Origin of the sequence: Prevotella marseillensis (genome assembly GCF_900625065.1) — a bacterium.
Classification (GTDB): Bacteria; Bacteroidota; Bacteroidia; order Bacteroidales; family Bacteroidaceae; genus Prevotella; species Prevotella rara.
Map to the genome: position 1 here is coordinate 1,415,686 of NZ_UYXY01000001.1, position 115,343 is coordinate 1,531,028.

The 115,343-nt window shown below is 41.1% G+C and carries 82 protein-coding genes, 4 tRNA genes and 5 pseudogenes (2 of these 91 only partly in view); 49 read left to right on the forward strand and 42 right to left on the reverse strand.

Going from position 1 to position 115,343, the window contains the following annotated elements:
- The 3 genes and pseudogenes from EJL04_RS05960 to EJL04_RS05970 form a co-directional block, all read right to left on the reverse strand.
- On the reverse strand, window positions 1-487 hold the 5' end (the start) of the coding sequence (locus tag EJL04_RS05960; protein ID WP_125104378.1) for a hypothetical protein. The gene continues 1,532 nt to the left of window position 1, outside the view; the window shows 487 of its 2,019 coding nt (coding positions 1-487); its start codon is at window positions 485-487; its stop codon lies beyond the left edge, outside the window.
- 13 nt (window positions 488-500) lie between these two features.
- Window positions 501-875: a hypothetical protein gene (locus EJL04_RS05965; RefSeq protein ID WP_125104379.1), complete on the reverse strand. Its 375-nt coding sequence runs from the start codon at window positions 873-875 to the stop codon at window positions 501-503.
- Window positions 876-1,631: 756 nt separating this feature from the next.
- Window positions 1,632-1,865, reverse strand: a pseudogene (locus tag EJL04_RS05970) (IS1380 family transposase); the annotation flags it as partial.
- A 39-nt stretch (window positions 1,866-1,904) separates the two neighbouring features.
- Here EJL04_RS05970 and EJL04_RS05975 point away from each other — a divergent pair.
- Window positions 1,905-2,279, forward strand: a complete 375-nt coding sequence (locus EJL04_RS05975; protein ID WP_125103787.1) for a transposase — start codon at window positions 1,905-1,907, stop codon at window positions 2,277-2,279.
- Window positions 2,280-2,431: 152 nt separating this feature from the next.
- Window positions 2,432-3,289, forward strand: coding sequence for an IS3 family transposase (locus EJL04_RS05980; RefSeq protein WP_241209947.1), 858 nt, complete (start codon window positions 2,432-2,434; stop codon window positions 3,287-3,289).
- 133 nt (window positions 3,290-3,422) lie between these two features.
- Here EJL04_RS05980 and EJL04_RS05985 read toward each other — a convergent pair.
- Together EJL04_RS05985 and EJL04_RS05990 are read right to left on the reverse strand one after the other, a co-directional pair.
- A pseudogene (locus tag EJL04_RS05985) lies at window positions 3,423-4,487 on the reverse strand (IS1380-like element ISBf11 family transposase); the annotation flags it as partial.
- Window positions 4,488-4,745: 258 nt separating this feature from the next.
- Window positions 4,746-4,949 carry a hypothetical protein gene (locus EJL04_RS05990; RefSeq protein WP_125104380.1) on the reverse strand — a complete coding sequence of 68 codons (204 nt, stop codon included), beginning with the start codon at window positions 4,947-4,949 and terminating at the stop codon, window positions 4,746-4,748.
- Between the two features lie 142 nt (window positions 4,950-5,091).
- Here EJL04_RS05990 and EJL04_RS05995 point away from each other — a divergent pair, with 142 nt between their 5' ends.
- A complete protein-coding gene (locus EJL04_RS05995) occupies window positions 5,092-5,808 on the forward strand; it encodes an XRE family transcriptional regulator (protein ID WP_241209948.1) in 717 nt (238 codons plus the stop codon).
- Between the two features lie 386 nt (window positions 5,809-6,194).
- On the opposite strand, the gene EJL04_RS06000 is transcribed toward EJL04_RS05995, so the two are convergent.
- Complete coding sequence (locus EJL04_RS06000) at window positions 6,195-6,434, reverse strand: hypothetical protein (protein WP_125104381.1); 240 nt, start codon at window positions 6,432-6,434, stop codon at window positions 6,195-6,197.
- 583 nt (window positions 6,435-7,017) lie between these two features.
- Here EJL04_RS06000 and EJL04_RS06005 point away from each other — a divergent pair.
- The 8 genes from EJL04_RS06005 (at window position 7,018) to rpiB (ending at window position 17,403) form a co-directional block, all read left to right on the forward strand.
- On the forward strand, window positions 7,018-8,178 hold the full coding sequence (locus EJL04_RS06005) for an aldose epimerase family protein (RefSeq protein ID WP_478354259.1): 1,161 nt from the start codon (window positions 7,018-7,020) through the stop codon (window positions 8,176-8,178).
- A gap of 36 nt (window positions 8,179-8,214) precedes the next feature.
- Entirely contained in the window at window positions 8,215-9,897 is a 1,683-nt protein-coding gene (locus EJL04_RS06010) for a sodium:solute symporter (RefSeq protein ID WP_021854579.1), read from the forward strand.
- 21 nt (window positions 9,898-9,918) lie between these two features.
- Window positions 9,919-10,596 (forward strand): NUDIX hydrolase, encoded by a 678-nt coding sequence (locus tag EJL04_RS06015; protein WP_125104383.1) that lies wholly within the window; start codon window positions 9,919-9,921, stop codon window positions 10,594-10,596.
- 5 nt (window positions 10,597-10,601) lie between these two features.
- Window positions 10,602-11,291: an L-ribulose-5-phosphate 4-epimerase gene (locus tag EJL04_RS06020; protein WP_125104384.1), complete on the forward strand. Its 690-nt coding sequence runs from the start codon at window positions 10,602-10,604 to the stop codon at window positions 11,289-11,291.
- Between the two features lie 31 nt (window positions 11,292-11,322).
- On the forward strand, window positions 11,323-12,864 hold the full coding sequence (araA, locus tag EJL04_RS06025; RefSeq protein ID WP_125104385.1) for an L-arabinose isomerase: 1,542 nt from the start codon (window positions 11,323-11,325) through the stop codon (window positions 12,862-12,864).
- A gap of 4 nt (window positions 12,865-12,868) precedes the next feature.
- Window positions 12,869-14,542 (forward strand): ribulokinase, encoded by a 1,674-nt coding sequence (locus EJL04_RS06030; protein WP_125104386.1) that lies wholly within the window; start codon window positions 12,869-12,871, stop codon window positions 14,540-14,542.
- A 399-nt stretch (window positions 14,543-14,941) separates the two neighbouring features.
- Window positions 14,942-16,960: a transketolase family protein gene (locus tag EJL04_RS06035; RefSeq protein ID WP_053398111.1), complete on the forward strand. Its 2,019-nt coding sequence runs from the start codon at window positions 14,942-14,944 to the stop codon at window positions 16,958-16,960.
- Between the two features lie 2 nt (window positions 16,961-16,962).
- Window positions 16,963-17,403, forward strand: a complete 441-nt coding sequence (rpiB, locus tag EJL04_RS06040; protein WP_021854584.1) for a ribose 5-phosphate isomerase B — start codon at window positions 16,963-16,965, stop codon at window positions 17,401-17,403.
- Window positions 17,404-17,547: 144 nt separating this feature from the next.
- Here rpiB and EJL04_RS06045 read toward each other — a convergent pair whose 3' ends face one another.
- A complete protein-coding gene (locus EJL04_RS06045; protein WP_125104387.1) occupies window positions 17,548-18,354 on the reverse strand; it encodes a gliding motility protein GldB-related protein in 807 nt (268 codons plus the stop codon).
- A 295-nt stretch (window positions 18,355-18,649) separates the two neighbouring features.
- Here EJL04_RS06045 and EJL04_RS06050 point away from each other — a divergent pair, with 295 nt between their 5' ends.
- From EJL04_RS06050 to EJL04_RS06065, 4 genes are all read left to right on the forward strand, one after another.
- Window positions 18,650-19,879, forward strand: a complete 1,230-nt coding sequence (locus EJL04_RS06050; RefSeq protein ID WP_125104388.1) for a DUF4861 domain-containing protein — start codon at window positions 18,650-18,652, stop codon at window positions 19,877-19,879.
- 277 nt (window positions 19,880-20,156) lie between these two features.
- On the forward strand, window positions 20,157-22,571 hold the full coding sequence (feoB, locus tag EJL04_RS06055; protein ID WP_125104389.1) for a ferrous iron transport protein B: 2,415 nt from the start codon (window positions 20,157-20,159) through the stop codon (window positions 22,569-22,571).
- Window positions 22,572-22,975: 404 nt separating this feature from the next.
- Window positions 22,976-23,257 carry an HU family DNA-binding protein gene (locus tag EJL04_RS06060; RefSeq protein ID WP_021854589.1) on the forward strand — a complete coding sequence of 94 codons (282 nt, stop codon included), beginning with the start codon at window positions 22,976-22,978 and terminating at the stop codon, window positions 23,255-23,257.
- Between the two features lie 253 nt (window positions 23,258-23,510).
- Window positions 23,511-25,085, forward strand: a complete 1,575-nt coding sequence (locus tag EJL04_RS06065) for an Rne/Rng family ribonuclease (RefSeq protein WP_053398124.1) — start codon at window positions 23,511-23,513, stop codon at window positions 25,083-25,085.
- Between the two features lie 66 nt (window positions 25,086-25,151).
- Here EJL04_RS06065 and EJL04_RS06075 read toward each other — a convergent pair.
- From EJL04_RS06075 to fucI, 3 genes and pseudogenes are all read right to left on the reverse strand, one after another.
- A pseudogene (locus tag EJL04_RS06075) lies at window positions 25,152-27,351 on the reverse strand (alpha-amylase family glycosyl hydrolase).
- Window positions 27,352-27,360: 9 nt separating this feature from the next.
- Complete coding sequence (gene fabD / locus EJL04_RS06080) at window positions 27,361-28,248, reverse strand: ACP S-malonyltransferase (protein ID WP_125104390.1); 888 nt, start codon at window positions 28,246-28,248, stop codon at window positions 27,361-27,363.
- Window positions 28,249-28,827: 579 nt separating this feature from the next.
- Entirely contained in the window at window positions 28,828-30,603 is a 1,776-nt protein-coding gene (gene fucI / locus EJL04_RS06085) for an L-fucose isomerase (protein ID WP_125104391.1), read from the reverse strand.
- A gap of 438 nt (window positions 30,604-31,041) precedes the next feature.
- Between fucI and EJL04_RS06090 the strand changes: the two genes are divergently transcribed.
- The 3 genes from EJL04_RS06090 to EJL04_RS06100 are packed head-to-tail and all read left to right on the forward strand — an operon-like array spanning window position 31,042 to window position 34,319.
- Window positions 31,042-32,112 carry a mannose-1-phosphate guanylyltransferase gene (locus EJL04_RS06090; protein WP_053398108.1) on the forward strand — a complete coding sequence of 357 codons (1,071 nt, stop codon included), beginning with the start codon at window positions 31,042-31,044 and terminating at the stop codon, window positions 32,110-32,112.
- A gap of 21 nt (window positions 32,113-32,133) precedes the next feature.
- Window positions 32,134-33,219 (forward strand): GDP-mannose 4,6-dehydratase, encoded by a 1,086-nt coding sequence (gene gmd / locus EJL04_RS06095; RefSeq protein ID WP_021854598.1) that lies wholly within the window; start codon window positions 32,134-32,136, stop codon window positions 33,217-33,219.
- Between the two features lie 2 nt (window positions 33,220-33,221).
- Entirely contained in the window at window positions 33,222-34,319 is a 1,098-nt protein-coding gene (locus EJL04_RS06100) for a GDP-L-fucose synthase family protein (protein ID WP_021854599.1), read from the forward strand.
- A 231-nt stretch (window positions 34,320-34,550) separates the two neighbouring features.
- Here EJL04_RS06100 and xylA read toward each other — a convergent pair whose 3' ends face one another.
- The 5 genes from xylA to aspS form a co-directional block, all read right to left on the reverse strand.
- Complete coding sequence (gene xylA / locus EJL04_RS06105; protein WP_021854600.1) at window positions 34,551-35,867, reverse strand: xylose isomerase; 1,317 nt, start codon at window positions 35,865-35,867, stop codon at window positions 34,551-34,553.
- A gap of 54 nt (window positions 35,868-35,921) precedes the next feature.
- Window positions 35,922-37,421: a xylulokinase gene (locus tag EJL04_RS06110; protein ID WP_021854601.1), complete on the reverse strand. Its 1,500-nt coding sequence runs from the start codon at window positions 37,419-37,421 to the stop codon at window positions 35,922-35,924.
- An 81-nt stretch (window positions 37,422-37,502) separates the two neighbouring features.
- Window positions 37,503-37,832 carry a hypothetical protein gene (locus EJL04_RS06115; RefSeq protein WP_021854602.1) on the reverse strand — a complete coding sequence of 110 codons (330 nt, stop codon included), beginning with the start codon at window positions 37,830-37,832 and terminating at the stop codon, window positions 37,503-37,505.
- 70 nt (window positions 37,833-37,902) lie between these two features.
- Window positions 37,903-38,196 (reverse strand): winged helix-turn-helix domain-containing protein, encoded by a 294-nt coding sequence (locus EJL04_RS06120; RefSeq protein WP_053398106.1) that lies wholly within the window; start codon window positions 38,194-38,196, stop codon window positions 37,903-37,905.
- Window positions 38,197-38,343: 147 nt separating this feature from the next.
- Window positions 38,344-40,110 (reverse strand): aspartate--tRNA ligase, encoded by a 1,767-nt coding sequence (gene aspS, locus EJL04_RS06125; RefSeq protein WP_125104392.1) that lies wholly within the window; start codon window positions 40,108-40,110, stop codon window positions 38,344-38,346.
- Window positions 40,111-41,121: 1,011 nt separating this feature from the next.
- Between aspS and EJL04_RS06130 the strand changes: the two genes are divergently transcribed.
- Complete coding sequence (locus tag EJL04_RS06130) at window positions 41,122-41,511, forward strand: DUF1573 domain-containing protein (RefSeq protein ID WP_053398104.1); 390 nt, start codon at window positions 41,122-41,124, stop codon at window positions 41,509-41,511.
- Window positions 41,512-41,586: 75 nt separating this feature from the next.
- Here EJL04_RS06130 and EJL04_RS06135 read toward each other — a convergent pair whose 3' ends face one another.
- Window positions 41,587-42,900, reverse strand: a complete 1,314-nt coding sequence (locus tag EJL04_RS06135) for a DUF3078 domain-containing protein (RefSeq protein ID WP_125104393.1) — start codon at window positions 42,898-42,900, stop codon at window positions 41,587-41,589.
- Window positions 42,901-43,083: 183 nt separating this feature from the next.
- Here EJL04_RS06135 and EJL04_RS06140 point away from each other — a divergent pair, with 183 nt between their 5' ends.
- The 4 genes from EJL04_RS06140 (at window position 43,084) to EJL04_RS06155 (ending at window position 50,277) form a co-directional block, all read left to right on the forward strand.
- The gene (locus EJL04_RS06140; RefSeq protein WP_021854607.1) at window positions 43,084-44,697 is read left to right on the forward strand and encodes a CTP synthase; all 1,614 of its coding nucleotides are present in this window, start codon (window positions 43,084-43,086) and stop codon (window positions 44,695-44,697) included.
- 53 nt (window positions 44,698-44,750) lie between these two features.
- A complete protein-coding gene (gene yidC / locus EJL04_RS06145) occupies window positions 44,751-46,643 on the forward strand; it encodes a membrane protein insertase YidC (protein ID WP_125104394.1) in 1,893 nt (630 codons plus the stop codon).
- Between the two features lie 70 nt (window positions 46,644-46,713).
- On the forward strand, window positions 46,714-48,879 hold the full coding sequence (dpp5, locus tag EJL04_RS06150; RefSeq protein ID WP_125104395.1) for a dipeptidyl-peptidase Dpp5: 2,166 nt from the start codon (window positions 46,714-46,716) through the stop codon (window positions 48,877-48,879).
- A 42-nt stretch (window positions 48,880-48,921) separates the two neighbouring features.
- Window positions 48,922-50,277: an MFS transporter gene (locus EJL04_RS06155; protein WP_021854610.1), complete on the forward strand. Its 1,356-nt coding sequence runs from the start codon at window positions 48,922-48,924 to the stop codon at window positions 50,275-50,277.
- Between the two features lie 867 nt (window positions 50,278-51,144).
- Here EJL04_RS06155 and EJL04_RS06160 read toward each other — a convergent pair.
- Window positions 51,145-51,579: a DUF3127 domain-containing protein gene (locus EJL04_RS06160; protein WP_125104396.1), complete on the reverse strand. Its 435-nt coding sequence runs from the start codon at window positions 51,577-51,579 to the stop codon at window positions 51,145-51,147.
- A gap of 159 nt (window positions 51,580-51,738) precedes the next feature.
- Here EJL04_RS06160 and dnaN point away from each other — a divergent pair, with 159 nt between their 5' ends.
- From dnaN to EJL04_RS06190, 6 genes are read left to right on the forward strand one after another with little or no spacing between them, the layout of a single operon-like run.
- The gene (gene dnaN / locus EJL04_RS06165) at window positions 51,739-52,863 is read left to right on the forward strand and encodes a DNA polymerase III subunit beta (RefSeq protein WP_021854612.1); all 1,125 of its coding nucleotides are present in this window, start codon (window positions 51,739-51,741) and stop codon (window positions 52,861-52,863) included.
- 8 nt (window positions 52,864-52,871) lie between these two features.
- Window positions 52,872-53,726 (forward strand): 3'-5' exonuclease, encoded by an 855-nt coding sequence (locus tag EJL04_RS06170; RefSeq protein ID WP_053398100.1) that lies wholly within the window; start codon window positions 52,872-52,874, stop codon window positions 53,724-53,726.
- A 47-nt stretch (window positions 53,727-53,773) separates the two neighbouring features.
- Entirely contained in the window at window positions 53,774-54,985 is a 1,212-nt protein-coding gene (gene coaBC / locus EJL04_RS06175; RefSeq protein WP_125104397.1) for a bifunctional phosphopantothenoylcysteine decarboxylase/phosphopantothenate--cysteine ligase CoaBC, read from the forward strand.
- Window positions 54,986-54,999: 14 nt separating this feature from the next.
- Complete coding sequence (porD, locus tag EJL04_RS06180) at window positions 55,000-55,902, forward strand: type IX secretion system protein PorD (RefSeq protein WP_021854615.1); 903 nt, start codon at window positions 55,000-55,002, stop codon at window positions 55,900-55,902.
- Between the two features lie 27 nt (window positions 55,903-55,929).
- On the forward strand, window positions 55,930-57,597 hold the full coding sequence (recN, locus tag EJL04_RS06185; RefSeq protein WP_125104398.1) for a DNA repair protein RecN: 1,668 nt from the start codon (window positions 55,930-55,932) through the stop codon (window positions 57,595-57,597).
- Between the two features lie 3 nt (window positions 57,598-57,600).
- Window positions 57,601-59,271 carry a tetratricopeptide repeat protein gene (locus EJL04_RS06190; RefSeq protein WP_125104399.1) on the forward strand — a complete coding sequence of 557 codons (1,671 nt, stop codon included), beginning with the start codon at window positions 57,601-57,603 and terminating at the stop codon, window positions 59,269-59,271.
- Between the two features lie 99 nt (window positions 59,272-59,370).
- Here the strand turns inward: EJL04_RS06190 and EJL04_RS06195 are convergent, their stop codons facing one another.
- Window positions 59,371-60,111 carry a porin family protein gene (locus tag EJL04_RS06195; RefSeq protein ID WP_021854618.1) on the reverse strand — a complete coding sequence of 247 codons (741 nt, stop codon included), beginning with the start codon at window positions 60,109-60,111 and terminating at the stop codon, window positions 59,371-59,373.
- Window positions 60,112-60,119: 8 nt separating this feature from the next.
- Window positions 60,120-61,373 (reverse strand): amino acid ABC transporter substrate-binding protein, encoded by a 1,254-nt coding sequence (locus EJL04_RS06200; protein ID WP_241209949.1) that lies wholly within the window; start codon window positions 61,371-61,373, stop codon window positions 60,120-60,122.
- A 276-nt stretch (window positions 61,374-61,649) separates the two neighbouring features.
- On the opposite strand from EJL04_RS06200, the gene EJL04_RS06205 reads away from it, so the two are divergent.
- Window positions 61,650-62,375 carry a T9SS type B sorting domain-containing protein gene (locus tag EJL04_RS06205; RefSeq protein ID WP_021854620.1) on the forward strand — a complete coding sequence of 242 codons (726 nt, stop codon included), beginning with the start codon at window positions 61,650-61,652 and terminating at the stop codon, window positions 62,373-62,375.
- 37 nt (window positions 62,376-62,412) lie between these two features.
- Window positions 62,413-65,241, forward strand: coding sequence for an excinuclease ABC subunit UvrA (uvrA, locus tag EJL04_RS06210; RefSeq protein ID WP_125104401.1), 2,829 nt, complete (start codon window positions 62,413-62,415; stop codon window positions 65,239-65,241).
- Window positions 65,242-65,743: 502 nt separating this feature from the next.
- Here the strand turns inward: uvrA and EJL04_RS06215 are convergent.
- The 6 genes from EJL04_RS06215 to rpsF all read right to left on the reverse strand — a co-directional run bounded on the left by EJL04_RS06215 (window position 65,744) and on the right by rpsF (window position 71,642).
- On the reverse strand, window positions 65,744-66,781 hold the full coding sequence (locus EJL04_RS06215; RefSeq protein ID WP_021854622.1) for a porin: 1,038 nt from the start codon (window positions 66,779-66,781) through the stop codon (window positions 65,744-65,746).
- Window positions 66,782-66,940: 159 nt separating this feature from the next.
- Window positions 66,941-69,100: a TonB-dependent receptor gene (locus EJL04_RS06220; protein WP_125104402.1), complete on the reverse strand. Its 2,160-nt coding sequence runs from the start codon at window positions 69,098-69,100 to the stop codon at window positions 66,941-66,943.
- Between the two features lie 182 nt (window positions 69,101-69,282).
- A complete protein-coding gene (locus EJL04_RS06225; RefSeq protein WP_125104403.1) occupies window positions 69,283-70,188 on the reverse strand; it encodes a helix-turn-helix domain-containing protein in 906 nt (301 codons plus the stop codon).
- A 278-nt stretch (window positions 70,189-70,466) separates the two neighbouring features.
- Window positions 70,467-71,006 carry a 50S ribosomal protein L9 gene (gene rplI, locus EJL04_RS06230; protein ID WP_125104404.1) on the reverse strand — a complete coding sequence of 180 codons (540 nt, stop codon included), beginning with the start codon at window positions 71,004-71,006 and terminating at the stop codon, window positions 70,467-70,469.
- Window positions 71,007-71,024: 18 nt separating this feature from the next.
- Window positions 71,025-71,294: a 30S ribosomal protein S18 gene (gene rpsR, locus EJL04_RS06235; RefSeq protein ID WP_021854625.1), complete on the reverse strand. Its 270-nt coding sequence runs from the start codon at window positions 71,292-71,294 to the stop codon at window positions 71,025-71,027.
- Between the two features lie 3 nt (window positions 71,295-71,297).
- Window positions 71,298-71,642, reverse strand: a complete 345-nt coding sequence (rpsF, locus tag EJL04_RS06240) for a 30S ribosomal protein S6 (RefSeq protein WP_021854626.1) — start codon at window positions 71,640-71,642, stop codon at window positions 71,298-71,300.
- 224 nt (window positions 71,643-71,866) lie between these two features.
- Here rpsF and EJL04_RS06245 point away from each other — a divergent pair, with 224 nt between their 5' ends.
- A complete protein-coding gene (locus EJL04_RS06245) occupies window positions 71,867-72,046 on the forward strand; it encodes a hypothetical protein (RefSeq protein WP_125104405.1) in 180 nt (59 codons plus the stop codon).
- 154 nt (window positions 72,047-72,200) lie between these two features.
- Here EJL04_RS06245 and EJL04_RS06250 read toward each other — a convergent pair whose 3' ends face one another.
- The 4 genes from EJL04_RS06250 to EJL04_RS06265 all read right to left on the reverse strand — a co-directional run bounded on the left by EJL04_RS06250 (window position 72,201) and on the right by EJL04_RS06265 (window position 77,742).
- Complete coding sequence (locus EJL04_RS06250) at window positions 72,201-72,776, reverse strand: hypothetical protein (RefSeq protein ID WP_125104406.1); 576 nt, start codon at window positions 72,774-72,776, stop codon at window positions 72,201-72,203.
- A gap of 141 nt (window positions 72,777-72,917) precedes the next feature.
- Complete coding sequence (gene rprY / locus EJL04_RS06255; RefSeq protein WP_021854630.1) at window positions 72,918-73,616, reverse strand: response regulator transcription factor RprY; 699 nt, start codon at window positions 73,614-73,616, stop codon at window positions 72,918-72,920.
- Between the two features lie 8 nt (window positions 73,617-73,624).
- Window positions 73,625-75,184: a sensor histidine kinase gene (locus EJL04_RS06260; RefSeq protein WP_125104407.1), complete on the reverse strand. Its 1,560-nt coding sequence runs from the start codon at window positions 75,182-75,184 to the stop codon at window positions 73,625-73,627.
- A gap of 395 nt (window positions 75,185-75,579) precedes the next feature.
- The gene (locus EJL04_RS06265; protein WP_021854632.1) at window positions 75,580-77,742 is read right to left on the reverse strand and encodes an elongation factor G; all 2,163 of its coding nucleotides are present in this window, start codon (window positions 77,740-77,742) and stop codon (window positions 75,580-75,582) included.
- Between the two features lie 158 nt (window positions 77,743-77,900).
- Between EJL04_RS06265 and hemW the strand changes: the two genes are divergently transcribed.
- From hemW to EJL04_RS06320, 11 genes and pseudogenes are all read left to right on the forward strand, one after another.
- Window positions 77,901-79,025 carry a radical SAM family heme chaperone HemW gene (hemW, locus tag EJL04_RS06270; RefSeq protein ID WP_125104408.1) on the forward strand — a complete coding sequence of 375 codons (1,125 nt, stop codon included), beginning with the start codon at window positions 77,901-77,903 and terminating at the stop codon, window positions 79,023-79,025.
- A gap of 910 nt (window positions 79,026-79,935) precedes the next feature.
- Window positions 79,936-81,897, forward strand: coding sequence for an ABC-F family ATP-binding cassette domain-containing protein (locus tag EJL04_RS06275; protein ID WP_125104409.1), 1,962 nt, complete (start codon window positions 79,936-79,938; stop codon window positions 81,895-81,897).
- A 34-nt stretch (window positions 81,898-81,931) separates the two neighbouring features.
- Window positions 81,932-83,963 (forward strand): annotated as a pseudogene (locus EJL04_RS06280) (M13 family metallopeptidase).
- 211 nt (window positions 83,964-84,174) lie between these two features.
- Window positions 84,175-85,092 (forward strand): homoserine O-acetyltransferase MetA, encoded by a 918-nt coding sequence (gene metA, locus EJL04_RS06285; RefSeq protein ID WP_125104410.1) that lies wholly within the window; start codon window positions 84,175-84,177, stop codon window positions 85,090-85,092.
- Window positions 85,085-86,956, forward strand: a complete 1,872-nt coding sequence (locus tag EJL04_RS06290) for a peptidase U32 family protein (RefSeq protein ID WP_125104411.1) — start codon at window positions 85,085-85,087, stop codon at window positions 86,954-86,956. Before metA ends, EJL04_RS06290 begins: the two co-directional genes overlap by 8 nt.
- A 48-nt stretch (window positions 86,957-87,004) precedes the next feature.
- Entirely contained in the window at window positions 87,005-88,024 is a 1,020-nt protein-coding gene (locus tag EJL04_RS06295; protein ID WP_125104412.1) for a zinc ribbon domain-containing protein, read from the forward strand.
- 481 nt (window positions 88,025-88,505) lie between these two features.
- The gene (locus tag EJL04_RS06300) at window positions 88,506-89,582 is read left to right on the forward strand and encodes an efflux RND transporter periplasmic adaptor subunit (RefSeq protein ID WP_125104413.1); all 1,077 of its coding nucleotides are present in this window, start codon (window positions 88,506-88,508) and stop codon (window positions 89,580-89,582) included.
- Window positions 89,579-92,650 carry an efflux RND transporter permease subunit gene (locus tag EJL04_RS06305; protein WP_125104414.1) on the forward strand — a complete coding sequence of 1,024 codons (3,072 nt, stop codon included), beginning with the start codon at window positions 89,579-89,581 and terminating at the stop codon, window positions 92,648-92,650. The genes EJL04_RS06300 and EJL04_RS06305 overlap by 4 nt, the downstream gene beginning before the upstream one ends.
- Window positions 92,651-92,667: 17 nt before the next feature.
- Entirely contained in the window at window positions 92,668-93,963 is a 1,296-nt protein-coding gene (locus tag EJL04_RS06310) for a TolC family protein (RefSeq protein WP_241209950.1), read from the forward strand.
- A gap of 104 nt (window positions 93,964-94,067) precedes the next feature.
- Window positions 94,068-95,129 (forward strand): sensor histidine kinase, encoded by a 1,062-nt coding sequence (locus tag EJL04_RS06315; RefSeq protein ID WP_125104415.1) that lies wholly within the window; start codon window positions 94,068-94,070, stop codon window positions 95,127-95,129.
- Window positions 95,122-95,895 (forward strand): LytR/AlgR family response regulator transcription factor, encoded by a 774-nt coding sequence (locus EJL04_RS06320; RefSeq protein WP_125104416.1) that lies wholly within the window; start codon window positions 95,122-95,124, stop codon window positions 95,893-95,895. The genes EJL04_RS06315 and EJL04_RS06320 overlap by 8 nt, the downstream gene beginning before the upstream one ends.
- 200 nt (window positions 95,896-96,095) lie before the next feature.
- Here EJL04_RS06320 and EJL04_RS06325 read toward each other — a convergent pair whose 3' ends face one another.
- Complete coding sequence (locus tag EJL04_RS06325; RefSeq protein ID WP_125104417.1) at window positions 96,096-99,221, reverse strand: efflux RND transporter permease subunit; 3,126 nt, start codon at window positions 99,219-99,221, stop codon at window positions 96,096-96,098.
- Window positions 99,218-100,351, reverse strand: a complete 1,134-nt coding sequence (locus EJL04_RS06330) for an efflux RND transporter periplasmic adaptor subunit (RefSeq protein ID WP_241209951.1) — start codon at window positions 100,349-100,351, stop codon at window positions 99,218-99,220. Before EJL04_RS06330 ends, EJL04_RS06325 begins: the two co-directional genes overlap by 4 nt.
- A gap of 210 nt (window positions 100,352-100,561) precedes the next feature.
- Between EJL04_RS06330 and EJL04_RS06335 the strand changes: the two genes are divergently transcribed.
- Window positions 100,562-101,530: a sensor histidine kinase gene (locus tag EJL04_RS06335; RefSeq protein WP_241209952.1), complete on the forward strand. Its 969-nt coding sequence runs from the start codon at window positions 100,562-100,564 to the stop codon at window positions 101,528-101,530.
- On the opposite strand, the gene EJL04_RS06340 is transcribed toward EJL04_RS06335, so the two are convergent.
- Window positions 101,490-102,530: an IS630 family transposase gene (locus EJL04_RS06340; protein ID WP_125103825.1), complete on the reverse strand. Its 1,041-nt coding sequence runs from the start codon at window positions 102,528-102,530 to the stop codon at window positions 101,490-101,492. The two genes, EJL04_RS06335 and EJL04_RS06340, sit on opposite strands and share 41 nt — an antisense overlap.
- Before the next feature lie 292 nt (window positions 102,531-102,822).
- Here EJL04_RS06340 and EJL04_RS06345 point away from each other — a divergent pair, with 292 nt between their 5' ends.
- On the forward strand, window positions 102,823-103,530 hold the full coding sequence (locus EJL04_RS06345; protein ID WP_125104419.1) for a LytR/AlgR family response regulator transcription factor: 708 nt from the start codon (window positions 102,823-102,825) through the stop codon (window positions 103,528-103,530).
- Here EJL04_RS06345 and EJL04_RS06350 read toward each other — a convergent pair.
- Together EJL04_RS06350 and EJL04_RS06355 are read right to left on the reverse strand one after the other, a co-directional pair.
- Window positions 103,518-104,216 carry a tRNA1(Val) (adenine(37)-N6)-methyltransferase gene (locus EJL04_RS06350; protein ID WP_125104420.1) on the reverse strand — a complete coding sequence of 233 codons (699 nt, stop codon included), beginning with the start codon at window positions 104,214-104,216 and terminating at the stop codon, window positions 103,518-103,520. The two genes, EJL04_RS06345 and EJL04_RS06350, sit on opposite strands and share 13 nt — an antisense overlap.
- A gap of 110 nt (window positions 104,217-104,326) precedes the next feature.
- A complete protein-coding gene (locus EJL04_RS06355; protein WP_206429386.1) occupies window positions 104,327-106,297 on the reverse strand; it encodes a glycoside hydrolase family 127 protein in 1,971 nt (656 codons plus the stop codon).
- Between the two features lie 498 nt (window positions 106,298-106,795).
- Between EJL04_RS06355 and lon the strand changes: the two genes are divergently transcribed.
- From lon to EJL04_RS06375, 4 genes and pseudogenes are all read left to right on the forward strand, one after another.
- On the forward strand, window positions 106,796-109,240 hold the full coding sequence (gene lon / locus EJL04_RS06360) for an endopeptidase La (protein WP_125104422.1): 2,445 nt from the start codon (window positions 106,796-106,798) through the stop codon (window positions 109,238-109,240).
- A gap of 6 nt (window positions 109,241-109,246) precedes the next feature.
- Window positions 109,247-110,374, forward strand: a complete 1,128-nt coding sequence (gene tgt / locus EJL04_RS06365; protein ID WP_021854395.1) for a tRNA guanosine(34) transglycosylase Tgt — start codon at window positions 109,247-109,249, stop codon at window positions 110,372-110,374.
- Between the two features lie 8 nt (window positions 110,375-110,382).
- Window positions 110,383-111,612: an LptF/LptG family permease gene (locus EJL04_RS06370; protein WP_053398071.1), complete on the forward strand. Its 1,230-nt coding sequence runs from the start codon at window positions 110,383-110,385 to the stop codon at window positions 111,610-111,612.
- A 5-nt stretch (window positions 111,613-111,617) separates the two neighbouring features.
- Window positions 111,618-112,788: pseudogene (locus tag EJL04_RS06375) on the forward strand (DEAD/DEAH box helicase); the annotation flags it as partial.
- 63 nt (window positions 112,789-112,851) lie between these two features.
- On the opposite strand, the gene EJL04_RS16750 reads toward EJL04_RS06375, so the two are convergent.
- The 8 genes from EJL04_RS16750 to nspC all read right to left on the reverse strand — a co-directional run.
- A complete protein-coding gene (locus EJL04_RS16750; RefSeq protein ID WP_053398069.1) occupies window positions 112,852-113,463 on the reverse strand; it encodes a 4'-phosphopantetheinyl transferase family protein in 612 nt (203 codons plus the stop codon).
- Window positions 113,464-113,539: 76 nt separating this feature from the next.
- A complete protein-coding gene (locus EJL04_RS06385; RefSeq protein WP_125104424.1) occupies window positions 113,540-113,941 on the reverse strand; it encodes a single-stranded DNA-binding protein in 402 nt (133 codons plus the stop codon).
- A 4-nt stretch (window positions 113,942-113,945) separates the two neighbouring features.
- Window positions 113,946-114,494, reverse strand: a complete 549-nt coding sequence (locus tag EJL04_RS06390) for a hypothetical protein (RefSeq protein ID WP_021854400.1) — start codon at window positions 114,492-114,494, stop codon at window positions 113,946-113,948.
- A 29-nt stretch (window positions 114,495-114,523) separates the two neighbouring features.
- A tRNA-Gly gene (locus EJL04_RS06395) sits at window positions 114,524-114,596 on the reverse strand.
- Window positions 114,597-114,614: 18 nt separating this feature from the next.
- Window positions 114,615-114,701: transfer RNA gene (locus EJL04_RS06400), tRNA-Leu, on the reverse strand.
- 28 nt (window positions 114,702-114,729) lie between these two features.
- Window positions 114,730-114,811, reverse strand: a tRNA-Leu gene (locus tag EJL04_RS06405).
- A gap of 47 nt (window positions 114,812-114,858) precedes the next feature.
- Window positions 114,859-114,931, reverse strand: a tRNA-Gly gene (locus tag EJL04_RS06410).
- A 110-nt stretch (window positions 114,932-115,041) separates the two neighbouring features.
- Window positions 115,042-115,343, reverse strand: partial view of a carboxynorspermidine decarboxylase gene (gene nspC, locus EJL04_RS06415; RefSeq protein ID WP_125104425.1) — the end only. Its footprint extends 874 nt past the window's final position; the window shows 302 of its 1,176 coding nt (coding positions 875-1,176); its start codon lies beyond the right edge, outside the window — the gene reads right to left on this strand; its stop codon occupies window positions 115,042-115,044.

Consider the following 115,343-nt stretch of genomic DNA (forward strand, 5'->3'; position numbering starts at 1 on the left):
GCAGGTCGTGCCCCAACTCCTCGCGTAACGTCTCGATGGCCTTCGCCATCTTAGCCCAGTCGTATTTCTCGCCGAACAGCCTTGCGCAGTCTTTCGCGCGCTCATACAGACTGATGCAGGTGTTCAACACCGAGGCGTTCACAGCATACTTGTGCGCCAGCTCCGCCGTGGCGTGGTCGCTCTTGTGGCCGGCGGCCCAGTCCATGAAGAAGGCCAGCGCAGCCTGGTCAAGCTCGTAGTTCGACATCACCCAGCCCCTGATGCGCGCCTCGTCGCAGCCAAACTTCTCCTCGACCTTCTCCCTGCAAGGTGCTGGAAGGCTGTCTACGGCAACAAGGGCGCATTGACCCTTCGCTCCGCCACCGCGGCGCACCACGGTGATTTTACGACGGGTCACGTTCTTCTCGTATGCAGCCTTTGTCATATAGCCGCCTTCAACGAGTTCACGCGCCGGAATGCAAAGTTTATTGCCGTAATACCCAATCATGGCCGCCTCCTTCTTACTTTATCGCCTTTGCCCAGTTTTGTATGTCCTTGATGTCGGCTATCGCCACGTTGTCGTAGTGGCGCACCTTCTTGCCTTTGTGGAACACGTCGCAGCCGCCGTCCTCGCGCGAGAACTCAAGCATCGTGTCCAATGTCGGGTAGTGGCGGATATAGCCGTCCGCGTCAAACAGGGTGTTCTCTAAAACGCACTCGTCGGCCATCAGTATGCCCCTATGCTCCAGCGCGGCCTTCCTTATGCGCTTTGCGAGGTCTGACTGCCCACGGCTCGGGTTGAACGACAATGCGTACCACACCATCGTACTTGTCACACCGAACGTCTTTTCCAACAGCTCGCGCGTCTCTTTCGTCACATGAATGTACTTTTTCATATCTTAATCTTAAATTTTATGGGTTTTACTTCAAAATGTCCCGGGTATCCTCCCGGACTTCCGGGCTTTTCGCTAACTTTGTAGCGCACTAAAACATTGTGTTATGTACGAAATAAAATATACTACCGAAGATTTAATACGTCTTGAAGCACGGATTTGTGCCCTTGAGCATTATATCCGAGAACACGACGCAGAGGGTAGTTGGTTCTTAGACCAAGAGTTTTATAAATGGCTGACAGTCGCAGCAGCTCGTCATGGCAACGTCGAGATAGCCTTGAAGTTAGAGCAAGAAAGACGCGCTCATGAGGAGCGGTGCCGGCAAGAGGGTATCGAGATAAAGTTTCCTTAGTCGCCTTGCCTGAAGCCCGAATGAACTTCTGGAAGGCGTCTTCACGCTTTCTCATATAGTCGCTGTATATCTCGTTGCAACGGCGGTCAAGCAGTCGCTGCAATAACTCACGCTGTCCCGAATCCAACGTGGAGCAGGAATGTCCTATACTACGGTGATCATGTCTTATTGTTGCGGTATTAAGACGTACAGCGTACATCTCTTGGCTTTCGTGATTCTTCATACTTTCTTTTATTCCTCAAATCCGCAACCGCCCTCATAAGATGACACAGAGGTCAAAAAGGTAGCGACACTGTGGCAAAAGAGGGTGCAACGCAGCAAAAATCGCCACAAAGACGCATTAAATCCCCTTACCCCACCATGCGACTTGAGGCAATACGCAAAATCACGACCATAAGTTGTCGGTGTCATCCAAAGTCATTCTGGAACACATCAGCATAAGCGTTGTTGCATGAATAGATATTCAGCACATACTGCCTTGATGTCCTGACCCATTTGGCTGGCACAGAGATGAACTTGAAGACAAACGCCTTGATGCGGCTTGTTGCTTTGAGTCCGAACCTCTTCACGTCAAGCCTCGCCATGATGAATTTATAGAAGTTGCGTATGAGTGCCGTAAGCAGAAGAAACACCGTGTTTTGTCTTACCCTGAAAAAAGTTGACTCATAAATAAAATAATTATGAGGAAAAATAAATCACAAAAGGGTCAATATCTTCAAAAAGTGATAGATCTTCGCTCTTCAGGTGTAAGTTTTTTGGGAATATCAAAAATAATTCCCGTATCAGAGGCTACAGTTCGCCGCTGGTGTGCTAAATTTGCACCTGAATTGTATTATGTCGATTTTATGACAAAGAAAAAGACACTAAGAGAGAAGCATGTTCGTGACTCAGTCAGCCTCCCGTCAGACATAGAGGCCCTTCAGGCCGAGATACTCCGTCTTAAGTCCGAACTGACCAAGGCCGAGATAAAGGCCGAGGCTTATGACGAGATGATAAATGTGGCCGAATCCGAGTTAGGCATCAGCATAAGAAAAAAATCTGGCGCCAAACAGTAACATTCCTGCACACGAAGAACCCTGTCCGATACAGGGTGAGACATCTTTGTGCGCTGTTTGGCGTAAGCAAGCAGGCCTATTACAAGTATGATGAGTCAAAGTCAATGATGAGGGCCGCCCGTGATGCCTTTGTGATTTAGTATGTCCGCAAGGTGCGCCTTATAGACCCCGGAAGCGGCGCATTGAAGCTCTGGCACATGTACCGGCGTGATTTCAGCGGCAACAGTCCTGTCGGCCGTGACCGTTTTATAGAAATAATGTCATGTAACGGCATGATTCTCCGTAAAAGGTTGCGCCGTCCACGTACCACTGACTCAAGGCACGGTCTTCCGACATATCCCAATCTTATAAAGGAAATGTTGCCCCTCAGACCTAACCAGCTATGGGTCAGTGACATAACGTACATAATTATTTGGACAGACGACATACACTACCGTTTCTGCTACCTTTCAATTGTACTTGATGCATATACAGAAGAGATTGTAGGATACTGTGTCGGTCCGACGCTTGAGACGTCTTATCCCATTGAAGCACTGTGCATGGCTTTGGGAAGGCTGAAGGGCATGGACGGCATCAGCCTTATACATCATTCAGACCGCGGCGTACAATACGCAAGTTCCGAATATGTCAGGCTGCTTAATAAAAATGGTATAAGTATCAGTATGACGGAGACCGGGGATCCGAAGGACAATGCACAGGCAGAGCGTATTAATGGTACCATAAAGAACGAACTCCTTAAGGGTATGAGGTTCACCGACATCGGCCAGGTCAGGGAAGCCGTGGCAACGGCCGTGGACTTCTACAACAACGAAAGGCCGCACATGAGCATCAACATGATGACACCGGCACAGGCTGCTTCATGTCAGGGTGAGATATCTAAGCGTTGGAGCAGTTTTAGGACAAAGGCCATAAAAAACAGACAGGAATGCTCCGATATTGGAGAAGATGGACTATCTTTGCCTTCTGTTCATGGTGTCCTTTCCGGGCTACGCCCTCCAAGGACACCATGAACAGGGATTCTGTCCCGGTAAAAGTCAACTTTAATCAGTAATTAAAAGTAGAGTCAACCAATAACAGTTATAAGTTTAACCAGAGTCAACTTTAATCAGGGAATGGCTTGTTAGAAGTCAACCAATTTTAGGAAAGGACATTTTCTCCCATGAAGGATTTTGGAAGCCTGTTCCAGCCGAATCCGTTATTCATGTCATCGAAGATGCGTTCCTTCCCTCCACGGAGGTTATAGAATTCGACAATCTCTTTCTCGGAAGACTCGTAGTCATTTGTAAGGATGCAGCGGTAGGTGTATTCTCCTTCCCACAGGTCGAGTTCGCCGTCTATCCGCTTCTGTCTTTGAATCACAAGACGGTATGCCTTCCCTTTCCATTTCTCGATGAGAATGGAGGCCAGCTCAAACTCAATGCCGCCCAATTCCACTTTCTTCCAACCTCTGAGGGCAAAGATGTCATTGTAGAGCGAACTGCATCGGTTGGCACGGATATAGAAGGTCTTGCAGTGTTTAGCAATCTCTTCCACTATCTCTTCAGAACACGAGCCGCAATCAGCTCTGAAACGGTTGATAATAAGCTTGTTCTGTTCAAACCTTTCAAAGAACCTCTTCAGCGTGTCCTTCTGGTGGAAACGGACTTTTGTGTTGCCGTCGCTGTTCTCAATGCCGACAATCAAGTCGCCAATAACCGCCACGCCAGGGTGATAACCAAGGAACTTCTTGTATGTAGGCTTCGCATCATACTTCTCAGCCTCTATGAACTGGTGGTCGAAGTCAACGTCATACCCCTCGCCCTCTTTCAGTTGCCCTGTGGACAATAGGCAATTGAGGAGCAGTGTATTCAGCTTGTCTGCCGTGTTGAAGTCGTAGGTCTTGCCAGTGTCGGATGTGTAGGAAATGTTATCCTGGGTCAGTTCCTTTATGGCTCTGAGAATCGTGTCGGCACTGCATGTGCGAAGTGTCGGATGAAGCGAGAGGTGGTACATCAGATGAGTGGTGACATCCTCTATGCATGAGCCGCCACAGAAATAAACGCTCATAAGCGAACGGATGATTTCGCTGTATTGATAACCATACAGCCTGCATCTCATACCGAGGGTTGAGTCGATTACAGATGAGAGATTGGAGTCAAATTGCTCCATTATTGAAAAAATTCCTCCAAAAGGAGAGAGTTTCTCAGATTTTATTGCTACCTTTGCCATGTCTGTCGGGTTTGATACATATTTTGATTTGCAACACTAAGATAGGTGAAAAATCTGACATAGCAAAATCCTGAGCAACTTTTTGTTGCTCAGGTACTTATAAAATAAGTTAAACTAAAATGCTGCGGAATTTAGGTTATTTTAATCGTTAATACTTTCGTGGGGCGCGGGGAGTCGAACCCCGGCGGCTGTCCTACGCTTTCACATTACGCTATTCCAACTTTCCGGCCGCGCCGTCCGGGCAGCCCCTTTCATTCGTTAATACTCTGTTATCACCGGCGCTTTCTTGCATCCGTAACAAGTTACCAGTACCCTTTTCAGCCTCTCCACGTACTCCGCCGGGGCAGTGAACACTATGCCGTCCTCCTCGTTGTAGCTGAAGCTCACGCAGTCCAGCATCAGCAGGTGGGCAACACGTGACTTGTAGCTCTGCGTCTTCCATTCTTTGATTTCCTCGTTCATATTCTTTAATCTTAAATATTCGTTAATCTCAAGCCTTTTTCGTATCTTTGGCCGCTCGTTAATTACTTAACACGTTGCAAAGATACAATATTCTGTATTACAAACCAAATAATTTAAGCTAAAAAATTCAATATTCTGTATTATGGAAACAAAGAATGATATTTCTGAGCGTTTTATCAAGGTTTATCTCGACCTCGTAGAAACTGACACGGTGGAGGGGAAGAGAGATTTTGCTACTAAATTAGGGATAAGTCCTTCTATGGTAACAGAAATATCAAAAGGACGTAGTAGTGTTGGACTCTCTGCTGTACAGAATATTGTATCCATCTACAATGTAAATCCTGATTGGATATTAACAGGTAAAGGCGATATGTATTCTAATCCATCTTCAGTTATCAGCTCTCCCAGCACTCCCATTGATGAACGGCCAACAGAACCTGCAAGCCATATCCCCGAAGGTAGCCAAGAGGGAATACCACTTCTTCCAATAAGTGCAATGGCCGGGGCTTTTACCGATGACATCTCGGTCATGGAATATGAATGCGAACGCTATGTCATCCCTGCTTTCAAGGGTGCCGACTTCCTGATGCAAGTCAGCGGTGACTCCATGCAGCCCACTTATTATTCCGGCGACCTCGTCGCTTGCCAGCGCATACCACTAAATGACTTGTTCTTTCAGTGGAACAAAACGTATGTCCTCGATACGCTCCAGGGGCCGCTCATCAAGCGCATCCGGCGTGGCTCCGATGAGCAGCATGTTCTCATTGTGTCCGACAATCCCGCTTATGAACCCTTTGAACTTTCCAAAGACCAGTTCCACGGTGTCGCCCTCGTCCGCGGTCTCGTCCGCATCGTGTAAAACAAAATGTTCCCCTTTGTACCCTCGGAATCCATGAGAAAACGTGTTTCCCCCTGCATTTACACACCGCTTATGGTCGGGAAGCCCCTGTTTATGCGGCTTTTCCAAGGCTGGTTCCAAAAAAGAGGTGGCATTTAGGGGGTATCTATCGACTCGTTTTTCGAGGCTATCGTAAAAAAAATGGTATGTTACCCCCTCTCTATCGCACCCCCTAAAAACCTACTTTTGTCCGTCCAGTTCATAATTTTTGTCCGTCCACTTTGTCCGTCCAGCTGTCCTTCCACCCTCAAAAATGCCCTGTTTCGGGCACAAAAAAGGAGGCGTGTGAGCCTCCATCGTAAACATCGCCTGAATGGCGTTTTATTTCACTTCTAAAGCCGTTAAAATCATCCCTTTTCCAATGCGCCACGGCTACATGAAATAAGCGTAGATTGCTTTATTACAGCTCGTTTTGTGATAATTGAGCCGCCTCCTGATAGCCCGGCGTGTAGCAGGTAGTTCTTCGTCGCGCCAACTTGTTCGGCCGTCAGAACCGTATAAACCGCTGAAATACTGCTGAAATACCAGTCCTTACGTTTCCTTCCCTCTATTCCATGTATCAGATGCACGTGTATAACCTTTGCCATATCCTTATATTTTACATCTGCAAATATACCAAATAATAATTATATGGAATAAAATCATAAATAATATTTTATAAATGGATATAAAAAAGCAGTCTGCACCACCTATCCATGTCGTCACTCCACTCACCAATCCACCCATGTAAATCTCATGCAAGCCACTTATAAACATTGTGTAGTCCTGACAAGCCTCAACTTTGCCTAAAATTAAACCAAAATTAAGCCCATGTAAACGTTTCGTTTTGCGTCGTCATCCTGGCGCTATACCCGTAACTCTTTGGCGCTCAAAGCATTCCACCATTTTACGTCTTTTCCGTCATTATACGTTTCGTTCTGTGCCCCATAGAAGCAAGAAAACAATTCAACATATGACAAAAAGAAAATCCCCAATCCACCCATACTACATAAATAGTTTTACATAAGAGAAATTTATCTCTTAAAAATTCACACAAAAAGCAGCGAAATGATAAAATTTGCAAAAAAAACAGCATTAAAATAAAAACACAGACTAATATATTTTGGCATCTAAAGAATATAATGTAATTTTACACCCAATAACAATCTAAAATATAAAATCATGAAGAACATTAAATTTAACATCTTAAATTTAGGCCTTGCATGTTGTTTATTATCCGCATGCGGAGTTAAAAACGGCAGCAACGTAAGCACAATCTCAGGATTGTCTGAAGCTGCTTTTGATACAACTATAAATCAAAAAGCCGTAAAACTCTATACCCTAAACAACAAAAATGGTATGGAAGTATGTATAACGAACTTTGGTGGAAGAATTGTATCACTTGTTGTTCCTGATAAAAACGGCAAACAAACAGATGTTGTTCTTGGATATGACAATATAGCACAATATGCAGATTCAGTAAACAGTCCAAGTGATTTCGGAGCTGCGATTGGAAGATATGCAAACAGAATAAATAAAGGTAAATTACAAATAGCAGGAAAAAACATACAGCTACCGACAAACAATTATGGACATTGCCTGCATGGAGGCCCATCCGGATGGCAATATCAGGTATATGATGCCAAGCAACCTAATGACTCGACACTAGAACTAACAATGTTGTCTAAAGATGGAGATAACAATTTCCCCGGAAATGTAACCGCTACTGTTTCATATGTATTGAGAAGCAATAACAGTCTGGACATAACATATACAGCAACAACAGACAAAGAAACCGTTATTAATATGACCAACCATTCATATTTTAATCTTAACGGAGACCCAACTAAGGATATAGAGAATTGCATTCTGTACATAAATGCAGACAATTATACCCCTTCTGACTCAACATACATGACAACAGGTGAAATTGCTAAAGTAGATAATACCCCCATGGATTTCAGGAAGCCTACTGCAATTGGAAAGGATGTCAATAATTTCAAATTTGATCAGATAAAGAATGCCAATGGCTTTGACCATAACTGGTGTTTAAATACATATAAAAATGGTAAAGGTGATGATACCAAAGTAGCAGCGAGCCTATATTCACCCTTGACAGGCATCATGCTTGAAGTCTACACGAATGAGCCTGGCATTCAGGTATATACAGGTAATTTCTTAAACGGAAAGATTAACGGGAAAAAGGGCATTGCATACAACAAACGTGCAGCATGCTGTCTCGAGACACAAAAATATCCGGACACTCCAAACAAAAAAGGATGGCCGACAGCAAACTTGAAACCTGGTGAAAAATACTATTCACACTGCATATTCAAATTCAGCATTAAATAAATAACTATTAACCTATTAAAATTTTAATCAAAAAAAATGGAACTATTAGACTGGATTGTAATTGGTGTCTTTTGCCTGGCACTGATTGGTATAGTTGTATGGGTCATCAATCAAAAGAACAATGACTCGGCTGACTATTTTCTTGGAGGCCGAGACGCAACATGGATAGCCATAGGTGCATCTATCTTTGCCTCAAACATTGGTTCTGAACATCTGATCGGACTTGCCGGAGCCGGAGCATCTTCAGGAATGGCGATGGCACATTGGGAAATTCAAGGTTGGATGATTCTTATTCTTGGATGGGTGTTTGTACCTTTTTATACAAGAAGTATGGTATACACAATGCCTGAGTTCCTGGAAAAACGTTATAATAAAGAAAGCCGCACTATTTTATCTGTAATATCACTCATAAGCTATGTCTTGACTAAAGTTGCTGTTACGGTATACGCAGGCGGACTTGTTTTCCAACAAGTATTCGGCATTAAAGAGTTATGGGGCATTGACTTTTTCTGGATTGCTGCAATTGGACTGGTATTAATAACAGCTCTATACACTATTTTCGGCGGAATGAAAAGCGTGTTGTACACATCTGTACTGCAAACCCCTATCCTATTATTAGGTTCACTCATAATCTTAGTATTAGGCCTGAAAGCAGTTGGCGGTTGGGACCAAGTACTACAGGTATGTTCTATACAGCCTGTTAACGAATATGGAGATCACATGACAGATTTGATGCGCAATCTGAAAGACCCTGATTATCCTTGGCTTGGAGCATTAGTCGGCTCTGCTGTTATCGGATTTTGGTATTGGTGTACAGACCAGTACATCGTACAGCGTGTTCTTTCCGGAAAAAATGAAAGAGAGGCACGTCGCGGAACAATCTTTGGTGCTTACCTAAAGCTACTTCCTGTATTCATCTTCCTTATTCCAGGAATGATCGCATACGCATTGAACGTAAAATCAGGCGGCACTTTCCTGCCGGTTGATGCAAATGGAGTAACAATCAGTGATGCTGCCTTCCCGACATTGGTAGCAAAAATTCTGCCTGCAGGAGTGAAAGGTTTGGTCGTATGCGGTATTCTAGCCGCCCTCATGAGTTCACTGGCATCATTGTTTAACTCATCTGCCATGCTTTTCACCATCGACTTCTATAAACGTCTACGCCCGAACACTTCAGAAAAATCTCTCGTGAGAATTGGTCAAATGGCAACTGTGGTAATTGTAATTCTTGGAATTCTGTGGATACCAATAATGAGAAGCGTCGGCAATGTATTGTATAACTACCTGCAAGATGTACAAAGCGTACTTGCTCCCGGCATAGCAGCAGCATTCTTGTTAGGTATATGCTGGAAAAGAACAACAGCAAAAGGAGGCATGTGGGGACTTCTGTCTGGAATAATTATAGGTCTTACAAGATTAGGTGCAAAGGTTTACTATAGCAATACAACAGACGCAACAGATAATTGGTTTAAAGCAGTATTCTACGACTTCAACTGGCTCTATTTCTGTGGTGTAATGCTGATTTTCTGCTGTCTGGTTGTCGTAATCGTAAGCTTGTGTACAGAAGCTCCATCTGAAGAAAAAATCAAAGGACTCGTATTTGGCACTGCAACACCAGAACAAAAAGCTGAATCACGTGCAAGCTGGAATCATTGGGATGTAATACATAGCATCATCATATTAGCGATTACAGTGGCATTCTACATTTACTTCTGGTAATAACGAAATAACTTAGAGCATATGACAATTTATTATAACGAACATTCAAAATTTTTTGTATCAGTAGACTGTATCGTTTTCGGTTTCGAAAGCAATAAGCTAAAACTGCTGATAGGAAAACGCCAGATGGACCCAGGAAGGAACGAATGGTCTCTTTATGGCGGATTTGTTGGAGAAAACGAGACGCTGGATGAAGCGGCAAATCGAGTATTGTATGAACTGACAGGTCTTACAGGCTTATATATGAAACAGGTAGGAGCTTTCGGAGCTGTTGACCGTGATCCTGGTGAAAGAGTTATATCAATAGCATATTGCTCCCTGATAAACGTTAAGGATTACGACAAGACTCTTCAAGAAAGCCATCAGACAGAATGGGTTAATCTTGAAGAACTGCCCAAACTCTATTCTGACCACAATGATATGGTAAAAAAAGCCATATCATTGCTTAGAAGAAGAATTTCATCTGAGCCGCTAAGCTTCAACCTATTGCCCGAACTATTCACTTTAACGCAGTTGCAACATGTATACGAGGCTATCTTAGGAGAGGCTATCGACAAGCGTAACTTCAGAAAACGTATAAAGACAATCGATTTCATTGAAAAGACCGATTTAATTGACAAAATTACATCTAAACGAGGAGCAGCCTTGTATCGTTTTAATAATGATGCATACATGGAAGATCCAACATTTAAATTATAAGAATTATGCTTGAAGAATTAAAAGAAAAAGTTTTTAAGGCCAATCTTGACCTTGTAAAACATAACTTGGTAATATTTACATGGGGAAATGTATCTGGAATAGACCGCGAAAAAGGGCTTGTTGTAATAAAGCCCTCAGGCGTAAGCTATGACGATATGAAGGCATCTGACATGGTAGTTGTAGACCTCGCTACAGGAAAAGTTGTTGAAGGAGATCTCAATCCTTCATCAGATACACCGACACACTTGGTCTTGTATCGCGCATTTCCCGAAATCGGAGGCATTGTACACACCCACTCTACATATGCTACAGCATGGGCACAGGCAGGCAAAGACATTCCAAATATCGGCACGACACATGCAGATTATTTCCACGATGCCATACCATGTACAAAAGATATGACAGAAAATCAGATGGGCGAATATGAAAAAGAAACAGGCAATGTCATTGTAGAACGCTTCAAAGGAATCAACTATGTGCACACTCCAGGGGTATTGGTTAAGAACCATGGACCATTCTCATGGGGAACAGACCCAGACAACGCTGTATATAATGCCGTTGTGATGGAAGAAGTTGCCAAGATGGCATTTGTTTCTTTCATGGTTAACCCAGATACAACAATGAATCCTCTCCTCGTTGAAAAACATTTCAGCAGGAAACACGGACCAAACGCATATTACGGACAAAAGAAATAAAATTTAATAACATAAAAAAGTAATTACAACTATGATAAAAGCATTCGAAAATTACGAAATTTGGTTTATAACAGGTGCTCAGCTTCTATATGGAGGTGATGCAGTTAAACAAGTTGACGGACATTCAAAAGAAATGGTTGCCGGACTGAACGATTCAGGAAGACTTCCAATTAAAGTGGTATATAAGGGAACCGCAAATAGCAGCAAAGAAGTTTCAGAACTTTTCGCAGCTGCCAACAATGAGAAAAAATGTATCGGTGTAATAACATGGATGCACACATTCTCTCCTGCCAAGATGTGGATACACGGACTTCAGATACTTCATAAGCCACTACTCCACTTGCATACACAATATAATGCCGAAATTCCATGGGATTCTATTGACATGGACTTCATGAACCTCAACCAGAGTGCTCACGGAGACAGAGAGTTCGGTCACATAATATCACGTATGCGCATAAGGAGAAAACTTGTAGTTGGATACTGGAAAGAAGAAAAGACACAGGACCATATTGCTGTATGGGAACGTGTATGTGCAGCATGGGCAGATGCACAAGACATGTTAATCCTGCGTTTCGGCGACCAGATGAATAATGTAGCTGTTACTGACGGCGACAAGGTTGCAGCAGAACAGGTTTTGGGCTATCATGTAGATTATTGTCCGTTCAGCGAAGTACTTAGCTATTTTAAAGAAATAAAGGACGCTGATGTTGACAATCTGGTTGCTACATATTTCAATGAATACGACCATGACAGTTCACTTGAGGATAAGACAAGCGAAGCATATAAGAAAGTATGGAATGCAGCAAAAGCGGAACTCGCTTTACGTGCCATACTGAAAGCCAAAGGTGCAAAAGGCTTCACAACAAACTTTGACGACCTTGGTGACATAGACGTAGAAAAAAGCGGAATGGGATTCGATCAGATTCCAGGACTTGCCTCACAGAGACTCATGGCTGAAGGATATGGCTTTGGCGCAGAAGGCGACTGGAAGTCAGCAGCCTTATACCGCAGTATTTGGGTCATGACACAAGGCATGCCTAACGGCTGTTCGTTCCTCGAAGACTATACGCTCAACTTTAACGGTGAACAGAGTTCTATCCTGCAGTCACACATGCTGGAAGTGTCACCTCTGATTGCAGCATCTAAGCCACGACTTGAAGTTCATTTCCTTGGCATAGGAGTAAGAAAGAGCCAGACCGCCCGTCTTGTATTTACTTCAAAAGTAGGAACTGGTGTTACTGCAACAGTAGTAGATCTCGGCAATCGCTTCAGAATGATTGTAAACGATGTAAAATGCATCGAACCTAAGGCATTGCCTAAACTCCCCGTTGCATCAGCACTTTGGATTCCTCAACCCAACTTTGAAGTTGGAGCAGGATGTTGGATATACGCAGGAGGTACACATCACAGCTGTTTCTCATACGATCTTACTGAAGAATATTGGCAGGATTATGCAGAAATTGCAGGAATAGAGTGTGTATTCATCAATGAAAATACAAAGGTTGATGAGTTCCGTAAAGAACTGCGCTTCAATGAAGTTTATTACATGTTGAACAAAGCTTTGCTGTAGTTTTATGACAAAATACGTTATAGGCCTTGATTACGGAAGTGATTCAGCCAGGGCTTTAGTTGTAAATGCTACAACGGGTGAAATATTAGCAACCAGCGTACAATATTATCCACGATGGAAACAAGGATTATATTGCAACCCTAAAGCAAACCAATGGCGCCAGCATCCCAAGGATTACCTTGAGGTACTGGAAGGCACGGTAAAAGATGCTTTAAGCCAATGTCCACAAGAAGTTGCCAAGAATGTTGTCGGAATTGCCTTTGACACAACAGGATCAACACCTGCCTTCACAGACGAGACTGGCACTCCATTGGCAATGCTGCCAGAATTTGAGGACAATCCAAATGCAATGTTTGTATTATGGAAAGACCATACTGCAGTAAAAGAAGCTGAAGAGATAAACTTAGCATGTGCAAAGTCAGAAATAAACTATGCTAAATATGAAGGTGGCATATATTCTGCTGAATGGTTCTGGGCTAAAGCGATGCATATCTTACGTGAAGACAGCAAGGTTGCTCAGAAGGCATATTCAATAGTTGAATATTGTGAATGGCTGCCAGCTGTACTGACCGGTGTAAATAAATCAAAAGACATTGTCCGCAGCCGCTGTGCATGTGGCCATAAGGCAATGTGGCATAAAGAATGGGGAGGTCTTCCTTCTGAAGATTTTCTTGTTTCATTAGAGCCTAAACTTGCCGGATTCCGTGCCCGACTGTTCGAGGAGACAGAAACTGCAGATAAACCAGTCGGACATCTATGCAAAGAATGGGCAGAGCGTCTAGGACTTAATGAAGATGTTGTTGTTGCCGGAGGCGCATACGATTGTCATATGGGTGCTGTTGGTGCCGGAGTTACTCCTCATACGCTTGTACGTGTAATAGGAACATCAACATGCGACGTTATGGTTGCATCGTATGATGAAATCGGTACAAAATGTATAAAAGGTATCTGTGGACAAGTTGATGGCAGCGTAATTCCCGGAATGGTTGGTCTTGAAGCCGGTCAGTCAAGTTTTGGCGATGTCTATGCCATGTTCAGAAGAATACTTGAATTCCCCGTAAGAGAAATCCTGCCTCAAACAATCGGCGATAAATTATCTAAAGAAGAAATTGACAATATTGTTGAAAAAACTTGCGATAAAATTATCGTCAAACTAACAGAAGAAGCAGAAAAAATACCTGTCAGCGAAAGCACGATGATTGCAACAGACTGGATAAACGGACGACGCACTCCGGATGCGAACCAGTTACTAAAAGGAACAATTGCCGGATTCACTCTAGGCTCAAATGCCCCACAAGTTTTCCGCGCATTAGTAGAAGCCACAGCATATGGAACAAAAGCTATTGTTGACAGATTTGAAAGCGAAGGAATAGTAATAGACAATGTCATAGGCATTGGAGGCATCGCGCTTAAATCACCATTTGTAATGCAGACAATGTGTGATGTCATCAATAAGCCAATAAAAGTTTGCAATACAGACCAAGCATGCGCATTAGGAGCCGCAATATTTGCAGCAACAGCAGCAGGAATATATGAGAAAGTTGAAGATGCAATAGGAAACATGAATAGCGGATTCTCTAAAGAATATATTCCACAGCCTGAAAATGTAAAAGCATACGAGGATATATACAAAAAATATCTTAAACTCGGACAATTTACAGAAAAAGAGCTATTCTAGGGTCTAAGATGGCGTTAGTGTTTGTCACTCAGACATTAACGCCACTTTCATTGTGGCATTTTAAATAGACTCCTTTTTAGAAGTCAAACGGTCATCTTTTAGATGATGAAACATATCATATCGCAAGCCCAAATGCCACATTTCGTATGGAGTAAATTAATGAAAATAAAACCAACAGACATTTATCATTAAACGCAAATAATAACCATAAACAATAAGGAATCATCTTATAAAAACAATTGCAGAAAAGCGGATAAAATCATTATTAACTTTATTGAAGTTTAAACGTCTATTTCTTTTGTTTTATCATAAGATTTAACTATCTTTGCATGTAATAAGTAAGATAATTTCAAATTATTAGATATAACCCGAAAATCATCAAATTTAATACTAAATATAATGAACGATAAAAAATTAATGAACAAAGCAGCAGACAACATACGTATTCTCGCTGCATCTATGGTAGAAAAAGCAAACTCAGGACACCCCGGAGGTGCCATGGGAGGTTCAGACTTTATCAATGTACTATTCTCAGAGTTTTTAGTATACGATCCTGAAAATCCATCATGGGAAGGCAGAGACCGTTTTTATCTCGATCCAGGACACATGTCTCCGATGCTATACAGCGCATTATGCCTGCAAGGGAAATTCACATTGGAAGAACTAGCCATGTTCCGTCAATGGGATTCACCAACTCCTGGACATCCTGAAAGAGACGTTAAGCGCGGTATAGAAAACACATCTGGTCCTCTTGGTCAGGGACATACTTTTGCCGCCGGTGCCGCTGTTGCAGAAAAATTTCTGGAAGCACGTCTTGGAAAAGAAGTTATGCAGCACAAAATATATGCATATATTTCTGATGGTGGTATAGAAGAAGAGATTTCACAAGGTACAGGCCGTCTTGCAGGTACACTTGGTCTGAACAATCTTATTATGTTCTATGATTCAAATGACATCCAGCTTTCAACAGAATGTGGTGTTGTTATGAACGAAGACACTGAAGCGAAATACAAATCTTGGGGATGGAACGTAATTAAAATAAACGGAAATGACGTTGACGAAATACGTGAGGCCCTAAAACAGGCACAAAAAGAAGAACACCGCCCTACCCTCATCATCGGAAAAACCGTAATGGGTAAAGGTGCACTTAAAGAGGACGGCACAAGCTATGAGCACAGTATCAAGACACATGGTGCACCTCTTGGCGGAAATGCATATGTAAATACAATAAAGAACCTTGGAGGTGATCCTGAAAACCCATTCCAGATATTCCCCGAAGTACAGGAATTATATGCAAGACGCAAAGAAGAATTAAAGCAAATTGTAGCAAAACGTCATGCTGAAGAAGAAGCATGGGCTAAAGCAAATCCTGAAAAAGCTGCACAGATGAAAGAATGGTTCAGCGGCAATGCTCCTAAAGTAGATTGGAGTGCTGTTGTTCAGAAAGAAGGATCGGCCACACGTGCTGCATCTGCCGCATGCCTTGGCGTACTTGCAGAACAAGTTCCTAATATGATCTGTTCATCTGCCGATTTGTCAAATAGCGACAAGACTGACGGTTTCTTGAAAAAGACATCATCAATGGTAAGAGATGATTTCAGCGGAGCTTTCTTCCAGGCTGGTGTAAGCGAACTCACAATGGCATGCATGTGCATCGGTATGTATCTCCATGGCGGCGTAATTCCTGCATGTGGAACATTCTTCGTATTCTCTGATTACATGAAACCTGCTGTACGTATGGCAGCATTAATGGAAGTGCCAATCAAATTTATTTGGACACACGATGCATTCAGAGTAGGTGAAGACGGACCTACACACGAACCTGTTGAGCAGGAAGCACAAATCAGACTGATGGAAAAACTCAAGAACCATCATGGAAAAGACAGCGTAAGAGTCTTCCGTCCTGCTGACGCAGATGAAACAACAGTATGTTGGGCTATGGCCATGGAAAATATGGAAACGCCTACAGCACTTATATTCTCACGCCAGAACATCGCAAAACTTCCGGCTGGAAATGACTACGAACAGGCACGCAAGGGAGCATATGTTGTCGCAGGTTCAGATGAAGACTTCGATGTAATACTCTTAGCTGATGGTTCTGAAGTATCAACATTGGTTGCCGGTGCAGAACTTCTCCGTAAAGACGGAATAAAGATCCGCATCGTAAGCGTTCCTAGTGAAGGTCTCTTCCGCAATCAAAGCAAAGAATACCAAGAAAGCATACTTCCTAAAAACGCCAAAATATTTGGCATGACAGCAGGTCTGCCTGTAACATTGGAAGGTTTGGTAGGTGCCAATGGTAAAGTATTTGGAATGCCAAGCTTCGGATTCTCAGCACCATATAAAGTATTGGATGAAAAACTCGGATATACAGCCGAAAACGTATACAAACAGGTTAAATTATTTATGGAGGAATAATTATGGACATCAAGACTGTAGGACTAGCATGCGATCATGCAGGCTTTCCGTTAAAAAAGTTTGTCATCCAATATTTGGAAGACCATGGCTATCAGTATAAAGATTATGGCACATATAGTGACATGAGCTGTGATTACCCCGATTTCGCACATCCTTTGGCTGAAGGAATTGAAAGCGGAGAAGTATATCCAGGCATTGGTATCTGCGGAAGTGGTGAAGGTATGGCTATTACATTGAACAAGCATCAGGGTGTTCGTGCCGGCTTGGTTTGGTCACCTGAAATAAGTGAACTCATACGCCAACATAATGATGCAAATGTAATCGTATTACCTGGACGTTTTATTGACAATAAAACAGCTGAAAAAATACTTGATGTATTCTTTAAGACAGCCTTTGAAGGTGGACGCCATCAGAGAAGAATTGAGAAAATTCCTGTAAAATAAGAATTAGTAACCCTGATATAATTAAAGAGAGTTGATAAAATTCAACAATATAAAAATACCCAAGATACGAAAACGTACTCTTGGGTATTTTTATATTGTTGAATATATAAAATTTCAGAATATTTCAATATCAAAATTTACATTCTACATCTTTATGATGTACGAATAATCATTGTTCTTAAGAAGATTTTCTATTGAAATTGACTTATTTTTATTCATATATTGGTCTATCATATTGACATAACGGGATTTAAAAAATTTATATCCCAAAGCAATATTACAAACCCACATAATCTTTCCTATATGCAAATCTCTCTCTAGCTGGGTACGTGATTCGAAATCATGCATAGGATAAAGACTGAGAAGATAAAAATTAAGGCAATCAGGTACTATATTATCTCGCGTCATTGTCTTGATCTGTGATGGATAATAATATTTTTTATATAAAGGATAATCTTTACCCAAATACTTATCCAATGAGATGCCTATGGTCTGGTTTCCAACAACAATACTTTGATCTAACGCACCAATTTGAGCATATATCTGAGGTATAGGTAACGTTGGAATATAAACTTTAAGACGGTCAAACGAACTGTTTAACAGTTTGTTTATATCATCCATATTTGCATACTGAGCCTCTGCATCTGATAATATTGTCTGAAGCGTAGAATCTTGATAAAATGCCAAAAACTTGTGATTAATCTGCGGATCATTTACCTCACCAATTCTCAAAACATCCTCAAGTAATGTTCTCGTTTCCATAGGAAAGTCTGTATTCATCTGCTGTAATGCAAAAAAATCTCCCGTCGTAAGATACTGACTTTCCAAGCGGTCATAGCGACATACCTCAATACGTTGCTTGACGCTCTCATCTTCAAAAGGCTTCAATTTAAGCTCACATGCCTCAAGAAGAAAAACTGATAATACTAATAACCATTTGGAAAACTTCACTACACATTAATCTTTTACCCTGCAAAGTTAGTAAAAAACTAATTATCCCCAAACATATTAGCTAAAAAAATTAAATTAAACTCTAAAAAACGGCAATTTAACTTTAATTTTATAAAAATCAGTCAACAATAATGAATTTATATTCCACATTTATTAATAAACAACTAACATTAACAAAAGCATAAATCAACTTTGTTTTTATACATATAATACAACAATATTTGTTATAAGCCAATTTCAATTTTGCATTTAAATTATTTAGACGTATCTTTGCATTGAATAAAAATTAATTGCTATGAACAAAAAAATATTAACAGGCGTAATAACTCTGCTGCTCAGTATTCCTGGATTTTCCCAGAAAGACATCACAATTACAGTTACAAACAATTCCAAAACATCAAAGCTCAATGAGCCAATAGTGCTCAACCTGAAGGACTATAACACAGACATTGTAAGATCAGCAACAGTAAAATGTGAAGGTAAAGAAATACCATGTCAGCTTGACGACATTAACCAGGATGGCATAATGGATGAACTCTGTTTCATTACTGATATTGAAAAAAAATCTTCAAAAAAAATAAATATCACATTGTCCAATGAAGGACTGCCCAAGGAATATCCATCGGAAGTTTATGTAGAAATGCTTTTGAGTAATAAAAAAATAAAAGAAAGCAATAAACAGAACTTATATATTTCTCATCTAACTGTAGATAGAGACGTGAATCCTTATTGGTCCTTACATCACCACGGAGCTGCTTTTGAGAACGACATGGTCGCATACAGAATATATTTCGACCATAGACAAACTGTTGACATCTACGGAAAATACAACAAAGGTCTGGAATTAAAACAAACACAATTCTATCCTGACAAAAATCAGAAAAAAGCAGGTTTCGGAGATGATGTATTATGGGTAGGTTCAACGTTAGGCTTAGGCACACTTAGAGGCTGGGACGGAAGTAAGCCAACAATGCTTACTGATGTTGACAAAAGAAGCCAACGCATCATTTCACGCGGCCCATTACGTACAATTGTTGAAGTTAAGGATGTTGCATGGCGTCCGCAACCTGGTCAGGAACCAATAGATATGACCACTCTTTACATTCTTTATGCTGGAAGAAGAGAATGCTATGTCAAAGCTACATTCAATAAAAACGTAGATAAGTATAAATTCTCTACAGGTATAATAAACGTAAAAAATTCAAAGGAATTTTCAGACAAACAAGGTTTACGTGGATGTTGGGGAACAGATTGGCCTGTATCTGAAAAAGACAGCGCAGGACATAAGCGCGAAACTGTAGGCTTGGGAATTTACATACCACAAGAATACATTATCAGCGAAGAAGCCGCCAATAAAGACAACTATGCTTTCGTAATTAGTTCAAAAACTAATGAGATAAACTATAAAATCACATTCTGCAGTGACAATGAAAAGTTCGGTTTTCACAATGCAGAAAAATGGTTTGACTATTTAAAAGAATGGAAAAAGGAACAAGAAAACCCGATTATCATTTCTAAACAATAAGAAATTAATTATAAACAATTTTGCAGGAAAAGGATGTGCGACAATTATTTCACATTCCTTTTCCTGCAAAACATTTTCACCAAAACGACATCAGACTCTCCTTAGGCTTCAAGAAAAGCAAAATATTACCATTGCATAATGATAATCTATAGCCAAAAATAAAAATATAGGCAACACATTAACTAACTTATCATCATTAATAGGTATTTTACTAAAATATAAATACGAAATCATTATTTTTTGTTACTTTTGCATTACTTATTAAAATGGCAAAAAGATGAGATTATCAGAACTAAAGACAGGAGAAAGAGGTGTTATTGTTAAGGTAATGGGACATGGTGGATTTCGCAAACGCATTGTTGAAATGGGATTCATCAGAGGAAAAATCGTCAAAGTACTGCTTAACGCTCCACTTCAGGACCCCGTGAAATATCAAATAATGGGGTATGAAATCTCATTACGGCATACAGAAGCCGCAATGATTGAGATCATACCGGCCGACAACGCCCCGCAGCTAGAAGAAGAAGAGGCGAAGAAGTTGGGAATGACAAACATATCTCAAACAGCAGATGAAGACTATCTGCTCACAGATGAAATGCTCCACAAAGTTGCATTGGAAAAAAGTCATACAATAAACGTTGCTTTGGTAGGTAATCCCAATTGCGGAAAGACATCATTATTCAATTTTGCATCTGGCGCACACGAAAGAGTCGGCAATTACTCTGGTGTTACAGTAGACGCCAAAGAAGGACACGCTGAATACAATGGATATCGCTTCAATCTGGTAGATTTGCCTGGCACATACTCACTTTCAGCATATAGCCCCGAAGAATTATATGTACGTAAACAAATAATCGACAATACTCCTGATGTCATTATTAATGTTATTGATGCAAGCAACATTGAAAGAAACCTCTACCTTACGACACAACTGGTTGACATGAATCTCAAAATTGTCGGAGCATTAAACATGTTCGACGAATTTGAATCTAGAGGTGACAAACTCGATTATGATAAACTCGGTGAATTATTCGGAATGCCATTTGTCCCTACAGTATTTAAAACCGGACGCGGCATTGACGAACTCTTCAAAACTGTCATAAATGTATATGAAGGTGTTACCGAACCGGGAAAGAACAATCTCAGACACATCCATTTAAATCATGGGAAATACATAGAACAAGCAATTGACGATGTAAAAAAGGAAATACAAAAAAACGAACAAATCCGTTACAAATATTCAACACGTTTCCTGGCAATAAAATTACTTGAGAAAGATTCAAAAATAGAAACTCAGGTAAAAGATCTTCCAAACGGAGAAGATATCATAAAAATTCGGGACAACGCAGCTGAACTAATTCTCAAAGAAACCAGAGAAGACAGCGAAACAGCCATAATGAATGCAAAATATGGCATCATACATGGAGCCATGAAAGAAGCTGGTTGTGAAGAAGGAAACAAAACAGACACATATCAGCTTACTCATGTCCTTGACGCCATAATAACAAACAAATACATTGGTTTCCCACTATTTTTCATATTCTTGTACCTAATGTTTGAAATTACGTTCACGTTAGGCCAATACCCTATGGACTGGATTGAAAGTGGTGTAAATCTCATAAGTGAATTCATGAGATCTATAATGCCGGACGGCCCACTTAAAGCCATGGTCATTGACGGGGCAATAGCAGGTGTTGGAGCCGTAATCGTATTTCTTCCTCAAATATTGATCTTATACTTTATAATTTCATTCATGGAAGACTCTGGCTACATGGCCCGAGCTGCTTTCATCATGGATAAAGTAATGCACAAGATGGGACTACACGGTAAATCGTTCATTCCGCTTATCATGGGATTTGGATGCAACGTACCAGCCGTAATGGCAACACGAACTATCGAAAACAGACGCAGCCGACTAATTACGATATTGGTATTGCCGCTTATGAGCTGCAGCGCACGCCTACCTATCTACATAATGATTATAGGTACATTCTTTGCTGTAAAATATCAGTCGCTCATCATGATATCCCTTTATGTCATCGGCATAGCTATGGCTGTGTTAATGAGCCGCATATTCAGCAAATGGCTTATTAAAGGAGACGACACTCCATTCGTCATGGAACTGCCTCCATACAGATTTCCAACAGCAAAAGCCATACTACGCCATACTTGGGAAAAAGGCAAGCAGTACCTAAAAAAAATGGGAGGAATAATTCTCGTTGCAAGTCTAATAGTATGGGCCTTAGGTTATTTCCCTCATAATGAACAATTAAGCAATCAAGAGCAAAAAGAACAAAGCTATATTGGAGTCATCGGAAAATCAATTGAACCTATATTCAGGGCACAAGGCTTCGACTGGAAACTTGACGTTAGTCTTGTAGCAGGAGTTGGCGCAAAAGAAATCATAGCATCAACAATGGGTGTACTTTATGCCGATGACGATAATGTATCCAATGAATCTGAAAAATATCAAATTCTGAATAAAAAGATGCAGGCGGACGGAATAACTCCGCTCATTGCCTTTTCGTATTTGCTATTTGTATTGATTTATTTCCCTTGTATAGCAACAATTGCAGCAATAAAAAGCGAGACCGGTAGTTGGAAGTGGCCAATATTTACAATGGTTTATACAACATTTCTGGCATGGTGCGTTTCTGCATGCTGTTACCAAATAGGCAGCCTGATTTTATAGAAACCAAATAAGGGGAAAAGTATAAACAGACCAACCGCCTTAACATCTGATTAAATGTTAAGGCGGTTCTGTTTTATGCCAATCAGACATAAAAGCAAATTGAATAATTCAAAAAGTAAAAATAATGAAAAACAGAACAATTAAAAACCAATAAAATATAATAATAACCATATATTATGCGGAAACGTAAAATCACTTTTTAATAACTTACAATAAAAATAATATTCTCATAAATTGCGACACATAATTAATGACAAAATTATGTAAGTTAGTGATTTAGAGCATATTTAAGGCTCCAAAATCGCAAAAAAAGCAAAATAAATTTCCGTTTCACAACAAAAACTATTATATTTGCACGCCCAAATGAAAAGTTAAGAACCGATAAATAGTAAATTCATATAAAAATGACTAAGGCAGATATAATTGAGGAAATTGTAGAATCAACAGGTATTGCGAAAAAAGATGTTTCTGCAACAGTTGAAGCTTTCATGGAAGTTATAAAAACAAGCTTACTTGAAAAGAAAGAAAATGTATACCTGCGCGGTTTCGGCAGTTTCATCGTTAAGCATAGAGCCGAGAAAACGGCACGTAACATATCAAAGAATACCACAATAGTTATTAAAGCTCACGATTTTCCAAGCTTTAAGCCCGCTAAGAGCTTTGTAAGCAAAATGAAAGGCGAATAAGTGCGGATTTTTAATTTAACAATATTATATAAACCATTTAAATTTATAAGCTATGCCAAGCGGTAAGAAGAAAAAGGGCCACAAGATGGCTACACACAAGCGTAAAAAAAGATTAAGAAAGAACAGACATAAGAGCAAGTAAATTGCTTCGATAAGTCTGTAAATTCAGAAATTAAAGGGCATGTCATCACAGCCTATAACGACCGGTGGACATGCCCTCTTTTTTGACAAAACTAAGTTCAGAAAACCAGAAATGACCAGCGAAGTTGTAATTGACGTCCAACAGAAAGAGATTTCGATTGCCCTGCTGGAAGATAAAAATCTAGTAGAGTATCAGACTGAGCAGCGCTCAGCGTCTTTCTCAGTTGGCAACATCTATATGGCAAAAGTCAAAAAACTGATGCCGGGGCTTAATGCCTGTTTTGTAGATGTTGGTTTCGAACGTGATGCTTTTCTCCATTATCTTGACTTAGGAAGCCAATTTGACTCATACGAAAAGTATTTAAAACAAGTAAAAAGCGACAGAAAGAAACTTTTCCCCTTGTCAAAAGCGACTCATCTTCCTGATTTGAAAAAAGACGGAAGCATACAGAATACGTTGCGTGTCGGACAAGAGGTGATGGTACAGATTGTTAAAGAGCCAATATCAACAAAAGGTCCCAGACTGACTGGTGAGTTAAGTTTTGCAGGACGTTATTTGGTTCTGATACCATTTAATGATAAAGTTTCTGTTTCTTCAAAAATTAAAAGTGGTGAGGAACGAGCACGACTCAAACAGCTAATCAACAGTATAAGGCCTAAAAATTTTGGCGTTATTGTACGTACTGTTGCCGAAGGCAAAAGAGTTGCAGAACTTGACACCGAACTGAAGATTCTCTTAAAGCGTTGGGAGGAAACCATTACTAAAGTACAAAAGACAGAAAAAAGACCTCAACTAATATATGAGGAAACTAGTCGTGTCGTTGCATTGTTACGCGACCTGTTTAATCCGTCATACGAAAATATATATATAAACGATGAAGAGGTCTACAAAGAAGTAAAACATTACGTAACCCTAATTGCCCCGGACAAGGCAAATATAGTAAAGATGTACTCTGGTAATGTCCCGATCTTTGACAATTTTAACATCACCAAACAGATAAAATCGAGCTTTGGCAAAATTGTAAACTACAAGCATGGTGCATATCTAATTATAGAACACACAGAAGCCCTGCATGTTGTAGACGTTAATAGCGGAAACAGAACACGCTCCGCAAATGGCCAGGAAGCCAATGCACTTGATGTTAATCTTGGCGCAGCAGACGAACTTGCACGACAATTGCGCTTAAGAGATATGGGAGGTATTATTGTTGTAGACTTCATAGACATGAACCTAGCCGAAGACAGGCAACTGCTCTATGAACGAATGTGCAAGAATATGCAAAAAGATCGTGCACGACACAATATCTTACCACTAAGTAAATTCGGACTTATGCAAATAACACGCCAAAGAGTCCGTCCTGCAATGGATGTTAATGTGGAAGAAACCTGCCCTACTTGTTTTGGCAAAGGAACGATAAAATCCAGCATACTTTTTGTTGACCAGCTTGAGAGAAAAATTGACAGACTAGTCAATAAGATTGGAATTAAGAAATTCTATCTGCATGTACATCCCTATGTAGCAGCATATATCAATCAAGGCATAATAAGCCTTAAACGCAAATGGCAGATGAAATATGGCATGGGCGTACATGTAATTCCTTCTCAGAAAATGGCCTTCTTGCAATACGAATTTTATGACAGCAAGAAGCACTTTATTGACATGCAGGAGGAAATTGAAACAAAATAAAAAAGATGTGTCCATATTTGGGCACATCTTTTTTATATCTAAGACTTACAAAATCCTAAAGATTATTTATTGCACAATTTTAAATCTTATACGGAAAGTATGTTTCTCTTCATCCCAATTAGTTCCTAGAATTTCAAATCGGCCAATTTGAGACGTAGAACGCACATGCTTACCGATACACGGGCATACATCATAATCGCCAATACGGACTAAACGCAATGTTTCAGACGCATCTTCCGGCAGTCTGTCAAGCGACACTCCCTCAGGCACATTATCACGATTGACAAACTCGAAACTTACAGGCAAGTCCTCGTCAATAAGCTCATTCATCTTCCTCTCAATATCACGTTCCTCATGACGGGAAGGCTTATGGTCAAGAACATAACTTATCTTACTTTTTTTGCGCTCAATATGAGCATTAGTTGACCGCTCACAACCAAACATTCGTATCATTGTCTGATTGAGAAGATGTTCTGCAGTATGTGCAGGTGGAAATTCTTCCTTATTGTGCGCATTCAAAATATAATCTTCTGCCATGGCATTAATTTATGAACTGTTAGAAAGATGTATGATATAAAGATTTCTATACTAAAAATTTATATATCCGAGCTCCGTATGCAGGAATATTTAATTCCACTGCAGAATCTGCCTTAAGTGGCAGCATAACAGTGTCGCCTGTGAGCAAATCAGTTGCGTTGACAGATTTCTCTGCCATCTGCATATAATCAAATGCATGCCTGGGTATATTTACGCCACATGTAACATCTGAATCGGAGAAATTAACCACAACAAGCAACACCTCATTATCTGCCTTTCTAAGAAAAGCATACTGACGATGAGAATCAAAGATGTCACTTTTAGGATTCACATACATCAAATCAAAAAACATGCCTTCACTCACAGCCTTTTCCTTCTTGGCTATATTAAGAATGGCTGAATAAGCCTTTTCCAGACGTTTTTCATCTGATGTAAGCTTACGTCTGTTCACATATCCATTGTAAAGAGACGCAACCGTCCAATAATCGAATATCGTAGTGCGTCCATCCAAACCGCTAAATCCCTCCTTGTCCATACCACGTTCGCCAAACTCCTGACCGGCATATAACATAAACGGATTGTTGTAGAGCAAGGCACTTACAACAACAGCCGGCAAAGCCTTGTATGCATTACCAGAAAGGAAATCACTGGCCAAGCGCAGTTCGTCATGATTCTCAAGGAAATAAAGCATATGCTCCTTTATATCGTCAACAGCCTGCCACTGGTAAGTTATGTCTGAAGCAGCACTTTCTCCGCGGATGACTCTGCAAAGGCAATCATACATGCCGACTTTGTCATAAAGATAGTCGAAACCGCTCCCCAAATAGCTCCTGTAAAGTGATGGATTATATACCTCGCCAATAAACACTATATCAGAATAATCTGTCTTTATCTTACCAATACACCAATACCAGAATTCGGAAGGCACCATCTCAGCCATATCACAACGGAAGCCGTCAACACCTTTAGCTGCCCAAAACGAGAGTATATCTCTCATTTTATGCCATGTATCTGGCACAGGAGCGAAATGATAAGAACGGCCACCTGCATCACAATAATCAATACCGTAGTTTAATTTAACGGTTTCATACCAGTCATTAATACCAGGATGATTATCGAAATGGTCATTTCCGGTAGCCTTGGCAGGATATTCACTATATGAATCATCTGCTTCACCTTTTAAATCAAAATATGGAGCGAAGCTCTCATTAGGGCAATAATAGAAATTATTATCAGGATAAAACCCTTTGTTAACATCATCTGTCTCACCAAAGTCCTTCACCCCGTCAGGCTTCTTTACCGATTTATATTGGCGTGCAACATGATTTGGCACAAAATCGATAATAACCTTAAGCCCGGCCTTATGGCTGCGCTGCAGCAAAGCCTCAAATTCTTCCATACGCCTGTCAACATCATCAGCCAAATCCGGGTCGATGTCATAATAGTCGACAATGGCATATGGTGATCCTGCCCTACCCTTAACTACAGCAGGATGCTGGCACGGGATGCCAAATGCAGAATAGTCTGTTTTAGAAGCATGACGTATAACACCTGTATACCAGACATGTGTTACACCGAGTTTTTTTATACGTCTTAATACCGAATCGTCAAAAAAACTCATCTTTCCGCAGCCATTTTCGGCAAGAGTTCCATTTTCAACGCAATTATATGAACGGTTGCCGAAAAGGCGCGTAAAGATTTGATATATAAGTATCTTATGATGTTTCATCATTGCTGTTTATGCAATGCCATGAGCTGAAACATTTTTGTCGATACGGGCAATCATTCCCTGCAAAGCCTTGCCGGGTCCGCACTCAGTAAAGTCGTCTGCACCATCAGCAATCATGTTCTGAACACACTGAGTCCACTTTACAGAACTTGTAAGCTGTGCAATAAGATTGTTCTTTATCTCAGCAGCATCAGTATGAGGCTTAGCGTCAACATTCTGATATACAGGACATTTAGGCTCGCTGAATTCTGTTGCCTCAATAGCTGCCTGAAGTTCGTCTTTAGCCGGCTGCATAAGAGGAGAATGGAAAGCGCCTCCGACCTTCAGCGGAAGAGCACGCTTAGCTCCTGCGGCCTTAAGCTTCTCACAAGCTTCATTTATAGCTTCAATGTTACCACTTATAACGAGCTGTCCAGGACAGTTAAAGTTTGCAGGAACACATACATGTCCCTCCTTGTTTACTTCGGCACAAATTTCCTCTACCTTTTCATCAGGAAGACCTATTATTGCAGCCATTGTAGAAGGAGCAGCATCACAGGCCTTCTGCATTGCCATTGCACGAGCGTAGACAAGCTTAAGTCCATCCTCAAAGCTCAATGCACCGGCAGCAACGAGAGCAGAGAACTCTCCGAGAGAGTGACCGGCAACCATTGACGGAACAAAAGCATCACCCATGCACAATGCACTGATTACACTATGAAGGAATACTGCAGGCTGAGTTACCTTTGTCTGCTTAAGTTCTTCATCTGTTCCGTTGAACATGATGTCTGTTATCTTATAACCGAGAATGTCATTAGCCTTGTCAAAAAGTTCTTTTGCCAATGGATTACTCTCGTACAGGTTTTTGCCCATACCTACAAACTGTGCTCCCTGTCCGGGAAAAACAAATGCTTTCATATTTTTAAATATTTACTATTTGTAATTTGCGGTGCAAAGTTAACACATTTTCTGCACACATGCAAATGATGACATGTCATAAATCTGACAATCAGCGATTTATAATGACTTTAGCTTACATCATAACTGAAATATGAGTTATATTAAAATAGTGACAAACAAAACATTATGATTTTACAACGCTAATTCACTGATTTATGAACGAAAATTCATTGGATTACCGTTATCAAATCAATGGATTTCATCCGGACATATATAACATTGATATTCAAGCAGTTACAAAAGGGCATGTTTCATACGGCAAAAGGTAGCAAATTGAAGGCAGAAAGACGGCATTTTACACCGCGAAAGGCCACATATAAGATAAAACGCATACAACGTACAGATTTGAAAACAGCATGGTAGCTACAATATGTATATACACGGACAAAATCAATTGCACATGCATGACGTTCCGGCAACCAATAAGATATAACGGCCATAAAATTCATAAAATGCAGAAACCAACATGAAAAAGAGCGGAAACGTACAAAGTCCGTTCCCGCTCCCTCTAATGATACTTTCTCAACCTATAAAAAATTATTTATAAAGAGGTCCGAAGTTGGCACATGCCCTGAAATCGGCTCCTTCCTTATCCATGCCGAAAGCATTCCATGTTGCAGGACGGAACACTTTGTCGTCATCAACATTATGCATACAAACTGGTATACGGAGCATAGACGCAAGAGTAATAAGGTCTGCACCTATATGACCATAAATGATGGCTCCATGGTTTGCACCCCAGTTATTCATAACAGAATAAACATCCTTGAAGGCAGGTTTGTCACAAAGACGCGGCACGAACCATGTAGTTGGCCAAGTCGGGTCTGTACGCTTGTCTATTATCTTATGTATTTCCGGATCGATGTCTACCGTCCATCCTTCGGCAAGTTGAAGCACCGGTCCGAGTCCCTTTACAAGGTTAAGACGTGCCATAGTTACAGGCATGCCACCTTTTGACAAGAAGTTAGAAGAGAAACCTCCACCACGGAAATAATCACGGTTTGCCGGATACCAAGTAGTAGCAGAAAGGCATGCTTCAACCTCTTTGTCTGTAAGTTCCCAATGATGTTTCATCACAGGATTTCCGTCTGCATCACAACACTGGCCTGTTCCGTCCAAAGTTGTGGCGCCAGAATTTATAAGATGTATAATTCCTCCAGAAGCTCGTCCGCTAAGTTCTTTACCCGTAACACGCTTAACAGCCTCTGGACTCCAATATGTCCTGACATCAGAGAATATAGCGCTGCGGTTTGTCAGCAAATGCTCTAACAGCATTGTCAGACCATTGCATGTGTCATTTTCTGTTGCAAACACGTAAGGCTCGCGTATACCATTCCAGTCGAACGACGTATTTAGCATTGCCTCAGAGAAATCACCATTAGGCTTATAGTCTGTCCATTGTCTTTGTCCCTGGAAACCTCCGGCTATAGCATTATGGCCCAATGCCTCTTCCTTAAATCCGGCCTCTAGCAGCTTCTCGTTGCCAGTCATCAAGTCTCTGAATATCATTGTCATCTTTGTGACAAACTCCCAGTCGGCATCCTTTTCCTCACGGTTCTTTTTCTTGACATCTCTATTTCCAATGTCTTCACCCTCATTTGGAACACAATATTTCTTAACCCATTCAATGGCCTTCTTGTATTCATCCTTATCATAGATGCCTTCGTCCATACGACGCAGAATTTCAGTCATATCCACTTGTTCTGCACGTATACCAAGATATTCCTGCATGAAATCAGCGTTGGCAATACTTCCAGCAATACCCATAGCAACATTTCCGATAGACAGATAAGACTTGCCGCGCATGGTTGCTACAGCCTGAGCGGCGCGCGCCCAGCGCAATATCTTCTCAGCCACGTCAGCTGGTATTGTATTATCATCCAAGTCCTGCACATCATGTCCATAAATACCAAATGCAGGAAGTCCCTTCTGGGCATGAGCAGCAAGTACTGCAGCAAGATAAACAGCTCCCGGACGCTCCGTACCGTTGAATCCCCATACGGCTTTCGGCCAATAAGGATGCATATCCATTGTTTCTGATCCATAACACCAGCATGATGTAACGGAAATTGTGGCCCCCACACCATTATTTTCAAACTTCTCTGCACATCGTGCTGCCTCAGCTACGCGACCTATCGTACCGTCTGCAATGACGCATTCGACAGGAGTACCGTCTCCGTTTTTTAAGTTATTAGAGATAAGTTCTGCTACAGCTTTTGCCAAATTCATGGTCTTTTCCTCAAGACTTTCTCTTATTCCGCCTTGACGGCCATCAATAATTGGACGAATTCCGATTTTTGGATAGTTTTTCATTATATATCAGGTTTTGTTATTAAAATAAGCAAAAGAACTTCACCTAAAATAAAAATATTATCTTTATTAAGTGCTTGTTTGGCGACAAAGATAAGAAATACGACAATAACCAATCATTGTTTTTTGATAAACCAACTTAGAATTAGTACACATAAAACACAAATAAACCTTAATAGCAATAACATTTATTAACAACAGGCACATCTATCTACTTAAACAAAAGAAATATCAAAATAACATAAAATACAGAAAATAAACAACATACGACGTTTTAAAGTATATCAGTAAAAGACTTGTCTTCAAAATAAGCGCCAGTTTAGAATTATGGCAGCAAAGACATTATTCGTATGTCAAATAGTGTTTTTTTTCAAAAACCTTCTTTTGTATCTAATTTTTTAGTACTTTTGCCTTAGTTATAATTTTTACATTATTTAATTTATGGCTTATAATAATAATCACTTAGTCATAATGGCTGGCGGGGTTGGCAGCCGTTTTTGGCCAATGAGTACAACAGAAAAACCCAAACAGTTTATAGATGTATTAGGAGTAGGACGCTCCCTGCTACAACTAACATTCGACAGATTCAAGGGAATATGTTCTCCTGAAAATGTATGGGTTGTAACAAACCGCAGCTATAAAGACTTAGTTTTAGAACAACTACCGGAAATTCCGGTTACCAACATTTTATGTGAGCCATGCAGACGCAACACTGCTCCATGTATAGCATACGTGAGTTGGAGAATAAAATCCAAAGACCGTAATGCCAATATTGTTGTCACACCAAGCGACCATATAGTTACAAATTGCGAAGAGTTTAAAAGAGTCATATCTCAATGCCTCAAATTCACTAGTGAAACAGATGCGATAATAACTCTTGGAATGAAGCCTACGCGCCCGGAAACAGGTTATGGATATATTCAGGCAGACCTGTCGTCATGCTCTCCACGGAATAAAGAAATATTCAGAGTTGATTCTTTCCGAGAAAAGCCAGACTTAGAAACAGCAAAAAAATATATCCAAAACAAAAGTTATTTCTGGAATGCAGGAATATTCATTTGGAGCGTCAACACTATCGTAAATGCATTCCGCATTTATCAGCCTGCAATAAGCAAAATTTTCGAAAGCCTGCAGCCTGTATATGGCACTCCTAAAGAGCAGGAAGAAATCGACTTAAGATTCCCTGAGTGCGAAAACATATCGGTTGACTATGCAATTATGGAAAAAGCCGAGGAAATATTCGTATGTCCCGCTGATTTTGGCTGGAGCGATCTCGGCACATGGGGTTCATTGCTTGTTCAAACAAAAAAAGATCTTTACGGCAATGGAGTAATTGGAGAAAATGTCTCGCTTTTTGATACCCACAACTGCATCGTACATACTCTAGACAAAAAGAAAGTAGTTATTCAAGGACTAGACGGATACATTGTTGCAGACGACGGAAACAAGCTTTTAATTTGCAAGTTGTCTGAAGAACAGCGTATAAAACAATTTTCAAGCGACAATAAATAATTAAAGACACAAAAGATTAAAATGGAAAAAAAGATTGCATTAATTACCGGTATAACCGGTCAGGACGGTTCTTTCCTTGCCGAATTTCTAATTGAAAAAGGATACGAAGTTCATGGACTGCTCCGCCGTTCGTCTTCATTCAATACCGGACGTATTGAACATCTATACCTTGATGAATGGGTGAGAGACATGAAGAAATCAAGACTTGTAAACCTGCATTGGGCTGATATGACCGACTCGTCATCATTAATACGTATAATTGCAGAAATCAAACCTACCGAAATATATAATCTAGCGGCACAAAGTCATGTTAAAGTTTCTTTCGATGTCCCAGAATATACAGCAGATACAGATGCTGTAGGCGTATTAAGACTGCTTGAGGCAGTACGCATTTGCGGACTAGACAAGACATGCCGAATATATCAGGCTTCTACATCTGAACTTTATGGAAAAGTTCAGGAAGTGCCGCAAACTGAAACAACCCCATTCTACCCCCGATCTCCGTATTCTGTAGCCAAACTCTATGGTTTCTGGATTATGAAAAACTACCGCGAAAGCTATAATATGTATTGTTGCAATGGTATTCTTTTCAACCATGAAAGTGAACGCAGAGGAGAAAACTTCGTTACAAGAAAAATAACTCTTGCAGCCTGCCGTATTGCTCAAGGATTCCAGGACAAATTGTATCTCGGTAATCTTGATGCACAACGAGACTGGGGATATGCACGCGACTACGTTGAATGTATGTGGCTCATTCTACAGCAACCAGAGCCGGACGACTTTGTCATTGCTACAGGAGAAATGCACACTGTAAGAGAATTCTGTACATTAGCATTCAAAGAAGCAGGCATAGAACTCCGTTGGGAAGGTGAAGGTGTCAACGAAAAAGGTATTGACACCAAGACTGGCAAGACAATAGTTGAAGTTGACCCAAAATACTTCCGCCCGTGTGAGGTAGACCAACTATTAGGAAATCCGGCAAAGGCAAAAAAGATTCTCGGATGGAATCCAACAAAAACATCATTCCATGAATTAATAAGAATAATGGTACAACACGATATGAAGTTTGTGAAAAAACTATATATCAAAGCACAAATGGCAGAATAAAGATGTTAGATAAAAATACAAAAATATTCGTTGCAGGCCACCACGGACTAGTGGGGTCTGCAATTTGGAATAATCTTAAGCAAAGGGGGTATAACAATCTGGTTGGACGCACACATAAGGAACTAGACTTACTTGACCCCGTTGCTGTTAAAAGATTTTTTGACGAAGAACGTCCTGAAGCTGTTGTGTTAGCAGCAGCACATGTTGGAGGCATCATGGCCAACCTTAATTACAGGGCAGACTTCATCTATCAAAATCTTCAAATACAACAAAATGTCATTGGCGAAAGTTTCAAGCACAATGTTAAAAAATTGTTGTTCTTAGGAAGTACGTGCATTTACCCAAAAATGGCACAACAGCCCATGAAGGAAAATGCCCTGCTGACATCTGAACTTGAATACACAAACGAGCCATATGCAATAGCAAAGATTGCGGGTTTAAAAATGTGTGAAAGTTTCAGTCTGCAATATGGATGCAATTACATTGCAGTAATGCCGACAAACCTTTATGGTCCAAACGACAACTTCCATCTTGAAAATAGTCATGTTCTGCCTGCTATGTTACGTAAAATTTATTTGGCAAAATGTCTTAACGAAAACAATTGGGAAGCAGTTCGTAAAGACTTAAACTTAAGACCTGTTGAAGGAGTATGTGGACAAAACACGAATGAGGAAATACTAAATATTCTTGATAAATTCGGAATAACGCCACAGGCCGTAACATTATGGGGCACAGGAAGTCCAATGAGAGAATTTCTCTGGAGTGAAGAAATGGCAGACGCAAGCGTTTATGTTTTATTAAACGTAGATTTCAAAGACACATACTCGCCTAATGATAAAGAAATCAGAAACTGTCACATTAATGTCGGCACAGGCAAAGAAATAAGCATACGTGATGTTGCAGAAAAAGTAATGCATGAAATTGGCTTTAAAGGACAACTATTATGGGATGCGACAAAACCAGACGGAACCCCAAGAAAGCTTACAGATGTTACAAAACTGCACAATCTTGGATGGCATCATAAAATAGAGATAGATGAGGGCATCCACAAGCTTTACGAATGGTACAAACTAGGAATTTGCATCAATCATAAAAACTGAATTTATAAATAGCCATATTTCCTTATAAGGAATAAGTTTACCAATATAGATTGGCAAGACAATAGGTAGAAACAAAATAAAAATCCATATCAGCACTGAATGTTGATATGGATTTTTCTTTGCGGCTGTCGTCATTTTAGACAAATGAACTTATCTGCAATGACATTAAATACGCCAAAAGATTTTGTGCAGCCGTTTTATATCGTCTGCACAAATCTATTAATTCAATATTTATTTGCAATACCAGCTAACAATAGTTTCATACAACTCCTGCTTGCCAGAAGTCTGCTTTGGCTCACCCTTCTCTTTTGCATATGCTACAATATCCTCAAGAGAAAGTTTGCCTTCTTCAAATTCCTTACCCTTACCTGAATCGAATGAAGAATAACGCTCCTTAACCATGTCACAAATTGGAGAGTTCTCAATCAGATTTGCTGCATTCTCCAAAGCACGGGCCATAGCATCCATTCCGCTGATATGAGCAATGAAGATATCCTCTGGATCTGTTGAATTACGACGCAATTTAGCATCAAAGTTAGAACCACCGTTTCCTAATCCGCCATTACGAATAATCTGCATCATTGCCTGAGTAAGCTCCCAGTTATCAATTGGGAACTGGTCTGTATCCCATCCGTTCTGATTATCACCACGGTTAGCATCAATGCTTCCAAGCATACCATTGTCAACAGCAACAGCAAGTTCATGCTCAAATGTATGACCTGCAAGTGTTGCATGGTTTACCTCAATATTAACCTTGAAATCTTTTTCAAGACCATGTGCACGGAGGAATCCGATAACAGTCTCTGTATCAACATCATACTGATGCTTTGTCGGTTCCATTGGTTTAGGTTCAATCAAGAATGTTCCTGTGAATCCTTTTGAGCGAGCATAATCACGAGCAGCTTTCAGCATATTTGCAAGATGCTCTTTCTCACGCTGCATCTGAGTGTTCAAAAGGCTCATATAGCCTTCGCGACCACCCCAGAATACATAGTTAGCACCTCCAAGCTTTATTGTTGCATCAATAGCGTTCTTTATCTGCACAGCGGCACGTGCAACGACATCAAAGTCAGGATTAGTTGCAGCACCATTCATGTATCTCTTATTACCAAAAACGTTTGCAGTACCCCACAGCAATTTGATATTTGTGCCCTTCATCTTTTCAAGAGCATAATCAGTGATTGCCTTCATACGAGCTTCATATTCCTCGATAGTCTCACCCTCGTCAACCAAGTCAACATCATGGAAGCAGAAATATTCTATGCCAAGTTTGTCCATTATTTCAAATCCGGCATCCATCTTGTCCTTAGCACGCTCAACTGCATCAGCTTTTTCATCCCATGCATATGTACGTGTTCCGCCACCAAACTGGTCACCGCTTGCTGCGCCTAATGTATGCCACCAAGCCATTGCAAACTTCAACCAATCTTTCATCTTCTTACCCATTATTACTTTTTCAGCATCATAATAATGATAAGCTAAAGGATTATTACTATCCTTACCTTCAAATTTAATTTTTCCTATCTGCGGAAAATACTCTTTTACCATAACCGTTATTTATTAATTTATTAAACCTAAATAATTATATCTCGAAATTACTAATCAATGATTAATTTGTTGCAATAAAGTCTCTTTCCATAATGAATAAGCCTGCAAATATTCAGCACGTCGTTTTTCATCCGGCTCTATAACTGCCAACTTCTTCAATGTAGCAAAAGCTTCATCATGATCTTTATATATGCCACAACCCATACCGGCTCCCTTGGCAGCTCCTACACTTCCGTCTGTTTCATAAAGTTCTATTGTAGCGCCACTAACACCAGCTAAGGTATTACGGAACAACTCACTTAAGAACATATTGGCTTTACCTGCATGTATTTTATGTATATCCATACCCATCTGCTGCATTACCTCCATACCATAACAGAAACTGAAGACAATACCTTCCTGTGCTGCACGCATCAGGTGGGCTTTGCCATGCTTGTTGAAATTTACGCCATGGATAGAGCAACCGATCTCTTTATTCTCAAGCACACGCTCAGCTCCATTGCCAAAAGGAATGATTGTTATACCATCACTTCCAACCGGAACACTTGCCATCATATCATTCATATCTGAATATGAAATTCCTTCAGGTGCAACATTCCGGCGCATCCAAGCATTTAATATTCCTGTTCCATTAATACACAACAAAACGCCAAGACGTTCCATATCCTTTTGGTAATTAACATGGGCAAAAGTATTAACTCGACTCTTAATGTCATAATTAGCTTCGCCCAAAACGCCATAAACGACACCTGAAGTACCAGCTGTAGACGCGATTTCACCCGGATTAAACACATTAAGGCTAAGAGCGTTATTAGGTTGATCACCCGCCCTATAACTAATAGGTGTTCCAGCCTTCAAGCCTAATTCATTTGCAGCGGCCTCTGAGACTTCGCTCTGAATACTAAACGTCGGTACAATGTCAGCAATTAAGCTTTCATCAAAGCCGAAATAATCCAACAGGAATTTTGCAACTTTTTTATTCTTAAAGTCCCATAACATGCCTTCACTCAATCCGCTGATGGTAGTATTAATAGTACCGCTCAGTTTCATTGCGATGTAATCACCAGGCAACATTATCTTATATATCTTCTCGAACAGCTGCGGTTCATTCTCTTTCACCCATGCAAGCTTAGAAGCCGTAAAATTACCCGGCGAATTAAGCAAATGGCCAAGACACTCTTTGGGTCCTATATTTTCAAAAGCTTTTTCACCATAAGGCACAGCTCGAGAATCACACCAAATTATAGAAGGCCTCAATACATTCTGATTCTTATCAACACACACAAGGCCATGCATCTGATAAGATATACCAATTGCCTTAATATCTTCACCTTTAACAGATGAATCTGCCATAACCTTTTTCAAGCTGAGTTTTGCATTATCCCACCACATTTGAGGATCTTGTTCAGCCCAACCAGATTTCACGGCTATGATAGGTGCTTCCTTTTCTGGATAAAATGCTGATGCGACACATACGCCGCTATCTGAATCTACTAAAGATGCCTTTACTGAAGAGCTTCCGACATCAAAACCTAACAAATATCTACCAGACATAATAAAAATACTTTTTATATTAAAGACGATTTAGAAATGCATTTCCCTTGAATTTATGATTTTTTTGTATCTTAAAGTGTCTTAAAATAATGACAAAGACAAGTCTTCATGTTTATTTTCAGGCTCTTCTTTTTCTTCGTCATCACAAAATTCAAATTGCAGTTGAAGAGACATTTTAGAAGAATTATTGATGCGATACACTCCACGCTCATCTGTCTTCTCAATAATAGAATCAGGCACTTTACTTGTACGGATCAAATATGATGAAACATAACGGTAGACGTCTTCAAACGACACGACATTGAAGAATCCGTTGTTATGATTATAGACATGCCTTGCTATCTTTTTCACGCTCAAGCCTTTAGGCCCAGCCTCGTTAAGAATAAAGATGATATCGCGGTCGTAGCTCATAGTATTATGATAATAAAAAAGGACCGGTAAGAAAATATTACCAGCCCTTTTTAAATATTCTTTCTACAGATTAAGCTAATGTAATCTTGTTCTCTGCATCTTTTATCTTACCCTCTTTAAAGAGCCAGCCCATACCGAGCAAAGTCTCTTCTGTGGTAATTTTAGCTGCTTTAGCAATCTCAGCAACGCTCAAGGGCTTTTCAGCTGTAGCTAAGGCCTGATATACATCGCCGGCCTTAAATCCTACTGTTTCTGCATTAATCTCTAATTCAACTTTCTTTGCAGTACTTCTCTTCGGTGCTGCTTTCTTCTCAACAGCTTTTGTTGCAGCTGTCTTTCTTACACTTACGTTCTTCTCTGTCATAATTCAAGTAAAACACATTAAGATCGACAATGTCTAAAAGACATACAATCTTTTCAAATTCTCGATGCAAATATAGTGATTTTATTCAAATTATTAAAAATTTTATCAAGAAAAATCGTATTCAACACATTAAGTGCTTTTTTAATATCAATTTTCCTGACTTAAATCAACCTTTATCTGCAGCTCATCCAGCTGTTTCTCATCAAGAGCAGACGGTGCATCCAACATGACATCACGTCCACTGTTATTCTTCGGGAACGCAATACAATCACGTATACTGTCTAATCCTGCCATTACAGAAACAAAACGGTCAAGGCCAAAAGCCAATCCTGCATGAGGAGGTGCGCCATACTTAAATGCATTTATCAAGAAGCCGAACTGAGCCATCGCACGCTCCGGCGTGAAGCCCAATATCTTAAACATACGCTCTTGCAGACGTCCGTCATGGATACGAAGGCTTCCTCCACCCAATTCAATACCATTGCAAACGAAATCATACGCCTTAGCACGCACTCTTTCCGGATGCTCTTCCAATAATGGAATATCATCAGGATTTGGCATTGTAAACGGATGATGAGTAGACATCAGGCGCTGTTCCTCATCGCTCCACTCAAACAGCGGGAAGTCAATAATCCACAGACATTCAAATTTATTCTTGTCACGCAAGCCAAGCCTGTCGCCCATTTCCAATCTAAGGCTACAGAGCTGAACACGTGTCTTGTTTGCATTATCACCACTAAGAATCAATACCAGGTCACCATTACCTGCGCCCATCACTTCTTTAAGTTTCTGCAAGACATCTGCATCATAGAACTTATCTATGCTGCTTTTTACAGAACCGTCTTCATTAAACTTAACCCAAACAAGTCCTTTAGCACCAACTTGCGGTTTCTTGACAAAATCAGTCAGCTGATCTATCTGCTTTCTTGTATAAGAAGCACAGCCCGGCACACAAATTCCGCCAATATATTCTGCACTATTGAACACCTCGAACGAGCCTGTGCCCTTTAGAGTATCCATTAGTTCAACGAATTCCATTCCAAAACGCAAGTCTGGCTTATCGCTTCCAAATCTGCGCATTGCCTCATGCCATGTCATTTGCTGGAGTTTGGCCGGTAATTCCACACCACGTATTTCCTTAAACAAATGGCGTGCCATATCTTCAAAAAGATTGATAACATCATCCTGATCAACAAAAGACATCTCACAGTCTATCTGTGTGAACTCAGGCTGACGGTCGGCACGAAGATCTTCGTCACGGAAACACTTTGCAATCTGGAAGTATCTGTCAAATCCGCTCACCATAAGCAACTGCTTCAGAGTCTGCGGACTTTGTGGCAATGCGTAGAACTGTCCTGGATTCATGCGTGAAGGCACAACAAAATCTCGTGCACCTTCAGGAGTGCTACCTATTAATATAGGTGTCTCAACCTCAATAAAATCTTTTGAATCCAAGAAGTTGCGTATCAATATTGTCATACGGTGGCGCAATTCAAGATTCTTGCGGACGCATGAACGGCGCAAATCCAAATAGCGATATTTCATTCTTATATCATCACCACCATCTGTATTATCCTCTATTGTAAACGGCGGCGTGATGCTTTCACTCAGGACATTCATCTCAGAGACGATAATCTCTATATCACCAGTAGGCAGATTCTTGTTCTTGCTCTCGCGTTCGTTGACAAGTCCTGTAGCCTGTATGCAAAACTCACGTCCAAGCTTGTTGGCTGCAGCACACAGCTCAACATTGTCGTTTTCATTAAAGACAAGCTGTGTAATACCATATCGGTCACGGATATCGACAAATGTCATTCCGCCCATTTTACGGATGCGCTGAACCCATCCGGCCAGAGTAACTGTCTTGCCTGCATCAGACAAGCGCAATTCCCCACATGTATTTGTTCTATACATAAACTTACAAATTACTTTAATTATGATGCAAAAGTACAAAAAATGACCGAATGAACAAATTTTAAATGGCTAAAAGTAAAATTACACTCTATGATAGTATAAATTTCAACTGTTTAAACCGAGCTGGTATCCGTTCACCGGCTAATACAGATAATTCTTTTTAAGATGAAGAACACAAAAAATCTCCAACTTTTAGAGGAACAAATACGCAGCACTATCAGCCAAAAATTTCAAAATTGCAAACTAGCAAGCAACTCCCAAACATCCCTCTGACAATTATAATAAATACATTAAAAATAACAGAAAACTTTTTGATTAAAAGCCTCTGAAAACGCCATTATTTTTTACATGAATGTATTTCCTTTAGGAAATCGCGAAAAACTTCATTTTTCGTATTTCACTACATATCAATGGGTTAACACAGAATATCTAATCACCTGATACATTCTCCAGTACAAAACATGCCCTTTTACACAGCAAAAAGCATGGTTTCAGGACACAAAAGCAATGCTTTAACCGATAAAAAACAATGAATTTACGCCTAAAAACAATAACATCACACAGACTTCGACCACGAAAGCAATAAAAAAGGTTATAAAAACACGAAGAACGTCCATCAACATTTAATTTATGTTACGATGCTTTTTCTATTTTAGAGAAAACTTTTTGCAAAATAACAGCACAAAATCAGTAATAAAATTTTACCATACCAGACACAAAAATACAATTTACAAATTAAGGCTAAAACGAATAATCGCGCAATCATCCCAAACCAAAACAATTAAAGATATTTCCCCTTTATCCTAGAACTGATAAAAACAGGCACGAAATGGCATGCCCATAAAACATGCGGCCAACTACCCCGTTTGACAAAATTATATTACAAAACGAATTTGAACATAATCTTACAATCAAATCATAATTAATTAACACAAAATAAATCATCGATTATATATTTTATAAAAAAAAGATGTAAATTTGCTGCAAAAAATTATTATTAACCGAATAAAAATGAAAAAGATCCTATTCATTTCAATGTTGCTGATACTTTGCATAAGCAATGCAGCAGCACAAAAGACGGCAGAAATTAAGTTTGACAAGCAAACTTATAATTTCGGCAAATTTTCAGAAAGTAATCCCGTACAAAAGTGTACATTTAACTTTACCAACGTGGGAGATGCCCCACTCGTAATAAACCAAGCAATGGCCAGCTGTGGATGCACAGTTCCATCATACACTAAAGCTCCAATAGCTCCCGGCGGAAAGGGAACAGTGACGGTGACATACAACGGCAAAGGCAAATTTCCTGGACATTTTAAGAAATCAATCACGATAAAGTCTAACGCAAAGAATGAAATTGTGCGCTTATATGTAGAAGGCACAATGGAAGAAGCAAAATAAATAAAAAGGGAGCATTGAGCTCCCTTTTTTATTATCATTATATCATAAGAATATTCATCACTAACCTTATTCACATCAAAATGAATATGCAAAACCTATTGAGGCATATTCTTTAAACTGCCAATATCCATAGTCATCATGGCGCACTGACGATCCGTCGTCAAATCTCGGATATATGAAGATATTTGTCGAGATATATTTATTAAACTGGAATGTAAAAGTGTTTTCCCATTCTACTTCAGTTCGTTCATAAGTCGTATAACCATAAAGACGGGTCTTCCATTTAATCAAATCCGAAAAAGCCCATGTCAAATCTATCGTACATTCAGAACCCACATCATTCATTGTATGCGAACCTTCCTCTAGTCCATATCTTGTTGCAAGCGATTTTCGTCCGACATATCTGAAGTTGTATGCAATAGGAGCCATCTGCAAAGATCCTGTTAGCTTTCCGTTAAAAGCGTTTACCGAATAGCTCATACCCAAAGACAAGTTTATATTCAACGGCGATAGAATATCTGAATACACCTCAGGATCGTTGCTCTTATAGCCACGCATAAACTGGGTATATGCGATAAGCTGCAATGTATAATACCAATTCTTGCTTGCCTGAAGTCCCAATTTGCCCGTATATCTTATAAGGTCCTCTGTAGTCTTAAAGTTATGCAGTGTGTCTCCGCTTGAGGTTTGGAATCCTAATTTAAGCTCAAGTTTATTTTCGAACTTAACCTTTTGTTTATTATTGTAATTCGCTTGTAGCGTGGTACTTGCAACCATCGAATAATTGCTTTCGCCACCTTTATACCAGTTACTTGAGACATAATTTTGCAGGAACTGCAAATAGTAGTCACCGCCAAAAGTCCAAAAGTTCGGTTTCTCTATGACAATTTCAACAGGAGTGTCAAGGCTTACGTCCGGTGCAGAAGCCTCTTCCCTAGAATAATCAACCTTATGACGTATTGGCGAAGTTATCTCTTCATGCAAAGAGCCTATTTTGCTTAAGTCACTTTCCGTATTTACGACATATTCCGGATGATTAACATAAACAGACATCAACGCATCGTCAATAGCGCTGCTCACATCATCAACACCCTTGTACTTATCATTAATGCTAAAAGTATGACCAGCTACAGAATAATAAAATGTCAGAGGAGCAAAAACGCGGAAAAAGCGGGCATCAGATCCTGCATCATCATCCAAAGTATCAGCTGCATACATTAAAGAATCCATATGGACTTTACACGCTTTAAGCGAATCAATATACGAAGCCACGATGAAAGAATCTCTGCTTATGTTTCGGCCATTATGATGCTTAATAGGCGCTCCGAAACAAGACACCGCACAGAAGAACTCCAAGATTATTAATATCAATATTTGCTTATGTTTCATACTTTTAGCACTTTTTGCGTGCAAAGTTAGTATTAATATTCAAAAACAGAACATTAATGGCTGTTTTTTTCAACACACACGAAACTATTAAAATTAAGAGATTATAATTTTGGCATATCAGCATTTTTTCTTAATTTTGCACCTTGTATATTAGTATTAATAAATAACCAAAATATTATAATCGTGGCAGAGACAAAGTATATATTCGTTACCGGCGGTGTAGCTTCCTCTCTTGGAAAAGGAATAATATCGTCATCAATAGGCAAACTTCTTCAGGCCAGAGGATACAACATCACAATCCAAAAGTTCGACCCATACATCAACATTGACCCGGGTACGCTGAACCCTTATGAACATGGCGAATGTTATGTAACAGTGGATGGCCACGAGGCAGACCTTGACCTCGGACATTACGAACGTTTTACCGGTATTCAGACAACCAAAGCCAATAACCTTACAACAGGCCGTATATATAAGGCCGTCATAGACAAAGAGCGCCGTGGCGACTATTTGGGAAAGACAATACAGGTAATCCCCCATATCACAGATGAAATAAAGCGCAACGTAATGTTGCTTGGCAAGAAGAACAACTATGACTTCGTAATTACAGAAATCGGAGGTACAGTAGGAGATATTGAAGGCTTGCCATTCTTAGAAAGTATCAGACAGCTAAAATGGGAACTTGGCAAGAGGGCTCTTTGTGTCCATCTTACTTATATTCCTTATTTGGCTGCAGCCAAAGAATTAAAGACAAAGCCGACTCAGCACTCAGTCAAAGAGCTGCAAAGCGTTGGTATCCAGCCGGATATCCTTGTGTTAAGAACCGAGCATCCAATAAACGACAATATCAGAAAGAAAGTTGCAAACTTCTGTAATGTTGACGCTGACGCAGTAGTACAAAGTGTCGACATGCCGACAATATACGAAGTTCCGGTAAGGATGCAGGAACAAAAGCTTGACGAAACAATATTGCGCAAAATGGGCGAACCTGTTGGTGAAACACCGACATTAGGTCCATGGCGTTCATTCTTGGAACGTAGACATAAAGCAACAGAAATCGTAAATATCGGACTTGTTGGAAAATATGACCTGCAGGATGCATACAAGAGTATCCTGGAGAGTCTGTCACAGGCTGGAACATATAACGATTACAAAGTCAAAACGACATTCATAAACAGCGAAAAGATTACAGAAGACAATGTTGCCGAAAAGCTTAAAGATATGGACGGCATTGTTATTTGCCCGGGATTCGGTCAAAGAGGAATAGAAGGAAAGATTGTCGCCGCACATTACACACGTACACATGACATTCCAACATTCGGTATATGTCTGGGTATGCAAATGATGGTAATTGAATTTGCACGTAATGTCCTTGGATACGAAGATGCCAACAGTCGAGAGATGGACGAGAAGACAGAACATAATGTCATTGATATTATGGAAGACCAGAAGAACATCACAAACATGGGCGGCACGATGCGACTTGGTGCTTATGAGTGTATTTTGAAACAAGGCTCACGCGTATTCGATATCTATAAGAAAGAATATATCCAGGAGCGTCATCGTCATCGTTATGAATTTAATAACGATTTCGAACAAGAATACGAAAGAGCCGGAATGAAGTGTGTTGGCCGTAATCCTGAAAGCAATCTGATTGAAATAGTTGAAATACCAGGATTGAAATGGTATATCGGCACACAATTCCATCCGGAATATTCAAGCACAGTACTTCATCCACATCCGCTGTTCCTTGATTTTATCAAAAAGGCTATAGAGAACAAAAAAAGCAAAAATTGATATATTATTAAAAGGTAAAAGAATAAAAATAACACCATAGAGAGAAACAAAAGATGGATAAGAATACAATCATTGGCTTTGTTCTCATCGCTGCTCTGCTAATCGGCTTCAGCTGGTATACTCAACCATCTGAAGAAGATATTGCCAAACAACGTATGCAAGACTCGATAACAGCTCTTGCAAAGAAAAAAGCCGAAGAAAGCCGTAACGCTGAGGCACAAGCCTCTAATCAGAATGCACAAAATAATGTAAATGCAGATACTACAGCTGTTTTCTATAAGTCGTTAAGCGGTAAAGCTCAAAACATTATTTTGAAGAATTCAAAATTAGAGCTCACACTCAGCACAAAAGGCGGTACTGTTGAAAAAGCTGTAATAAAGGACTTTAAAGATAACAAGGGCAATAAAGACCTTACTCTTTTTGACAGTAAAGATCAGTCTTTAAAATTCATGCTTGAAGGTAAAGAAACAAATATCATAACAAGCGATCTATACTTTACACCTTCAAACATTACAGACTCAACAGTTACAATGACTGCTGTTGGCTCTAATGGAAGATCCTTAGTAATGAATTATAAGCTTGGCAAGAACTATCTGCTACATTTCTCTTTAAAAGCGAATGGAATGAGCGGACTTTTCTCACCAAACTACAACAAACTTGACATCGAATGGACAGACCACTGCCGCCAACAAGAAAAGGGCTTTACCTTTGAAAACCGGTATGCATCTCTTACTTATCATTTCACGGATGGAGGTACTGACTATATTAGCGAGACAAGTGAAAAGGTTGATGAGAAAATAGAAGACGCCATCGACTGGGTTGCCTTCAAGAACCAGTTCTTCAGTGCTGTAATGATTGCAAAGGACGATTTGGGAACAAACTCATTAATGACAAGCATTCCACAGGAAAAAGGTTCTGGCTACCTGAAACAATATGGTGCAAAGGTCAAGACATCATTTGACCCAACAGGCAATAATTCAACTGAACTTGAATTCTATTATGGTCCCAACGACTTCAGACTGTTGCAAAAGATTGAAAAAGAAAGCACATTCAACAAAGATTTAGAGCTTCATCGCTTAGTATATCTTGGATGGCCTTTGTTCCGTATAATTAACCGTTGGTTCACCTTATACGTGTTCGACTGGCTTACAGGCTTGAACATCAATATGGGTATTGTCCTTATATTGATCACCCTTTTACTTAAGGTAATAACTTATCCTTTGGTCAAGAAGAGCTACATGTCTTCAGCAAAGATGAGAGTTTTAAAACCAAAACTTGAAGAAGCAACCAAACAATACAACAAGCCCGAAGACCAAATGCAGAAACAGCAGGCAATGATGGCTCTGTATGCAAAATATGGCGTCAGCCCGCTAAGCGGATGTCTTCCTATGCTGATACAGGCTCCTATCTGGATTGCAATGTTCAACTTCGTGCCTAATGCTATACAGCTTCGAGGCGAAAGTTTCTTATGGATAAGTGACTTGTCAACATACGATCCGATAATCGAATGGCATAACAACATATGGCTCATAGGTGATCACCTGAGTTTAACATGTATTCTATTCTGTGTAGCAAACGTTTTGTATTCAATAATGACAATACGTCAGCAGAAAGACCAGATGGTCGGAGCTCAGGCTGAACAAATGAAGATGATGCAATGGATGACTTATCTGATGCCAGTTATGTTCTTCTTCATGTTCAACGACTATTCATCAGGCCTTAACTTCTATTACTTTGTATCTTTGTTCTTCAGTGCTGCCATCATGTGGACTTTGCGCAAGACTACAAACGATGAAAAATTGTTGAGTATTCTTGAAGCAAGATATCAGGAAAACAAAAACAATCCTAAAAAGATGAGCGGCTTGGCGGCAAGACTCGAAGCCATGCAAAAACAGGCAGAGGAGTTAAAACGCCAACGCGAGGCACAAGACAAAATGAGAAAATAGGAAAAAACACATTTATAAATTAATAGGGGCATGCAAAAGTATGCCCCTATATTCTAAAAACACTAAATTTATGAACAAAGCAACAATCTTAGCAACCGCACTTTCAATTTGTTGTAGTTCGGTTAACGCACAAGAAAATGCGAGCTTCATCGGTAAAAGTAACATCACCTTGCAAAGTGATCTAATGACACCTGAGGCTCTGTGGGCAATGGGTCGAATCGGCACAGCACAGGCCTCGCCAGATGGAAAACACATTATCTACCAAGTAGGTTATTACAGTGTAAAACAAAACAAAGGCCATCAAGTAATCTACATTATGGATTCTGATGGAAAGAATAACAAAATGCTGACTACGTCTGCAAAAAGTGAGACGGATGCAGTATGGATAAAAGACGGTCAGAAAATTGCTTTTTTATGTGACGGCCAAATATGGGAAATGAATCCTGACGGAAGCGGCAGAAAGCAACTTACAAACGACAAAACAGGTATTGACGGATTTAAATTTTCTCCTGACGAAAAGTATGTTATACTTATCAAACAAATCCCATACCATGGAATTATAAAAGAAAAGCCGGAAGACTTACCTTTAACAACAGGAAGAGTCATCACAGATATGAATTACAGACACTGGGATGAATATGTTGAATCTATCCCCCACCCTTATCTGGCTGAAGTAACGTCAAACGGCATTGGAGAAGGCACTGATATAATGAAAGGTGAACCATACGAATGTCCTGTTAAGCCTTTCGGAGGTGCAGAGCAGCTAGCATGGAGCACTGACTCAAAAACAATTGCATATACTTCAAGAAAGAAGACCGGAATAAATTATGCAATTTCAACTGACACAGATATATATCTTTATAATATAGAGTCTAAACAGACTGTAAATATTTGCAAGCCTGCAAATTACAAAGAGCCTGAAATCAACATGACAAAGTCTATGAAAAACCAGGCTGTTAACTCTGAAGAAAATCTTAAAAACAACCCCGGATATGACGTAAATCCAAAATTCTCTCCCAACGGCCAATATGTCGCATGGTTAAGCATGGCACGCAACGGATATGAAAGCGACCGTAACAGACTTTGTGTCTATAACTTAAAAACTGGAGAAAAAACATATACAACAGAGTCATTCGACTCTAATGTCGATGATTTCTGCTGGTCTGCAGATTCAAAAACTTTATATTTCCTCGGCATTTGGCATGGTTGTGAGAACATATATCAGACCAATCTTAAGGGCAATGTAATGCAACTTACAGACGGTTGGAATGATTATGGCTCAGTTCAGATGCTTAATGACGGCAAAAAGCTGCTAGCAGAGAGACACAGTATGTCTCAAGCATCTGAGTTATACATCGTAACTCCTGGCAAAAAAGAAAAGACAGCAAAAGTTGAACAAATAACATTTGAAAATAAGCATCTGTATGATCAGATGACATTTGGCAAAATTCAGCAGCGCTGGACAAAGACAACAGATGGAAAAGACATGATGTATTGGATCATACTTCCGGCACACTTCGATGAAACAAAGAAGTATCCTACCCTACTGTTCTGCGAAGGCGGTCCGCAAAGCCCTGTTTCACAATTTTGGAGCTACCGATGGAACATGCAGATAATGGCAGCCAACGGTTATGTTGTAATAGCTCCGAACAGAAGAGGTCTGCCAGGCTTCGGCAGTGAATGGAATGAGGAAATTTCAGGCGACTGGACCGGCCAGTGCATGAATGACTATCTAAGTGCAATTGATGATGCATGCAAGAATCTCCCGTTCGTAGACAAGGATCGTCTCGGTGCTGTTGGTGCAAGCTTCGGAGGCTTCAGCGTATATTATCTTGCCGGACATCACAACAAGCGTTTCAAGTGTTTTATCGCTCATGACGGTGCTTTCAATCTAGAATCAATGTACACTGATACAGAAGAAGCTTGGTTCAGCAACTGGGAATATGATGATGCATTCTGGAACAAGGACATGACAGAAAATGCAAAGAGAACATATGCCAACTCACCACACAAGTTTGTAGACAAATGGGACACACCTATATTGTGTATTCACGGAGAAAAAGACTACCGTATCAATGCGAACCAAGGTATGGGTGCATTTAATGCTGCTCGCATGAGAGGTATTCCTGCTGAGCTTCTGCTTTTCCCCGATGAAAACCACTGGGTGCTGAAGCCACAAAATGGCGTACTTTGGCAAAGGACTTTCTTCAACTGGCTTGACCGCTGGCTGAAATAATTTAAACACCGAAATAATTAACAGTAAAAATAAAAGAAAACAATGACAGAAGCAATTCAAAGAAAGCTGAATGATTCAGCCGCAGCGCGCTGGACAGCTTTGGTGTTAATAGCATTGGCAATGTTTTTTGCCTATATGTTTGTTGACGTAATGTCGCCATTACAGTCGCTGATCGAATCAGAAAGAGGCTGGGACAGTGGAGTTTTCGGAACATACGCTGCTTCGGAATACATCCTTAACGTGTGTGGTTTTCTTATCCTTGCAGGTATCATCCTCGATAAGTGCGGAATAAGATTCACTGGTATATTGTCAACATCATTAATGGTTATAGGCGCCTCTATAAAATATATTGGTGTAAGCGACTGGTTCCAGGCAACAGCCATGTGCAGCTGGCTTGACTCATGGTGGACAACACTGCCCGGAAGTGCAAAAATGGCATCATTTGGTTTCATGGTGTTCGGCTGTGGCTGTGAGATGGCAGGTATAACAGTGTCAAAAGCAATAGCAAAATGGTTCAAGGGCAAAGAAATGGCCTTGGCAATGGGACTTGAAATGGCTATTGCACGTCTTGGCGTGTTTGCTGTATTCTCTGTTTCACCTAAAATTGCTACACAGTTCGACAACTCTGTTGTGGCACCGATAGCATTCTGTACCGTTCTTTTGATTATCGGCCTTATCAACTTTATTGTGTTCTCCGTAATGGACGCAAAACTGGACAAACAGCTTGGTGAAGCCAATTCAGACGAACCAACTGAAGAATTTAAAGTAAGCGACCTCGGACGTATATTCAGCAGCAAGATGTTCTGGATTGTAGCATTACTGTGTGTACTTTACTATTCTGCAATCTTCCCGTTCCAAAGATATGCAACAAACTATCTTGAAGTAACACTGCACATTGAGAAAGAAGCTGCAGCAGATTTGTTCAGATGGTTCCCGATTCTCGCAATGATACTGACTCCTGTGCTTGGTTCATTCCTTGACCACAAGGGAAAAGGCGCAACAATGCTTATGCTCGGTTCACTTATAATGATAGCATGCCACCTCAGCTTTGCATTCTTGTTGCCAATCTATCCCAACGAATGGTTCGCACTTCTCATTATAGTAATTCTCGGCGTTTCATTCTCTTTGGTTCCCGCAGCATTATGGCCAAGTGTTCCGAAGATTATAGACCCGGTAATTTTAGGAAGTGCATACTCTCTTATTTTCTGGATACAGAATATAGGTCTATGTTTCGTTCCCCTTATAATAGGTATGACTCTGAAAGCTACAGGCGGCTACTTGGTTCCGATGCTTATATTCGCATCATTAGGAGTACTGGCATTGATTCTAAGCTTCGCCCTTAAAGCTTTCGACAAGAAGAAAGGCTTCGGACTTGAAGAACCTAACATAAAAGAATAAGTTGCACATAATAATGTTATCAAGCAACTGAATGCTTAATATACATGAAAAAAGAATGCTGGATTTATTTCTTAAATCCAGCATTCTTTTTGTTTAAACACAACACACAATATTCGGACACATCAGAAAATCTTCACATATATGTACAAAGCCCAAACTTTATTACATCTAGTATACGATAAAACTGAATCAGTTAATATATGATTATCAACAGCAAATATCTTTCAATCTTAGAGTAAAAAATCAGGACAAAAATATTTTCCAATCTAGAAAATCAATATGTAATAAATTCTAAATTTACCTTATACATACGCGCAATTTATTAAACTTTATTTACACTATTCGAATTTAAGCATAAAAAATCAACCCATTTATGAGAATAAAACAATGATTATGAGCTATAAAATCAGGCAAATTGCAAGCTAAAACCACTGAGTTTGCAATGCTAAAGCATTGATTTTAGCATAAAAAGGAGTATCAATCGATGGTCTAAACGGCATAAAGTTCTATCAATCAGCGTATTACTGAAATTATAACATTTTACTACTTTTTGTCCAAAACACAAGACTCAATTACAAATAATTAAATCTGAGAGCGTCAAAATTCATTTAAAACAACAATACACAACAAAATATCCTTACAAAAAGGACATTATATAAAAACAAAAAGCATGACATAAAATTTTATGCCATGCCTATCGTTTAATATCTAATTCCGGACAGAACAAATAAGTTGATTACATTCATAAATAATCACTAACCTAAATCCCCGGATATAAAGTTCTTAACCTCACCCATGTTTATTGATCAATGAATCTGAAACAGATATAATCACAATAAACATAAATGCACCTTACCCGTTATATAATTAGAACGGTAAATCATCTTCACTCTCACCTTCTTGCTGCGGCGGGAAAGGAGCAGCCTCTGAATCCGGCTGAGTTTCTGCTGATACTGGAGCCTGAGGCGCAGCAACCGGAGCTGTATAAGGCATTCCCTGTGTAGCATTCATTTGTGCAGCAGCTGCATTCGGATCAATACGCTCCACTTTCCAAGCACGCAAAGAATTGAACCAACGGCCTTGATATTCGTGCGCATCAATATCAAAACTTACACGTAATTCCTCACCACTCTGAATATTGAACATTTGTATCTTGTCTGCACCGAAAACATTGAAGCAACATTTCTTTGGATAAGCCTCATGAGTCTCTATTACATAGTCTTGTGATTTCCACTGTGTTCCTCTGGCAGAAACGCCTTCTCTTGCAGGAAGAACAACTATAATTTTTCCTTCAATCTCCATTTCTTTATATATTATTTGTTTCTATTTTTTGAATTGCGAAATTACTAAAATACTCGTAAATAAAGAAATTTTTACACGTTTTTTTTGTTTTAGAGTTTGCTTTTTTGTATTTTTGTGTCCTATTAATTACGCAGATAAAACGAATAATAATATTAAATAATGAGACTTACAATATCAAGCACGGCTTTAGCCAGCCGCCTATCGGCTTTATCAAAAGTGTTCAGCAGTAAAAATTCATTGCCTATATTGGATTGCTACTTATTTGAGGTAAACGGCAATAATCTGACAATAACTGCATCAGACAGCGAAAACATTATGACAACGAACATACAACTCGACGAAACATGTGACAGCGGTGTGTTCGCAGTCAACAACCAAACCATTTTAGATGCCGTAAAGGAGCTACCGGAACAGCCACTGACACTGGATGTTGACATGACGACATTTGCAATAAAGGTGATATATCAGAATGGTGTATACAACTTTACAGGACAGAGCGGTGAAGAGTTTCCAAAGTTCCAGTCACTCCCCGAAAATGCGACGTCAATAATAATCGACTCTAAAACACTTAACAACGATATTTCACGCTCGATATTCGCAACCGCCAACGAAGAGCTGCGCCCGGTGATGAATGGTATCTTTTTCGACCTGAGCCAAGACACATTGGCAATAGTTGCCAGCGACGGACATAAACTCGTAAAGACAAAGAGCAAGAACATAAAGTCAGACAATCCTCTGTCATTCATCTTACCCAAGAAACCTGCAACATTATTAAAAAATGTGCTGCAGAAAAATGATGATGACATAATAATCAGATTTGATGACCGCAATGCAAACATCATATTCTCAGACGGAACGTTATCTTGCCGCCTGATTGAAGGACGCTACCCGAACTACAACTCCGTAATACCACAAGACAATCCTAACCAGCTTACGATAGACAGACTTGTACTTATAGGAGTTTTAAAGCGTGTTCTACCATTCGCAAGCGACAGCAGCCAACAGATAAGACTGCATATCGAAATGGGCAAAGTAGTTATATCATCAGAGGATGTTGACTTCTACACAAGCGCACAAGAAGAGATTGTATGCGACTACAACGGCAACATAATGGACATCGGCTTCAAGGGTACTTCACTGATGGAAATATTAAGCCATCTTGACTGTGAAGAGGTTGTATTAAAGCTGGCAGACCCAAGTCGCCCCTGCCTTATACTTCCGGCAGAACAGCCTGAAAATGAAGATATACTGATGCTTATCATGCCAATGTTATTAAACGATTAATCAGAAGAATGAAATTAAATCTTACAAAGCCCCTGATTGTCTTCGATCTGGAGACAACAGGGCTTGATCTTGTTAAAGACAGAATTATACAGATTTCTTATATTAAGGTATATCCTGACGGTAAGGAGGAACGCTCAAACCAGTTTGTAAACCCCGAAAGAAGTATTCCGCAGGAAGTTGTGGACATTACAGGCATTACAGATGCAGACGTAGCAAATGCTCCTACATTCAAGATGCTTGCAACAGATTTGGCAAACAAGTTTCAAGGATGTGACTTTGCCGGATTCAACTCAAACCATTTTGACGTGCCTATGCTTGCCGAGGAATTTCTGCGCGCAGGCATCGACTTTGACTTTTCAAAATGTAATCTGATTGACGTTCAGACAATATTCCACAAGATGGAACGCCGAAATCTGGCAGCAGCATATAAATTCTATTGCGGCAGAAAGATGGAAGACGACTTTGTGGCTCATAAAGCTGATCAGGATACTGAAGCTACATACAGAGTGCTGCAAGGAGAGCTCGACATGTATGCCCCCGGAAAACAGGAAGAGCCTGAACGTCAGCTAAATAACGACATGAACGAGCTTGCAGAATTCTCAAAGCTCAACAATAACGTTGATTTCGCCGGACGTATCATTTGGAAAGAAATGAAGGATGCCAACGGAAATGTCCTTACAGATTCTGACGGCAATCCACGTATGCAGGAAGTTTTCAATTTTGGCAAATACAAAGGATGGAGTGTTGCAGAAGTACTAAACCGCGACCCGGGATATTTCAGCTGGATGCTCAGCAGCGACTTCACATACAACACCAAACAAGTGCTTACACGAATACGCCTAAGAGAATTCAACAAGCGATAAACTCTAGGGTAAGAAATAAAATAACACAATACATATATAAAGACAACATGTTGAAAGGTAAGAAAATTGTACTTGGCATAACAGGCAGTATTGCAGCATATAAAGCATGCCTCATAATCAGAGGACTTATAAAACAAGGTGCTGAGGTGCAGACCGTTATAACTCCGGCAGGAAAGGAGTTCATAACACCAATAACATTATCAGCACTTACGCATAAGCCTGTCATCAGCGAATTTTTCTCTCAACGTGACGGCACATGGAACTCACACGTTGACATAGGTCTTTGGGCCGATGCTATGCTGATTGCTCCATGCACGGCAAGTACAATAGGAAAAATGGCCAACGGAATAGCAGACAACATGCTTATAACGACATACTTATCGATGAAAGCACCTGTGTTTGTCGCTCCGGCAATGGACCTTGACATGTTCGCACACCCTTCAACACAACAAAATATCAAGCGTCTGCAGTCATATGGCAATATCATCATTGAACCGCAAAGCGGCTTCCTTGCAAGCGGCCTGGAAGGCAAGGGAAGAATGGAGGAGCCGGAAGAAATTGTAAGATATCTTGATGAATTCTTTGATGAGAACAAAGATACGCTGAAGGGAAAAAAAATAATGATAACAGCCGGTCCGACTTATGAGAAGATAGACCCGGTAAGATTTATCGGCAACTACTCTAGCGGGAAAATGGGATTTGCCATGGCTGAAGAATGCCGCAGACGCGGTGCTGAGGTAACATTAATAAGCGGACCTGTTGGTATTGAATGCTCTAAAAAGATAAAACGCATCAATGTAGAAAGCTGTAACGAGATGTATAATGCAGCCGTCACAGAGTTTAAAGATTGCCACGCCGCAATATTGTGTGCAGCTGTAGCCGACTTTCGTCCTATATCTATCGCAGAAAATAAAATTAAGCGCGAAAAAGATAATCTTAACATACAGCTATGCCCAACAAATGACATTGCAGCAGAGCTAGGACGTATAAAGACTGATGAACAGATTTTAGTTGGCTTCGCATTGGAAACAAACAATGAAGAAATTAATGCCAAAAGTAAACTGGAAAGGAAGAATCTCGACTTTATCGTATTAAACTCAACGCGCAATGAAGGAACGACATTCCGCAGCAATGATAACCAAATTGAAATCATAACAAAGAATGAAATAAAAACATTTGAAAAGAAAAACAAAAAGTACGTTGCTGCAGATATCATTGATGAATTAACAAAACTTTTCACTGAAAAAAACAGGTCATAATCATAACAGGCAAAATGAGGTTGCTATTACTTATAATAAGTTGGTTGTTTATCACAGCAGGCACAAATGCTCAGGAGTTGCTGGCTAAAGTAACAATAAACCATAATCAGATTCAAGGCACTGATGCAAGTGTCTTCGACAATCTGCAGCAAACCCTGGAACAGTTTATCAATGACAAACAATGGACATCGTTGCAGTTTCAGAAAAATGAAAGAATAATATGCAACTTCAATATAACTGTGACGAAATACGACGCATCATCAAATTTATTTACATGTACGGCACTAATTCAAGCCAACAGGCCTGTATACAACTCAGCATATAATTCAACCTTATATAATAATAAAGACGGCGACTTTAACTTTGAATTTGCACAGTTTGACCAATTAAACTTCAACGAAGAACAGATAGACAACCAACTGACAGCACTTATTGCCTATTACGCATATCTGATCATAGGTATGAATCTTGACAGTTTCTCGCCTATGGGTGGCGAGGACATTCTGCAAAGATGTCTTAATCTTGTAAATAATGCACAGAATCTGAATTTTACAGGATGGAAGGCTTTTGAGAATGACAGAAACCGCTTTGCATTCATTAATGACTACATGGAAGGAGCGATGAAACCTTTCAGACAGCTGCAATATGACTATTACCGCAGCGGCCTTGACGAAATGGCCAACAATGTAGAAAGAGGAAGAACAAACATCACAACAACAATCGAGACAAATCTGAAAAAAGCACACGAAGACAAACCTTTGAGCACCTTGCCGCAAATATGGACGGACTACAAAAAAGATGAGTTGGCAAACATATATAACGGTAAAGGCACACAAAAAGAAAAAGAATCAGTTTATGAGATTCTATTTTCTATAAATGCTTCGCAAAACAGTTATTGGGAGAAAATAAAAAAATAAAAATAATATATTTCATTTCAATATAAAATGCTGAAACAGTTATATATTAGGAACTTTACGCTGATTGATACACTCGACATACATTTCAATCCTGGCTTTTCGGTCATTACAGGTGAAACAGGAGCTGGAAAAAGTATTATCTTAGGAGCTATAAATCTGCTTCTTGGACAGCGTGCAGACGTGAAAAGCATAAAATCAAATAGTTCAAAATGTGTTATTGAGGCTCATTTCGACATAAGCCGATATAACATGCAGGACTTTTTCACAGAAAACAATATCGACTTTGACGATACCGACTGTATATTAAGAAGAGAACTGAACTCATCAGGAAAGACACGTTCTTTCATTAATGACACCCCCGTTGCATTAAACCTAATGCGCACTTTGGGACAACAGCTTATAGACATACACAGTCAGCATCAAAACCTCTTGCTGAACGAAGAAGATTTCCAGCTAAACGTAGTCGACATTATAGCCAAGGACAGAGAACTCCTTATAAAATACAAGGAACATTTCAATGCGTATAAAGATGCAAAGAAAGCCGTAGACAGACTATGCAAAGAAATTGAAGAAAATAAAAAAAATGAAGACTACATCCGTTTTCAGCTAAAAGAGCTCACAGAAGCAGAACTGAAAGACGGCATGCAGGAAGAGCTCGAGCGGGAAAGCGAAAAATTAAGTCACGTAGAAGAGATAAAGACAGCGCTCTATTCAGCCGGAACTTCACTAAACTCATATGAATCAGACAATAATGTACTTGATAAAGTGAAGGAAGCATCGCGCTCCATTATCGGCATAACAAACATATATCCTGAAATCAGTTCTATTTCAGACAGGTTGGAAAGCTGTTTTATAGAACTGAAAGATATATCAGACGAAATAAATTCAGAAGCCGACAATATCGAATTCGATCCCTCAAGACTTGAACAGATAAACAGTCAGCTCGACAAAATCTATTCTCTTGAACAAAAATATCATGTGTCCAATATTGCAGATCTCATTAATATACAAAATAATCTGGAGAAACAGATAAGTAATATCGACAACAGTGATGAAGAGTTAGATAAGCTTAAATCAGAAGAAGCACGTTTACTTAAGGAGTGTGAAGCCATAGCATCTGAACTGACAGAAATAAGGACAAAAGCATCGAAAGTGATTGAGCAGGAAATGCGTAACAGGCTCATACCCTTAGGAATACCTAACGTAAGATTCTCTATAAAAATCGAAAACAAAAATATCAGTGAGGATGGCCACGACCGGATATCATTCTTATTCAGTGCCAATACCAGCACACCTGTACAACCTGTTGCACAGGTTGCATCCGGAGGTGAAATTGCAAGAGTTATGTTGTCACTTAAAGCAATGATAAGCGGTGCTGTGAAACTGCCTACAATAATATTCGATGAAATAGACACCGGAGTTAGCGGGAAAATTGCAGAAAAGATGGGTGATATAATGCAGGAAATGGGAAAAGCCAACCGTCAGGTCATAAGCATTACTCACCTGCCACAGATTGCAGCAAAAGGAACCACCCATTATAAAGTGTTTAAGGAAGAAACAGAACATGGCACGAGCAGTCGCATGCTCATTTTAAGCAAGGACGAACGCACAAAAGAAATCGCACAGATGCTCAGTGGCTCTGAAATTTCTGATGCAGCCATAAACAATGCCAAAGAATTATTAAAAACATTATAAACGATGAAACAGATAGGAGTTATTTTAACATTAATCATAGTTTGTGTATGCGGCAACAGCAAAGCACAGCCTTCAGCCGTAAAAAATGCGGCAAAATCCGTATTCAAACTAACAACATACAACGCAGATGGAACTGTTCTTTCAACAAGCCATGGTGTGTTTGTCGGCAATAATGGTGAAGCAATAAGTGACCTTAAGCCATTTATTGGAGCATCTAAAGCTATTGTTACAGACAGCAAAGGACGCAAAATGAATGTAGAAAGAATAATGGGCGTCAATGATATATATGACGTTGCAAAATTTAAGGTCAACGGCAAAACTATTCCACTGAATGTTGCACAATCTGCATCTGCTTCTGGCTCACAGGCATGGCTTGTATCATATGCAGAAAAATCACCGACAATAACAGCTGCAACTGTAAAAAACGTAGAAACGTTTATGGATAAATACTCATATTATATATTCTCACTTGCTGTTCCGGAAAACACAAATGCCTGCCCTTTTGTTAATTCTGAAGGACAAGTTATTGGAATAATGCAACCGTCTACGACATCAACAGATATACACGCAACAGACGCAAAGTTTATTACCGAACTGCAGACAACAGGACTTTCTGTTGAAGATGAAACCATGAAAAAGATAGGCATACCTCCATCATTGCCGACAGACAAGAGCCAGGCTCTTCTGACACTCATGATGGCGGCACAAGCGAATGACTCAATAAAACATGCGGCTATAGTCAGCGATTTCATAAACCAATACCCTACTTCTGTTGACGGCTATACAGCTCAAGCACAAATATATCTTGACGCAAATGACTTTGAAAGTGCTGAAAAAGAAATGGAAACGGCCATCAAGAAGGTTGAAAACAAAGATGAGGCTCACTATAATTACAGCAAAATAATATACAACAAAGAAGTTTATAAAAACGACATACCATACGCGGCCTGGAATCTGGACAAGGCTTTTGAGGAAATCAATAAAGCATATGCAATAAATCCTCAGCCATCATATCAGCACCAACAGGCACTCATAACATATGCAAAGGGCGAATATCAGAAAGCCTATGACATGTTTATGGACCTGACAAAGACATCAATAAGAAACCCGGAATTATTCTATAACGCATCACAATGCAAACAAATGCTTAAAGCCCCAATGAAAGAGGTTATAGCGCTGCTTGACAGTGCCATAACAACAACAGACACTTTAAGACTTAGAGAAGCAGCTCCGTATTTCTTGGCACGTGCAGAAGCTTATGTTACGACAGACAGCTTCAGACAAGCTGTTTTTGACTACACACGCTACGAAATTCTGGTAAACGGAAATGTAAATGCTAATTTCTATTATATACGTGAACAAGCAGAAGTAAAAGCAAAACTTTACCAACAAGCTTTGATAGATATATCAACAGCTATTATGCTTGCCCCGAAAGAACCAACATATTATGCAGAAAAAGCATCATTGGAACTAAGAGTAAACATGATGGATGACGCTATAAAAACTGCAACAAAATGTATTGAGCTTGCACCTGAATATGCAGACGGTTATCTGATATTAGGGTTAGCACAGATAAATAAAGGAGATAAGGCCAACGGAATGTCAAACTTAGAAAAGGCCAAAGAGCTGGGGCATGTTCAAGCACAAGCAATGATAGAAAAGTATTCTAAATAATCGGTGCTATTATAAATAACAAGAAATAAGAAGCGGCAGGTGAAATGATTCTCACCTGCCGCTTCACTTATTTTCAATTAAGACTTACTTAGCAATCAACTACTTCTTCGTCCTAATAATATCAAACAAATAAGTAAGCTTAACAATTATATTACCAAAGTTTGACTTGCCAAAATAATCTTTCTTTGAATCACCATAGATATTGCCCAGGCCATAATAATAACGTGCTTCCAACTGGAAATGACCAACTTTAGGATGAGAATACTCAACTCCAAGTCCGGCTGCTATACCATAGTCAAATTTATTCTCTACAGCCATTGTGTCTTGAGCAACCGTATGGTTAACACGATCATCAAGGTTTATGTCCTCAAAATTAAAATTCATCTTGGTTGATTCACTTAGACAGAAACCCAGCTGCGGACCTGCTTGAAAAAAGAACTGAAAGCCTTTATCCTCACGTCCCCACCCTAAATGAGCAAATATCGGTATCTGCACATAATTCATTGTTCGGCTATATTGCTCAGCCACACCTGTAACAGGGTTTATTACTGGAGCGTCATTTGCATCGAGTATTTCCTCCTTCCATCCAATCTGGGCGAAGTTTACTTCCGCCTGCAAAGCACAGATTGTACTGAAATACTTTTCACAAACATATCTAAAAGACACGCCCCCGGTAAAACCTCCATGATATGTCTGATTTACTTTCGGATTAAAACCGACATTACTCAAAACATATCCTCCGTTTACACCGATACTCATATCATTACGATACAATCCTATCTGGGCATATGCTCCAGACACCAACAAAGAAAACACAGCCGATATTAATAATCTACGCATCTTTTCTGTCAAAAATTGATAAGTGATATCGTATTATTACGATTGTAATGAACAAACATAAAGCCGGCATTCTGATATCCACCAGAACCAAGTTTGGTAAAATGCAATGGTGTTTGTACTGCATTTTTATCAGCAGTACTTCCATTAAACTTCTTTCCATTGTTATATATACCACGCAGGAAGAACATGCCATGATCATAACCAGTAAGGGCAAAACGTGGCAGATAATCCATCATACTGCTCTTAAACCAACGCATATATCTGTTTTCCAAAGTCTTTACCTTGGTTGAATAAGAGTTGTAATATGCTGCCGTCGGGATATATGTATCATACTTAAAAAACTTTTCCTGGTTGTATTTCACATACATCAGCCATTCTGTATATCCAAACAATGAAACTGCCAACGAAGGATGCTCACCCGTAAGTGCATCCAACCTTTCCAAAACCTGATTTAGTTCAGGTGAACGTCCTGTATTCAATATTACCATATTTGGTTTTACTGCACTGAATGATTTGGCAAACATTGCATCGCTGGAATTCAAATTTGTCACATTACATGAAATGTTCCTAGCTTCAAGTTCTTTACGCAGTCCGAATGTAAATACGCCCTTATCACTTGTGCGGTCGTTACAGTCGATAACAACAACATGATAGTTACTAAAACGATATACGAAATGCTTAATAACTTCATTATAAAAATATTCAGGAGACTGATAAACCTGAAAAATGTTAGAATTTGATGCGACATCATTGCCATTAATAGAAAATGGTATAACCAGCTTTGACCCATTATCCTTGGCAAAATCGGCTATAGGCTTTACCTGTTTCGTATAAAGCGGTCCAAAAATGACATCAGCCTTATTAAGTCCTGCCGTAGATAATGTTTGATAAACGTTTCCATCTATCGGCAAATTGCACGCATTAATTTCTATCGACAATCCTTCCTTCTTCAAGTCATCACAAGCCATAAGCAGGCCACGATAATATTCCAACATACGACGTCCATCACCATCAACATTGTGCAGCGGCAACAATACTCCAACTTTGACAGACTTTGATGATGTCTTTATGGCCTTATCAGATGTATTTACAGACTTAGAAACTACCGACTTACCAGACTTTGGTATAATGATATAATCACCTTTTTTAAGCTCGTAATTCGGATCATTCATTTCCGGATTAGCCTTAATAAGTTCACTCACCGTAATGCCATATTTACGGGCAATTCCAAAAATTGTTTCACTACGTTTAACCTTGTGCATATCCTGCACGTCCTTGTTTTGTGCAAACATATCGAATGCTGCAAAAAAAACTAGAAACAGCACGATATATCGTGAAAAATGCCTCATATTTATTTAATTTGGTATCTTATTTAACCCAATGTTGATAAAGACTAAACACCAATGCCACTACCAAGCAGACATATATAATTGGTCATGCCGTGCAAAGCCTTACCAAACTTTTGTGTGCAAAAATACAAAAAAAGAGCGTCTAAATCAACTTTATTACGTAAATTTGCATAAATATATTTTGAAGAAATGAGAATCATACTTTTATTCAGTTGCGTAGCAACACTCATAACTGCCATAAACATAAAGGCAGACACTTACGACGAAATACCGACAATCAGCCCTACAGCCACTTATGTAACTGATGAAGGAGAAGAGGAAAACTCTAATATGTCCGGAAATGCTCCACTAGTAGGGCGCTTTCAGGCTAATCCACAAAATGTAGGTGAATACAGTGCCAATTATGAATGGAGGTTCACCATTGACGGAGAAAGTACACCATATCTGACAAGATATGAGGAAAACACTGAATATACTTTTACAAAAGCAGGCACTCACAATATCGTAGTATATGCAACCTTCATCAATGGAAATGACACAATAGCATATACTCAAGAATATTGGGATGAAATAGGGCCAATGCGCGTTACGATAAGCGAAAGCAAACTAGAAATGCCAAATGCATTTTCACCTAACGGAGACGGCATAAATGATATATATAAGGCCAAAGACGGATATCAGTCTATTATTGAATTCCATGCATACATATTTAACCGCTGGGGACAAAAGCTGTATGAATGGGACGATCCTGCCGGAGGATGGGACGGAAAATATAATGGGAAAGACGTAAAACAGGGTGTCTACTTTGTTTTAGTAAAAGCAAAAGGAGCTGACGGACGCACATTTAATATAAGAAGAGACGTCAATTTGTTACGTGGATACACAGAAGAATCAGGAACATCAACAACAGAATAAAGTATCCAGAATTGTACATCAAAGAGTCAAATTAGAAATGGATAGAGAAGATGAAAAGATAAACGTGTGGGGAGCACGCGTACACAATCTTAAAAACATAAACGTAGAAATTCCGCGTAATAGTCTTACTGTTATAACCGGACTTAGCGGTTCAGGCAAGTCATCACTTGCCTTCGACACCATATACGCAGAAGGCCAAAGACGGTATATCGAAACGTTTTCTGCCTATGCACGCAACTTCCTTGGCGGAATGGAACGTCCTGACGTTGACAAAATTACTGGATTAAGTCCGGTAATAAGCATCGAGCAGAAAACTACAAACAAGAACCCAAGATCTACTGTAGGAACGACAACAGAAATATATGACTATCTGCGCCTGCTGTACGCACGTGCAGGTATTGCATACAGTTATGCAACGGGTGAAGAAATGGTGAAATATACGGAAGAAGACGTACTGAAGATGATCCATACAAAATACGACGGAAAGAAGATTTTTATATTGGCTCCTCTTGTACGCAACCGTAAAGGTCACTATCGCGAACTGTTTGAAAGCATGCGCAAAAAAGGATACTTGCATATCAGAGTAGATGGTGAGGTGAAAGAAATTGTCAGAGGAATGAAAACTGACAGGTACAAGAACCACAACATCGAGGTTGTCATAGACAAACTGCAAGTACAGGACAAAGACGACGAACGGCTGAAAAAGAGCGTTGCAGCAGCAATGAAGCAAGGCGATGGGCTGCTCATGATTATGGAAAAAGACACAAATGAAGCAAAATATTACAGCAAAAGGCTAATGTGTCCCACTACAGGTATGTCCTACGGAGATCCAGCCCCTAATAAATTCTCATTCAACTCACCCGAAGGCGCATGCCCGCGCTGCAAAGGGCTCGGATATGTAAACGAGATTGACATCAATAAAATTATGCCGGACATGAAGCTGTCAATAAAACAAGGAGGCATAATTCCGCTAGGAAAGTATAAAAACCAAATGATATTCTGGCAAATTGATGCAATTCTTGAGAAATACGGCTGCGACCTTAACACGCCAATAAATGAGATTCAAGAAGAAGCCATGAACGAGATATTATATGGCTCACTAGAACCCGTACGCATAAGAAAAGAACTTGTCCATACATCAAGCGACTATTTCGTTGACTTCGACGGCATTATAAAATATCTTCACAATGTCATCGAAAATGACGACAGCGCAAGCGGTCAGAAATGGGCCGATCAGTTTCAGACGGTATGCCAATGTCCAGAATGCAACGGACAAAGACTAAAACGCGAGTCGCTTTCATACAAAATATGGGACAAGAATATATCTGAAGTGGCAAACCTTGACATAAGTGAACTCAAAGAATGGCTTATCGAAGCAAAAAAGCATCTGAACGAAAGACAAACAAAAATTGCCTCGGAAATCATTAAAGAAATTATAACAAGAATCGACTTCATGCTTGAAGTTGGACTCGACTATTTGTCACTCAATAGACAATCAGCAACGCTTTCCGGTGGAGAGAGCCAGCGAATAAGACTGGCAACACAAATCGGGTCGCAACTTGTGAACGTACTTTACATATTGGACGAACCTAGTATTGGATTGCACCAACGTGATAATGACAGACTTATAAAATCACTGAAAGAACTACGCGACCTTGGCAATACTGTTATTGTTGTTGAACACGACAAAGACATGATGCTCAGTGCAGACTATATTGTAGACATAGGTCCAAAGGCAGGACGCAAAGGCGGAGAGGTTGTATTTCAGGGTAAGCCTGATGAAATGCTGAAACAGCACACCATTACCAGCCAATATCTCAATGGAGAGATGAAAATAGAAGTTCCTGCCGAAAGACGTAAAGGCAACGGAAAATATATAATATTAAAAGGTGCATCAGGAAACAACCTTAAGAATGTTGATGTCGAGTTTCCTCTCGGCAAACTCATTGTCGTTACCGGAGTGAGCGGAAGCGGCAAATCAACATTAATTAATGAAACGTTGCAACCTATACTGAGCCAACACTTCTATCGTTCGCTCAAAAAGCCGATGCCATACAAGAGCATTGAAGGCATTGAGCATATAGATAAGGTGGTAAATGTAGACCAAAGTCCGCTCGGAAGGACACCACGTTCAAACCCGGCAACATATACAGGTGTGTTTAGTGACATACGCTCACTTTTCGTAAATCTTCCTGAAGCAAAGATAAGAGGCTACAAGCCTGGCCGATTCTCATTTAACGTAAAAGGCGGTAGATGTGAAGCCTGTGGCGGCAACGGATATAAGACAATAGAAATGAGATTTCTGCCGGACATAATGGTACCATGTGAAGTATGCCACGGAAAACGATACAACAGGGAAACCCTTGAAGTGAGATATAAAGGCAAGAGCATAGCTGACGTACTTGACATGACCATAAATCAAGCTGTAGAATTCTTCGAAAACATTCCTGATATTTTACGAAAAATAAAAACAATACAGGATGTAGGACTTGGGTACATTAAACTAGGACAGCCCTCAACGACGCTTAGCGGAGGTGAAAGCCAACGAGTGAAACTTGCAACAGAATTGAGCAAACGCGACACGGGCAAAACGCTATATATCCTTGATGAACCAACAACAGGTCTGCATTTTGAAGATATACGCATACTGATGAACGTACTTCAGGAGCTGGTCGACCGCGGCAACACAGTCATTATTATTGAGCACAACCTTGACGTAATAAAGCTGGCTGACTATATAATAGATATGGGACCAGAAGGTGGACGCAACGGAGGTACTGTATTGGCTACAGGCACACCGGAAGAAGTGGCAGAAAGTACGAAAGGCTTTACTCCTCGATTCTTAAAGAAAGAGCTGCAGGCATAATAGAATTAAACATAAGGCAAGTCTGTCAATATATAATGATTTTACATTTTAATATTGAAAGACTTGCTCTTTTTATTTAAAAGAACATGTATTTTTGAGGCATTGCCAATACGCTGTCAGCCATTGCCAAACTATTACAATCTGCATCATTATTTACGAGCAATACTTAATAAAGGAAAAGACACATATCTTTAGTCCAAAATTGTTCATTATTAAAATGCCTCATTACAAGGCCTGAAGAGTATTCGTAAACTACTGATAATCAGCGACAAATAACGTTCATTACAAAACATGGCTTTTTAGGATGCAAAAGGCCATGTTTTATATTATAAAACGCCACATATCATAAGGTAAAAAAGAACATATCAAAAAATCATACTGCATCAGTAGCAATAAATATCGCATACGCATAAATTAAAAAACCGCACAACACACCATATGGTATTATTGCGCGGTACACTAACAATCCTATGTATTTTATTCTATAAAATCAGAAATTTAATCAGAATCTTGTCATTACTTCAATTACAATTTTATCACGTTCTGATGGTTTAGCAACAGCTCCAGAACGGTAGAAATACTTCTCATAGTTGAGACGAATATCTGAAATAAACGGCTTAGCTATACTAAAGGTAAGTCCGCCTGTAATTCTTGAGCGCTGATAGTCGTTTATCATCAATGATCCTTCTGTATTCTCCTCACCGTCAAGATACCGCATACCATCACTATGATCACTCATATAATCATAACGCAAAAGTGGCGAAATCTTTGTAAAGAAACACTTGCGTAACGGAATATCATAGTTAACAAACGCATCAAATGCATGCACGTTCTTAAAGGCATTATCCTCATAATGCTTAAAAAGATATTCTGCCTCAATATGCCAGCCATGTGCATGATAATATGCACCTGCATCATACATCATAACTGAAATATGGTCAGGACGGATTTTCTGCGTACTAAGAGTAATATTAAAGCCATTAGGAATAAAGATTTGAGCCTTAGCTGAAAAATTAATATTGTTTGTCCAGAAATCCTTCTGATTCGTTAATCCAGAGCCGTTAAACATTCCGGCCTGAAGAATAATTGGAATCCCGACATTAAACGAATAGCCTAAAGTTGCACCAACATCACGCACATTACCTACCTGCTTAGCAATAAAAGATCGGTTAGCAAAATACTGCTGATGAGGAGAACGATGGGCATCAATTGTAAATGGCACACGCATCTGTCCTATAGTAAAATCAAATCCTCTAACAGGCTTGATTTTTGTATATGCATCAAGCATCTTTATCTGCCCTTCATCCGACAAGTCGATTTCTGCTTTATATTCAACAGCTTTTGCCACTTTTCCTTCAAGACTGACACGCGCGTTTCTAACTTGAAAACGTCCGTCTCCTTCTTCCGTCTGATATTCATACTTTCCGCGTATGGTGCCGTGCACCTTCGGAGTAAGGTCGACCTTATCTTCTTCTTGAGCGTGTAATGGCAAACCAACACACAAAGCCAACAATGGCAAAATCAGTTTCTTATTATTCATACAATTACTTATTTTTTTGCAAAATTAAGCATTATGTGTTACAAAAATATTACATAGCAATTAAAACGCTTGTAACATCCTATGCCATACATCAAAACGAATTATAAAATCAACTAAACACAGCAAATAATATTCTGTAAAAACAGTATATTCTCTTATTTAATTTCCTTTCATTATACCTGTATCATTATCTTTTTTATTAACTGTATACTTCGGACTTTCATATTTACGGCCTTTTGAGAAACGCCAGCTTAAATTAAAAGTTAGCATATTTCCCATATCACCATTAATAAGCTTTTGCGTCTTTCCAACATATCTGTTAAGCAAATATGCTTTATTAGAAAGCATATCGTTCTGAAAACCATTCTGCCAGATTAATGAAAAGATGAAATCTTTATACTTATATGATGCGACAAGACTGTAAGTACAAATATTTGTAGTACGGTTTTCGCCCTCAAGAAAACTCCATCCGTTACTTGCATCAGCAGAAAACGTAAAATCACCCAAATATGCAGTAGCCCTGAATGCACCATTAAACGAAGAATAATGATGTTTGTATGTATTTCCATAATTGAAGAAACGGAAAAAGCCACCTGTTGCAGCAAACGTAAGTTTGTCAGAAACAATAGCAAAACGAGTATAGCCATTGACATAAAACATAGAAATCCGGCGCTGATTCTCACGGGTAAAAATAAAATTTGTGTTTCCGCTTTCATCAATCTCTCTATTAATCTGAGACATAACGCAATGATAATTATTACGATACGACGTTTCTATTTCTGCATAAAACGAGGGCAATTGGCACGACAAGGTAAACGACTGCTCCAATACACGTGCAGGAAACAACGCAGAATTACCTCGGGATACTTCTAGTTCATTATTTCTCACATCAACATCTCCCAAATATTCAAGGCGTGGAGGATTCTGATACATACGTAGATAATACCTTAATTTAAATTTTTCCAGAAACTGATAAGCAAGAGAAAGCTCCGGACGCCAAAGCCAATATTCATAAGCATCATTAGCCTGATGATAATACAGACGACTTACCCCTGCACCAAAGGTATATTCTAATGCCGCCAAATTACCTTTTATCTGCGCATAAGCATAGACTTGTGAATTACGTATAGTATTTATAGCTTCTGCATCCCCAAGATATTTATTACTAATATATTTCTGAAAATATTGTATACCCGATGAAAAAGTCAGCAGACGCATTCTGTTTTCATATATACCTTCAGCAAAAAGCGACCAGCTGTCACCATCAGAAGTATAGCTATAAGGTGATTTCCCTTCATAGCTCCATGAATAAGAAGCGTCGCTATATGTCCCTGTTGCATTTATTGTTACAGACTGATTTCGGCCTATATTCTGATTATAATAAAGATCCAAAACAGGAGAAAAAGATTTGTCAGACGAATTTATCCCGACAGTATCACATTCTTGATTTACAATATTTTCCCTTAAAGTATAATCATCAGGACAATTCGATAAATCTGTGCCGAGTGTAGCCTGAAAGACATATCGCCCTGTCTCTGAAAAAGAATATTTTAATTGTAAATTATGACATATATTTTTTAGTCTGCGTTCCTTATCTCTTCGCGTTATATAATAAAAAGAATTATCAGGCATAAGATATTGGGCCGTTTCTTCATAACGTAACTTTCGTTTGTCTGAAAAATCCAGCCAATAACTCAAAGATATTTCACTCTTTCCAAAATTAAACTTTGCGAACAAATTATCCGAACAATTAAGATATGTCATAGTATGTGTCAGGTCAGCTCCTATGACATAACCACTAACAGCTTTTTTCACAATTATATTAATTACAAAACCCACGTTCTGACCATATCTTGCTCCTGGATTTCTTATATATTCAACATATTTCACAGCACTTAAATCTATTGATGACAAATCGTTTGCAGTTGCTTCAATATCGTTAATACGCACCTGAACGGCTCCCATATTATTAGGTGCCGAAATAGTATGTGCCACTTCATCAACAGAAATAAGTGGTAATGCTAACTTTGACAACAAGCCATAAGCCGTTGAAGAATTTTCTTTTTGTTTATCTGTAGGAAAAATTCTTAGTGTCCCATTAGTATTTACAACACGAGAACTTTTTACAACGACCTCATTCAAAATTAAAGAATCAGATACAGCGTTGTCTTTATCATGACCATACTTATGACAACTGATATCTTTGTCTGCAACAACACATTTCGTTTTAACACTGTCTTTCTTTGCTTCTTTATAACTTTGAGCCATTGAAAAACATGAAAACATTAATAAAACTACAGATAATAACGTCTTTTTCATCTTTAAGCTTTTTCGCACAAAGATAAATCAGACGTTAGACAAAAGAATATTTTTTACACTGACAACTTACTGACATTTACCTGACAGTTTATGCATCAGGACATCAGCATTCTGTAATAAGCTATTAATCAATGAACTACATCAAGTTAAAAGATAAAATAAAAACTTCTATAACACACACTTTAGTCATCAACGCGCAACTTATATGCGCGTCCGCGTTCTACTTCTATTTTCAAATTACTGTTAGCCTCAACAACAGGCTTCAGTCTTTTAATCATTGTATAAAGTGTTTCGTTTGCATTATCTTTACCTGGCCACAGAGTATTACATATATCTGTTTTCATAAGGCGATGTCCTTCAGCCTTAAAAAACATCTGCATCAGTTCAAATTGCATCGGTGTCAAGTTAATCTCTCTGTTATCTGCACCATAAAATGTTTCCAACTGCTTATTATACAACATATTGCCTACTGATATAATACAAGAGTCGTCATTTCTAGCACAAACGCATGCTGTATCATTACTTTCAGCAAAAGATGCACTATACAAAAGCTCTTTCTTCTTAAAACAAAAATAAGTAATGCTGCCCCAAATCAAAGATAAAAGCATTAAGGTTATCGGCAGTTTCTGATCAGAAAGACTCAATACCATGAAAAAAGAACACTCTGCATAACCGCGCATGGCAACTGATCCGTTACAGTATTTCAACGAAGCAGGATTTAATATTATTGTATCACTGCATATCCCATTCGGAATATATTTTGAGTTATGCGCAACGAAATTTTCAGGCACTATGTCGAACGATATATATGCCCTGTTGCGTAATTCAGGTATAGAAAGTCGTTTATTGAAAAGTTCATCATTAATCAATAATGCCACATGACCAGATGTCGTATTCTGTAACTGTTTATACGCCTTTATTGTATCTGTTGCCAACCATGCGCCACCATTTACAGCAATGGTATGAGCTAAGGCTTGATTCAAATCATCCTTAATCAAGTTTTCTGTACTAAGATATCTGTCCGTTCCGGTTACAACAGATGACAGCAACAATACAAAGAATACTACAATAGAGAAATATGACTTCATAACCCAAATTATTATAACTTATGCCTCTTAATACAAAAATACAACAGTCTGGCAATGACATGCAATATTATATGAAATACAGCATAAGCCAAGCTGCGACACTTATGCAAAGATACAAATTTACAAGCTATAATACAAGAGCTATAACATGTTTTTCATAACACGGCAAATTTAATTTTAGCATGAATTTATATAAAAGTAATATTGTATAAAAACAAAAATCCCGGTGCTTAAAAGCAACCGGGACTTTTATATAAAACTGCTTTACAGTGCGAAAATTACTCTTCTACAGTTGTTTCTTCTGCCTTGGGAGCCTCTTCAGCTACTGTTTCAGCAGGAACTTCCTCTGCCTTAGGAGCCTCAACCTCAGGAGCTGCATTCTCAGCAACAACCTTTACAGGCACCTCTACGAGAACTTCTTTGTGGAAGTGTACGGTAGCAACAAAGTCACCTACCTTCTTAGCATCGTGCATTGTAACAATCTTACGATCGATGTCAAAGCCTTTCTTCTGAAGCTCAGCAGCTACAGTTGCGGCATTAACAGAACCATAAGTTACACCATTAGCACTTACCTTCATCTCTATAACAAGAGCAACATCTTTCAGAGCCTCAGCCTTCTTCTCAGCCTCAGCCTTAATAGCAGCAAGTTTACGAGCCTGCTGTTTCAGGTTTTCAGCCAATACCTTCTTTGCTGAAGGAGACGCTATAACACCCTTGCCCTGAGGTATCAGGTAGTTACGGCCATAGCCGGCTTTAACATTAACGATATCGTTCTTAAATCCTAAGCCGATAATATCTTCTTTCAGTATAATTTCCATTCTGTCTCCTCCTTCAAATTATTTCATCAAATCGGTTACATAAGGAAGCAGAGCTATCTGGCGTGCACGCTTAACAGCCTGAGCCACACGGCGCTGATACTTAAGAGAAGTTCCTGTGATACGGCGGGGAAGTATCTTACCCTGCTCGTTCAAGAATTTCTTAAGGAACTCAGGATCCTTATAGTCTATATACTTTATACCGCTCTTCTTGAAACGGCAATACTTCTTTTTCTTTGTATCCACTGAAGGCGGAGTCAAATATCTGATTTCTGATTCTTGTGCTGCCATAATTTAAGCCTCCTCTTTTTTAGCGTATTTGTTTCTTCTCTTCTCGGCATACAGTACGGCATACTTGTCGAGCTTAACTGTCATAAAACGGATTACCTTCTCATCACGACGGAATCCAGTCTCGAGAGTGTTAATTACATTAGGCTCAGCCTTGAACTCTATCAGGCAATAAAAACCTGTAGATTTCTTCTGAATAGGATAAGCCATCTTCTTCAGTCCCCAGGTCTCCTCATTCAGAATTTCCGCACCTTTGTCAGTAAGCAGATTTTTGAATTTAGCGACCGTTTCCTTCATCTGTTCATCAGACAAAACGGGAGTTAAAATGAAAACGGTTTCGTATTGATTCATACTACTTTAAAATGATTAATTTGTTTATTATTTTGCAAAATGCGGTGCAAAGGTACGCTTTTCCGCTGATATATCCGACATTATTAATGTACACAATTACAACATTTAACTTTATTTCACCTTTACAAGCCTTATTTTGCCAATCTTTCATATACAAAGCCTTGCTTTATTGATTTTTATCTGTATTTTTGCACTATAATATAAGATCATAAAAAATTATTGATATGAAGAAATACGTACGCTTTTCAGGACTGGCAGCCATGTATCTGGGCGTCATTCTGCTGATTGTCGGCTACGCTTTCAGTTGGACCGACAATAACACATTCATCATCTCGGCCTTGACTCTGGTGGTGTTTGGAGCAGTTGGGCACGTGTATCTTCTGAAAAAGGAAAGCAAATATTAAACATACCGGAAACGCGACATTTCGCAATTAATGCCATTTTACATTGTAAAAGGCCATAAAACGCGAAATAAAAGACATCTTTTAGACTGCGAAACTGTATCTTTTACAAACCTCTAGCTATCAGCACATTACACATCTGGCAATTATGCAGGCCTCAATAGTCGGAAATCTGCACACACAAGAACACCAATATAAGTACCAGCACAATAATCAGCCAATAGAGCATTTCACTTTTTCTATTAGCCGAAGTCTGCTCCTCATCGAAAATTCCGGCATTATTACTATATTCTAAGATTGCACGTTTCAAACGACTCATTCTGAAAGCCAATTCAAAATCCTTAAGATCTATATCATGATACTTACTGTTGCTGTTTGACAATTCTGTAACGACAACAAGCCTGCGCACCGGCAACAGCATTGAATAATAATGATACCAGTCTATATAGCATCTGCTCACCTGTGACCATGGATAATCGTGCTTGGTTATCTTAAATAAAAAACGTTCATAATAATGAATACCTCGTGAATCAATTACAATTTTCTGCCTACGTATAAACAGACTCAATACAACAGAAAATATTACAAGTATGAATATAACTACGGAGATTGCGACATACCATGGTTTACAATAGCCGTCCAACAAACCGCCAGCCAAAATAAGGCAAAAGCCCAATTCCAAAACCGAGGAAGCGGGACTTTCAGTAATCACATACCTGTCAACAAGTTTCATAGTCAATTTCTGCCGTTTCTGCAAATATATAATTTTATTATATAAAAAACAAATAACTTATAATAATATAAAAAAACAATCCTCAGAGCCGGTATATTCGGTTCTGAGGATTGTTTTATTATTATCGTTCAAGGCTTATGTTTATTCTTGCTCAGGAGTGATGAGCTTGTATCCCTTGCCGTGAATGTTGATGATTTCTATCTGGTCGTCGTCCTTAAGATGTTTACGCAACTTAGTAATGTAAACGTCCATAGAGCGTGCGTTGAAGTAGTTATCGTCAATCCATATTGTCTTCAGTGCGAAGTCACGCTGCAGAATCTCGTTAGCATGAGAGCACAGAAGAGCAAGAAGCTCATTCTCTTTAGTTGTAAGCTTTGTCTGCTTGTCGTCAATGGTAAGCAACTGTTTCTGAGTATCGAAAGTAAAACGTCCGATATGATAAACAGTATTTTCTTTGTTTTTCTTACCACGTACACGACGCAGGATAGCCTCTATACGGAACACAAGCTCTTCCATTGAGAACGGCTTTGTGATATAGTCATCAGCACCGATTTTGAAGCCTTCAAGAATATCTTCCTTCAAAGTCTTAGCAGTGAGGAATATGATTGGAATTTCAGCATTGGCCTGTCTTATTTCCTGAGCCAATGTAAATCCATCTTTCTTTGGCATCATAACATCAAGTACACATATATCAAACTTGCTCTTCAAGAAAGCTTTATATCCTGCGTCACCATCAGGACAAAGTTCTGCGCTATAACCCTTTGCCTGTAAATATTCGCGAAGGAGCATACCTAAATTCTCATCATCTTCGCATAAAAGAATTTTCAATTTCTCATCCATAGTCTTTCTTATTTTTTAATTATAGGTAATGTTATTATAAAATTCGTTCCTTTTCCTTTCTCGCTTTCTGCATGTATTTCACCCTTATGCAGTTCTACGATTTTCTTTACATATGCCAAGCCAAGGCCAAAGCCTTTGACATCATGCACATTTCCGGTATGAACACGATAGAACTTCTCAAAAATCTTTTTAAGGTTCTCTTTTTTTATGCCCAATCCGTTATCTCTAACCGACAAATAAAGATGCTCTTTGTCATTCCATGTATTAATAAACAATTCTACCGGTCGCTCAGGATCACGATATTTAACAGCATTGTCCAACAAGTTGAAAATAACATTCGTAAAATGCATCTCGTCAACATAGATTGTCGGTTCCGTTGCATGCAGTTTTGTCGTTATATGCCCTCCTGTATGTTCTACACGCAATGTAAACGTATTAGCAACATTTTCAGCCAACTCATTCAAATTAAGCTCTTTCTTTTTAAATATGGCTTTCTTGCGGTCAAACATTGACATCTGCAACACCTTTTCTACAAGGAAGCGCAAACGCTTCGACTCGTCATTAATAACTCCTCCCAGATGCTTCATCATAACAGGACTCTTAGTTACGCTTTCATCATTGAGCATCTGTGCAGCAAGAGAAATACTGCTTATAGGAGTTTTTAATTCATGAGTCATATTGTTTATAAAATCATTCTTTATCTCAGTATAACGTTTCTGCCTGAATATAACTACGATTGTAAAAATAAATGTCACCAACAACACAACAGTAAACGCAATAGAAGGAATCATAAAACGTACACTGCTGAAAATATAGCTGTTCATATCAGGGAAATGTATCTTGACAATTCCAGCCTTCGATGAAGGATCATTTCTGAATAATGCCTGCGAATAAGTATATTCCTCACCTTCATCCGTATAGTCAGGACATCTGTATACTTCTCTTCCGTCTTGTGTCGAAACCGTAAAATGATAGGCAATATCAATACCATTGTTCATCAGCTCAGTCTTAATGTCCTGATCAAGCATCTTGAAGTTTATACGCTCCTTCAACGGTTTTTCTGAAGCAGTATAAAGTATGCTGTAAACGACCTCGTCAAGCAAAGCTTTCTGATAGATATAACGGTTTTTCACAATTTCCCTCATTGACTTTGTTGCCTCTGATATCGAGTTCTTGTCATTACGCAGAATCATCGCTTTGGGCATTGAGGACGGTTTCATCGTTATCGTTTTTAATTCAAAAGACGAATACATCGTACCGTTTTTATCAACAACAGAGTATTGATGTGAATGCTGGACAGTGCCATCCATTTCACCCGAACGAGTTCCAACTGAATCTTGTTTGAATGCACGACGTTCTGTCGCGTTAACATCCTTCTCAAGATACCTTAAGGTCTCATTCAGTTCCAAGTTACGGGCAGCCTGAGACAGAGCCTTTGTTACAGACTCGTCAAACTGTTCTTTCTTCATGTGCACCATCTCTTCAATATATTTTATTTGCATAAAGAGCAGCACAAGAAATGAAAGTCCCATCACGATTGCTACTGTCCAAATTGTTGCTTTTTTCATATTGGCAAATATATGGTAAAAATAAATAAAGCCAAATTATTTTGTTAATTAATTATTCAAAATTTATCTATATTAACCAAATAACCATACGATAATTGATAATTATCAAGTTAAAGGCCTTCACAAAAGTTCTTGCAATTAAACAGAACAGCATGAAGAATAATTGTAAAGAACTATAAGGTTATATATAGTGCAATGGCATTCATGGCATACCAAGGAAACGGCATTATATAAAAAGAATAAAACAGACTTTATATACAAGCAGGAAACAGCATAACACTTATAAAAATAGCAAGATTACAATAAGCTATAATTTTTCAAACAAACTATTCAACATGCAATATCAGCATAAAAAACAGCCGTGGGATTTACTCCACACGGCTGATTCATTATTGTTATTCGTCTTTATCAGCAAGTTCTGCCTCATGCTCTTGTATCAGAGCCTGTTGTATGTCGTTAGGAACAAGCTCGTAACTTGCGAACTTCGTGGTAAACGAAGCACGTCCGCCTGTAATAGAGCTCAGTGAGATAGAATAGTTTGCAAGTTCCTTCAAAGGTATCTTGGCCTGCAGTTTCTGATAACCGGCTTCGCTGTCCATACCCATGATGAGGGCACGACGTCCCTGCAAGTCGCTCATGACATCACCCATAAAGTCGGCCGGAACATAAACCTCAAGGTCGTAAATAGGCTCAAGAATCTTCGGACCAGCATTCTTAAATGCATCAGAGAAAGCATGGCGGGCTGCCAACATGAATGAAAGTTCATTACTGTCAACCGGGTGCATCTTTCCATCATAAACAACAACACGTACGTCACGTGCGTAGCTTCCCGTCAGAGGCCCCTGCTCCATACGCTCCATAATACCCTTCAAAATAGCAGGCATAAAGCGTGTATCAATAGCACCACCGACAACAGAATTGATGAACACGAGCTTACCGCCCCACTCCAAGTCAACAACTTCCTTACTCTTGATGTTCATCTTGAACTCCTGACCGTTAAACTTGTACATTACAGGATCAGGCATACCTTCTGCATAAGGCTCAACAATAAGGTGTACTTCACCAAACTGTCCTGCACCACCCGACTGTTTTTTATGGCGATAGTCTGCGCGTGCAGCCTTTGTGATGGTCTCACGATAAGGAATCTTGGCATCAACAAACTTAACCTGCAGTTTCTCATTATTCTCAAGGCGCCATTTTAGTGTACGCAAATGGAACTCACCCTGACCATGAACTATTGTCTGCTTCAGTTCCTTGCTCTGCTCTATTACCCATGTCGGATCTTCCTGTCTCATCTTCAACAAAGCAGCCATCAGTTTTTCTGTGTCAGCCTCATTGACAGCCTTAATGGCACGAGAATACTTAGAGTTAGGATATTTTATGAAGTCGAATCTATTATCACAATCCTTTCCATTAAGAGTGTTGCCTGTCTTCACGTCCTTCAACTTAACAGTACAGCCGATATCACCGGCATTAAGACAGTCAACAGGCTGACGATTAGCTCCTGCACAAACATAAATATTTGCAATGCGTTCTTTTGAGCCACGGTCGGCATTGCTTAAATCGTCTCCGGCCTTAACGCATCCGCTCATAACCTTGAAGTAAGAAACTTCTCCGATATGAGGCTCAACACCTGTCTTAAAGAAGTAAATAGATTCAGGTCCTGCACTTTCTGCAGCAACTTCCTCACCACGTGTGTTATGAACCTTAGGCATTTCGCTTACAAACGGAACTACGTTGCCCAAGAATTCCATCAGGCGGTGAACACCCATACTCTTTCCTGCGCAAACACAGAAAACAGGGAATATAGAACGTGTAACCAATCCCTTACGTATACCTTCACGCATTTCATCCTCTGTGAGAGTTTCCTCCTCAAAGAATTTCTCCATCAGAGTTTCATCGTTCTCTGCAGCGGCCTCCACAAGAGCCTTATGAAGTTCCATTGCCTTGTCCATCTCCTCTGCCGGTATATCCTCTATGATAGGAGCACCGCCTTCTGGCTTCCAAGAATATTTCTTCATCAGAAGGACGTCAATAAGGGCATTAAAGCCTGGACCTGTAGTTATCGGATATTGTATCTGGACGCATTTCGGACCATAAATGTCCTGCATGCTGCTTATTATCGAATCGAAATCACACTTGTCGCTGTCGAGCTGGTTTACAAGGAAGATAACCGGCTTCTTCAGCTTCTCAGTGTATCTGAAGTTATTCTGTGTGCCAACTTCAGGACCATACTGACCATTGATTAATATAACAGCCTGGTCAGTAACGTTAAGGGCTGTGATGGCGCCGCCGACAAAGTCGTCAGAGCCCGGGCAATCTATGATATTAAGTTTTTTATTGTTCCACTCTACATTAAAAACAGTTGAAAATACCGAGTAGCCGTATTCTTGTTCAACAGGGAAATAGTCACTTACTGTGTTTTTTGCTTCTACAGAACCGCGGCGCTTAATCAGTCCGCTCTCATATAACATAGCTTCGGCAAGAGTAGTCTTGCCTGAGCCCGCACTGCCAAGCAAGGCAATGTTTTTAATCTCGTTAGTTTGATAAACTCTCATATTATTATAGATTTAAGTTAATAACTTATGTTGGCCTCTAAGTTACGATTTTTTGCGCAAACGAGCAAAAGAAAACACAAAAAAGCGTCAAAAAATTAAAACATATTAGTAATTTTGCATTAAAATAAAGAAAACGAAACTGAAACATCTAATAAACAATGGCCGGCATATACATCCATATACCCTTCTGCAAGAGCCGCTGCATTTATTGCGGTTTCTACTCGACCACACTTCTTGACTTACGCAAGAAATACATAAATGCGGTTTGTCGCGAAATGGAATTAAGGAAAAACTATATCCGCGAACCATTCTCCACTATATATCTTGGCGGAGGCACACCTTCGTTGCTGGACGAGGCAGAACTTACCAAACTGTTTCTATATATAAATAATGTGTATGACGTGGATAGAAATGCCGAAATAACAATGGAGTGCAACCCTGATGACATCACTCCGGAGTTTACAAACATGCTAAGCCGTCTGTCTATAAACCGTGTAAGCATGGGTGCGCAGACATTTGCAGACAGCAGACTCCGTCTTCTACACAGACGCCACAACTCTGACGAAGTGAAACATGCCGTAAAATTGCTGAGAGAAGCAGGCATCAAAAATATAAGCATCGACCTGATGTTTGGATTCCCTGACGAAAGTTTAAGCCAGTGGAAGGAGGACATATCTGCCGCTTTGGCTCTAAACGTAGAACACATCTCGGCATACAGTCTTATGTATGAAGAAGACACGCCATTGTGGAAAATGCTCGACACAGGCAAGGTAAAAGAGATTGACGAGGAGCTGAGCCTGACAATGTTCAAAGAGCTTGTATGCCAACTTACGGATGCCGGATATGAACATTATGAAATAAGCAACTTTGCACGTCCAGGATATCGCTCACGTCATAACAGCAGCTATTGGCATCAAGTGCCATATATCGGTCTTGGCGCAGCCGCTCACTCGTTTGACCTTAACTCCAGACAGTGGAATGTGGCCGATTTAAAACTATACATCGAGGAAATTAATAACGGCATCATTCCTATGGAGCGTGAAGAACTCGACAACGACACAACATTCAACGACATCATAACCACTGCCCTACGCACATCAGACGGGATTGATCTAAACGCCATGGAAACGCGTTTGGGTAAAAGATACAGAAACACGCTTATTTCTGCCGCCGGCAAACATCTTGAGCAAGGACTACTTGAGATACGGCACGACCGGCTAAGACTTACATCCGAAGGCATCTTTATCAGTGACATGGTGATGAGCGACCTTATGATTGTTTAGTCATGCATTCTCATGTGGCAACCGGTAATAATATTAACGAAATTATGGCATAAACAAAACTTAAGCATTTTCATCTGTTCCTACGTGGACAAAACAATAAGATCATAATATACCATTTCAACACCTTGCAAAGCAACGTGCTGCCAATTTACTAAAAGACATTACAGAATGTCACTGCTGTTTTGTATGAGTTTTTAGCTAAAATAGAAACAAGATGAGACAAAAACAGTCAGAAAACAGTAAACAATATTTACAAAGTCTGTAAAAAGCTATGTTTTATGATGCAAAAAGCATCGTATTACACCACAAAACACTATGTTTTTACGTTCAAAAACAAGTCTTTTTCCTATCAAGAAACAGCTTATTATAACTGTTTCACATCAGTTTTCATTGCACACAACCCGACATTCTCGCATAGTTCATTGTAATGCAATAACTTATGGATGCACACGAATTAGGCCAATTTTCACGTCCAAATGATTTTATTTTCAAAATAACTCAGTCTGAAGAGGTCTGCAAAAATCAAATTGAAAGAAAACAAAAGACAAAAGCATCAAAAAGTAAAACCATAACAGGAAGCCCAAACGGCCAAAAGTTCTATGCGACATAAACCATTATCATAAATAATGACATGAAACATCAACATACAAACATATTCAGTATGTATAAAAGAATGGCAACCAACTATTACTAAGATAACGGATTATATACGACAGGCCTTTACATTTACCATTTTGAACAGACAAAGGAAAGCTTTAATCGGTCGAATGTTCCTCATAGCGGCATCCTTTTTCTTGCTATTGTTTGGTTTTAAAGATAAAATTATTTAATTTTGCCACCTAAAGCAATAGTAATACGCCGAATAAGCCTAACACGGCTGACAAATAGTAAGCGTAAAGAAACGAAAAGAATGATTTCAGTAGAAGGACTAAAAGTAGAATTTGGCGTTAAGCCGCTCTTCAGCAACGTCAGCTTCGTAATTAACGACCGCGACCGAATCGCACTGGTCGGAAAAAACGGAGCAGGCAAATCTACTATGCTAAAGATTCTCTGCGGCATGCAAAAGCCAACTGCGGGCGTCGTGGCTGTACCAAGTGGAACAACCATAGGCTATCTGCCGCAGGTGATGATTCTTCAGGATGACACAACAGTACGTGAAGAGGCGCGTAAGGCCTTCGCCGGAAATACGGAAATGAAGGCAAGGCTCGACAAGATGAACCAACAGTTGGCAGAACGCACCGACTATGACAGTGATGAATATATGGCTCTAGTTCAGAAGTTCACCCAAGAGCACGAAAGATACATGATGATGGGCGCAGAGAACTATGAAGCTGACATAGAGCGCACTTTGACTGGTCTTGGATTTGAGCGTTCGGACATGTCACGTCCTACAAGCGAGTTTAGCGGAGGATGGCGTATGCGTATAGAGCTGGCAAAGATTCTTTTGCAGAAACCGGACGTTCTGTTGCTAGATGAGCCTACCAACCATCTCGACATTGAGAGCATACAATGGCTCGAACAGTTTCTTGCACAAAGCGCAAAAGCCGTGGTTTTGGTAAGCCACGACCGTGCATTCATCAACAATGTGACCAACCGCACACTCGAAATAAGCTGTGGCAAGGTGGTTGACTATAAAGTGAAGTATGACGAGTACGTGAAGCTCAGAGCCGAACGACGCGAGCAGCAACTGCGTGCTTACGAGAACCAGCAGAAGGAAATAGCCGACATAAAAGATTTCATTGAACGCTTCAGGTACAAGCCCACAAAGGCTGTACAGGTGCAGAGCCGCATAAAGCAGCTCGAGAAGATTGTGCCTATAGAAGTTGACGAAGTGGACAACTCGGCAATGCACCTCAAGTTTCCCCCATGCCTGCGCAGCGGCGACTATCCTGTAATATGCGATGAAGTGCGCAAGGATTATGGCACTCATACCGTATTCGACCATGTAACACTCACAATAAAACGTGGCGAGAAGGTGGCCTTCGTAGGAAAGAACGGAGAAGGAAAATCAACACTCGTGAAATGTATAATGAACGAGATTCCATACACCGGAACGCTTAAGATTGGCCATAACGTTCAGATTGGCTATTTTGCCCAAAATCAGGCACAGCTGCTTGACGAGGAGCTTACGGTGTTCCAGACAATAGACAATGTAGCCAAAGGAGACATCCGACTAAAGATTAACGACATACTCGGAGCTTTTATGTTCGGAGGCGAAGCATCTGAGAAGAAAGTGAAAGTGCTCAGCGGTGGCGAACGCAGCCGACTCGCAATGATAAAGCTCCTGCTCGAACCGGTTAACCTGCTGATTCTCGACGAGCCGACCAACCATCTCGACATGCCGTCGAAGGATGTCCTAAAAGAGGCCATCAAAGCTTTTGACGGCACGGCCATCATTGTAAGCCACGACCGCGAGTTCCTCGACGGACTGGTAACCAAGGTCTATGAATTTGGAGGCGGAAAAGTAAGAGAGCATATCGGCGGAATATACGACTTTCTACAGACTCATAACATCGACTCACTCGACTCTCTTGGTCATCACCAAGCAACGACAACGATACAACAGCCTGCAAGCTCAGGAAACTCAACATGCAATGAGCAGCAACAGGCTGAAAACTCGGCCAAGCAATCGTATGAAGAACGCAAAGAGCAACAGAAGAAAATACGTAAGGCAGAAAAGGCCGTAAAGGACTCTGAAACAAAAATCGAGACGCTTGAAAAGCGTCTTAAGGAACTCGACGAAATGCTATGTCAACCCGAAAGGGCCAGTGACATGAAGTTGATAAACGAATATACATCTGTAAAGAAAACTCTCGATGAAGAAGTTGAGAGATGGGAGCAGTTGTCGGAAGAACTTGAAAAATATATGTAACAGACAAATACCATCAACTTAAATTAAAAAAATTATGAAAATGAAACACATTATCCCAGCAGTGCTATTTGCCTCTGCCTCACTGACAGCAGGCACAGCTGACGTCGGGAATCGACCTGAAGAATCTCGACAACAGTGTCAGACCAGCTGATGATTTCTATCAGTACGCATGTGGCGGATGGATGAAAAACAATCCGCTGCCCGCAGCTTATTCACGCTTCGGAAGCTTTGATCAGCTCGGACTCGACAACAACAAACGCGTTAACACAATCTTGAGCGACCTGCTGAAGAAAGAATATCCGCAGGGCACCACAGAGCGCAAGCTAAGCGACTTCTACAAGCTTGCAATGGACTCTGTGCGCCGCAACAAGGAAGGCGTAAAGCCTGTTATGCCGCTCATAAATGAGATAGAAAAGGCCAAGACCGTGGCTGACCTCCGCAAGGTGCAGCTTAAATATGCTACATTCGGCTATGGAGTGCCTATGGGCATCGGATTTGGAGCTGATGAAAAGAACGCCACAATGAACATCCTGAATATATATCAGGGTGGTATATGCCTCGGCCAGAAGGAATATTATCTTGACACAGATCCTGCAACAACAGCCATAAGAGAAGCTTACAAGAAACACATTGAGCGCATGTTCAAACTCTTTGGTTTCTCTGACGATGCTGCCAAGAAGAAGATGGAGAGCATCATGAAAGTAGAAACTGCGTTGGCAAAAGTTTCTAAGTCAAGCACAGAGCTGCGTGACGTTGCTGCCAACTACAACAAGATGACTATTCAGAACTTTGAGAGCAACTATCCTCACGTAGGCTTAACACAACTTCTGAACGCAGAAGGCGTAAAGAGCGAGTACTTCAAGGAACTCGTTGTAGGTCAGCCTGCTTTCGTAAAGGGTGCAGACAAGATTCTCTCTGAGATGACAGCAGACGAAATGCGTGCTTATATGGAATGGGATGTTATCCTCTCAGCAGCAGGCTACCTGAGCGATGACGTAATAGCTGCCAACTTCGACTTCTTCGGAAAGACAATGTCTGGCCGTAAGGAAGACCATCCACGTTGGAAGCGTGCAACAAGTCAGGTAGAAAGCCAGATGGGTGAAGCTCTCGGCAAGATGTATGTTGAGCGTTACTTCCCCGCATCTTCAAAAGAGCGTATGGAAAAGCTCGTAAAGAATCTGCAGATTTCTCTTGCTGAAAGAATCAAGGCTCAGGACTGGATGAGTGACGACACAAAGAAGGCTGCACTCGACAAACTCGACGCTTTCTACGTAAAGATAGGTTATCCAAATAAATGGAAAGATATGTCAGGCCTGACAATCGACCCCAAATTGTCTTACTATGAGAACGTACAGAACTGCCGCAAGTTCTGGAACGAGTGGGACATCAACTATCGTGCAGGCAAACCGGTTGATAAGGATGAATGGTTCATGACACCTCAGACCGTCAATGCATACTATAATCCGACAACCAATGAGATTTGCTTCCCGGCAGGAATCCTGCAGCGTCCTTTCTTTGATCCTGAAGCAGACGACGCATTCAACTATGGTGCCATTGGTGTTGTTATTGGCCATGAGATGACTCACGGATTCGACGATCAGGGACGCAACTATGACAAGAACGGAAATATGATTGACTGGTGGACAGCCTGCGACGCTGAAAACTTCAATAAGCGTGCACAGGTTTGCGTTGACTTCTTCTCTGCAATCAAAGTTCTGCCTGACCTAAATGCCAACGGTAAACTCACACTTGGCGAAAACATTGCCGACCACGGCGGTCTGCAGGTTTCATACAATGCATATAAGAACGCCACAAAGGACGCTCCTCTGAAAGAGATTGACGGCCTTACAGCCGACCAGCGTTTCTTCTTGGCTTATGCAGGCGTATGGGCTGCAAACATTACAGAAGAGGAGATACGCAACCGTACAAAGAGCGATCCTCACTCTCTCGGCGAATGGCGCGTAAACGGTGCACTGCCACATATCGACGCATGGTACGAAGCTTTCAACGTTAAACCTACAGACAAGCTTTATCTGCCGGCAGACAAACGAGTAAAACTTTGGTAATTTCACCTCAGTGGCAACATCGTTGAAGACATGTTGAATTAATCAAGCCTGAAAGTAGGCTGATGTATGATAGCCCCATGGAAACTTTCCCATGGGGCTTTTTTATATGACAAACTTCATCCCCACAAAAGTTTTTCGGTGCCGATCATACGCTATATCGTTTTTTTTATGTAAGTTTGCCACACGTTAATGAGAAAGAGAGAATAAAAAGATGCCATTACGAATACCAGACAAGCTGCCGGCAATAGACATTCTTAAGAAAGAGAATATCTTTGTCATGGACAGTTCCAGGGCTCACACGCAGGACATACGCCCTCTGCACATCGTCATATTAAACCTCATGCCTCTGAAGATTACGACAGAGACCGACTTGATACGTCTGCTGTCGAACACACCACTACAGATGGATATAACCTTCATGAAGCTTAAAAGCCACACCCCGAAGAATACTCCAATCGAGCACATGCTGGCTTTTTATAAAGATTTTGACGTTCTGAAAGACAAAAAGTTCGACGGAATGATAATTACCGGTGCACCGGTTGAGAACTATGCTTTCGAAGAAGTGACATATTGGGAGGAAGTAACTAAAATTTTTGCATGGGCACGCAATCATGTCACCAGCACATTATATATATGCTGGGCTGCACAGGCAGGGCTCTACTATCATTATGGCATACCCAAATATCCACTGCCAAAGAAGATGTTCGGTGTGTTCAAGCAACACACACTCATGCCGCTTTTACCCATATTCAGAGGCTTCGACGACTTTTTCTACATGCCACAGAGCAGACACACAGAGATACGCAAACAGGATATTGAGGCAACTTCAGGCTTACAGCTCATAGCCGAGTCAGCTGAAAGCGGTGTAAGCATAGTGATGGCCCGCGGCGGAAGAGAGTTCTTCATAACAGGTCATCTCGAATATTCACCTGATACACTCGACAAAGAATACCGCCGCGACATAGGCAAGCGTGACGATGTGGAAATGCCTGTAAACTACTATGCAGACGACAACCCGGACAATCCTCCGTTGGTGCGCTGGCGGGCTCATGCCAATCTCCTTTTCAGCAACTGGATTAACTATTACGTATATCAAGAAACCCCTTACGACATAAACAAAATTGAGTAAAGCTATAGAACTTTTGGCTCCGGCCAAAAACCTGGAATGCGGCATAGCCGCCATCGATCACGGAGCAGATGCCGTATATATAGGAGCAAGCCGCTTCGGAGCAAGAGCCGCAGCAGGCAATACCCTCAGCGACATCAAGGCACTATGCGAGTATGCCCACACGTTCATGGCCAAAGTCTACGTGACTGTGAACACCATTATCTATGACAATGAACTTTGTGCCACCAAAGAGCTTATATCGCAACTATATGAGGCTGGTGCAGATGCCATATTGGTACAAGATATGGCTCTAGCCTCAATGATTGCCTCTGGAGACGGACTTCCGCCTATACCCATCCATGCCAGTACGCAGACTGATAACCGTACAGCAGATAAGGTAAAATGGCTAGCCTCACAGGGATTCAGCCGTGTCGTACTTGCCCGTGAACTCTCGGCAACAGAAATCGCACAAATTCACAAAGCCGTGCCGGACGTCGAACTCGAAGTGTTTGTCCATGGTGCCTTGTGCGTAAGCTATTCAGGCCAATGCTACGCTTCGCAGTATTGTTTTGGACGCAGTGCCAACAGAGGCGAATGCGCCCAGTTCTGTCGTCTAAAATTCGATTTAGAGGATGAACACGGCAACGCCATTGAACGCGGACGCCACCTGCTGTCACTCAAAGACCTATGCCTCATAGACCGCCTCGAGCAACTGCTCGACAGTGGAGCTACATCGCTCAAGATTGAAGGCAGGCTAAAGGATATAACATACGTGAAAAACGTAACTGCAGCCTACAGCCGCAAGCTTAACGATATAATAGCCCACAGCAACGGACGCTACTGCCGCGCTTCGCTCGGCCGCAGCAATTATACTTTTGAACCAAATCTTGATAAGACATTCAGTCGAGGCTTCACCCACTATTTTGCAGATGGACGCAGCGCTGACATGAGTTCACCACTCACCCCAAAGGCTATAGGTCAGTATGTGGGCACGGTAAAGTCAATAAACCGCAACGATATTACCGTAGCTGGCACTGCAGCCTTTTCCAATGGCGATGGTCTGTGCTTTTTCAACGGAAATGACGAGCTGCAGGGATTCAGAGTCAACAGGGCACAAGGCAACACCATATTCCCTCAAAGGATGCCTTCCGGATTGAGTCGCGGCCAGGCTCTCTACCGCAACAGCGACCAAGCATTCGAGAAACTTCTTACGGGCAGAAGCGCTGAACGCAAGATAAACATAACAATGAGTCTGAAAGAATCTGCCCCAGGCAACATAATACTGATGGCAACTGCCGACAGTGTCAGTGCCATTACAGAGTTACAATGTGAGCCGCAAACTGCGCAGAAGCCACAGACCGACAATATTGTGCGTCAACTTACACGACTTGGTAACACACCTTTTAAGTGCACCGACGTGTCAGTTCCACAAGATGGAATAAAAACGTTTATACCATCGAGCCTCCTGTCTCACATGAGACGCGACATTATCCAAAAACTGGAGCAAGCCCTCAGACAGGCTACAGCAGACGCACGCACGGAGGCAAGTAGCAAGGCGGCAAATACAAAAACAGAAAAAGGCGGCAGCAACACATATCCTGCAGCCTATCCGTATCTGTATAATGTTGCCAACAACAAGGCGGCAGAATTCTACAAGTCGCAACAAACTAAAGCGATACCAGCCCCAGAGATCAACATGCCGCCACACGCCCTGCTTATGCAGTGCCGCTACTGCCTGCGTCATGCTATGGGCATATGCACACGCCAAGGGGCATACCCACATAGTCTCAAAGGTCCCCTATACCTGCGCATGACAGACGGCCGCCGTTTCAAACTGCAGTTTGACTGTGCACGATGCCAAATGAACGTCATTGCCGACAAGTAGATTTAATCCCGTCTCCTTCCCGACAAGAAACACTCGCAATACATAGCCATGCAACAAACAATAAACAAATACGCCGCTAAAGCCCTATACACCTGCATGCTGACAATCCTTGTGATACAGGCATCAATGCTGTCGTCATGCTATCACAACACGGGGCGCAGTAAAACCAAAACGGTAGCTACTGCACAGCCAGACACTGCCGCTTTTGAACGCACCCACCACTATTCGTTAAACTACAACTTCGTGGTGAAAGCCGACTCGCTCGTACTGCTGCGCCAGCAGCCAGAAGAATTGCTTAACGGTATGCATACCGACTCTGTATCCGTCTACAAGCACGACCATATCGTCGTTGCCGACATCAGAGTTATGCCATCTGCAACTGCTGATTCTGTATGGATACAAGTAGCACGTGACCAAGAAACCTTCGGTTGGACACGCGAGCAGATGCTATTGGCTTCAACTGTACCCAGCGACCCAATATCACAGTTCATATCAATATTCTCCGATACCCACCTTCTCATCTTTCTTATCGTCATCAGCACAATATCCGTGGCATATCTTATGCGCACCCTACTGCGCCGCAATGCTAGAATAGTTCACTTCAATGACATAGGCACATTCTATCCCACGCTGCTAGCCCTCACTGTGGCTACTGCTGCAGTCATCTACTCAAGCATACAGAACTTTGAGCCAGACACATGGCGCCATTTCTACTTCCATCCCACGCTCAATCCTCTAAATGTACCACCCGTCCTAGCTATCTTCTTGGCTGCCGTATGGACTATGCTCATTCTTTCTCTGGCTGTAGCCGACATTGTACGCCGCCTTTTGCCACCGGCGGAAGCTTTACTATACCTCTGCGGGCTGGCTGGCATCTGCGCCGCAAACTATATAATATTCTCTATAGCCACACTTTATTACATCGGCTATCCACTCTTGGCCGCATACACCTACTTTGCCGTAAAAATCTACTTCAAACGTGCTAAATGCAACTACACCTGCGGCAAATGTGGAGCAGGTCTAAGACACAAGGGTATTTGTCCACAATGCGGAGCAATGAACACGTAGACAAATAACTTAAGAATTGTAAAATGTAAGCAGATGTTTACGGCAAAAAACTAGGCCACTTTTACTTTAAAAGTGGCCTAGTTTTTTGCCGTAAACGATAGGTTAATAATTTGGAACCAAAGTATGTCATCAAACTTTCAGCTTATACAATAATTATTGTAAAAATTCATCACGCATTAAGCCAACACACATACTTTACTTTTATTTCTCAGACAAGAAAATCATATCACATTATTATCAGCAAATTTATCATATACCCAACATATCAATACGAAATCCTGCAATAATACAAATCATTATTACACTGTATCCACAACAATCAACCCATGCATTATAATCCATGCCAAATCATTTCGTTCCAGAGACCGATGATGCGCATTCAGATACAGATAGAGCTGCTTCAGTAATATTTGTATTGACATTTGCCCATGCTACATGTTATCTTTGCGAATAAAAAGCATACAAACTTAACAGAAAAAAGATGATTACGATTAGAAAAAACATGCTGCTGATTCTGTCGTCTGCCATTATGGCTGTATCGTGCAGTGGCAGACACGATGCTCCTGGCACGATACGCACTGTGGACGTGGCCACGGCTGAAAGTATGGCCGATACATCGGCCCGCAAGTATCCTTTCATATCTGAGCCCTACCGCACAGCCGAACTCGCCTTCAGAGTTGGCGGCCATATAGCCAAACTTGACGTTCAAGAAGGTCAGTTCTTCAGACGCGGAGAGGTGATAGCCGCACTCGACGCCCGTGACTTCATTGTAAGGAAAAGACGAGCAGCGGCAATATGCCGTCAGGCTAAGGCTGAATACGAGCGTACTACACGCTTATTTAAGGCCGGCAACATAGCCGAACAGGAGTATGAACGTGCAAGAGCCGATTATGAACGCGCAAAAGCTGACTATGACATGGCTGCAGATGAATTGGACCGTACACAACTCATAGCTCCTTTCAGCGGATATGTACAGACACAACATGTAGAACGCTATCAGGACGTGGCAGCAGGACAGCCAGTGGTTACGTTTATAGATATGTCACGCATAAAGGCAGAGGCCTACGTACCAGAAGACATAGCCGCACAACTACAACAGAACATAGGCGGCAGGACATGTCTGATAAGCTTTGACCGCATGAGCGGCAGGACATTCAGACCGGCAGAAACATATATAACACGTACCGCCACGGGTAACAATATGGCCTTTAAACTGACTGCATTGATAGACAATGGCAAATCACACCTGCCAGGCGGCATGTCTGGCAACATGCTCATTGGACAGACTTCAAATAAGTTTGTTGGAGTAGCCGTACCTCAGAAAGCAGTATGGAGTCCATCCTCTGGAGGCAGTTGTGTTTGGACGATAGACAACAGCGGACGGGTTAGCCGCCGTAACGTCGTCACAGGACGCCTTTTAGGCGGAGGTATGATAGAGATTTGTAGCGGTCTAAAAGCCGGCGAACGCGTGGCCACAGCAGGTCAAGCCATGCTCAATGAAGGCGACACCGTTGCCACACAGGCCGTTGCCAACCGGAAAGGAGGAATGCAACAATGAGAGACGCAGCTGAATTTTGCTTACGCAACAGAGCGCTGAGCTGGTTGGTACTGGCACTTGTGCTTGCGGGTGGTATAATTGCCTATGGCAACATGGGCAAACTTGAAGACGCCCCATTCACAATTAAACAAGCTGTAGTGACAACATCGTATCCGGGAGCCTCACCGGCTGAGGTTAGAGAGCAAGTGACAGACGTGCTCGAAGAATCAATACAGGAACTTGGCGAGCTCTATTATCTGAAAAGCGAAAACAGGGCAGGGCTGTCGAAGATTACCGTTTACGTGAAAAAAGAAATACGCGCTGCTGACATGCAGCAGTTGTGGGACAAACTGCGACGTAAGGTGAACGACGCCCAACCACATCTGCCAGCAGGAGCCGGTCGCCCTGTTGTAAACGATGACTTCGGCGATGTACTCGGAGTGTTCTACGCTCTAAGTTCATCTAACCATAGCTGGCGGGAGCTTGAAGACAAGGCAGACAGTCTAAAAAATGGTCTGCTGGGCATAAAAGATGTAGCCCGCGTAGAGCTGTTCGGACTGCAGGACCGCACCATAGACATTGAAGCCGATCCTTCGCTACTAGCAGCCAGCGGAATAACCATGTCTGACATAACAGCAGCATTCGACAGACAAAATAGAATTGTAGATGCCGGTGCTATAGAAACCGAACACAATCGCATAAGAGTAGAGGCTACCGGCAGTTTTGGCAGTCTTGAAGAGCTAGAGCAACTAACGATTGTAGGACGGGACGGAGCCTACATCAGGCTTGGCGAGGTAGCTCATATAAGCGAAGGTTACCGCCATCCCGCACGCAACCAAATGCGGACCGACGGACAGCCGGCCGTAGGTATGGCCATATCTACTGTGGCCGACGGCAATGTGGTTAATATGTCGGAGCGTGTTGCAGCATACATAGACAAAGCCAGACAAACACTGCCCGAAGGATACAATCTGCAGACAATATACGACCAAGGACATGAGTCGGCCGAGGCCAACGAGGGCTTTGTGCTAAACCTTATAATATCTGTAATAACAGTAGCTGGCGTACTACTTCTATTCATAGGGATAAAGAACGGCATACTAATAGGCAGCGGACTGGTTTTCTCTATCTTCGGCACATTGATATACATGTGCGCAACAGGTATTGCTCTGCAACGAATGTCACTTGCAGCCATAATAATAGCCATGGGTATGCTCGTAGACAACGCTATCGTGGTGTATGACGCGGCATTGGTAAACATGCAGCGCGGCATGCGCAAACGCCCGGCCATACTGTCAGCCGTGGGCACCACAGCCATGCCACTATTAGGTGCAACATTAATAGCTGTGCTGACATTTTTGCCCGTATACCTCTCTCCACACATAACGGGTGAAATTCTATCGTCTCTGTTCATCGTGATAGCAGTATCGTTGCTGCTTAGTTGGATTCTAGCCATAACGCAAAACGTGTTTTTCGTACAAGAGTTTGTGCGCCGTCCACGTCCTGATGAGCTCAAGGGGGAACTGTTCAGAGGCAGACTTTACGATATGTTCAGAAAAGCCCTACGCTTGACGATAAGCCACAGATATGCCGTTACTGCATGCCTTGTCACATTGCTCATTCTAAGCGCAGTTGCTTTCAAGCTCATCCCGCAGCAATTTATGCCATTGCTTAACAAGCAGTACTTCACCATAGACCTGTGGCTACCAGAAGGAACGCGCATAGAGCAGACTGCAGAACAGACACAAGCATTGGCTGACACGCTGAGACAACGCAAAGACATAAAGCACGTTTCAACATTTACGGGGCAGACGCCTCCACGCTACTATCTGGCCAACGCTGCTTACGGTCCTCAAAGCAACTATGCCCAGTGCCTGGTTGAAGCCGTCAGCCCTGAGGCTGCCAGAAACATGCAACAGAAACTGCAGAACGAAATATCACAATCTTTCCCTGATGCATTAGTACGCGTAAATAGCTTTGAGCTGAACTCTGTACCACAGGCCCTCATAGAGGCACGCTTCAGTGGCGATGATCCACGCGTACTCGATTCGCTGACCAATGTGGCAATAGAAATAATGAGACGCAATCCCAAGGTTATGAATGCACGCAATGAATGGGGCAACAAGGCCATGATGATGACCACTCCGTACAATCCTGTAAAAGCAGGAAGGCTTGGACTAGGAAAAGCCGACATGATGACCGCCGTGAAAAGCACTGCCGACGGAGTTGCAGTAGGCATATACAGAGATGCCGACAAGCAGGTGCCTGTGATGTTACACACAGACACCAAGGGCATGATATCACAAGACGCGTTGGGCGACCTGGCTGTATGGAACGGCACAAACTCAGCTCCGTTGGCACAGCTTGCAGACAGCATATGCACGGGATGGGAATGGCCGCTAATGAAAACATACAACAGGCGGCTGTCAATGGCAGCCCAATGTGACGTTAAGCACGGACACACTATGAAGGAAGTACATGCCGAAATACGCAACGAGATAGAACAGATAAAACTACCACCAGGTTACACCTTCTTCTGGGACTCGCAGTATAAGGACCAACAAGAGGCTATGGCCGCACTGACCAAATATTTTCCACTGGCCATAATATTCCTGGTGGTAATCCTCGTAATGCTATTCGGCAACTTCAAGCAACCGCTGATAATATTCCTTATTCTTCCACTCTCAATCATAGGCGTAGTTGTCGGCATGCTCGTCACGGGTTTCCAATTCGGTTTCTTCTGTATTGCCGGATGGCTCGGATTGCTGGGTATGATAATAAAAAACATCATCGTATTGCTCGATGAAGTCAATCTGCAGAGACGCGCAGGCGTACCACCATCTACGGCTATAGTTGAGGCAACTGTCTCGCGTACACGTCCGGTGCTCATGGCTGCCGCAACAACTGTATTCGGCAGCATACCACTGCTGTTCGACATTGTGTTCGGAGGCATGGCAGCAACAATCGTGTTCGGTCTTTCATTTGCCACACTGCTCACTCTCTTTGCCACTCCTGCCCTATATGCCATATTCTATCCAGAAGCAGCAAAGCAAGCCGAAGATACGACAGAAACATGTAAACATGCATAACAAGCAACAGACAAAGTATGAAAATAAAACATATAATAACAATATATGCAGCGTTGACTGCCATAAGCACAAACGTTGATGCTCAAGATGCGACCATGCTACAGGCATACCGCCGTCAGGTGGAAGCCTATAGCCACGACGTAAAAGTCGCCACACACGCATTAGAAGTATATAAAGAAAATGCAGCAGCGGCAAAAGCAGACTTAAAACCAAAGATTACGGGCAACGCCGACGCTAAATATACAGGTAATCCACTCGAACTGAACATAGCACTGCCGGGTACAGACGGCGGCCGCAGCTACACGTTCAGCGGCAGAAACACAAAATACGGTGCATCGCTGACAATGGCTCAACCAATCTACACGGGCGGACTGCTCAAGGCTTCCTACGGAAAGGCCAAAGCAGAAAGCGAGAATGCTGCATTCGAGAAAAAACGCATAACCAACAATCTTATATATCAAGCCGATCAGACATACTGGAACTATGTAGCAACACGCGAAATGGTAACAGTGGCACAGAGACATCGTGATGCCGCAGCCGCACTTGCAGAGGCTGTAGCATTACGTGTAAGCAACGGATATACCGGCCGCAACGATCTTCTGACAGCCGAAGTGCGTCTCAACGATGCCGAATATCAACTGCAGCGTGCGCTAACTGATGCCGAAAATGCTCGGCTTGCCCTAAACTCGCTGGCTGGTGTCGGTTCATCTGATATGATACCGGCAGATACCATGCTATGCCCCGATACAACAATACCTTCAACGGGGCAAAGTATATACAATCGTCCCGAAATGGCCATGGCGAGCAAACAAGTAGACATAAAAGGCTATGAGGCACGCATGGCCGATGCAGCCTACAAGCCGAACTTGTCTGTAGGCATCAACGGAAGCTACACATCACCTGGATACGACTTCAGGGCGGCCCCAGACCCCAACTATTCTGTATATGCTACACTAAGCATCCCTATATTCGAATGGGGAAAGAGGGGCAACACCCGACGTATGGGAAAACATGCCACAGCGGTAGCCGAGGAACAGATGAGAAGCACAGCCGACAGGCTGCAGCTTGAAGCAGAAACGGCTAGATGTAACTACACAAAGGCATGCGAACAGGTAAAACTGACAGCAAGCTCACTTCTCAAAGCAGAAGAAAGCCGCAGACTGACCACAGAAAAATATTATGAAGGAAGTGTGTCTGTTACAGACGTCATCAACGCTCAGATATACTACCTCGATGCATGTCGGAATCACATAGCATCAAAACTTGATGCCTGCATGGCCAAAAGCTCACTCGAATATGTGTACGGATATTGAAAATAATTTATTATTTTTGCATTCGCAGCGCAGTATTTCACCAAACAGGCATCCAAACGGCATGCTACTCCATATTGCCGGACACACACATGTAATATAAAAATATGACAACTAATGACAATAACCTGCAGCATGGATCGGTGCTCACCGACATACTTGTCTATTCTGCAATAGGCTGCTGCTCATACCTGCTGCTCATAATTTGCGGTGACATGCCGGCCATAAGTAGCCAGCACCTGACCACACCGGAAAGCATCATTGCCGTATTACTGCTGTTCAACGGTGTTGGTCTGAGCCTGCGCTTTGTCAACCGGCGCATGAGTGCGTCCTATCCCGCATGGATAAAAAAGCGCAGCCGCATGTTCACATTCCTTGCTATAGCAGCCGCAGCCCTACTCTGCTCTAATTATCTGCTGCTTGTGGCCACCAAAGTCATAGGTCACTCCCCAAGGCCGATGGCCTTGGCATGGCGAGGGGCCGGAGCACTGCTGGGCGTATGGCTAATAGAGTTGCTGGCCGTAAGTCTGTTCCTCATTAACAGGTTTTATGCCGACATAGCAGAACATCGCCGCAGGGCACGACAACTGGAAGATGCCTCAGCCAAAGCACAATATGCAGCTCTGCAAAGCCAGCTAAACCCCCATTTTCTATTCAACAGTCTGAATACACTCGTGGCTGAAATAGAATATAACCCAGCTGGTGCAGCCGAATTTACGCGCAACTTGGCCGACATATACCGCTACATTCTCGATTGCCACGAGAAACAAAGTGTAAGCCTCAACGAAGAAATTAGGTTTGCCCAAACCTACTTACAGCTACAAAGAGTGCGGCTAGGCGACTGCATACAACTTGAAACAAAGCTCGACAGTAGCGAGGGCTACATGCAACTGCCGCCACTGACACTACAGTTGCTAACAGAAAATGTTATAAAGCACAACATCGTTAACACGTCAAATCCCGCAACCATAAAACTATGGTGTGAAGAAAACGACGACTCACCCTGGCTGGCCGTAAGCAACACACTGACACCCAAGCCTGTAATTGGCACCTCAGGACATGGACTTCAGAATTTGTCAAAGCGTTGCAGACTGCTATGTGGACGTGACATACGCATCATTGCCGACAACAATACTTTTACCGTAAAAATCCCCATGATATATGACTAACATTACTGCTGCAATAATAGACGACGAGTTGCCGGCAGCCCGCCTGCTCTTTAGTATGGTGAACAAGATAAGACCAGAATGGCACACACATATCGTGCCTGGCAGCATAAGCGAAGCCTCCCTGTGGCTCGACCACTCAGGCGTCCGTCCCGATATAATGTTTCTCGACATACAACTCTCTGACGGCACATCGTTCGGACTCGTAGACAAGCTGCCGACCGAATGTATGATTGTATTCACCACAGCCTACGACGAGTATGCACTGAGGGCATTCGACCTTAACAGTATTGACTACTTGCTAAAGCCTATACGCGTTGAGCGTCTTGAGACTGCAATAGCTAAATTTGAACGCTACCACAACGCCGGACTTCTTGGCAGCCTCAGCAAATATCTTGCAAGAGCGATGCACGAAGACGCTGCTAATACATACCGCGAACGTCTGCTTGTGTCGGCAGGCCGGAAACTTTACACATTGCAAATAGACGACGTTGCATACTTCCGCTCGGAAGACAAAATAACAATAGCCACCACATGGCCCGGAACTGAGCACATCGTAGACCCGCCATTGAGTAGCCTGGAGCAGCAACTCGACCCGAAAAACTTCTTCAGAGCAAACCGACAGTTTATCGTCTCGGCAAAATCTGTGAGAAGCATAGAGCCCTACTTTGGCGGACGCTGGGCCATGAAAACATCACCCAACTGCAAAGAGCCAATCATTATAAGCCGTGAAAAAGCCTCTGCACTTAAAGTGTGGCTCAATTCATAGGAACAATGCACAAAAGAACTAAAAGCAACAACCATCTGGCACATCATCAATACATAAAATAAAGCACTTACAACAAGCGGACACACAAACTTGGTTCGCCTGTTACTATAAACCAAGATTTGTTACTGCCAAAAAGATGACCTGATTCTGGCAGTAACAAACATTGATTTAAAATGAGATTATCACACTATGTCTACACATTATTGGCGTCGCTGCGGCATAAACCTTTCCTGCATATACTGAAATAGCATAAACAGCGGAGGAACAACAAAAAGCAGGGCCACCGTGCCCACGAGCATTCCACCCACCGTACCTACGCCTATGGATATATTGCCATTAGCACCAACACCCGTAGCAAACATCATGGGTAACATACCGAAAATCATTGTGAGCGATGTCATAAGTATAGGTCTGAGGCGTACGCCAGCAGCCGAAATTGCAGCCTGAGCTATCGACATGCCGGCACGACGCCGCTCCGAGGCATACTCGGTAAGCAGGATAGCCGTTTTTGAAAGCAAACCGATGAGCATTATAAGACCGGTCTGCAAGTATATGTTATTTTCCAGACCGAAAATCCTAGCAAACATGAAGCTGCCGGCAAGGCCAAACGGCACGGACAAAATGACAGCCAAAGGAATGAAAAGACTTTCATATAGAGCGCAGAGAATAAGATAGATAAACACAACACACACAACAAACACCAATGTGGCCGTATTTCCTGCGGCAGACTCCTCGCGCGACATACCTCCAAACTCATAACCATAGCCCGTAGGCAAAGTCTTGTCTGCCACCTTCTTTATAGCCTCTATGGCCTGGCCAGAGCTGTATCCTTGAGCTGCCGAGCCGTTTACCTGTATGGCAGAAAACAAATTGAAGCGTGTGAGCACTTCTGAGCCATAAACTCTTTTGAGCTTTAAATACTGGCTTATAGGCGACATTTGGCCGTCTGAGTTTCGCACAAACATATTATCTAGTGAGCGTGTGTCGAGCCTGAACTCAGGCGGTGCCTGCACCATTACGCGGTAAAGTTTTGAGAAGCGGTTCATATTTGAAGCATAGCTGCCGCCAACGTATCCGGAAAGCGTGCTGAGCACATCGACTGGTGACACTCCGTTACGTTTGCATCGCGCGGCATCGACCTCTACGAGATACTGTGGAAACTTGGTGTCAAATGAAGTTGTCGCACGGCCTATCTCGGGACGGCGGCTCAAAGAGTCAATAAACAGGCGCGTATATTTTAACAACTCATCTGTGGTGCCTCCCTTCTGGTCCTGCACATATACCTCAAATCCGCTACTTGTACCGTATCCAGGAATCATTGGACGCGTAAAGGCAATGATGTCAGCACCCGATATAGGAGCCGTAATGCGCTGTATCTCGCTTATCACAGCATCCAGAGCATCCTCCTTGTGAGTACGCAGACTCCAATCTTTAAGACGTATCGTGAACATTCCGTTGCAGGCACCCTGACCGCTCAAAGTAGAGTTGCCCGTAGTATTCGACTGCAACTCAATCTGCGGTATAGTGCGCAGGCAACTATCCACCTGCTCCATCACCTTACGGGTTTGGCTTACGCTATTGCCCGGCGATGTACGCACATCAACAAACACCGTGCCCATATCCTCATTGGGCACAAAGCCGGTTTTTGTGGTTGCCATGAGTATGGCAAAGCCAACACAGGCAATAACCAGCAATAATCCGGCAAACCATTTACGCCGGAGCATAAAGGCTACTCCTCTTTTATACTTCATGACAAGACGGCCAAATGCTGTGTCGAAAGCTATATGGAAACGCGACGAAAAACTTAACTTGCTTCCGTTAGAAGCATCGGCATGTGGAGTCATTATAAGTGAGCACAAAGCCGGACTCAACGTCAACGCATTGACCAGCGATATGGCAACAGCAGCAGCCATAGTAAGTCCAAACTGAGTGTAGAATGTACCCGTGGTACCTCCAATGAAACTCACAGGAATAAACACAGCCATGAAAACAAATGTTGTAGTGACGAGCGCCGACGTGATACCGTCCATGGCATCGACCGTGGCAAGATATGAAGAACGGTAGCCCTCGTCGAATTTGGCCTGAACGGCCTCTACAACCACGATGGCGTCGTCTACTACAGTTCCGATTACAAGCACCAACGCAAATAAAGTAAGCATATTCAGGCTGAAGCCTGCCACATAGAGAAAGGCAAACGTACCGACCAGCGACACTATGATTGAAAGTGCGGGGATGAATGTTGAACGCAGACTCTGAAGGAATACATAGACAACAAGCACCACAAGTACTATTGCCTCGACAAGCGTTTTTATGACGTTCTTAATTGAAGCATCAAGAAAATCCTTCGTACTCATCAAATCTACTATCTTTATACCCTTTGGCAACGTTTTGGATATTTCGTCCACGGTACGGTCAATCTCTTCTATTATCTCATTGGCATTTGACCCTGAGGTCTGAGCTATCATGATGTTACAACCTGGATGACCGTTAACTTCGTTAATGTAATCATAAGCTCTAGTTCCCAGTTCTATAGTGGCAACATCTTTTAGTCGCAGCACTTCCCCACCAGGAAGCGACTTTATCACAAGATTTTCATAATCAACCTCATTCTCATAACGTCCTCGATACTTCAGCACATACTGGAAAGTGTTACTTGCCTCAGCACCCAAAGTGCCTGTGGCGGCCTCCACATTCTGCTCGTCAAGCACTTCAGCAATGTCAGCCGGCACAAGTCCATACTGTCTCATTTTACTGGGATTTAACCATATACGCATGGAATATTCGTATCCGAATACATTAACTTCACCAACACCGGCAATACGCGAAAGACGCGGTTCGATATTAATCTTCATATAGTTGGTAAGGAAAGCCTCATCAAACGAATCGTCAGGACTATAAACAGCCAACTGCTTGATGTTACTTGTCTGACGTTTTCGCACGGTAATACCACTCTTTGTCACCTCTGCCGGCAGCAGTCCTTGTGCTGTGGCAATACGGTTCTGCACGTTGACTGTGGCCATGTCAGGATCTGTTCCCTGGCGGAAATATACACTGATTTTGGCAGAGCCATTATTAGATGACGTTGAAGTCATATAGGTCATATTTTCAACACCGTTGAGTGCTTCCTCCAGCGGCACCACCACGCTCTTCTGCACGGTTTCAGCATTAGCACCACTATATGTAGCCGAAACACTGACCGTAGGTGGTGCAATCTCAGGAAATTGTTCGATAGAAAGCTGCAATAGGCCTATAATTCCAAGAATGAATATCAGCACGGATATTACTCCGGCCAGTATAGGCCGGTCGATGAAAGTTTTTATTTTCATTGGCAATCCTTATTTTTTGTGGAATCAGACTTCTTTCCCGTGCTAACCACCGTACCCTCACGCATCAGTCCTGCGCCCTCCGCAATAATGACATCACCCGGTTCCAGTCCGGATAGCACAATATAGTTTTTCCCATCGTTATATTTATAAATTGTTATAGGGGCAGACTTTGTCTTGCCGTCAACAATCTTCCACACAAACACCCTGTTCTGAAGCTCATATGTAGCCGACTGAGGTATCACAATACAATTCTTATGCACGGACGGAACTAATACAGAAGCACTGCCACCATTGCGCAACAGATGTCGGGGATTGCTGAAAACAGCTCTAAATCCAATAGATCCAGTCTCCGAATCAACGGTACCGCCAATAGCATCAATACGTCCCTGTAGATTGTATTTGTTGCCATTACTCATAGTCAACCCGACCGGAGGAAGTTTTTTCTTAGCCTCATCAAGTGAACCATACTCCTCTATAAGATCAAGCATCTGTGTCTCAGCCATAGAGAAATAAGCATAAATCTCTGAATCATCAGATACGGTTACAAGCGGTTCTTCAATAGTACTGCCAACCAATGCACCGACACGATAAGGTATCATACTTGCAACACCATCAACAGGACTCTTCACTTCTGTATAAGACAAGTCATTAGTGGCACGTGTAAGTTCAGCCCGGGCTTGAGCTACAGCTGCCTTGGCCTCCCGTAAAGAGTTAACGGCTGTCTGCCTGTCATAATCTGATACAACATTTCTCCTGCAAAGTTCCTCTTTACTATCTGCCGTTAGTTTGGCCGTACACAACTTTGCCTCCGCACTCTCCAAATTAGCCTTTGCCGTACTGAGCGCAGCCTTATATGGCACCTGATCAATGACAAACAGCACCTGACCACGTTTAACGGCATCTCCCTCATTTATACGTATGTCTGTAATCGTGCCACTGACCTGCGGACGCACCTCAACAGCCTGACGCCCTTGAAGTGTTGCAGTATAAGCAGATTGCAACATAAAGTCTCGACGCGTAACAGTAAGCGTCTTATACTCCTCGCCATGAGTAGCCTGTTTTTTATCATCACAAGCACAGAACAATGACATACTACACACAACGAGCATAATACTTGTTTTAATTTCCATTTTGTATTTCTATAAAATAAAAAACTAAAGTTACTAAATAAGGGCCGCTCAAGACATACAACAAATAACAGCCCTCTATGTCCGGGTGCATATAAGCAAAAAAAGTAGTTGCTTTTTTCCTTACAAAACTGCATTGCCGGCCATTCAGTTGATGCAAATTTATGAACAATGAGTCTTATGATAAACTATGTGGTGACAAACAGCCTATATGTGGTGACAAACGACACATGGAAAACAATAGACCGTTCAATAAAATGTATTACCTTTGCAATGATCGTAAAACAAAATAAATATGTGAACCATCCGCTGCACAATAAAAGATATAAACCATGCGGACTGAATACATTAACATCTGAAAACAAATCTCATATGAAGAATAATCACATTGCATTGTATATAGACCTTTTATTCTGCTTAATTATAATGCCATTGACCATAATGCTGCTTCCTGTTGACCGTTGGATTGTGCACAACACGGCCTTCCTGCTCACACTGATAGCCTATATATACATTATTTACTTCATATACCGATGGGTATGCCTACCAAAACTCTTCATGCAGAAAAAATACATACGCATAGCCGGATTACTACTCACTTTAACTGCAACAACATGGCTGTTCACTTATTTTCCTGTACCATCAGACCATACAGGCTCACCACGGCAAATGGAAGCCAGAATGAATATGCGCACACAAACAATATGGTTCTTTTTTCTCATGGTAACCGGATTTTCGCTTGCAATCGAACTGACATTCGAACTATTTAGACAAATACTGGCAAAACAGGAAATTGCCGCAGAGAAAAACAAAGCAGAACTGGCACTCTACAAAGCACAAATAAACCCACACTTCATGTTCAACACTCTCAATATGCTTTATGCACTTGTACTTTCTGGTTCTGATAAAACAGAATCTGCCTTCGTGAAATTTTCAAATATTCTGAGATACATGTATGCACAAACACATTCAGAAAACATTCCCATAGGACAGGAAATAGAATATATCAGGCAATATACTGATTTGCAGAAACTCAGATTAAACCATCATACAAGGGTTACACTAACAGCCAAAACCGACAACGAAACGACTCCTGTACCATCTATGATATTTATCACTTTTGTAGAAAACGCATTTATAGTTAAAAAGAAATGGTTTGCGAATTACACAAACGAAATTTGAGAGTTAGAAGTGACTCCAACTCTTCTTTATAGTTTCCGATATTGTCGAAGAAATCCTTGATGGCCTGTCTGAATTTCTCTTTTGTCCTGTAGAATCCGGTGTTAATGACCTTCTTCCTGAGGAACTTCCAAAGCCTTTCAATCAAATTGAGGTTCGGCGAGTAAGGCGGCAGGAATATCTGTTTGATTTTCGTCCCGTTTACCCATTCCTTGAGCTTTTTGTTGTGATAATAGCGGGCATTGTCGGAGATGATATAGATGACGGAAGCTTCGGGATGCCTTTCCAAGGCTGACTGATAAACATCCCGGGTGGATTCGGCATTGACGCTCTCACAGTCATGCGCTATCACATCTGTCACGTCATATGCATTAAGCAACCCGTTGATGTTCACCCTGTCACGACCGCTGACGGTCGGCTGTTCAAGTCTCTCGCCTTTCTCTATCCACGCATAAGTGGAACGGCTGTTGTGGGTCGGATGGACACCGTCCGCATAATAAACCACCGCATCTTCCGGCATACCGGAAAGAATTTCTGAAAGTTTCCCGGCAAAGGCCGCCTGCCTTGAGGCATCAGCCTCACAAGGGACTTCCGATGTCTTCTTATAGGTAAATCCGATGCGGTTCAGCAAGTCTGCAACCCCCTGGGGAGTGTATTCAACGCCGAATGCGGACTTTATCCAGGCCGCCACACCTTTGGCATCCGTATATATGTGCTCGCGTAGTTCCTTGCACAAGGCTGCCAGCTGACGGCTGTCAAGAAGCCCCCAATAACCCTTGTAACGGTTTTCCAGAAGTTCATCAGCACCACCATGTAAATAAGCGGAACGATAACGGTATACAGTGGAAACGTCTATTCCAAGACATGAGGACACGAAAGAGGGCGTATTACCCATGCCCAACATCAGAATGCAAGTCACACGGGCATAGTCGGAACTTCCGGCTAAATTCCGTTGAAGTTTACGCAAAACTTCCATTTCTGATGTCGACAACTGAATTTCCATAGTGCAAAGATACTATTTTTTGAATGATTTTTCGCATTTCACTTACTTTTGACTATAAGTATGGCACATCAGCAGACACTGACAGCAACATCCAAATAAACATATGCCTAAAGAACGGTCTGCTAAGTTTCGATACTGTCAACAATATTATAAGACACTTAGATTCAGAGCACGAAGGCATTGGGATAGCCAACTGCCGAAAACGACTTGAACTATTATACCCAGGGCGATACGAGCTTGAAAATGGGCCAACAGGGAACGTATATATAACAAAACTAAAAATACAACTGTAATGAAAAATATAAGTTGCATTGCCATTGACGACGAGCCCATGGCATTGCTCGTTATCGAACAGTTCTGCCAACGTCGCGGTGGCATAGAACTAACGACATACAGCGAACCTCAAAACGGCATAGACGAAATTATAAGAACCAAGCCACAACTTGTGTTTCTTGACATACATATGAGCAGTATAAACGGCCTGGACATAGCCCGCAACATACCTCACGAAACATGCATCATATTCACAACAGCACATGCTCAGTATGCTCTAGAAGGGTTTAATCTCGATGCCGTAGACTATCTGCACAAACCTTTCGCCTATGAACGTTTCTGCCGTGCTGTAGATAAAGCTATGCGACGAATGAGCACAACCTCAGTAAATCCACAACGCCACATCACAGTAAAACAAGAATACTCAAACGTAAACATTCTGCTAAACGACATCCTCTATATAGAAGCTTTAGGCAATTATGTAAAAATTGTCAAAGCCACGGGAGGAAATGTACTTACACGTACAAACATGAAAACATTAATGCAGATGCTTCCACAAGAAGCATTTGTGAGGATTCATCGTTCATACATAGTTCCGTTGAATAAAATTAATAGTTTTACAAGACACAACGTATTCATAAATGGTACAGATTCCCCCTTACCTATAGGCCACCAATACGCAAATGAATTATCGGAGCGCATCCTGCACCATTCTCATCTGATATAGAAATTCTCCGTCAAGCTGCTGTACCATTCTGACCGCGACATATCATCATTATTAATACATTCTTCTGTTTGTTCAATCCTGTCTGCAGGATGCTTACGATATGCCAAAAGATAACGGCTGACGGGCTTACGTGGTATGGTTCTAATGGCACAGATCCTTGAAGGGAAAAGACCTGCCATGGCTGCTTCGGCATCAATGGCCGTGCGCAGTGCGGCTGGTATGACAACAGAGAACTCGCCATCGTCGGCCAATAACCGTGATGCACCGCTCACAAGTTCAGCATGGGTAAGTGTGTCGGCATGACGTGCCATGGCCTTTTGCCCGTCTCTGTTTTTCAGCGAATTGACGAAAAACGGCGGATTGCATACTATAGAACCGAACTGCCCTGCACAGAACTCTTGTAAAGGTTTTTCTATTATGGTTATCCTGTCGCTGAATGCAGAATTAGATACATTGATACGCGCTTGTACGACAGCGCCGGCATCAACGTCAATGGCAACAATCTTCCCCGATGGATATCGTTGAGCCATGAACAAGGCAATTAACCCAGAGCCCGTACCAATATCCAAGATAGTATCGCCACCACGTGCCCATGCTCCAAGCAGCACCCCATCTGTACCCACCTTCATGGCACACCTGGTATGCTCTACTGTAAACTGTTTGAATCTGAAATAATTATTTGACATGATGTTCCGATTATTTGCATCTTATCAGGCTTAAGCCATTAAAGCACTAAAAACATATAAGATGACTGATAGCTTTTATTTTCGCGAATAAAAAAGACGCTTTCGAACGCTCAATATTCGTCCATAACCCCTAAGCCGTCAGCCATCCAAACAATCATTTTTCCGGGTCCTCGATGACACCATGCATAATATGGTATAAGCTTTACAGTGCGATTAGCAGTGTTTATGCGTCCGTCTGGCGTTTGATCCAACAAAGTACCTCTTGCCGTTATCATCTTTATGCCGCCCAAAAGTCCCAGACTGTCGGTCACAGTCATAGAACTGTCAGCGTCGAAAACAAAACGGAATAAATCATAATCATTATCAGCCCATTCTGCACAATACACAAGAGGCCCTCGCTCAACAGCAATACGACCATGACAGGCAGCAACCTTATCATCCGCCTTCACGATACGAGGCTTCATATCAAAATGTACGTCTATGCAGTCACCACGCTTCCATTTCCTGTCGATGACAAAATATCCGTCAATCAACTCTGCCGCAACATTTATACCATTTACAGTAACAGAATATTTCAGACTCAAGCCATCTGCATAGCTGTAAAGGCCACCCGGTGTAACCTGACCGCGTACCCATCCCGGCACTCTTATCCTGATACAGAACTTTCCGGCACTGTTGTTCACGACATTGAGCCGCACATCGCCGTCCCAAGGATATTTGGTTTCCTCACGCAACACAACCTCACCTTTTCCGACAGAAATAGTCGAGGTGTTGTCAGCAAACAGGTTTACATAAACATCGTTATCCCTTACAGCATACATATATCCTGGTACTGATGGTATAAACCTGCAAAGATTACTAGGACAACATGCACATCCGAACCAAGGCTGACGCTCAAGCGTATTGTCGGCGTTAAACCTGTATTTGCCATCTGAAGCCAGCGGATTGGGATAAAAGAACCTGCCGCCGTCAATGCTCATGCCACTTATAACGCCGTTATACAACGTACGTTCCAGACAGTCTATATATTTTGAATCACCATGCAACATGAACATTCTCTGGTTTAAATACACCATTGCAATGGCCGCACACGTCTCGTTGTACGCCGTAAGATTCGGTAGTTCATAATTCCGTCCGAAAGCCTCACCGTCATGCAAGGCTCCCACTCCACCCGTTATATAATACTTTTTAGCAACAATGTTGTTCCATATATCATCTATTGCCTTGATATAGGCCGAATCACCTGTAAGTGCAGCCACATCTGCCATACCTGAATACATATAGCCCGCACGGACAGCATGACCTACAGCCTCATGTTGTTCTACAACAGGCAGATGACTCTGACTATAAGAATTTCTGACCTTTGTCTTCCCTCTATAGTCGAGAAAAAACTTTGCCTCGTCAAGATATTTCTTTTCACCCGTGAGTACGTAAAGACGGGCCAATGCCATCTCAGCTATCTGATGTCCTGGCACTACACATGCCTGACCATCAGAAGGTCCAACCTCGCGGACGACACAGTCTGCATAGCGCCGGGCTATATCCAAAAATTTCGTTGAACCTGTGGCCTGATAATGTGCACATGCAGCGTCAACCATGTGGCCAAGATTATACAGTTCGTGGCTCAGCACTTCTTCATTGCTCCAACGCTCCTTGCCCGCCCATCTATGCGGATTTTTCGGGTTTATGGTACGCGCTGTATAAAGATATCCGTCGGCTTCCTGCGCAGCAGCTACTATATCAAGCACACTGTCTATATATTCCACAAGTTTTTTATCCGGGAAAGTCTGAAGCACGTAACTGGCCCCTTCAATGGTTTTATATACATCTGTATCGTCAAACGAAAACCCCATAAATGACGACACATCATAACTGTCATTTGGATGAGCAGCCTTAACAAAGTTATCATATCGGCCTTCTGTCTTACATTTACTGAAAGCCAAAGGTATCGTGACATCACGCACAGCCTTTATCCTGCTACCCCAAAAAGAATTTTGGCTTATCTTCACAGATGTAAACGGCACCTGTCTTACTGAATAAAAATATTTCTTTATATTTCCGGCAACTCCACGGCAAACCATAGAAGATATAACCAATGAAGCCAACAAAACTCTTTTATTCAACATGGTATATTCAAATAATAACGTATATAAACGAAAAATTATCTTTAATATGCAAAATTAAGTTATTTTATACAGACAGCAATAATATGTTTTTAATTTAACACAAAAAATGCCGACAACTTAAATATGCCATAAAAATTTGTTATGCACCGGCTGCCGTAAAACATGACCCTAAAAATCGTAACATTTCACGCCATCAATATTTCGAATCAAATAGTACCCGCCACTATTTTATTCATTTTATAAGAACAGCAACTCTTTTTATTACAAAATATAAGTGATAGAGTTTTGAAGCAAAACTCAGCCATTTTTGCATGAAAAACGGCAAGTTTCTGAATCAGAAATCAATGGTTTTCCAATCATGATACATATTAATTAAATGAAAATAATTACTGGGTATCAATATTATATCAATTAAAATGAGTAAATTTGCACCCCAATAACGAATTGCAAATTATGAGAAAAGATATAAACAACGCATTTTCTATGATAGCAGACTACGAAGGAGATGTTGCCAAACTTTTTGAAGAGAGCATTGACGGTGACGTACCCGTATTAGCCACAAGAAATTTGGTATTATTTCCGGGAGTAGTTTCGCCGGTGTTGATTGGCAGGATTCAAAGCCTTAACTTGATAAACCATCTAAAAGAAAATCAAAATTCCATATTCGCTATATTTTGTCAGAAAGACTCTGACCAGGAAAATCCGTCTCTGAAAGACTTATACGAAATTGGAGTATATGCCAAGATTATACGTGTATTAGAGATGCCTGGCGCCGGCAACAATCTTACTGTCATTGTACAGGGCCTTGGACGCTGCAACCTCTCTGACATAAAGAAAACCCAACCTTTCATTGTTGGAACGGTAACAAATGCACCGGAAGAAATCCCGTCTTCTGACGACAAGGAGTTTATGGCTGCCGTTGATGACCTTAAGAACACATCAATAGAATATGTTAAGAAAAACGAGGATATACCAGATGAAGCCCAGTTTGCATTACAGAACATCAACAATGCAGTAATACTGTTGAACTTTATCTGTACCAGTCTGCCATTCAGCGTTGAAGAAAAAATAAAGCTCTTAAAGGCCAACACACTGAAAAACAGAGCATTAAAAATGCTGAAAATAATATATCGCGAGTTGCAGCTTTTAGAGATAAAGCATAATATCAGAACTAAGACACGTGAGGATATTGACGAACAGCAGCGAGAATATTTCCTTCAGCAGCAAATCAAAAACATCAAGGAAGAATTAGGCAATGGCGATACTTATCCTGAACGTAAAGAGCTGCTCGAAAAGGCCAAGAATAAAAAATGGCCTGAGGATGTTGCTAAGACTTTCAGCAAAGAATTAGACAAGCTTGACATTCTGAATCCGCAAAGTCCGGAATTCAGCGTACAGCTGACATATCTGCAGACCATGGTAAATCTGCCGTGGGGATATTACACCCAAGACGACCTTAACCTTAACCGCGCTGAAAAGATATTGGACAAGGACCATTATGGCATGAAAAAGGTTAAAGAGCGCATCTTGGAATATATGGCTGTGTTAAGTTTAAGAAAGGATCTTAAATCACCGATTATATGTCTTTACGGCCCTCCCGGAGTAGGTAAGACGAGTCTGGGAAAAAGCATAGCCAATGCCATGAAGCGAAAATACGCACGCATATCTCTGGGTGGTCTGCATGATGAGGCCGAAATCAGAGGTCACAGAAGAACGTATATCGGAGCCATGCCCGGCAGAATAATAAAGAACATACAAAAGGCTGGTTCGTCCAATCCTGTATTTATTCTGGATGAAATTGACAAGATTACACAGAACACCGTAAATGGCGATCCCGCATCAGCGCTGCTTGAAGTTCTTGATCCGGAACAGAATCATGCATTCCACGACAACTATCTTGATGTAGACTATGACTTGTCGAAAGTGCTGTTCATTGCAACTGCCAACGATTTGAACACCATTCCGCGCCCACTGCTCGACCGTATGGAGTTGATTGAAGTGAGCGGATACATCACAGAAGAGAAGGTTGAGATAGCCAAGAGGCATCTTATACCAAAGGAAAAAGAGAATACAGGCCTGGCTGACGAGAAAAAACTCACGTTCAGCAAACAGGCTATTGAGAAAATAATTGAACAATATACAAGAGAAAGCGGAGTAAGACAACTGGAAAAACAAATTAACAAGTCGCTCCGCAAGCTGGCATACCTGAAAGCGAAGGAGGCAACACTGCCATACTATAAGATAACGCCCAAAGAAATTGAGTCGCTATTAGGCAATCCGCCATTCTATCGCGACATATACCAAGGCAACGATTATGCAGGAGTTGTAACCGGTCTTGCATGGACAAGTGTAGGGGGCGAGATATTGTTTATCGAAACGAGCCTGAGCAAAGGAAAGGGTTCTAAGCTCACGCTTACAGGAAACTTGGGAGATGTCATGAAAGAATCTGCCATACTGGCTTTAGAGTATGTAAAAGCCCACGCAGACAAACTTGGCATTGACTATCGTATATTCGACCACTGGAACATACATATACACGTCCCCGAAGGTGCAACGCCTAAAGACGGCCCTTCAGCAGGTATTACAATAGCAACATCTCTTGCATCGGCACTTACTCAGAGAAAAGTACGCAAGAATACGGCCATGACAGGAGAAATAACTCTGCGTGGAAAAGTGCTGCCTGTCGGCGGTATTAAAGAAAAGATTCTTGCCGCAAAACGAGCCGGTATAACGGAAATCGTTATGTGCAAAGACAATAAAAAAGATATTGAAGAAATATCACAGGAATATATTGACGGGGTTAATTTCCATTTTGTTGAAAATGTTCAAGACGTCTGGGACTTTGCCCTGACTGAAGAGAAAGTAAAGAACCCAGTAACATTTGATATAGAAGATTAAACATATATGTTATTTGAATTACAGCATACAGACACCGGCAGCGATGCACGCGCAGGACTAATAACCACAAGCCACGGACAGATAGAGACTCCGATTTTTATGCCCGTTGGTACATGTGGCAGTGTAAAAGGCGTACATTTCAGTGAACTCAAAGAAGAGGTGCAAGCCCAAATTATCTTGGGCAACACCTATCATTTGTATCTTCGCCCCGGACTTGACATTTTAAAATCTGCCGGTGGACTGCACAAATTCAATACTTGGGACAGACCGATTCTGACTGACAGCGGCGGATTCCAGGTGTTCTCACTTACAGGAATACGCAAGCTCAAAGAAGAGGGCTGCGAATTCCGTTCGCACATTGACGGCTCAAAGCACTTTTTTACGCCGGAAAATGTCATGGACACCGAAAGAATTATAGGCGCTGACATCATGATGGCTTTTGACGAGTGTCCTCCCGGCCAAAGCGACTATCAGTATGCCAAGAAAAGCCTAATGCTAACACAAAGATGGCTTGACAGGTGTATCAAACGCTTTAATGAAACCGAACCGCTATATGGATACGAGCAGACCCTGTTCCCCATTGTTCAAGGCTGTACATTCAAGGACCTGCGCCGTGATGCTGCCAAATTTGTTGCAGACAAAGGAGCAGACGGAAATGCTATCGGAGGATTGGCCGTAGGCGAACCGACGGAAGTCATGTACGAGATGATTGAAGTCGTAAACGAGATATTGCCAAAGGACAAGCCAAGATACCTGATGGGAGTTGGCACACCACAAAATATTCTGGAAGCCATAGAACGCGGAGTTGACATGTTTGATTGTGTCATGCCGACAAGAAACGGCAGGAACGCCATGCTGTTTACATATAATGGTACAATGAACATGCGAAACAAGAAATGGGAAAAAGATTTTTCACCAATCGATCCTGACGGATGTCATGTAGATCAGATATATTCTAAAGCATATTTACATCATCTGTTTAAGGCTCAAGAGCTGTTGGCCATGCAGATCGCAAGTATTCACAACCTGGCCTTCTACCTTCGCCTTGTAAAAGATGCACGTAAGCATATAATATCCGGAGATTTCGTTAAATGGAAATCATCGGTAATTGACCAACTTGGCAAACGCATATAACACTTACGATGAAAATAAAGAACATCAGAAGATTTAGGAGAATATTAAAATTATTGAGATGGATGAAAGTTCATCTTAAATGGTTATTCGCCTTATTTTCATGGTTAGGTAAGAAGCTTAACTGGATGAAATACCTCAATCCGTTCAGACATCTGAAGATACTGGATTGGTATATCATAAAGAAGTTCATTGGCACATATTTCTACTCAATTGCTCTCATTATTTCAATTTCCATTGTATTTGATATTAATGAGAACTTGGCAAAATTCACGCAATACCATGCTCCGATTAAAGCCATTGTGTTTGATTATTATATGAACTTTGTGCCGTATTTTGCCAACCTGTTCAGTCCGCTGTTCGTTTTTATCGCAGTAATATTCTTCACTTCAAAGCTTGCCGGTAATTCAGAGATCATATCCATGCTTGCCGCCGGTGTAAGTTTTAAGCGGCTAATGCGTCCATATATGGTTTCTGCAGCAATCATTTCTGTTATGACATTCTTTTTGGGAGCATATATAATTCCCAAAGGAACCATCATCAGGCAGAACTTCGAATCAATGTATAAAAACAAGAAAAAGATAACAGCTGCAGAAAACGTACAGTTGCAGGTAGGCAAAGGTGTTATTGCCTATATTCAGCATTATGACAATAATCTAAAGAAAGGCTATGGATTCTGTCTTGATAAATTTGAAAACAAGAAACTGGTAAGCCACCTTACTGCAGCCGAAATACAATATGACACAATATCAGATACGAAATATCATTGGAAAGTCAGCAACTGGAGAATACGCCAACTGAAAGGACTACGTGAAACCATCACCAGTGGTGCCAGTAAGGACACAACGATTATGATGGAACCTACAGACCTTGTATTCTCTAAAGGACAGCAGGAAACATTCACCAGCCCGCAACTTAGAGACTACATCACCAAACAGATTGACCGTGGTTCTGGAAACGTTGTGCAATATGAAGTGGAATACCATAAACGTATTGCAACGTCATTTGCTTCATTTATTCTAGCAACTATAGGTCTTTCATTATCATCAAGAAAAAGAAAAGGCGGCATGGGAATGTATCTTGGCATAGGACTGGCCCTCAGCTTTACATACATCATGTTACAGACAGTTTCTGCAACATTTGCGATAAACGCAAATACCCCCCCTATGCTAGCTGCATGGATTCCGAATATAGTTTTCACAATAGTGGCATATTTCTGCTACCGTAAAGCCCCTAATTAATAAATATGGATTTTTACAATTTAGATTTAAGCGATAACACCCTTGATGCAATCGACGACATGAGGTGGACAACATGTACGCCCATACAGGAAGAGTGCATCCCCGAAATACTTGAAGGAAAAGATGTTCTTGGAATAGCCCAAACCGGAACTGGCAAAACTGCGGCATACCTTCTTCCTATATTGAGCCGTCTTGACGAAGAAAATTTCCCGGCCGACTCAATAAACTGTGTAATTATGAGTCCAACAAGAGAACTCGCACAACAAATTGATCAGGCGATGCAAGGATTCTCTTATTATATGGAGGATGTAAGCAGTGTTGCTGTATATGGAGGAAACGACGGCAACAGATATGAGCAAGAGAGTCGTAGCATGAAAATGGGTGCAGACATAATAATTGCAACACCTGGCCGCCTCATAAGCCACATAACGATGGGAAACGTCGATTTCAGTAAGGTGTCTTTCTTTGTATTGGATGAGGCAGACAGAATGCTTGACATGGGCTTTTACGATGATATTCTGTCAATAACAAAGCTGTTGCCGAAGACATGTCAGGTAATAATGTTCTCTGCTACGATGCCGAACAAAATAGAGGAATTGGCTAAAACAATATTAAAGAATCCGACTATTATAAAATTAGCAGTAAATAAACCAGCTGAAAAAATAAAGCAGATTGCATGTGTCTGTCATGAAAATCAAAAGCTAGGCGTTTTAAAGGATATATTCAAAAAATACGGGCATAAGAGAGTTATCATATTCTCAAGCTCAAAACTGAAAGTAAAAGACATAAACAAGACACTCAGATCAATACATATTAATAGCGGAGAAATGCATTCAGACCTCTCACAAAGCGAAAGAGATGAGGTTATGTTTATGTTTAAAAGTGGACAAATTGATGTGCTTGTTGCCACTGATATTGTTGCAAGAGGTATTGATATTGATGACATATCAATGGTCATCAATTATGATGTGCCTCATGACTCTGAGGATTACGTACACAGAATTGGGCGTACTGCAAGAGCAGACCATGACGGAATTGCCATCACTCTTGTAAGAGGCAAAGAAGTATCTTGGTTTATGCAAATCGAAAAATTCCTCGGATATGAAGTTGAAAAAATGCCTCTGCCAAAAGGATTAGGCAAGGCTCCGGAATATAAGATAATAAAACCTAAAGGTAAAAATACCAAAAAGCGGGGCGACAAACCATCAAATAACAGAAAAAGGCCAAGAAGACGCAAATCTAAAGAACAGCATAAGTGAGCAAACAATTACAGAAAGTTCTATAATAAACACTCACATTCCTATTTCTAAAGATATTTTTTGCAGTTATTATCCCAGTTGAATCATTTCCATCAACAGATAATAACTGCATTTTGTTAAAGGTCAAGTTATCCTCTGGAAACAGTTTATACATAGTTTCTTTTGCACACCAATGCATCAGTAACTTAACCTGTGATGACGCATTTTCATCATCACGCATAAACTTACTCCTTATTCGTTCTATTCTATTGCTGAAATATTCAATATCAACAGAAACTTGCTTACTATGAGAAACGATAATTACAGCAAAGCCACGTGTATGGCTTATGCTAATATTCATACCAGAAGACAAATATGGCTTTCCGTTATCCTGATGCAAAAGCTGTACGTTATCACCAATAATTTCTTTTATCAATAAACGCACCGCTAACACTTCGCACTTTCTTTGCTCTGATTTATACAAAGCATTAAATTCACTACGCGAGCTCTCTACATATGGCGATAAAGCCCAAAAATCATCAGAGGATTCACTAATAGCCCAAATACCCAATCTGACATCAGGAAATATTTCCTCGTTTAAGAACAACGGCATATATAATATCTTTTGATTTCCTTAAATATATAGCCTTCAAATTATAAAAGACGAAATATTAAATTAATAACCAAAACTAGAACGGTGCATCATCATCTTCATTATTAGTAGCAGATGAAATTGCCGTTGTCTGATTTGTTTCCTTTGCAGATTTTGGTGTTAACAGTTCCATATTATCGGCATAAACTTCAGTTACGTAATGTCTAAGTCCTTTTGCATCGTCATAAGTACGATAATGTATACGGCCCTCTATATAAAGTTTATCTCCCTTATGGACATACTTTTCGACAATCTTGGCCAATCCCCGTGAAAGTACTACATTATGCCAGTCTGTTCTATCTGGAACTTGTGTTCCATTTGGTAATGTATACCCACGTTCTGTTGTTGCTAATGGAAACGTAGCAACAGCCTGATCGTGATCATAATAACGCACGACAGGCTCTTTACCAACATTACCGATAAGCATTACTTTATTCATAGCTCTACTTCCAAAGACCTAAATACTTAAATTTAAAGTTCTTTCCCTTAGCCGACGGAAACTGACTACGACTGTCAACACGTCCACGAAGATGCTCAACAATTCTATTATAGCAGTCCAAGCCAGAAACAGCTTTACAGCTTGCTACAAAATGTGTATCACGATATTCGTGCTTTCCTGTAATGGGCACCAATACAACACGTTTAAAGTCTAATGAACCTTCATACCAACCAGGTCTCTCCTCATTAAGACGGGCTATAGTCGGAGAAACATTATCACGTTGGTCATCAGCTGCACTAATATTTGAACGTAAAGCTTTTTTCTGCTTAAAATCTAACATTGTAGCAGCCTCTGTTTTGATTATAATAAAATAAACTCTTGGTCTTATTTTATATCGTTTGGGATAATAAACATCGCTTGCAACATATTCACGAATGTCATTCTCCAAATCAGGATTCATACCGACCTCCTCAATTGAAGCCAAAAAGGCAATAGCATCATCAACATTATTTACTAATGTCTCTTTATCAAAATATCGCAAATATAAATTCATGATTGATTGTATTTTTCTTTTTTAATATGAGCGGAAAACGGGACTCGGACCCGCGACCCCGACCTTGGCAAGGTCGTGCTCTACCAACTGAGCTATTTCCGCAAAAAGACCAAAAAAGATTGGTGAAGAGGAGGAGACTCGAACTCCCACGAAACAATTTTCACTACCCCCTCAAAGTAGCGCGTCTACCAATTCCGCCACCTCTCCATCATAAAATCATTCTGAATAAATAATGTGCCCAGAACAGGACTCGAACCTGCACGTCGTGAAACACACGCACCTGAAACGTGCGCGTCTACCAATTCCGCCACCTGGGCAATACAATAGGAAAATATTTCCAAGTGTCATTTATTCAGAATGTGCGAGCGGAAAACGGGACTCGGACCCGCGACCCCGACCTTGGCAAGGTCGTGCTCTACCAACTGAGCTATTTCCGCTTATTCCTTTTAGTGAGGAGCATTTCTCTAAATGCGGTGCAAAGATACGGCTTTTTTTGAAACTCACAAAATTTTTCGGACTTTTTTTTCAAAAAAAATCGTTTTTTTCTTCAATCCATACGATTTAAGTAGTCTTCATACGTGAATTTCCTCAATATTTCAAACTCTCCATTTGTATGCATAATGGCTATAGAAGGATGGGTGATTCCGTTAAACATATTAGTTTTTACCGTTGTATAATGCAACATATCTTCAAATATGACATTATCTCCTATTTTTAATTCATTATGAAACCGCCAACATCCCATAAAGTCACCAGACAAGCAACTATTGCCACCCAACCTATACACATTATCTTCGTCAAGCGAACATTTCATATTTACATCCTCTATAATCTCTGCCCCTCTAACAA

What these genes read in the sequence shown, in the direction of transcription:
- EJL04_RS05965 (WP_125104379.1), bottom strand. Translation starts at nt 875, where the DNA reads ATGAAAAAGTACATTCATGTGACGAAAGAGACGCGCGAGCTGTTGGAA.
- EJL04_RS05975 (WP_125103787.1), top strand. Translation starts at nt 1,905, where the DNA reads ATGAGGAAAAATAAATCACAAAAGGGTCAATATCTTCAAAAAGTGATA.
- EJL04_RS05990 (WP_125104380.1), bottom strand. Translation starts at nt 4,949, where the DNA reads ATGAACGAGGAAATCAAAGAATGGAAGACGCAGAGCTACAAGTCACGT.
- EJL04_RS05995 (WP_241209948.1), top strand. Translation starts at nt 5,092, where the DNA reads ATGGAAACAAAGAATGATATTTCTGAGCGTTTTATCAAGGTTTATCTC.
- EJL04_RS06000 (WP_125104381.1), bottom strand. Translation starts at nt 6,434, where the DNA reads ATGGCAAAGGTTATACACGTGCATCTGATACATGGAATAGAGGGAAGG.
- EJL04_RS06010 (WP_021854579.1), top strand. Translation starts at nt 8,215, where the DNA reads ATGGAACTATTAGACTGGATTGTAATTGGTGTCTTTTGCCTGGCACTG.
- EJL04_RS06015 (WP_125104383.1), top strand. Translation starts at nt 9,919, where the DNA reads ATGACAATTTATTATAACGAACATTCAAAATTTTTTGTATCAGTAGAC.
- EJL04_RS06020 (WP_125104384.1), top strand. Translation starts at nt 10,602, where the DNA reads ATGCTTGAAGAATTAAAAGAAAAAGTTTTTAAGGCCAATCTTGACCTT.
- araA (WP_125104385.1), top strand. Translation starts at nt 11,323, where the DNA reads ATGATAAAAGCATTCGAAAATTACGAAATTTGGTTTATAACAGGTGCT.
- EJL04_RS06030 (WP_125104386.1), top strand. Translation starts at nt 12,869, where the DNA reads ATGACAAAATACGTTATAGGCCTTGATTACGGAAGTGATTCAGCCAGG.
- EJL04_RS06035 (WP_053398111.1), top strand. Translation starts at nt 14,942, where the DNA reads ATGAACGATAAAAAATTAATGAACAAAGCAGCAGACAACATACGTATT.
- rpiB (WP_021854584.1), top strand. Translation starts at nt 16,963, where the DNA reads ATGGACATCAAGACTGTAGGACTAGCATGCGATCATGCAGGCTTTCCG.
- EJL04_RS06050 (WP_125104388.1), top strand. Translation starts at nt 18,650, where the DNA reads ATGAACAAAAAAATATTAACAGGCGTAATAACTCTGCTGCTCAGTATT.
- feoB (WP_125104389.1), top strand. Translation starts at nt 20,157, where the DNA reads ATGAGATTATCAGAACTAAAGACAGGAGAAAGAGGTGTTATTGTTAAG.
- EJL04_RS06060 (WP_021854589.1), top strand. Translation starts at nt 22,976, where the DNA reads ATGACTAAGGCAGATATAATTGAGGAAATTGTAGAATCAACAGGTATT.
- EJL04_RS06065 (WP_053398124.1), top strand. Translation starts at nt 23,511, where the DNA reads ATGACCAGCGAAGTTGTAATTGACGTCCAACAGAAAGAGATTTCGATT.
- fabD (WP_125104390.1), bottom strand. Translation starts at nt 28,248, where the DNA reads ATGAAAGCATTTGTTTTTCCCGGACAGGGAGCACAGTTTGTAGGTATG.
- fucI (WP_125104391.1), bottom strand. Translation starts at nt 30,603, where the DNA reads ATGAAAAACTATCCAAAAATCGGAATTCGTCCAATTATTGATGGCCGT.
- EJL04_RS06090 (WP_053398108.1), top strand. Translation starts at nt 31,042, where the DNA reads ATGGCTTATAATAATAATCACTTAGTCATAATGGCTGGCGGGGTTGGC.
- gmd (WP_021854598.1), top strand. Translation starts at nt 32,134, where the DNA reads ATGGAAAAAAAGATTGCATTAATTACCGGTATAACCGGTCAGGACGGT.
- EJL04_RS06100 (WP_021854599.1), top strand. Translation starts at nt 33,222, where the DNA reads ATGTTAGATAAAAATACAAAAATATTCGTTGCAGGCCACCACGGACTA.
- xylA (WP_021854600.1), bottom strand. Translation starts at nt 35,867, where the DNA reads ATGGTAAAAGAGTATTTTCCGCAGATAGGAAAAATTAAATTTGAAGGT.
- EJL04_RS06110 (WP_021854601.1), bottom strand. Translation starts at nt 37,421, where the DNA reads ATGTCTGGTAGATATTTGTTAGGTTTTGATGTCGGAAGCTCTTCAGTA.
- EJL04_RS06115 (WP_021854602.1), bottom strand. Translation starts at nt 37,832, where the DNA reads ATGAGCTACGACCGCGATATCATCTTTATTCTTAACGAGGCTGGGCCT.
- EJL04_RS06120 (WP_053398106.1), bottom strand. Translation starts at nt 38,196, where the DNA reads ATGACAGAGAAGAACGTAAGTGTAAGAAAGACAGCTGCAACAAAAGCT.
- aspS (WP_125104392.1), bottom strand. Translation starts at nt 40,110, where the DNA reads ATGTATAGAACAAATACATGTGGGGAATTGCGCTTGTCTGATGCAGGC.
- EJL04_RS06130 (WP_053398104.1), top strand. Translation starts at nt 41,122, where the DNA reads ATGAAAAAGATCCTATTCATTTCAATGTTGCTGATACTTTGCATAAGC.
- EJL04_RS06135 (WP_125104393.1), bottom strand. Translation starts at nt 42,900, where the DNA reads ATGAAACATAAGCAAATATTGATATTAATAATCTTGGAGTTCTTCTGT.
- yidC (WP_125104394.1), top strand. Translation starts at nt 44,751, where the DNA reads ATGGATAAGAATACAATCATTGGCTTTGTTCTCATCGCTGCTCTGCTA.
- dpp5 (WP_125104395.1), top strand. Translation starts at nt 46,714, where the DNA reads ATGAACAAAGCAACAATCTTAGCAACCGCACTTTCAATTTGTTGTAGT.
- EJL04_RS06155 (WP_021854610.1), top strand. Translation starts at nt 48,922, where the DNA reads ATGACAGAAGCAATTCAAAGAAAGCTGAATGATTCAGCCGCAGCGCGC.
- EJL04_RS06160 (WP_125104396.1), bottom strand. Translation starts at nt 51,579, where the DNA reads ATGGAGATTGAAGGAAAAATTATAGTTGTTCTTCCTGCAAGAGAAGGC.
- dnaN (WP_021854612.1), top strand. Translation starts at nt 51,739, where the DNA reads ATGAGACTTACAATATCAAGCACGGCTTTAGCCAGCCGCCTATCGGCT.
- EJL04_RS06170 (WP_053398100.1), top strand. Translation starts at nt 52,872, where the DNA reads ATGAAATTAAATCTTACAAAGCCCCTGATTGTCTTCGATCTGGAGACA.
- coaBC (WP_125104397.1), top strand. Translation starts at nt 53,774, where the DNA reads ATGTTGAAAGGTAAGAAAATTGTACTTGGCATAACAGGCAGTATTGCA.
- porD (WP_021854615.1), top strand. Translation starts at nt 55,000, where the DNA reads ATGAGGTTGCTATTACTTATAATAAGTTGGTTGTTTATCACAGCAGGC.
- recN (WP_125104398.1), top strand. Translation starts at nt 55,930, where the DNA reads ATGCTGAAACAGTTATATATTAGGAACTTTACGCTGATTGATACACTC.
- EJL04_RS06190 (WP_125104399.1), top strand. Translation starts at nt 57,601, where the DNA reads ATGAAACAGATAGGAGTTATTTTAACATTAATCATAGTTTGTGTATGC.
- EJL04_RS06195 (WP_021854618.1), bottom strand. Translation starts at nt 60,111, where the DNA reads ATGCGTAGATTATTAATATCGGCTGTGTTTTCTTTGTTGGTGTCTGGA.
- EJL04_RS06200 (WP_241209949.1), bottom strand. Translation starts at nt 61,373, where the DNA reads ATGCACAAGGTTAAACGTAGTGAAACAATTTTTGGAATTGCCCGTAAA.
- EJL04_RS06205 (WP_021854620.1), top strand. Translation starts at nt 61,650, where the DNA reads ATGAGAATCATACTTTTATTCAGTTGCGTAGCAACACTCATAACTGCC.
- uvrA (WP_125104401.1), top strand. Translation starts at nt 62,413, where the DNA reads ATGGATAGAGAAGATGAAAAGATAAACGTGTGGGGAGCACGCGTACAC.
- EJL04_RS06215 (WP_021854622.1), bottom strand. Translation starts at nt 66,781, where the DNA reads ATGAATAATAAGAAACTGATTTTGCCATTGTTGGCTTTGTGTGTTGGT.
- EJL04_RS06220 (WP_125104402.1), bottom strand. Translation starts at nt 69,100, where the DNA reads ATGAAAAAGACGTTATTATCTGTAGTTTTATTAATGTTTTCATGTTTT.
- EJL04_RS06225 (WP_125104403.1), bottom strand. Translation starts at nt 70,188, where the DNA reads ATGAAGTCATATTTCTCTATTGTAGTATTCTTTGTATTGTTGCTGTCA.
- rplI (WP_125104404.1), bottom strand. Translation starts at nt 71,006, where the DNA reads ATGGAAATTATACTGAAAGAAGATATTATCGGCTTAGGATTTAAGAAC.
- rpsR (WP_021854625.1), bottom strand. Translation starts at nt 71,294, where the DNA reads ATGGCAGCACAAGAATCAGAAATCAGATATTTGACTCCGCCTTCAGTG.
- rpsF (WP_021854626.1), bottom strand. Translation starts at nt 71,642, where the DNA reads ATGAATCAATACGAAACCGTTTTCATTTTAACTCCCGTTTTGTCTGAT.
- EJL04_RS06245 (WP_125104405.1), top strand. Translation starts at nt 71,867, where the DNA reads ATGAAGAAATACGTACGCTTTTCAGGACTGGCAGCCATGTATCTGGGC.
- EJL04_RS06250 (WP_125104406.1), bottom strand. Translation starts at nt 72,776, where the DNA reads ATGAAACTTGTTGACAGGTATGTGATTACTGAAAGTCCCGCTTCCTCG.
- rprY (WP_021854630.1), bottom strand. Translation starts at nt 73,616, where the DNA reads ATGGATGAGAAATTGAAAATTCTTTTATGCGAAGATGATGAGAATTTA.
- EJL04_RS06260 (WP_125104407.1), bottom strand. Translation starts at nt 75,184, where the DNA reads ATGAAAAAAGCAACAATTTGGACAGTAGCAATCGTGATGGGACTTTCA.
- EJL04_RS06265 (WP_021854632.1), bottom strand. Translation starts at nt 77,742, where the DNA reads ATGAGAGTTTATCAAACTAACGAGATTAAAAACATTGCCTTGCTTGGC.
- hemW (WP_125104408.1), top strand. Translation starts at nt 77,901, where the DNA reads ATGGCCGGCATATACATCCATATACCCTTCTGCAAGAGCCGCTGCATT.
- EJL04_RS06275 (WP_125104409.1), top strand. Translation starts at nt 79,936, where the DNA reads ATGATTTCAGTAGAAGGACTAAAAGTAGAATTTGGCGTTAAGCCGCTC.
- metA (WP_125104410.1), top strand. Translation starts at nt 84,175, where the DNA reads ATGCCATTACGAATACCAGACAAGCTGCCGGCAATAGACATTCTTAAG.
- EJL04_RS06295 (WP_125104412.1), top strand. Translation starts at nt 87,005, where the DNA reads ATGCAACAAACAATAAACAAATACGCCGCTAAAGCCCTATACACCTGC.
- EJL04_RS06300 (WP_125104413.1), top strand. Translation starts at nt 88,506, where the DNA reads ATGATTACGATTAGAAAAAACATGCTGCTGATTCTGTCGTCTGCCATT.
- EJL04_RS06305 (WP_125104414.1), top strand. Translation starts at nt 89,579, where the DNA reads ATGAGAGACGCAGCTGAATTTTGCTTACGCAACAGAGCGCTGAGCTGG.
- EJL04_RS06310 (WP_241209950.1), top strand. Translation starts at nt 92,668, where the DNA reads ATGAAAATAAAACATATAATAACAATATATGCAGCGTTGACTGCCATA.
- EJL04_RS06315 (WP_125104415.1), top strand. Translation starts at nt 94,068, where the DNA reads ATGACAACTAATGACAATAACCTGCAGCATGGATCGGTGCTCACCGAC.
- EJL04_RS06320 (WP_125104416.1), top strand. Translation starts at nt 95,122, where the DNA reads ATGACTAACATTACTGCTGCAATAATAGACGACGAGTTGCCGGCAGCC.
- EJL04_RS06325 (WP_125104417.1), bottom strand. Translation starts at nt 99,221, where the DNA reads ATGAAAATAAAAACTTTCATCGACCGGCCTATACTGGCCGGAGTAATA.
- EJL04_RS06330 (WP_241209951.1), bottom strand. Translation starts at nt 100,351, where the DNA reads ATGGAAATTAAAACAAGTATTATGCTCGTTGTGTGTAGTATGTCATTG.
- EJL04_RS06340 (WP_125103825.1), bottom strand. Translation starts at nt 102,530, where the DNA reads ATGGAAATTCAGTTGTCGACATCAGAAATGGAAGTTTTGCGTAAACTT.
- EJL04_RS06345 (WP_125104419.1), top strand. Translation starts at nt 102,823, where the DNA reads ATGAAAAATATAAGTTGCATTGCCATTGACGACGAGCCCATGGCATTG.
- EJL04_RS06350 (WP_125104420.1), bottom strand. Translation starts at nt 104,216, where the DNA reads ATGTCAAATAATTATTTCAGATTCAAACAGTTTACAGTAGAGCATACC.
- EJL04_RS06355 (WP_206429386.1), bottom strand. Translation starts at nt 106,297, where the DNA reads ATGGTTTGCCGTGGAGTTGCCGGAAATATAAAGAAATATTTTTATTCA.
- lon (WP_125104422.1), top strand. Translation starts at nt 106,796, where the DNA reads ATGAGAAAAGATATAAACAACGCATTTTCTATGATAGCAGACTACGAA.
- tgt (WP_021854395.1), top strand. Translation starts at nt 109,247, where the DNA reads ATGTTATTTGAATTACAGCATACAGACACCGGCAGCGATGCACGCGCA.
- EJL04_RS06370 (WP_053398071.1), top strand. Translation starts at nt 110,383, where the DNA reads ATGAAAATAAAGAACATCAGAAGATTTAGGAGAATATTAAAATTATTG.
- EJL04_RS16750 (WP_053398069.1), bottom strand. Translation starts at nt 113,463, where the DNA reads ATGCCGTTGTTCTTAAACGAGGAAATATTTCCTGATGTCAGATTGGGT.
- EJL04_RS06385 (WP_125104424.1), bottom strand. Translation starts at nt 113,941, where the DNA reads ATGAATAAAGTAATGCTTATCGGTAATGTTGGTAAAGAGCCTGTCGTG.
- EJL04_RS06390 (WP_021854400.1), bottom strand. Translation starts at nt 114,494, where the DNA reads ATGAATTTATATTTGCGATATTTTGATAAAGAGACATTAGTAAATAAT.